At 59.9% G+C, this 93,403-nt stretch carries 92 protein-coding genes, 2 tRNA genes and 1 riboswitch; of the genes, 45 read left to right on the top strand and 49 right to left on the bottom strand.

Translation table 11 applies throughout. From position 1 onward, the window contains the following. Together DA915_RS09640 and DA915_RS09635 are read left to right on the top strand one after the other, a co-directional pair. Positions 1–654 (top strand): PDZ domain-containing protein (locus DA915_RS09640; RefSeq protein WP_153064530.1); only part of this gene is annotated, 654 nt, incomplete at its 5' end. After that, the gene (locus DA915_RS09635; protein WP_003507807.1) at positions 651–1,967 is read left to right on the top strand and encodes a replication-associated recombination protein A; all 1,317 of its coding nucleotides are present in this window, start codon (positions 651–653) and stop codon (positions 1,965–1,967) included. The genes DA915_RS09640 and DA915_RS09635, both read left to right, overlap by 4 nt. Positions 1,968–2,079: 112 nt before the next feature. On the opposite strand, the gene DA915_RS09630 is transcribed toward DA915_RS09635, so the two are convergent. Next, positions 2,080–2,394 carry a DUF1883 domain-containing protein gene (locus tag DA915_RS09630; RefSeq protein WP_060723301.1) on the bottom strand — a complete coding sequence of 105 codons (315 nt, stop codon included), beginning with the start codon at positions 2,392–2,394 and terminating at the stop codon, positions 2,080–2,082. Between the two features lie 242 nt (positions 2,395–2,636). Between DA915_RS09630 and DA915_RS09625 the strand changes: the two genes are divergently transcribed. From DA915_RS09625 to DA915_RS09600, 5 genes are all read left to right on the top strand, one after another. Next, a complete protein-coding gene (locus tag DA915_RS09625) occupies positions 2,637–4,451 on the top strand; it encodes a methyl-accepting chemotaxis protein (RefSeq protein WP_107675714.1) in 1,815 nt (604 codons plus the stop codon). Positions 4,452–4,776: 325 nt separating this feature from the next. After that, positions 4,777–6,060 carry an extensin family protein gene (locus tag DA915_RS09620; RefSeq protein ID WP_107675713.1) on the top strand — a complete coding sequence of 428 codons (1,284 nt, stop codon included), beginning with the start codon at positions 4,777–4,779 and terminating at the stop codon, positions 6,058–6,060. A 480-nt stretch (positions 6,061–6,540) separates the two neighbouring features. Further along, entirely contained in the window at positions 6,541–7,362 is an 822-nt protein-coding gene (locus DA915_RS09610) for a sulfite exporter TauE/SafE family protein (RefSeq protein WP_003507823.1), read from the top strand. Positions 7,363–7,467: 105 nt separating this feature from the next. Beyond that, positions 7,468–8,394: an ABC transporter ATP-binding protein gene (locus tag DA915_RS09605; protein WP_107675723.1), complete on the top strand. Its 927-nt coding sequence runs from the start codon at positions 7,468–7,470 to the stop codon at positions 8,392–8,394. Continuing rightward, a complete protein-coding gene (locus DA915_RS09600; RefSeq protein WP_003507827.1) occupies positions 8,391–9,152 on the top strand; it encodes an ABC transporter permease in 762 nt (253 codons plus the stop codon). The genes DA915_RS09605 and DA915_RS09600 overlap by 4 nt, the downstream gene beginning before the upstream one ends. Before the next feature lie 75 nt (positions 9,153–9,227). On the opposite strand, the gene ribB is transcribed toward DA915_RS09600, so the two are convergent. From ribB to DA915_RS09580, 4 genes are all read right to left on the bottom strand, one after another. Further along, positions 9,228–9,869: a 3,4-dihydroxy-2-butanone-4-phosphate synthase gene (gene ribB / locus DA915_RS09595; protein ID WP_080868758.1), complete on the bottom strand. Its 642-nt coding sequence runs from the start codon at positions 9,867–9,869 to the stop codon at positions 9,228–9,230. Between the two features lie 120 nt (positions 9,870–9,989). After that, positions 9,990–10,140: riboswitch (FMN riboswitch) on the bottom strand. 159 nt (positions 10,141–10,299) lie between these two features. Continuing rightward, positions 10,300–11,007 carry a TIGR02281 family clan AA aspartic protease gene (locus DA915_RS09590; protein ID WP_080866257.1) on the bottom strand — a complete coding sequence of 236 codons (708 nt, stop codon included), beginning with the start codon at positions 11,005–11,007 and terminating at the stop codon, positions 10,300–10,302. Next, on the bottom strand, positions 11,004–11,195 hold the full coding sequence (locus DA915_RS09585; RefSeq protein WP_003507833.1) for a DUF1289 domain-containing protein: 192 nt from the start codon (positions 11,193–11,195) through the stop codon (positions 11,004–11,006). Before DA915_RS09585 ends, DA915_RS09590 begins: the two co-directional genes overlap by 4 nt. A gap of 19 nt (positions 11,196–11,214) precedes the next feature. Next, positions 11,215–12,000 (bottom strand): adenosylcobinamide-GDP ribazoletransferase, encoded by a 786-nt coding sequence (locus DA915_RS09580; protein ID WP_107675722.1) that lies wholly within the window; start codon positions 11,998–12,000, stop codon positions 11,215–11,217. 152 nt (positions 12,001–12,152) lie between these two features. Between DA915_RS09580 and cobT the strand changes: the two genes are divergently transcribed. Continuing rightward, positions 12,153–13,187, top strand: a complete 1,035-nt coding sequence (cobT, locus tag DA915_RS09575; protein ID WP_107675712.1) for a nicotinate-nucleotide--dimethylbenzimidazole phosphoribosyltransferase — start codon at positions 12,153–12,155, stop codon at positions 13,185–13,187. 8 nt (positions 13,188–13,195) lie between these two features. Then, on the top strand, positions 13,196–13,600 hold the full coding sequence (locus DA915_RS09570; protein WP_107675711.1) for a diacylglycerol kinase: 405 nt from the start codon (positions 13,196–13,198) through the stop codon (positions 13,598–13,600). A 61-nt stretch (positions 13,601–13,661) separates the two neighbouring features. Here DA915_RS09570 and pdhS2 read toward each other — a convergent pair whose 3' ends face one another. Further along, positions 13,662–15,197 carry a two-component system sensor histidine kinase PdhS2 gene (gene pdhS2 / locus DA915_RS09565; protein WP_107675710.1) on the bottom strand — a complete coding sequence of 512 codons (1,536 nt, stop codon included), beginning with the start codon at positions 15,195–15,197 and terminating at the stop codon, positions 13,662–13,664. 107 nt (positions 15,198–15,304) lie between these two features. On the opposite strand from pdhS2, the gene DA915_RS09560 reads away from it, so the two are divergent. From DA915_RS09560 to DA915_RS09545, 4 genes are all read left to right on the top strand, one after another. Then, entirely contained in the window at positions 15,305–15,898 is a 594-nt protein-coding gene (locus DA915_RS09560; RefSeq protein ID WP_107675709.1) for a thermonuclease family protein, read from the top strand. Continuing rightward, positions 15,891–16,535, top strand: coding sequence for a uracil-DNA glycosylase family protein (locus DA915_RS09555; RefSeq protein WP_192886453.1), 645 nt, complete (start codon positions 15,891–15,893; stop codon positions 16,533–16,535). Before DA915_RS09560 ends, DA915_RS09555 begins: the two co-directional genes overlap by 8 nt. A 70-nt stretch (positions 16,536–16,605) precedes the next feature. After that, on the top strand, positions 16,606–17,094 hold the full coding sequence (locus DA915_RS09550) for an Lrp/AsnC family transcriptional regulator (protein ID WP_003507846.1): 489 nt from the start codon (positions 16,606–16,608) through the stop codon (positions 17,092–17,094). Between the two features lie 278 nt (positions 17,095–17,372). After that, positions 17,373–18,338, top strand: a complete 966-nt coding sequence (locus tag DA915_RS09545; protein ID WP_107675708.1) for an aliphatic sulfonate ABC transporter substrate-binding protein — start codon at positions 17,373–17,375, stop codon at positions 18,336–18,338. A 172-nt stretch (positions 18,339–18,510) separates the two neighbouring features. Here DA915_RS09545 and DA915_RS09540 read toward each other — a convergent pair whose 3' ends face one another. The 5 genes from DA915_RS09540 to DA915_RS09520 form a co-directional block, all read right to left on the bottom strand. Next, positions 18,511–19,335 (bottom strand): class I SAM-dependent methyltransferase, encoded by an 825-nt coding sequence (locus tag DA915_RS09540; protein WP_060723280.1) that lies wholly within the window; start codon positions 19,333–19,335, stop codon positions 18,511–18,513. A gap of 84 nt (positions 19,336–19,419) precedes the next feature. Beyond that, on the bottom strand, positions 19,420–19,686 hold the full coding sequence (locus DA915_RS09535) for an usg protein (RefSeq protein ID WP_107675720.1): 267 nt from the start codon (positions 19,684–19,686) through the stop codon (positions 19,420–19,422). Positions 19,687–19,855: 169 nt separating this feature from the next. Further along, the gene (locus DA915_RS09530) at positions 19,856–20,686 is read right to left on the bottom strand and encodes an ABC transporter permease (RefSeq protein ID WP_003507864.1); all 831 of its coding nucleotides are present in this window, start codon (positions 20,684–20,686) and stop codon (positions 19,856–19,858) included. Further along, complete coding sequence (locus DA915_RS09525; protein ID WP_003507866.1) at positions 20,683–21,486, bottom strand: ABC transporter permease; 804 nt, start codon at positions 21,484–21,486, stop codon at positions 20,683–20,685. The genes DA915_RS09530 and DA915_RS09525 overlap by 4 nt, the downstream gene beginning before the upstream one ends. 112 nt (positions 21,487–21,598) lie before the next feature. After that, positions 21,599–22,372 carry an ABC transporter substrate-binding protein gene (locus DA915_RS09520; protein ID WP_003507867.1) on the bottom strand — a complete coding sequence of 258 codons (774 nt, stop codon included), beginning with the start codon at positions 22,370–22,372 and terminating at the stop codon, positions 21,599–21,601. Between the two features lie 341 nt (positions 22,373–22,713). Here DA915_RS09520 and DA915_RS09510 point away from each other — a divergent pair, with 341 nt between their 5' ends. Further along, positions 22,714–24,993: an OmpA family protein gene (locus DA915_RS09510; RefSeq protein WP_107675707.1), complete on the top strand. Its 2,280-nt coding sequence runs from the start codon at positions 22,714–22,716 to the stop codon at positions 24,991–24,993. Between the two features lie 184 nt (positions 24,994–25,177). Here DA915_RS09510 and DA915_RS09505 read toward each other — a convergent pair whose 3' ends face one another. Beyond that, positions 25,178–26,101 carry a pseudouridine-5'-phosphate glycosidase gene (locus tag DA915_RS09505; RefSeq protein WP_003507874.1) on the bottom strand — a complete coding sequence of 308 codons (924 nt, stop codon included), beginning with the start codon at positions 26,099–26,101 and terminating at the stop codon, positions 25,178–25,180. 29 nt (positions 26,102–26,130) lie between these two features. Continuing rightward, on the bottom strand, positions 26,131–27,072 hold the full coding sequence (locus DA915_RS09500; RefSeq protein ID WP_003507876.1) for a carbohydrate kinase family protein: 942 nt from the start codon (positions 27,070–27,072) through the stop codon (positions 26,131–26,133). 246 nt (positions 27,073–27,318) lie between these two features. Between DA915_RS09500 and recA the strand changes: the two genes are divergently transcribed. Together recA and alaS are read left to right on the top strand one after the other, a co-directional pair. Continuing rightward, positions 27,319–28,410, top strand: a complete 1,092-nt coding sequence (recA, locus tag DA915_RS09495) for a recombinase RecA (protein WP_020012874.1) — start codon at positions 27,319–27,321, stop codon at positions 28,408–28,410. Between the two features lie 230 nt (positions 28,411–28,640). Further along, positions 28,641–31,304 carry an alanine--tRNA ligase gene (gene alaS, locus DA915_RS09490; protein ID WP_107675706.1) on the top strand — a complete coding sequence of 888 codons (2,664 nt, stop codon included), beginning with the start codon at positions 28,641–28,643 and terminating at the stop codon, positions 31,302–31,304. Between the two features lie 87 nt (positions 31,305–31,391). Here alaS and DA915_RS09485 read toward each other — a convergent pair whose 3' ends face one another. Together DA915_RS09485 and DA915_RS09480 are read right to left on the bottom strand one after the other, a co-directional pair. Continuing rightward, entirely contained in the window at positions 31,392–32,018 is a 627-nt protein-coding gene (locus tag DA915_RS09485; RefSeq protein WP_020012870.1) for a glutathione S-transferase family protein, read from the bottom strand. A gap of 350 nt (positions 32,019–32,368) precedes the next feature. Then, complete coding sequence (locus DA915_RS09480; protein ID WP_003507881.1) at positions 32,369–33,583, bottom strand: NADP-dependent isocitrate dehydrogenase; 1,215 nt, start codon at positions 33,581–33,583, stop codon at positions 32,369–32,371. Positions 33,584–33,797: 214 nt separating this feature from the next. On the opposite strand from DA915_RS09480, the gene DA915_RS09475 reads away from it, so the two are divergent. The 7 genes from DA915_RS09475 (at position 33,798) to DA915_RS09440 (ending at position 40,126) form a co-directional block, all read left to right on the top strand. Beyond that, positions 33,798–34,328: a hypothetical protein gene (locus DA915_RS09475; RefSeq protein ID WP_020012867.1), complete on the top strand. Its 531-nt coding sequence runs from the start codon at positions 33,798–33,800 to the stop codon at positions 34,326–34,328. Between the two features lie 124 nt (positions 34,329–34,452). After that, positions 34,453–35,295, top strand: coding sequence for an RNA methyltransferase (locus tag DA915_RS09470; RefSeq protein ID WP_020810916.1), 843 nt, complete (start codon positions 34,453–34,455; stop codon positions 35,293–35,295). Next, on the top strand, positions 35,279–36,100 hold the full coding sequence (gene murI, locus DA915_RS09465) for a glutamate racemase (protein ID WP_107675705.1): 822 nt from the start codon (positions 35,279–35,281) through the stop codon (positions 36,098–36,100). The genes DA915_RS09470 and murI overlap by 17 nt, the downstream gene beginning before the upstream one ends. A 392-nt stretch (positions 36,101–36,492) precedes the next feature. Continuing rightward, positions 36,493–36,732: a hypothetical protein gene (locus tag DA915_RS09455; protein WP_003507887.1), complete on the top strand. Its 240-nt coding sequence runs from the start codon at positions 36,493–36,495 to the stop codon at positions 36,730–36,732. Between the two features lie 186 nt (positions 36,733–36,918). Further along, the gene (locus DA915_RS09450; RefSeq protein ID WP_107675704.1) at positions 36,919–37,557 is read left to right on the top strand and encodes a LysE family translocator; all 639 of its coding nucleotides are present in this window, start codon (positions 36,919–36,921) and stop codon (positions 37,555–37,557) included. Positions 37,558–37,594: 37 nt separating this feature from the next. Further along, entirely contained in the window at positions 37,595–38,482 is an 888-nt protein-coding gene (locus DA915_RS09445; protein WP_107675703.1) for an EamA family transporter, read from the top strand. 126 nt (positions 38,483–38,608) lie between these two features. Beyond that, on the top strand, positions 38,609–40,126 hold the full coding sequence (locus tag DA915_RS09440) for an ATP-binding protein (RefSeq protein WP_192886455.1): 1,518 nt from the start codon (positions 38,609–38,611) through the stop codon (positions 40,124–40,126). Between the two features lie 39 nt (positions 40,127–40,165). On the opposite strand, the gene DA915_RS09435 is transcribed toward DA915_RS09440, so the two are convergent. After that, positions 40,166–41,149, bottom strand: coding sequence for a TerC family protein (locus DA915_RS09435; protein ID WP_107675701.1), 984 nt, complete (start codon positions 41,147–41,149; stop codon positions 40,166–40,168). Between the two features lie 451 nt (positions 41,150–41,600). Between DA915_RS09435 and rpsD the strand changes: the two genes are divergently transcribed. The 5 genes from rpsD to DA915_RS09410 all read left to right on the top strand — a co-directional run bounded on the left by rpsD (position 41,601) and on the right by DA915_RS09410 (position 45,904). Then, positions 41,601–42,218 carry a 30S ribosomal protein S4 gene (gene rpsD, locus DA915_RS09430; RefSeq protein ID WP_003507896.1) on the top strand — a complete coding sequence of 206 codons (618 nt, stop codon included), beginning with the start codon at positions 41,601–41,603 and terminating at the stop codon, positions 42,216–42,218. A gap of 69 nt (positions 42,219–42,287) precedes the next feature. After that, positions 42,288–43,217, top strand: a complete 930-nt coding sequence (locus tag DA915_RS09425) for a glutaminase (RefSeq protein WP_107675700.1) — start codon at positions 42,288–42,290, stop codon at positions 43,215–43,217. Positions 43,218–43,278: 61 nt separating this feature from the next. Beyond that, a complete protein-coding gene (gene ttcA / locus DA915_RS09420) occupies positions 43,279–44,205 on the top strand; it encodes a tRNA 2-thiocytidine(32) synthetase TtcA (RefSeq protein WP_003507898.1) in 927 nt (308 codons plus the stop codon). A 16-nt stretch (positions 44,206–44,221) separates the two neighbouring features. Then, a complete protein-coding gene (locus DA915_RS09415; RefSeq protein WP_099085251.1) occupies positions 44,222–45,049 on the top strand; it encodes an inositol monophosphatase family protein in 828 nt (275 codons plus the stop codon). 30 nt (positions 45,050–45,079) lie between these two features. Further along, positions 45,080–45,904 carry an inositol monophosphatase family protein gene (locus tag DA915_RS09410; RefSeq protein ID WP_107675699.1) on the top strand — a complete coding sequence of 275 codons (825 nt, stop codon included), beginning with the start codon at positions 45,080–45,082 and terminating at the stop codon, positions 45,902–45,904. A 234-nt stretch (positions 45,905–46,138) separates the two neighbouring features. Here DA915_RS09410 and DA915_RS09405 read toward each other — a convergent pair whose 3' ends face one another. From DA915_RS09405 to DA915_RS09395, 3 genes are all read right to left on the bottom strand, one after another. After that, the gene (locus DA915_RS09405; protein ID WP_107675698.1) at positions 46,139–47,347 is read right to left on the bottom strand and encodes a multidrug effflux MFS transporter; all 1,209 of its coding nucleotides are present in this window, start codon (positions 47,345–47,347) and stop codon (positions 46,139–46,141) included. Positions 47,348–47,484: 137 nt separating this feature from the next. After that, positions 47,485–47,820 carry a Grx4 family monothiol glutaredoxin gene (gene grxD, locus DA915_RS09400; RefSeq protein ID WP_003507904.1) on the bottom strand — a complete coding sequence of 112 codons (336 nt, stop codon included), beginning with the start codon at positions 47,818–47,820 and terminating at the stop codon, positions 47,485–47,487. A gap of 147 nt (positions 47,821–47,967) precedes the next feature. Beyond that, positions 47,968–48,216 carry a hypothetical protein gene (locus DA915_RS09395; RefSeq protein ID WP_003507906.1) on the bottom strand — a complete coding sequence of 83 codons (249 nt, stop codon included), beginning with the start codon at positions 48,214–48,216 and terminating at the stop codon, positions 47,968–47,970. 110 nt (positions 48,217–48,326) lie between these two features. On the opposite strand from DA915_RS09395, the gene DA915_RS09390 reads away from it, so the two are divergent. Further along, positions 48,327–49,475 (top strand): hypothetical protein, encoded by a 1,149-nt coding sequence (locus DA915_RS09390; RefSeq protein ID WP_107675697.1) that lies wholly within the window; start codon positions 48,327–48,329, stop codon positions 49,473–49,475. Positions 49,476–49,616: 141 nt separating this feature from the next. Here the strand turns inward: DA915_RS09390 and DA915_RS09385 are convergent, their stop codons facing one another. The 3 genes from DA915_RS09385 to DA915_RS09375 all read right to left on the bottom strand — a co-directional run bounded on the left by DA915_RS09385 (position 49,617) and on the right by DA915_RS09375 (position 53,674). After that, complete coding sequence (locus tag DA915_RS09385; RefSeq protein WP_003507909.1) at positions 49,617–49,850, bottom strand: BolA/IbaG family iron-sulfur metabolism protein; 234 nt, start codon at positions 49,848–49,850, stop codon at positions 49,617–49,619. Between the two features lie 16 nt (positions 49,851–49,866). Further along, the gene (purL, locus tag DA915_RS09380) at positions 49,867–52,101 is read right to left on the bottom strand and encodes a phosphoribosylformylglycinamidine synthase subunit PurL (RefSeq protein WP_107675696.1); all 2,235 of its coding nucleotides are present in this window, start codon (positions 52,099–52,101) and stop codon (positions 49,867–49,869) included. Positions 52,102–52,255: 154 nt separating this feature from the next. Then, positions 52,256–53,674, bottom strand: coding sequence for a PLP-dependent aminotransferase family protein (locus DA915_RS09375; RefSeq protein ID WP_107675695.1), 1,419 nt, complete (start codon positions 53,672–53,674; stop codon positions 52,256–52,258). A 93-nt stretch (positions 53,675–53,767) separates the two neighbouring features. Here DA915_RS09375 and DA915_RS09370 point away from each other — a divergent pair, with 93 nt between their 5' ends. Next, the gene (locus DA915_RS09370) at positions 53,768–54,073 is read left to right on the top strand and encodes a DUF1127 domain-containing protein (RefSeq protein ID WP_020012848.1); all 306 of its coding nucleotides are present in this window, start codon (positions 53,768–53,770) and stop codon (positions 54,071–54,073) included. Between the two features lie 359 nt (positions 54,074–54,432). Here the strand turns inward: DA915_RS09370 and DA915_RS09360 are convergent, their stop codons facing one another. The 14 genes from DA915_RS09360 to bcp form a co-directional block, all read right to left on the bottom strand. After that, the gene (locus tag DA915_RS09360; RefSeq protein WP_371412710.1) at positions 54,433–54,882 is read right to left on the bottom strand and encodes a hypothetical protein; all 450 of its coding nucleotides are present in this window, start codon (positions 54,880–54,882) and stop codon (positions 54,433–54,435) included. Positions 54,883–54,915: 33 nt separating this feature from the next. Then, complete coding sequence (gene purQ, locus DA915_RS09355) at positions 54,916–55,587, bottom strand: phosphoribosylformylglycinamidine synthase subunit PurQ (protein WP_003507917.1); 672 nt, start codon at positions 55,585–55,587, stop codon at positions 54,916–54,918. A 20-nt stretch (positions 55,588–55,607) separates the two neighbouring features. Continuing rightward, positions 55,608–55,850, bottom strand: coding sequence for a phosphoribosylformylglycinamidine synthase subunit PurS (gene purS, locus DA915_RS09350; protein WP_003507918.1), 243 nt, complete (start codon positions 55,848–55,850; stop codon positions 55,608–55,610). Positions 55,851–55,886: 36 nt separating this feature from the next. Further along, positions 55,887–56,651: a phosphoribosylaminoimidazolesuccinocarboxamide synthase gene (gene purC, locus DA915_RS09345; protein WP_003507919.1), complete on the bottom strand. Its 765-nt coding sequence runs from the start codon at positions 56,649–56,651 to the stop codon at positions 55,887–55,889. 203 nt (positions 56,652–56,854) lie between these two features. Continuing rightward, on the bottom strand, positions 56,855–57,418 hold the full coding sequence (locus DA915_RS09340; protein ID WP_107675693.1) for an alpha/beta hydrolase: 564 nt from the start codon (positions 57,416–57,418) through the stop codon (positions 56,855–56,857). 81 nt (positions 57,419–57,499) lie between these two features. Next, the gene (purB, locus tag DA915_RS09335; RefSeq protein WP_003507924.1) at positions 57,500–58,807 is read right to left on the bottom strand and encodes an adenylosuccinate lyase; all 1,308 of its coding nucleotides are present in this window, start codon (positions 58,805–58,807) and stop codon (positions 57,500–57,502) included. 81 nt (positions 58,808–58,888) lie between these two features. Then, a complete protein-coding gene (locus tag DA915_RS09330; RefSeq protein WP_107675692.1) occupies positions 58,889–59,395 on the bottom strand; it encodes a hypothetical protein in 507 nt (168 codons plus the stop codon). A 59-nt stretch (positions 59,396–59,454) separates the two neighbouring features. Further along, entirely contained in the window at positions 59,455–60,132 is a 678-nt protein-coding gene (rpe, locus tag DA915_RS09325) for a ribulose-phosphate 3-epimerase (RefSeq protein WP_003507931.1), read from the bottom strand. A gap of 131 nt (positions 60,133–60,263) precedes the next feature. Continuing rightward, a complete protein-coding gene (locus DA915_RS09320) occupies positions 60,264–61,445 on the bottom strand; it encodes an ABC transporter substrate-binding protein (RefSeq protein WP_192886452.1) in 1,182 nt (393 codons plus the stop codon). Positions 61,446–62,218: 773 nt separating this feature from the next. Then, entirely contained in the window at positions 62,219–62,644 is a 426-nt protein-coding gene (locus DA915_RS09315; RefSeq protein WP_107675691.1) for an NUDIX domain-containing protein, read from the bottom strand. 8 nt (positions 62,645–62,652) lie between these two features. After that, positions 62,653–64,158: a DEAD/DEAH box helicase gene (locus DA915_RS09310; protein ID WP_003507934.1), complete on the bottom strand. Its 1,506-nt coding sequence runs from the start codon at positions 64,156–64,158 to the stop codon at positions 62,653–62,655. A gap of 219 nt (positions 64,159–64,377) precedes the next feature. Then, positions 64,378–65,676 carry a M23 family metallopeptidase gene (locus DA915_RS09305; protein ID WP_107675690.1) on the bottom strand — a complete coding sequence of 433 codons (1,299 nt, stop codon included), beginning with the start codon at positions 65,674–65,676 and terminating at the stop codon, positions 64,378–64,380. Positions 65,677–65,762: 86 nt separating this feature from the next. Next, positions 65,763–66,590 (bottom strand): ferritin-like domain-containing protein, encoded by an 828-nt coding sequence (locus DA915_RS09300; RefSeq protein WP_107675689.1) that lies wholly within the window; start codon positions 66,588–66,590, stop codon positions 65,763–65,765. Positions 66,591–66,604: 14 nt separating this feature from the next. After that, complete coding sequence (gene bcp, locus DA915_RS09295) at positions 66,605–67,072, bottom strand: thioredoxin-dependent thiol peroxidase (RefSeq protein WP_099085257.1); 468 nt, start codon at positions 67,070–67,072, stop codon at positions 66,605–66,607. Positions 67,073–67,306: 234 nt separating this feature from the next. Between bcp and DA915_RS09290 the strand changes: the two genes are divergently transcribed. After that, the gene (locus DA915_RS09290) at positions 67,307–70,690 is read left to right on the top strand and encodes a DUF3971 domain-containing protein (protein ID WP_107675688.1); all 3,384 of its coding nucleotides are present in this window, start codon (positions 67,307–67,309) and stop codon (positions 70,688–70,690) included. Positions 70,691–70,735: 45 nt separating this feature from the next. Here DA915_RS09290 and tyrS read toward each other — a convergent pair whose 3' ends face one another. Further along, the gene (gene tyrS, locus DA915_RS09285; RefSeq protein ID WP_107675717.1) at positions 70,736–71,989 is read right to left on the bottom strand and encodes a tyrosine--tRNA ligase; all 1,254 of its coding nucleotides are present in this window, start codon (positions 71,987–71,989) and stop codon (positions 70,736–70,738) included. A gap of 150 nt (positions 71,990–72,139) precedes the next feature. Between tyrS and DA915_RS09280 the strand changes: the two genes are divergently transcribed. After that, a complete protein-coding gene (locus tag DA915_RS09280; protein ID WP_107675687.1) occupies positions 72,140–73,261 on the top strand; it encodes an anhydro-N-acetylmuramic acid kinase in 1,122 nt (373 codons plus the stop codon). A 238-nt stretch (positions 73,262–73,499) separates the two neighbouring features. On the opposite strand, the gene DA915_RS09270 is transcribed toward DA915_RS09280, so the two are convergent. Next, positions 73,500–74,177: an alpha/beta hydrolase gene (locus tag DA915_RS09270; RefSeq protein WP_003495402.1), complete on the bottom strand. Its 678-nt coding sequence runs from the start codon at positions 74,175–74,177 to the stop codon at positions 73,500–73,502. Positions 74,178–74,387: 210 nt separating this feature from the next. On the opposite strand from DA915_RS09270, the gene DA915_RS09265 reads away from it, so the two are divergent. The 7 genes from DA915_RS09265 to sufA all read left to right on the top strand — a co-directional run bounded on the left by DA915_RS09265 (position 74,388) and on the right by sufA (position 81,508). Next, the gene (locus tag DA915_RS09265) at positions 74,388–75,557 is read left to right on the top strand and encodes a cysteine desulfurase family protein (RefSeq protein ID WP_107675716.1); all 1,170 of its coding nucleotides are present in this window, start codon (positions 74,388–74,390) and stop codon (positions 75,555–75,557) included. Between the two features lie 198 nt (positions 75,558–75,755). Further along, positions 75,756–77,225 (top strand): Fe-S cluster assembly protein SufB, encoded by a 1,470-nt coding sequence (gene sufB / locus DA915_RS09260; protein ID WP_060726327.1) that lies wholly within the window; start codon positions 75,756–75,758, stop codon positions 77,223–77,225. Between the two features lie 73 nt (positions 77,226–77,298). Next, a complete protein-coding gene (gene sufC, locus DA915_RS09255) occupies positions 77,299–78,054 on the top strand; it encodes a Fe-S cluster assembly ATPase SufC (RefSeq protein ID WP_107675686.1) in 756 nt (251 codons plus the stop codon). A gap of 24 nt (positions 78,055–78,078) precedes the next feature. Further along, positions 78,079–79,350 (top strand): Fe-S cluster assembly protein SufD, encoded by a 1,272-nt coding sequence (gene sufD, locus DA915_RS09250; RefSeq protein WP_107675685.1) that lies wholly within the window; start codon positions 78,079–78,081, stop codon positions 79,348–79,350. After that, positions 79,343–80,593 carry a cysteine desulfurase gene (locus DA915_RS09245; RefSeq protein WP_003507962.1) on the top strand — a complete coding sequence of 417 codons (1,251 nt, stop codon included), beginning with the start codon at positions 79,343–79,345 and terminating at the stop codon, positions 80,591–80,593. Before sufD ends, DA915_RS09245 begins: the two co-directional genes overlap by 8 nt. A gap of 36 nt (positions 80,594–80,629) precedes the next feature. Then, positions 80,630–81,013: an SUF system Fe-S cluster assembly protein gene (locus DA915_RS09240; protein WP_107675684.1), complete on the top strand. Its 384-nt coding sequence runs from the start codon at positions 80,630–80,632 to the stop codon at positions 81,011–81,013. Positions 81,014–81,118: 105 nt separating this feature from the next. Then, complete coding sequence (sufA, locus tag DA915_RS09235; protein ID WP_003507965.1) at positions 81,119–81,508, top strand: Fe-S cluster assembly scaffold SufA; 390 nt, start codon at positions 81,119–81,121, stop codon at positions 81,506–81,508. Between the two features lie 219 nt (positions 81,509–81,727). On the opposite strand, the gene DA915_RS09230 is transcribed toward sufA, so the two are convergent. Continuing rightward, entirely contained in the window at positions 81,728–82,003 is a 276-nt protein-coding gene (locus tag DA915_RS09230; protein ID WP_107675683.1) for a hypothetical protein, read from the bottom strand. 167 nt (positions 82,004–82,170) lie between these two features. Between DA915_RS09230 and DA915_RS09225 the strand changes: the two genes are divergently transcribed. Next, complete coding sequence (locus DA915_RS09225; protein WP_003507969.1) at positions 82,171–82,410, top strand: hypothetical protein; 240 nt, start codon at positions 82,171–82,173, stop codon at positions 82,408–82,410. Further along, a complete protein-coding gene (locus tag DA915_RS09220) occupies positions 82,388–82,897 on the top strand; it encodes a DUF6714 family protein (RefSeq protein WP_107675682.1) in 510 nt (169 codons plus the stop codon). The genes DA915_RS09225 and DA915_RS09220 overlap by 23 nt, the downstream gene beginning before the upstream one ends. A gap of 92 nt (positions 82,898–82,989) precedes the next feature. Here DA915_RS09220 and DA915_RS09215 read toward each other — a convergent pair whose 3' ends face one another. From DA915_RS09215 to DA915_RS09205, 3 genes are read right to left on the bottom strand one after another with little or no spacing between them, the layout of a single operon-like run. Further along, entirely contained in the window at positions 82,990–84,198 is a 1,209-nt protein-coding gene (locus tag DA915_RS09215; RefSeq protein ID WP_003507972.1) for an ABC transporter permease, read from the bottom strand. Next, positions 84,188–84,907 carry an ABC transporter ATP-binding protein gene (locus tag DA915_RS09210; protein ID WP_020012822.1) on the bottom strand — a complete coding sequence of 240 codons (720 nt, stop codon included), beginning with the start codon at positions 84,905–84,907 and terminating at the stop codon, positions 84,188–84,190. Before DA915_RS09210 ends, DA915_RS09215 begins: the two co-directional genes overlap by 11 nt. 14 nt (positions 84,908–84,921) lie before the next feature. Next, entirely contained in the window at positions 84,922–86,220 is a 1,299-nt protein-coding gene (locus tag DA915_RS09205) for an efflux RND transporter periplasmic adaptor subunit (protein ID WP_003507975.1), read from the bottom strand. A gap of 237 nt (positions 86,221–86,457) precedes the next feature. Between DA915_RS09205 and DA915_RS09200 the strand changes: the two genes are divergently transcribed. Beyond that, a complete protein-coding gene (locus DA915_RS09200) occupies positions 86,458–86,613 on the top strand; it encodes a hypothetical protein (RefSeq protein ID WP_003507979.1) in 156 nt (51 codons plus the stop codon). A 530-nt stretch (positions 86,614–87,143) separates the two neighbouring features. Here the strand turns inward: DA915_RS09200 and DA915_RS09195 are convergent. From DA915_RS09195 to DA915_RS09185, 3 genes are all read right to left on the bottom strand, one after another. Beyond that, positions 87,144–87,920, bottom strand: a complete 777-nt coding sequence (locus tag DA915_RS09195; RefSeq protein WP_107675681.1) for a DUF4145 domain-containing protein — start codon at positions 87,918–87,920, stop codon at positions 87,144–87,146. Positions 87,921–88,408: 488 nt separating this feature from the next. Continuing rightward, positions 88,409–88,485: transfer RNA gene (locus tag DA915_RS09190), tRNA-Arg, on the bottom strand. A gap of 48 nt (positions 88,486–88,533) precedes the next feature. Then, positions 88,534–88,839: an ETC complex I subunit gene (locus DA915_RS09185; RefSeq protein WP_003507982.1), complete on the bottom strand. Its 306-nt coding sequence runs from the start codon at positions 88,837–88,839 to the stop codon at positions 88,534–88,536. A 266-nt stretch (positions 88,840–89,105) separates the two neighbouring features. Between DA915_RS09185 and DA915_RS09180 the strand changes: the two genes are divergently transcribed. Further along, positions 89,106–89,182, top strand: a tRNA-Pro gene (locus DA915_RS09180). 53 nt (positions 89,183–89,235) lie between these two features. Here the strand turns inward: DA915_RS09180 and DA915_RS09175 are convergent. Both DA915_RS09175 and DA915_RS09165 read right to left on the bottom strand, forming a co-directional pair. Further along, positions 89,236–90,378: a ceramide glucosyltransferase gene (locus tag DA915_RS09175; protein ID WP_107675680.1), complete on the bottom strand. Its 1,143-nt coding sequence runs from the start codon at positions 90,376–90,378 to the stop codon at positions 89,236–89,238. Positions 90,379–90,592: 214 nt separating this feature from the next. Beyond that, the gene (locus DA915_RS09165) at positions 90,593–90,862 is read right to left on the bottom strand and encodes a DUF982 domain-containing protein (RefSeq protein ID WP_035213169.1); all 270 of its coding nucleotides are present in this window, start codon (positions 90,860–90,862) and stop codon (positions 90,593–90,595) included. A gap of 213 nt (positions 90,863–91,075) precedes the next feature. Here DA915_RS09165 and DA915_RS09160 point away from each other — a divergent pair, with 213 nt between their 5' ends. Further along, positions 91,076–91,324 carry a BON domain-containing protein gene (locus tag DA915_RS09160; protein ID WP_003507987.1) on the top strand — a complete coding sequence of 83 codons (249 nt, stop codon included), beginning with the start codon at positions 91,076–91,078 and terminating at the stop codon, positions 91,322–91,324. 60 nt (positions 91,325–91,384) lie between these two features. Here DA915_RS09160 and DA915_RS09155 read toward each other — a convergent pair whose 3' ends face one another. Both DA915_RS09155 and DA915_RS09150 read right to left on the bottom strand, forming a co-directional pair. Further along, positions 91,385–91,867: a DUF192 domain-containing protein gene (locus tag DA915_RS09155; protein WP_192886451.1), complete on the bottom strand. Its 483-nt coding sequence runs from the start codon at positions 91,865–91,867 to the stop codon at positions 91,385–91,387. Beyond that, the gene (locus DA915_RS09150; protein WP_035213171.1) at positions 91,867–92,445 is read right to left on the bottom strand and encodes a cold-shock protein; all 579 of its coding nucleotides are present in this window, start codon (positions 92,443–92,445) and stop codon (positions 91,867–91,869) included. Before DA915_RS09150 ends, DA915_RS09155 begins: the two co-directional genes overlap by 1 nt. Positions 92,446–92,637: 192 nt before the next feature. On the opposite strand from DA915_RS09150, the gene DA915_RS09145 reads away from it, so the two are divergent. Beyond that, positions 92,638–93,078, top strand: coding sequence for a VOC family protein (locus tag DA915_RS09145; RefSeq protein ID WP_107675679.1), 441 nt, complete (start codon positions 92,638–92,640; stop codon positions 93,076–93,078). The last annotated feature ends 325 nt before the right edge of the window (positions 93,079–93,403 follow it).

Genomic DNA, 93,403 nt, shown 5'->3' with positions numbered 1-93,403 from the left:
GTCCGGGTTTTCGTCGCTGCTGCTGAACGCGGTGACGCGAGCTTCGAGCGTCCCTATATCGGCGCCACCTTCGATCCCGTGACATCAGATGTCGCTGAAGCGCTTGGCCTGCACCGGGCCCGCGGCGCGCTTGTCGTCAGCGTCGTCAAGGGTGGACCGGCCGAAAAGGCGGGCATCGAGCCCGGCGAGGTTGTAACGGCCGTCAACGGCTTCGAGGTGGAGCATCCGGATGCGCTGGGATATCGCGTGACCACCGCCGGTATCGGCAAATCCGCCGAACTGACGGTGGTGGAAAAGGGCAAAGAGAAAAAGGTTACGATTGCGCTCGACACCGCGCCGGAAACCGCGCCGCGTGATGAGCGCCTGATCGAGGGCCGCAATCCCTTTGCCGGCGCGACAGTCGCCAATCTCTCGCCGAAGCTTGCCGATGAATTGCGGATGCCGTCACAGGTGACGGGTGTTGTGATCACCGATGTGAAGCGCGGTTCGCCGGCCTATCGTGTCGGTTTCCAGCCGAAGGATGTGATCCTGTCGCTGAACGGCGCAGACATCGCCTCCACCGCTGCGGTCGAAAAGGCGCTGGATGACAATCCCGGCTTCTGGCGCGTGGAAATCCTGCGTGACGGGCAACGCATCCGGCAGTTCCTGCGATGAGCGACGATCTCTTCGCCCCGCAAGTGCCCGTGGAGGTCGCCAACCGGCGGCCTCTTGCCGATCGCCTGCGTCCGAAGACGCTGGCGGAGGTGAGCGGGCAGCCGCATCTGACGGGCGAGGAGGGCGTTCTGCGCCGCATGATCGATAGCGGGTCGTTGGGATCGATGATCTTCTGGGGCCCGCCCGGCACCGGCAAGACCACAGTTGCGCGGCTGCTTTCCGGCGAGGCGGGGCTGGCCTTTGAGCAGATTTCGGCGATCTTTTCCGGTGTCGCCGATCTCAAGAAGGTTTTCGAGGCAGCGCGCACACGTCGGATGAATGGCCGGCAGACGCTGCTTTTCGTTGACGAAATCCATCGTTTCAACCGCGCCCAGCAGGACAGTTTCCTGCCGGTGATGGAAGACGGCACCATCATTCTGGTGGGCGCCACCACCGAAAACCCGTCCTTTGAGCTGAATGCCGCTCTGTTGTCGCGGGCGCGCGTGCTGACGTTCGGCTCGCATGACGAGGAGAGCCTGAGCGAATTATTGAAACGCGCCGAGGAGGCGGAGGGTAAGCCCCTGCCGCTCACCGAGGAGGCGCGCGCAAGCCTCATCCGCATGGCCGACGGCGATGGCCGCGCCGTGCTGACGCTTGCCGAAGAGGTCTGGCGTGCGGCGCGCAAGGATGAGACCTTCGATACCGAGGGGCTGACGCGCATCGTGCAGCGCCGCGCCCCGGTTTACGACAAGAGCCAGGACGGCCACTATAATCTCATTTCCGCACTGCATAAGTCGGTGCGCGGTTCGGACCCGGATGCGGCGCTTTATTATCTCGCCCGCATGTTCGATGCCGGCGAAGACCCGCTCTATCTCGGGCGGCGGCTGGTGCGCATGGCGGTTGAGGATATCGGCCTTGCCGATCCGCAGGCGCTCGTCGTCTGCAATGCCGCCAAGGACGCCTATGATTATCTGGGCTCACCGGAAGGCGAGCTCGCATTGGCTCAGGCTTGCGTCTATCTCGCCACCGCGCCGAAGTCGAACGCCGTCTATAACGCCTTCAAGTCGGCGATGCGGGCGGCCAAGGAAAACGGCTCGCTGGTGCCGCCGAAACATATTCTGAACGCGCCGACCAAGCTCATGAAGGGCGAAGGTTACGGCGATGGCTATCGCTACGACCATGACGAGCCGGATGCCTTTTCCGGGCAGGATTATTTCCCGGAGAAAATGGGGCGCACGACCTTTTACGATCCGCCGGACCGGGGTTTCGAAAGGGAAATCCGCAAGCGTCTGGACTGGTGGGCGAAGCTGCGCCGCGAGCGGGGATCGCGTTAGGTTTTTGCGCGGTTTGAGCCGAAACCGTATTACGGTCGATCTTAAGAAAAAGATTCAGGCCGTTGGCAAAAAGAGTCGCAAAACCGCGGCAACTCACTGTTTTTAAAGAAGATCAGGATGCCTTGCGATGTGGTGCTGCCTGCGGCTGCGCGGGCAGCATCTTGACCGAGGATTCTGCGAGGCCGCTATGGCCTTCGGCGTCGATGACCAGATGCCAGTGTAACGTCTCTGGAATGGCGAGGCGGATCGGCGATTTTTTCGCGACGCCGCCGAGATATTTGAAATCGAGCAATTCGGTAAAACGCTGGAAATTCGCCCCCGTCATCAGCCGGACATTGTTGACGGCCGACAGGGATACTTCAATGACCGTTCCGGCCCGAAGTTCCTTCAGGTCATAATGCGTATAGCGAAAATTGGGCCGTGCCATCGCGCGCCTCCCTGCAGTGTAATTTCGGTCAAGGAGGATAGGGGCGGCAGGGTTAACGCTGTCTTTAAATGCCGCCGGCCGGTTTGAAAATTCACGCTTTTTGTACCGGTTTGGAATGGCGGTGCGAATTAATGTGAGCATATAAGAATAATACCAACGTATAATATGTGTATTTAATAATAATAAATTTTTTGCCTTTAACATCGGCTGGTCGAAGTGCATCAGCGACGTTGAGGGGGAACATGAAAAACGTAACAATATCTATGCGCCTGTATGCGCTCGTCGCATTGTTTCTGGCAATACTGGCCGCGGCTCTCACATTCAGCCTGTTTGAAAGCTACCACGAAATGGAGCGCGAACGGAAAGCCGGGCTTGCGGCAATGAACGAAACCGCTGTTGCCATTCTCGATCAATATTACCGGCTGGAGCAGAGCGGAAGCCTGACGCGGGAGGCGGCGCAACAGCAGGCCAAGACGACCATTGCGGCAATGCGCTACGGCAATGGCAGCGGCTATTTCTGGATCAACGACATGCATCCGAAAATGGTGATGCATCCGATCAAGCCCGAGATGAACGGCACGGACCTTACCGCCAACAATGATCCGAACGGCAAGGCGCTGTTCGTCGAGTTCGTGAACACGGTCAAGGCAGGCGGCAAGGGCTTTGTCGATTATTACTGGCCGAAGCCCGGTGCGCCGGAGCCGGTCGAGAAATTCTCCCATGTCGCCGGTTTCGCCCCCTGGGGATGGATTGTCGGCACCGGTGTTTATGTTGACGATCTTGAAGCGGTGTTCTGGCGCGACGTCTATTTTAATGGCGGTCTTTGTGTCGTGGCCGGCCTTCTGGTTGTCGGCGTGGCCGCAGCCGTCGTGCGCAGCGTGACCCGGCCGATCGATCTCATCCGCCAGAGCATGCGGCGCATCGCCGATGGTGACGGCGCGGTGGATATCCAGTTCGCCGACCGTCGCAATGAAATCGGCGCGATTGCCAAGACGCTGCTGGTACTGCGCGACAGCGTCAATGAGCGCAGCGCGCTGCAGGCCCGCGAGGCCGACCAGCAACGGGCGCTGGAAGAAGCGCGGCACGGCAACGAGATGGTGCTTCGTTCCGCATCCGAGCGGCAGGCCCATGCCATGGAGCAACTGGGCAATGCGCTCGAAGCGCTTGCCAATGGCGATCTGACCGTTTCGCTTACCGATATCGGCACGGACTATGAAAAGCTGCGCATGGACTTCAACCGTGCCGTCGGCGCATTGCACGGTGCGATCGAGGCCATTGCCAGAACCGGCCATGTCGTCAATGACAGCGCCTCCGACATCAGCGGCGCTACCGGCAATCTTTCCCGCCGGACCGAACAGCAGGCGGCGGCGCTGGAGGAGACGGCAGCCGCTCTCGATGAAATCACCGCCACGGTGCGCACTGCTTCCGAGCGGGCGAACGAGGCCCGGCAGATGGTGCAGGACACGAAAACCAGCGCCGGCCGCTCGGGCGAGATCGTGCGTAATGCCGTCGACGCCATGGGCCGCATCGAGGACTCTTCCAAGCGCATCGGGCAGATCATCTCTGTTATCGACGAGATCGCTTTCCAGACCAATCTTCTGGCGCTGAATGCCGGTGTGGAAGCGGCGCGTGCGGGCGAGGCCGGGCGTGGTTTTGCCGTGGTGGCGCAGGAAGTTCGCGAACTGGCGCAACGTTCCGCCAATGCGGCCAAGGAAATCAAGACCCTCATCAACCGTTCGGCCGAGGAGGTCGGCGGCGGCGTCGCACTCGTGCGCTCGACAGGCGATGCGCTGGAGGAGATCGTGGCGCTGGTCAACCGTGTCGATGGCCACGTCAACTCCATCGCCACGGCCGCGCGCGAACAGGCGACCGGCCTGCAGGAGATCAACACCTCCGTCAACCACATGGACCAGATGACCCAGCAGAACGCCGCCATGGTGGAAGAAACGACGGCGGCCAGCCAGACGCTCGCCGAGGAAAGCCGCCAGCTGCGCTCGCTGTTGTCGCGTTTCGAACTTGGACATGGGGTTGCGCGCGAGGTTTCGCGGGCCGCGTGATTTCAGGTGTTTTGGCTGAAAGTGGAGGGCGCGGCTTTGGCTGCGCCCTTAGATGAATGAGAAGCTTTTCCAGCACTCGACGTCATCCTCGGACTTGACCCGAGGATGACGGAGGAGAAGTTTGAGTGTCGGGTGTCGGAGGAGAGGTTTCAGCGTTTCTGTCATGAGCTTCGACGCGATTTCGATCGTGCCTTCTTCATTTGCAGCGTCACGAAACAACCAGGTTCGTTATTTCCCGTAACCAATAAGGTTTCGTTTACCTCATTTCTTTAAAATTTATCCTGTATTGCCGCGAATAGCGGCCGCTGAAGGTACAGGTTCTCGTATGGCGTATGTTTCCCTTCCGCGTCGTCTTGTGACGTTGCTGATGATTTCCACGGTCATGGTGTCGTGTTCGGCGGAGGGCCTCGTGCCACCGGCGGAAGTGGACGGCACCACGCGCGTCAGCGCTATCCGCTCCTCGCGGCAGCAGGGTTACAGCGCGCCGGCGGGTGCCGTGTATCAGGCGGAGCGGGTCGGGCAGGGCGGTGACTATCCCGCGGCCGTTTCTCAACCGACGCCGGAACCTTACGCCTCGCAGGATCCCCTGCTGCAATCGCCGCAGGGCGGGCAGGGTTATTCGACACTCGATTCCCAGCATCAGGCGCGCATGGCGGCCAGCGGCCATACCACTGTGCCGGCGCAGACCATGCAGAGCCAGACCATGCCCGCGCAGCAGATGACCGGCAACCAGATTGCTGAAGGCGAAGGCGGCGTGAACATGGATTCCATGCTGGGTGTGGAGCCGGTCCGCGGACTTGCCGAAGAACAGGATGCGGAGATTGCCGAGGGTGCTTCCGCGCAGCCGGTGGTGGATGGCATCGGCACGGATAATCCCATGGCCGTGCCTCCGGCCCGCCAGCCGCAACGGGCCAGCCAATCGCGGCTCATCCCGCCGCCGCCGCTCGGCTCCTCCTCGCGCCGCCAGCCGGTGGAGGAAGTCGCCATGCTCATGCCTGATAATCCGATGGCGGGCGGTGGGCCGCAAAGCAACCGCTCGATGCCACCAGGCGTCATGCCATCTTCCGAAGTTGCCTGCCGCTCCGAACTGCGCCGCCTCGGCGTTGCTTTCCGGGACGTTGCGCGCATTGCCGATGGTCCGACCTGCGGTATCGATTATCCGATCGAACTCAGCGGTCTCGCCAGCGGCGTCGCCATCCGGCCGGCCGTGAAGCTCAATTGCCAGGTCACGCTTGCCTTTGCCAAATGGGTGAAGTTCGAACTCGTGCCATCCTCGCGCTTCCGTTATCTCTCCGGCGTTGGTCGCATCACGCCGATGGGCGGCTATTCCTGCCGCAAGATGAATTCGCGTTCCAGCAATCCCTGGTCGGAACATGCGCGCGGCAACGCCATCGACATCGGCACCATCACGCTGAAGAACGGCAAGGAAATCGACGTGCGCAGCAAGAGCTTCTTCGCCTTCCGCGAAAAGGCGCTGCTGAAGGCGGTGAGGTCCGACAGCTGCAAATATTTCTCGACCGTTCTCGGACCGGGCAGCGATCCCAACCACTGGAACCATTTTCACTTCGACCTGCGCACGCGCAAGTCAGGTTACAGGCATTGTGACTAGGAGACGCGAAAGGCGTGATTGGGCGGGGCGATAGTCGGGCGGCGTTTTAGACGCTCGCTATAATGCGTCATGTTTGCAACTTCCGTCATTCCGGCCTTGGACCGGAATCCAGCCAGCTGAAGTCCTTGAGCTGAAAGGAGCCTTGCCGTCGCGCCGACGCGCGTTGGCCGGATTCCGGCTCAATGTCGGAATGACGGAAGTGTGGATTCACTTTCCGGAATTCCAACTCTTCTGTCACATTCCCACAAAAAAAGACCGGCCCGAAGGCCGGTTGAAGAAGACAGCCTTATCGGGGGGATATCGGCGTCTTTGCAAGGGCATGCAATGGGAAAACGATCCCATGGAGTGGTCCATCCGGCGCGGATATGCGGCAAAAGACATCGCGCCGTACTGACCTGCGGCCAACATGGCTTGCCGCGCTCTTCTGATACGCTATGAGGGTCACATGTTTGTGACAACGGCCTTCGGGAGCCTGCCTTTATGCCCCCTGTTTCAGAGCTGATGGTCTTTGCGGCGGCGCTTGCGGTAGCGGGTGTGGTCGCCGGTCTTCTGGCCGGCCTGTTCGGCATCGGCGGCGGCGCGGTGCTGGTGCCCGTCTTCTACCAGGTCTTCGGGCTTCTGGATGTGCCGGAGGCGGTGCGCATGCATCTCTCGCTCGGCACGTCGCTTGCCATCATCGTGCCCACCTCCATCCGTTCGTTTCTCACGCATCGTCAGAAAGGCGCTGTTGATATCGATCTGCTGAAGGGCTGGATCGTTGCCGTACCGCTCGGCACCATCCTTGCGTCCGTGGTGGCCGCCTATGCCTCCAGTGTTGCACTGCGGTTGATCTTCGCTTTCATCGCGCTCGCGCTTGCCTTCCGGATGATCTTCAACCGGGCGAGCTGGCATCTTGGTTCCGACCTGCCGCAAAATCCGGGCCGTTTTCTTGTTGGCACCGGCATCGGGCTCTTTTCCGGCCTGATGGGCGTGGGCGGCGGGGTGATGAACAACACCTTCATGACACTTTACGGACGCACGATCCATCAGGCGGTCGCCACCTCTTCCGGTGTCGGCGTGCTGATTTCGCTGCCGGGTCTTCTGGGCTACATCTGGGCCGGCTGGGGGCATTCGGGCTTGCCGCCGTTTTCCACCGGCTTCATCAACTGGATCGCCGTGGTGCTGCTGATCCCCATCACGCTTGTCGTTGCGCCCTATGGCGCTCGGCTCGCCCATGCGCTCAGCAAGAAGCAGCTGGAGCGGGCCTTCGGGGTGTTTCTGGTCTTCGTCGCAGCGCAGTTTTTCTATAGCGTCTACGGCTGATTTTCCGTCTCTGCCGAACGCAGTGTTCGGTCCGCTGGGGTGGCATTTGCAACCTCTGCGGTCTATATGGCGTTCATCTTACTCGGTTTTTCGAAAGAATTCGCCATGAATGCCATTGTTTCGATACGGAATCTGACAAAATCCTACGCAAACGGCTTTCAGGCGCTCAAAGGTGTCAGCCTCGATATCAGGGAGGGGGAAATCCTTGCCCTTCTCGGCCCGAACGGCGCCGGCAAGACGACGCTGATCTCGATTGTCTGCGGCCTCGTCAATCCGGGTGAAGGTTCGGTGCTTGTCGGCGGGCATGATGTGGTGAAGGATTTTCGCCAGACCCGCGCCCTGATCGGACTTGTGCCGCAGGAATTGACGACCGACCAGTTCGAGACGGTGTGGAACACCGTCAGCTTCTCGCGCGGCCTGCACGGGCAGAAGAAGAACCCGGAACTGATCGAGCACATCCTGAAATCCCTGTCGCTCTGGAACAAGAAGGACAACATGCTGCGCGAGCTTTCCGGCGGCATGAAGCGGCGTGTGCTGATCGCCAAGGCGCTGGCGCATGAGCCGAAGGTTCTGTTCCTCGACGAGCCGACCGCCGGCGTTGATGTGGCGCTCCGCCGTGACATGTGGAACGTCGTGTCCGAGCTGCGGGCCAAGGGTGTCACCATCATCCTCACCACGCATTACATCGAGGAGGCGGAAGAAATCGCCGACCGGGTGGGCGTCATCAATGGCGGCGAATTGCTGCTGGTGGAAGAAAAGACGGCGCTGATGAAGAAACTCGGCCGCAAGCAGCTTTTCCTAGAACTCGCCCAGCCGGTGGAGCAATTGCCCGAAACCCTCGCGTCCTTCGGTCTGACGCTTTCTGAAGACGGTTGCACCGTCACCTATGAAATCGAGGATAATGGCGAGCAGGGCCGTATTGCCGATGTTCTGAGCGCCCTTTCCGCCGCCAACATCCATTTCAAGGATATTTCAACGCGGCAGAGCTCGCTTGAGGATATCTTCGTTTCGCTGGTGGGAGGCCAGAAATGAATTTCGAAGCCATCAAGGCCATCTATCTGTTCGAAATGGCACGCACGCGGCGCACCCTGCTGCAGAGCGTGGTCTCGCCAGTCATCTCCACCTCGCTTTATTTCATCGTTTTCGGAACCGCGATCGGTTCGCGGATTCAGGAGGTTGGCGGGGTTTCCTACGGCGCGTTCATAACGCCCGGCCTCATCATGCTGACGCTGCTGACGCAATGTATCGGCAACGGCTCCTTCGGCATTTATTTTCCGAAATTCACCGGCACGGTCTATGAGATATTGTCCGCGCCCGTATCGATGACGGAAATTGTCGCCGGCTATGTCGGGGCGGCGGCGACCAAGGGCCTGATGATCGGGACGATCATCCTGATAACAGCCACCTTCTTCGTGGATATCACCATCGCTCATCCGTTCATGATGGTGCTGTTCTTCGTGCTGACGGCTGTCAGTTTCAGCCTGTTCGGCTTCATCATCGGCATATGGGCGACGAATTTCGAGCAGCTGAACCTCATCCCCATGCTGGTGGTGCCGCCTTTGACCTTCCTTGGCGGCAGCTTCTATTCCATCGACATGCTGCCGCCCTTCTGGCAGACGGTCAGCCACTTCAATCCGGTGCTTTATCTCATCAGCGGTTTCCGCTGGAGCTTCTATGAGATCGCCGACGTCAATCCGATCATCAGTCTGGCGATGATCACGCTGTTTCTGGCGCTCTGCCTCGGTGTTGTCAGCTGGATGTTCAAGACGGGGTATCGGTTGCGGAACTGACCGGAAAAGCTTTTTTTAAAATTTAACGCCCGGTTTGCACCGGGCGTTTTCGTATTCACAACAAAGAAGCGCAGATCAGGCGACCTGCTTCTGCACCACGTCCTCGACAACCTCGCCCTTGAGGTAAGAAACGAGATCCTTGATCGTCACGACGAGCAGGCCGTGGCGTTCGGCAAAGACTTCGAGCTGGGGCAGGCGGGCCATGGTGCCGTCGTCATTGGCGACTTCGCAGATGGTGCCGCAGGGGAATTTGCCCGCAAGACGGCAAAGATCGACGGCCGCTTCGGTATGACCGGTGCGGCCGAGAACGCCTTGCGGGTTGGCGCGCAGCGGGAAGATATGGCCGGGGCGGGCGAAGTCTTCGGGGCGTGAATCCTCCGATACCAGCGCGCTTACGGTCTTTGCCCGGTCGGCGGCGGAAATGCCTGTCGTGGTGCCCGGAATATAGTCCACCGAGACGGTGAACGCTGTCTTGAGGGATTCGGTATTGCGCGACACCATCAAGGGAATGTCGAGGGCATCCAGTCGCTCGCCCGGCATGGCGACGCAGATCAGCCCACGCGCATGGTTCATCATGAAGGCGATCTGCTGCGGGGTAATGCTGTCGGAGGCGGCGATGACATCGCCTTCGTTTTCGCGGTCTTCGTCGTCAACGACAATCACCATCTCGCCACGGGAAATGGCTTCGATGGCGTCTTCAATTCTAGCAATGGTCATTTTCTTTCAAGCCTTTCAAGGGTTATGCCGTTTTGCGGCATTTTCGCGCTTCAAGAAGCGCCAAATATCCCTTGGGCGAACAATGCAATGCGAAGCCAGCTCACGCGCCAGCGTCCTATGCCTTGTCCTCTTCCATCCGGACTATACCGTCGGCTCCGGCCTCTCACCGGATCTGCTGACCTTCCGGCTTTGGAGACCGGAAGCGCTCGCGGGCTCCGGGAAAAATCCCGATACCGCCGGTGGGGAATTGCACCCCGCCCTGAGAACAAGGCCAACATAAATTATCAAATGGGAAGGAATCAAGGGGCAATGGCCCGTCCGTGGCCCCAATGTGCGAAAAGAATATCCCCGTTGCGGTCGCATTGGGGTATTTCCTTTCCGGGGCCAGTGGCTCGGGAAAACCGCAGAATGAACCGCAAAGGGCAGGGGGTTACCGGTCGCGCAGCCGCAGTTCATCGGTCTGCATCTGCAGCGAACCGAGCGTCGACAGGAAGCTCATGCCGAGCAGGCTCTGGCCCAATTGGCCATCCTGGGCGACGAGGGCCGGGATGTTGCGCCGCACGATCGGGCCAATGCTGATTTCCGACAGGGTGACGGGAGCTGCCGCCGTGCGGCCATTCGCAGTCATGACGGGTACGGTATAGCGGAGGTTTGTGGTGTCGATGCCGATTGCGGCGGCATCCGCATTGGCGAGCACCACCGAGCTTGCGCCGGTATCGACCAGCATGTGGATCGTCTTGCCTTCGAGACCGACATTCGCCTCGAAATGGCCGCTCATCGATTTATGCAGCACGATTTCCTGCTCGCCGCCCGATGTGGTGACCACCACGGCGCGGCCGGGTATCAGGCCGCCCAGCAGCCGATCGCCGAAGGTTTGCAGATCGTAGCGATAGAGATAAAGCGAGACGAGGCCGAGAATGATGACCAGCCAGACGGCGAGCTGGCGGATGACGGTGCCGAAACTGCCGCGGCTTCCGGCCAATATGCCGGCGGACAGGAGAGCGGCAATGGGCAGAAGATAGAGAACATGGGCGAATTGATCATTATCGATGCCGAGCGTTCGGCCGCCGTCATGATTGATGAGCAGCAGGCCAAGGCCGACGGCCAGCAGAAGGAGAACGATGGTCAGCCTGTTCATGCGGTATGCGTCTCCTTGGCGGTCTTGGGCAGGTTTGCCAGTCTTTGCGGCAGCAACCGCATGATCTCGCGGCGCTTCTCGTCGCTATACCCTGCCCAGCCGCCAATTTCATCCAGCATTCGCCCACAGCCGATGCAGAGGCTGCTGGTTTCATCGAGGCGACAGATGTGGATGCAGGGTGTTTCCATGATGATTTATATCAGGCCGTCATGCTGCAAGGGCAAGGGCGACAAGAATCACGATCTCCGTGATCTGCTGGCAGGCGCCGATGGTGTCGCCGGTATGGCCGCCGATCTTCCTGTCGCAGAGCCTGCCGAAAAGCATGGCCGCCAGAAAGGCTGCCGCCAGCACAAGGGCAATCGACAGGAGCGGCAGGGCGTGCAGCGTAAATAGTATGAAAAGCAGCAACCCGATCACAAGCGCGATGTTGCGCTCACTTGTGCCGGGCTGACCGGCGCCGGCGGCGATGCCGGAGGTTTTGGCGGCGGGCAGGGACTGCCAGTGCCACACCATCAGGGCGCGGCTCATCACAAGCACAGCGATCAGGGCGGCGGCGGCGGTTTTTGCCGGCAGCGTCTCAATGAGCGCGGCGAGTGCGGTGGCGCGGAGCGCAAAGGACAGGATCATGGCGATAGCGCCATAGCTGCCGATGCGGCTGTCCTTCATGATCTCAAGCATTCGCGCCTTGTCCTTACCGCTGCCGAAACCGTCGGCCATGTCGGCCAGGCCGTCTTCGTGCAGCGCCCCTGTCACGAGCGCCGTCAAGCCGATGACAAGCCAGCCGGTGAGCTGCGGCGAGGCGTTGAAGGCCGCAAAAACCACAACGAGGAAAGCGGCGGGCAGGGCGATCAGCAGACCGGCGGCGGGAAAGGCGCGGGCAGTGCGGCGCATCGACACACTGTCGGCATCATCAAAAAAGCGCGAGGGAACGGGCAGGCGGCTCAGAAAGGCGAGGGAATGCATGACATCTGTTATAAAATCCCCGGCCTTCATGCTCTCTCCGTTGCAGTTGCTGCATTTCCGGTTGTTCCGCGGCGCATCCGCGATTATGAGAGGCGCAACAAAGACCGATTTGCCGGAAAACACAAGTTCCGGACGCATGAGCCGATGCGACAGCCAACCCGACGACGAGAAAGACAGATATCATGAGCATGAGCGGATTGCCCTTCGACGATTTCCGCGCGCTGCTGCGCGAGCTTCCCGGCCCGGACACGCACGCGCTTGTGGCGGCCAAGGAGCGCAATGCGCAGCTGGCCAAGCCTGCCGGTTCGCTCGGACGTCTCGAAGAAATCGCCATGTGGCTGGCTGCCTGGTCCGGCCGTTCTCCGGCCGTCACCCGTCCGCTGGTGGCGATCTTCGCCGGCAATCACGGTGTTACCCGGCACGGCGTTACGCCTTATCCGACATCCGTGACCCAGCAGATGGTGGAAAATTTCGCGGCAGGCGGTGCGGCGATCAACCAGATTTGTGTCGCCAATGATCTTGGCCTGAAGATCTTCGATCTGGCGCTCGATTACCCGACCGGCGACATCACCTGCGAACCTGCGCTCTCGGAGCGCGACTGCGCCGCGACCATGGCCTTCGGTATGGAGGCGATTGCCGGCGGCACCGATCTTCTCTGCGTCGGCGAAATGGGCATCGGCAACACCACCATTGCGGCGGCGATCAATCTCGCGCTTTATGGCGGCACAGCGGAAGAGTGGACCGGTCCGGGCACCGGCTCGGAAGGTGAGGTCATGGCCCGCAAGATAGCGGCGGTGAAGGCCGCCGTGGAATTCCACAAGGACCACCTGTCCGATCCGCTGGAAATCATGCGCCGTCTTGGCGGACGTGAGATCGCGGCGATTGCCGGCGCCATCCTCGCCGCCCGCGTGCAGCGCATTCCCGTGCTGATCGACGGTTATGTGGCGACGGCCGCTGCCGCTCTTCTCAAGGCCGCCAATCCTTCGGCGCTTGATCATTGCCTGATCGGCCATGTCTCGGGCGAGCCCGGCCATCTGGCCGCCATTGAAAAGCTCGGCAAGACGCCGCTGCTGGCGCTTGGCATGCGGCTTGGCGAAGGGACGGGGGCAGCACTTGCCGCCGGCATCGTCAAGGCCGCTGCCGCCTGCCATTCCGGCATGGCGACGTTCGAAGCGGCGGGTGTGGACACCCGCATCAGTTCCCGCACCGATCATTGAGGCTGAAGATGGACGCGACGCCGAAAAGACCGCAACCGGAACCCGTCTTTCGCAAGGAAAAAGGCTGGCGGCATCTTTTGGCCGCCGCCCGCTATTCCGTGCAGGGGCTTGGCCGGCTGTGGCAGGAAGCGGCGTTCCGGCATGAGGTTCTTGCCTTCGGCGTCGGGCTTGCCCTGCTTCTGGTCGTGGGCGCGCCGTTTGCGCATCTTCTCGTCTTCACGGTGCTGATGCTGCTTCTGTTTTCGGTGGAGGCGCTGAATACCGCCATCGAAGAGCTGGTGGATCGCATTTCGCCGGAAATCTCCTCGGTGGGGCGTCATGCCAAGGACCTCGGCTCTTTCGCCGTCTTCTGCCTGTTGATGGCAAACGGATTTTTCGTGCTGTATTCGCTGGTGACGACGCTGTTCTTCTGAGGTTGTTAGCCTTAAGGCATTTCCGGACGGAAAACCGGGGGGCACTTTTCCTGGAAATGCCCTAAGCGAAGGACCGTCGGCGCGGCTGGATGGCGTGGGTTTCTTCCACGGCTGGCAGGCTCTGCAGCACGCGTTTTGCCGGCAGGATGGCGATGCCCTCGGTGCCCTCGCGCAGTTTCGATTTCAGGATGAACTGGCCGTCATGCTTGGCGAGAATGGCCTGAACGATGGGCAGGCCAAGACCGGTTCCCTGTTCGGCGCTCTTGATCGCGATCGAGCCCTGACCGAAGGCCGAGAGGACCACGGGAATTTCATCTTCGGGTATGCCGGGGCCATTATCCCTGATCGACACATATTGGCCGCCGCCCGCGGTCCAGCCGGCTTTCACGAGGATTTCGCCGCCCTGCGGCGTGAATTTCACGGCGTTGGAGAGCAGGTTGAGGATGACCTGGCGAATGGATTTTTCATCGGCCCAGACCTGCGGCAGGCTGTTTTCGAACTGCTGGGAAATCCTGATATTCTTGGCGCGGGCGCGAAGCTGGATCATGCCGATGCAGTCCTCGGCGATTTCCAGCATCGAGATCGCTTCTTCGTTGAGGTCATAGCGGCCGGCTTCGATGCGCGAGAGGTCGAGGATTTCGTTGATGAGGTCGAGCAGATGCTGGCCGGAGCGATGGATGTCGCCGGAATATTCCTTGTAGAGCGGATTGTTGAGCGGGCCGAGCACTTCTGAGGACATGACCTCGGAGAAGCCAAGGATGGCGTTGAGCGGGGTGCGCAGCTCGTGCGACATGGAGGCGAGAAAGCGCGATTTCGCCAGATTGGCTTCTTCCGCGCGCCGCCGTGCTTCGTCCGAAACCGAGTTCGCGACTTCGAGTTCGGCGATCAGGTCGTCCTTTTCCGTCTGCGAGGAGAGAAGCTTGATGCTGGTCTGGTAAAGCCGGCTGGTGATGCGATGACAGAAGAGGATCGCCATGCCGAACATCAGCGCCAGGCCGACGTCGAAGGGATTGCGTGAGATGGCCGAGGTCATGCAAAGCGCCGCCAGAACCGGCAGGAAGGTCATGAAGGTCGCCCGCCGCAACATGAAATTGGCCATGGCGGTTAGAGAAAGCGCGATCAGCAGCGTCGATCCCTTGAAGAAAATAACCAGCGTCGGGTCGTTGCGCACCGGTTCGGCCAGTGCGAACATCGCCCAGGCGCAGCCGATAAGGATCTGCATGCCGAGGAAGAGATTTTTCCAGTGCTGAAGATTGTCGGCCGTGATCTCCTGCTTTGCCGCCCGCTTGGCCAAAAGCAGGGAAAAGGCATGGAAGCTTAGCGCAATCAGCGACCAGATGATCAGGCTGATATCGCGGGTTATATAAAGGCCGATGACGGAAGCGAGCACGATGAAAAGCGGCATGATCATCGCACCCTGCAGGGTTTCGGCGATGTGCATGGTCAGCATTTCGCGTTCATAGGCGTCGCTTGCGCCGGCCCCTTGCTGCAGGCGTTCACGTGTCGTCTTCACCGTGTCAAAGACCGCCTTGTTGCGGTGCTTTTTCGACCGGTCGACGATGATCTTGTCGGTGGACGTGCTGACGCTTTTACTCATTGTTACAACGCGGGTGACATGAACCCTTGCAGACTACGCGCAAAATCTTAAGAAGATGCTGCCGTTAAAGGATTTGTTTGCCATTTCTGACAAGGGTTTGTTGTTACATGAGACGAAATGGAGGCAAAAGCAGGCGTTTTTCGGCATTTCGCGATGGCGGGCTTTTTTTCGCCACGGTTTTTCTCGGTATTCTGATCGCGGCCAAGCTCGATCAGATCAACAGCGAAACCTATAGCGGCCGCTTCTTCGTGATCGATGGCGACACGCTGTCAAAGGGTGAGGAACGTTTCCGGCTGCTCGGCATCGATGCGCCGGAGCTTGCGCAGACATGTCTGCGCGGCAGCGAAAGCTGGCCATGCGGCGAGGAGGCGCGCCGTGTCCTGCAACGGCTGGCCGGGCCGGCGGATTTTTCCTGTTCCGGCAGTTCCAGAGACCGTTACGGGCGGCTGCTCGTCTATTGTTCCGCAGACGGCAGGGATGTCTCATCGGAAATGGTGTCGGCGGGTTTTGCGGTCGCATCAGGTTATTTCCAGTTCTCAAGCGAGCAGGCGGCGGCGCGCAGGGAGGCGCGCGGCATCTGGGCGGGAGAATTCGAGAAACCATCGCAATGGCGGCGGGAACACCGTGCCGCGGATCTGGAAACGCCGGCGGCGGGTTTCCTCACCATTATCCGCCATCTCATGGGATGGGACCATGGTTGAGCTAGCGCCGGTGCGTGATGATGGGTTGGACGGGTTGCGCGGCGAAATCGCCCGCTGTCGTCTCTGTCGCGATATGCCGCTCAACGGAATGGCTGATCGCCTGCCGCACGAACCCCGGCCGGTGGTCGTCATGTCGACCAAGGCGCGCATCCTTATTGCCGGGCAGGCGCCGGGGCTTCGTGTGCACGAAACGGGGTTGCCCTTCAACGATGCCTCGGGTGACAGGCTGCGCCAGTGGCTGAACGTCGATCGGGAGACATTCTATGACCCGGATCGTTTCGCCATCGTGCCCATGGGCTTCTGTTTTCCCGGTTATGACGACAAGGGCAGCGACCTGCCGCCCCGGCGCGAATGTGCGCCGCACTGGCGCGAGCGGGTGATGGTGGCAATGCCGCAGGTGGAGCTGATCCTCGCCATCGGCCAATATGCACAGGCTTTTTACCTGGGTGAAAGGCGGCGCAAAACCATGACCGAAACGGTGCAAAACTGGCGCAGCTATCTCCATGCCAATTCCGGTCCCGGCATTTTTCCCCTGCCGCATCCGAGTTGGCGCAACACCGGCTGGCTGAAAAAGAACCCATGGTTCGCGGCGGAGCTGCTGCCGGTTCTGCGACAACATGTGGAAATGCGGCTTTAGTGAAACAATTTTCTGTTTTTCTGCGAAAATTAGTGTATTGAAAGGAAATTAATTCAGGAGGGTAGACGCATTGGATCGCCTAGACCGTAAGATTTTGCGCATTCTGCAAGAGGATTCCACGCTGGCCGTTGCCGATCTGGCGAAAAAGGTCGGCCTTTCCACGACGCCCTGTTGGCGGCGTATTCAGAAGATGGAAGAAGACGGCGTCATCCGCCGGCGCGTGGCGCTGCTCGATCCGGTCAAGGTCAACACCAAGGTCACGGTTTTCGTTTCCATCCGCACCGCTTCCCATTCCATCGAATGGCTGAAACGTTTCTCCGAGGTGGTTTCCGAGTTTCCGGAAGTCGTCGAATTTTATCGCATGAGCGGTGACGTCGATTACCTGTTGCGCGTCGTCGTGCCTGACATTGCGGCCTATGACGCTTTCTACAAGCGCATGATCGCCAAGATCGAAATTCGCGACGTGTCCTCCGCGTTTGCGATGGAGCAGATCAAATATACGACCGAACTGCCGCTCGATTACATGCTGCTGGATAATCCGAAATCCGGCGAGGAGTGATCCGCCCCCGGTCATGGTTTTTGATCAATGCCCTTTCCGGCTGCCGGGGAGGGCATTTTTATTGGCGGGTTGCCTTTCCTGCCCTGCCAGGGGTTGATCCTTTCGGAAGGGCCATCCGATAGCGGCCGCCCGGCCACGACAATCTTATTCCGCCCATAACGGCAAATTCGCACATTCAATTCTCTCGGCGCTGTCTACGCGCAAACTGGGATTTTGATAAAATCTCTCGAATATCTACGCTTTTGCTGTCGAAGGATGGAATAGCGAGGGATATCCATATGCTCACACGACGCGGAACATTGGGACTGATTGCAGGTGCGACCGGGGCGGCGTTTCTGCCGCATATCCGGCGGGCAAGCGCTGCAACCACCACATTGCGGATTGGCTGGCAGAAGAATGGCGTGATAGCGCTCGCGAAAAGCCAGGGCGCGCTCGAAGCGCTGCTGAAAGATCGCGGCATCGAGGTCAAATGGTCGGAATTCTCCTCCGGGCCGCCGCTTCTCGAAGCGCTTGGCGCAGGCGCGCTTGATATTGGCCCGACTGGCGATGTGCCGCCGCTTTTCGCGCAGGCCGCTGGCGGCAATCTGCGTTACGTCGGCACCTACAAGGCTGCGGCCGGTGGGTCGGCCATCCTCGTGCAGAAGGATTCGCCGCTGAAGGCGCTGGAAGACCTGAAAGGCAAGAAGGTTGCCTTCAAGCGCGGCTCCAGCGCCCACAACGTCACGGTCAAGGCGCTGCGAAAGGCGGGATTGACCTTGAACGACATTACCCCAGTCGATCTTGCGCCGCCGGATGCGGCCGCCGCCTTCCGCAGCGGCAGCATCGATGCCTGGTCGATCTGGGATCCCTATTTCGCGGTGGCGGAAAAAGAGCCGACAACACGGGTTCTCTCGACCGCCGAAGGCATCGTCGATCCGTGGAGCTACTTCCTCGCCAACGGCGATTTCGTCGAGACCAATCCCGATCTCGTGCCGCTGATCCTCAAGGAACTGGCGAATGTGGGTGCGAAGGCGCAGGCCAATATCGATGCAACGGCAAAATCGCTGGCGGCCATCACCGGCGTTCCCGAGGATGTCACCAAGGTCTCGCTGACACGACCGGGAGCCGATCTCGGACGGGTCTCGCTGGTTCCGGATGAAGCCATTGCCTATCAGCAGGCACTTGCAGACGAATTCTATGATCTGAAGATCGTGCCGAAGAAACTCAAGGTGGCGGATATCGTCTGGCGTCCGAAGGCGAGTTGAGAGGGCGGGAAAGTTGAGTCTCTTCAACCCGCTGGCGGATGTTGCTGAGAGCTTGATTCAGGCAGGAGCCGTGTTCGCCATATATAGGGCGAGCGCGTGCCGCATGTTTCTTCTCCCCGCCGGGGAGAAGAAAGGTGCCGAGATGTCGGGGGCATAAGCCTCCGATGTCGCATCAGCCCTTGAGCTTCGCAATCACCAGATGACCGGGCGTCGGATTGCCGTCCTGCATGCGCACGTTGATGTCGGTCACTTCGAGAACCTCGAAACCGGTCGCGGCCAGTCTTTCGCGGACATAAGTTTCCGCATGGGCGAAACGCTGGTGTGGGCCGACCATATAGGGGCGTCCGGCGAGCGTCGCTTCGGGCAGAGTTTCCGACGAGAAGATCAGCAGGCCGCCGGCATTGAGGTTTTCGGCAGCGCCGAAAAACAGTGGCTCCAGCGCGCCGAGATAGGGCAGCACGTCGGTGGCGGTGATGATGTCGAAGGGCTCGTCGTCATTGTCCTCGAGAAAATCCTCGGCTTCGGCGACATAGAGCGTCTCGTAAAGGTCCTTCTCATGGGCGATCTCGACCATGTTTTCGGAAATATCAATGCCGGTGATATCGTCGGCCATATCGCGCAGCGCTTCGCCGGTGAGGCCGGTGCCGCAGCCGAGATCGAGCAGGCGCTTGAAGGGGCCGAGGTTGAGGGTCTGCAGCCGCTGGCGCACCATCATCGGCACGGCGTAACCGAGCTGCTCGACGAGAATATCCTCGAAAGCTTCGGCATGCTGGTCGAACAGGGTTTCGACATAGGCATCAGGTGCTTTCGACGGCTGTTCGCCCCGGCCCATGGCGGCGATGCGGACGGCCGCGCCGCCATGATCGTCCGGATCGATGGCGAGAACTTCCTCATAGGCCTTCACCGCCGCATCCACATCGCCTGATTTTTCAAGCGCGAGTGCGCGGTTATAGGCCTCGGCAAGCGCCTCTTCGTCGATTTTCTGGTTCTTCGTCATCGTGCCTTATCCGTCAGCGTCTTTAGTTGAAGTTTGCTGTAAGCCGCATCGGGGACGGGCGCAATGTTTATGTGGCGCGATGGCTCAGTGGAGGATGAACTCCCCTTTGAGCGCGCGCCACTCCTGCGCCGAGATCACCTGCCGGTGCACGTAGCGGACGGAGTGCAAAGGCCCGTCGAGCTTTTCCTGCCAGAATTTGAGGAACCCGTGCATTTCGGGGAAATCAGGGGCCAGATCATAGTCCTGCCAGACATAGGTCTGGAGAACCAGCGGATGGTCCGGCAGGCGATAAAAAATCTGGGCGGTGGTGAGGCCGTAGCCTCTCAGCATCATTTCCATTTCCTTGTTCATGACGGCGGTTCCCGTTTCCATGATTGCCGATCACAGCATTGCCGCTGTATCGAATATGGGAACACGACATGGTTAATCCAAGCTTGCCAGGGACATGGATTGTCATAAAATAGTTATATTTTTCAAAATGTTAGCAGCCTTCTTTGATGAGTGCTGCCAACGCCTCCGCTTAGCGCTTGAGATGGCGCGTCAGGCGGGCCTCCAGCCATGCCCAGACATGTCTCAGCGTTTCGACGATCGTCAGGTAGAAGATCGCCGCCCAGAGATAGGCCTGATAATCGAAGGTGCGGGAAAAGGCGTAACGCGTCTGCCCCATCAGGTCGAAGACCGTGACGATGGAGACCACCGCCGAACCCTTGATCATCAGGATGATCTCGTTGCCATAGGGACGCAGCGCCACGATGAGCGCCTGCGGCAGGATGACCTTGCGGAAGGTGATGAGTTTCGACAGGCCGAGCGAGGCGGCCCCCTCGTGCTGGCCGCGCGGCACGCTGCGGATCGCGCCGCGCAGGATTTCGGCCTGATAGGCGGCGGTGTTGAGAGTGAGCGACAGGAGGCCGCAATACCAGGCCTCGCGGAAGAACCACCACAGGCCGACGGTCTCCAGCCCCTGGCGGAAGCTGCCGAGGCCGTAATAGATCAGGAAAAGCTGCGCCAGAAGCGGTGTGCTGCGAAAGACATAGACATAGGCATAGGCGAGTGCGCCGATGACGCGGTTTTCCGACATGCGGCCGAAGGCGATCGGCACGGAAAGAATGGCGCCGAGAATGATCGAGCTGCCGACCAGCGTGATGGTGGTGATGAGACCATCGATGTAACGCGGCCCGTAACGCCCGAATTTATCCCAGTCCCAGCCTTCGATCATGGCGAAGATCAGCCCGGCGGCGAGCAGCAGCCAGAGCGTGATGACGGCGATGCCGACGATGCGGGAAATATTGAGCGGCTTGTCCGCTACCGCCGGGGCAGGGCGCGCGGGAATGAGTTCCTGAACATGGCTCATCGGCTTACCTCCGACTTGCGCGACCAGCGATCGATGAAACCGATGCCGATGGACGAAAGCAGCGCGAGAATGAGATAGAGCAGGCAGGCGATGCTGTAAAAGAAGAAGGCTTCCTTGCTGACGCGGGCGGCGATGCCGGTCTGGCGGATGATATCGGCAAGGCCGATGATCGAGACGTAGGACGTGTCTTTCAGGAGGATGACCCAGAGATTGGTCATGCCGGGCAGGGCGATGCGGACGAGTTGCGGAATGATGATGAGCACCATGGTGCGGCCGCGGGAAAGACCAAGTGCGGCACCTGCCTCATATTGCCCCCTGGGTATGGCCTTGAAGGCGGAGAGCAGCACTTCAGAGGCATAAGACGAAAACACCACCGACAGCGCCACCATGCCGGCCACGAAGGCGTTGATCTCGACCGGGCCGGTGATGCCGATATAACCGGCCACCGATTGCAGCAGCATCTGGATGCCGTAATAGACGATGAAGAGCGTCAGGAGTTCCGGCAGACCGCGGAAGATCGTGGTGTAGATACCGGTCGCCAGCCGCAGCGATTTTTCTTCCGATTGTGCAGCGAGCGCGATGAGAAAACCGATCAGCAGTCCGACCGGCAGGGTGGCAAGCGCCAGCGAGATCGTGACCTTGACGCCGAAAGCGATCTCATCGCCCCAGCCAGCATCGCCGCAGGCGACCAGGGTGCCGTTTCCGAAAAGCGAGAAGAGACCGACCGGCCCGCAGAAGGGATCGAGAAGTGTCGAGACATAGGTCCAGAACGCACCTATGGCGGAAAATGCTCCGCTCATGCCAGTTTTCCCCTGCGGTCTTAAGCCGCCGTGATTGTTATCGTGACGTTTTCAAACAAAAATGGCGGAAGGGCAAGCCTTCCGCCACGAGATTTCAACAGATCGAACAGGCTTACTCGCCGTAAACGTCGAAATCGAAGTATTTTTTGTTGATCTCCTGATACTTGCCGCTGGCGCGGATGCCGGCGATGGCGGCGGTGAACTTGTCGGCGAGCGCCGTGTCACCCTTGCGCACGGCAACGCCCGCGCCATTGCCGTTGATCTCGACGTCGACCTTGAGCGGCGTCAGGATCTTGCAGCAGGCGCCGGCATCCGTCTTCAGCCATTCCGAAAGCACGACGATGTCGTCGATGACGGCGTCGATGCGGCCATTGGCGATGTCGAGCTTATATTCGTCGGCGGTCGGATACATCTTCACGTCGGCATCCGGGAAATGCTTTTCGGCATAGTTGGAGTGGGTGGTGGAACCCTGCGCGCCGAGCGACTTGCCCTTGAGATCGTCGAGGGACTTGATCGGCGAATCCTTCGGTACGGCGATAGCCGGCGGGGTGTTGTAATATTTCTTGGAGAAGTCGACCTTCTGGAGACGTTCCGGCGTGATCGACATGGACGCGATGATGGCGTCGAACTTCTTGGCCTGCAGGGCGGGGATGATGCCGTCCCAGTCATTGGTGACGAAGGTGCACTCGGCCTTCATTTGTTCGCACAGCGCCTTGGCGATGTCGATGTCGAAGCCGGTCAGCGTGCCGTCGGCTTCGAGATTGTTGAAGGGCGGATAGGCGCCTTCGGTGCCGATGACGATCTTGTCCTGCGCGAGGGCTGCGCCCGACAACAGCGAGATGGCGGCAATCGATACGGCTGCGAGCAGACGGGTGGAAATAGGCATTTCGATCCTCTCTTTTGGTCGTTCATCCGCAGTCTGTTGTTGTTTTCAGTGCGGACGCCATGGGCGCTGGGCGCGGCAGGACGGAGGATACCGCCTGTGGCCTTCAGCGCGGATGCAATTATTCATCCGGTTGGTCAAAAAATGCAACTGCAATATTAGCCATCGCGTTTGTGCCGCAGAGCCTCCACGAAAAGGCCTTGATCTGTTCATTTCCGGTACAGAACGCTTTGTTCATCATGGGAACCGAAGTGTGTGCCGGGCGTTGACCAGCGCCTGCACGCGCAGCCGGAATCACGATGTCGCCAGACTGGCGACCAATAATGGCAGATGAGGAAACACCGATGCTGAAGAAGAACACATTGCTGACGGGGGTGGTTTTCCCCCTCATGTCGCTGGCGATTGCGGTGGAGCCGGCCGCGGCCGGTTTTGCCGGTGCCGCGCGGGCGCAGGCGCTTCCCGGACAGGCGACGACCGGTCAGGTGATTCTGGCGCAGGCACAGCCGGAAGAGCCGAACCCGGAAGAAGAACTGCGCAAGCGGCGCAAGCAGGCCGAAGAGGCGCAGCCGCAGGCCGAGCCGCAACGCCAGGAGCGTGCACAGGAGCCGCCGCGTGAGCCGGAGCCCAAACGCGAAGCCGCGCCCGCCGAACCACGCCCCGAACCGCAGAGGGAGCCCCGGAGGGAACCCCAGCGTGAACCGCAGCCCGAACCCCAGCGGGAACCGCAGCAGCAGCGCGAGGCCCGCCCGGAGCCCGCGCCGGCCGAACAGCCGCAGGAGCGTCCCCGCAAACCAGAACGCGCACAGGAGCCGCAGGGCGAGGGCGAACAGCGCCCGGCACGCCAGCGCGAGGCGGCACCCGAAGCCGCACCTGCTGAGGAGCAGCCGAAGGAACGTCCGCGCAAGCCCGAACGGGCCGAGCAGCCCGCCGGTGAGGGTGAGCAGCAGCGTCCCCGCAAGGAGCGCGCGAAAGAACCTGCAGCCGAACAGGAGCCCGCAGCACGCCCTGAAAATGCCGAGCAGCCGGCCAAGCCTCGCGAGCCGGCGCCTTCCAAAAAGCCGCAGGTAGAGGAAAAGGCCCCGGAACAGAAAGCCGAACCGGCTGAAAAAGCCGTTCCGGAGAAAAAGCCGGCCGCCCCGGATCCGGCAGTGAAGGAAGCACCGGTTCCGACCGAAGCCCCGACGCCCGCACGTCCGCCGGCGCCCGAGGCCCAGCCCAATCCCGCACCGGGTCGTCAGCCTTCCGAACAGCCGCCGGTAGAGGGCCAGGGTAGAACTGAACCCGCAGCCCCGCTGCCAGGCGCGCCGACGCCTCCGCCGCCGAGCGGTGCGACGACCGGACAGGCGCCGGCCGGCGAACCCGTGCCCAATCAGGTCGCTGTTCCGCAGACGGAAGCGCCGCCGATGACGAAGGAAGAGCTGGACAAGGCCAAGGCCATTGCCAAGGACCCGTCCAAGACCGCCGATACCGTCATTCTGCCGGTCGACAAGGGTGCCGCCGTTCTCGACAGCGACAAGGAAGTGGAACGCTCCGGCAACCGCCAGACCCGCGAGGAGCGCCGTCGTGAACGCGAGCAGGCCGGCGACGTGAAGGTTCCGACATCGGACGCCGAAGCGCAGCGCGCCGGCGCCGCCGAAGGCAAGGCTCCGCCACCGCCCGTCAAGATGGAGGCGATCACCTCCCAGCAGGGCGAACGTGTCGATCGTCGTCCGCAATATGAGCGGCCGGAAGGTGTCCGCGAATGGCAGCCGCGCGAAGGCCGCCCGCGCGATCGTGATCGTGACGGCGATGCGCCGATCATCCTGCAATTCGGCGACCGTGTCGTGGTGCGCGGCGATGATAACCAGCGCTTCATCCGCGATGGTGGTGAGCCCTATTACGAGCGCTTGGGCGGCGGTCGTGTCCGCGAAACCGTGGAGCGCCGCGATGGAACGCAGGTGGTTACGATCCGCAACCGTTATGGCGACGTGATCCAGCGCTCGCGCATCGACGATCGCGGCCGCGAATATGTGCTGTTCTATGCACCGGAGCTGATGGAAGATCCGGACCGTGATTATGTCTATCGCGATCCCGGCCTCGACCTGCCGCCGATGCGCCTGCGCATTCCCGTGACCGATTATATCATCGACACGTCGAGCGATCCGGACCGCGATTATTACCGCTTCCTGGAACAGCCGCCCGTCGAACCGGTGGAGCGGGTCTATTCGCTGGATGAAGTGCGTTATTCGGCCCGTATCCGCGACAAGGTGCGCCGTATCGACCTCGATACGATCACTTTTGCCACCGGCAGTGCCGAAATCCCGATGGCGCAGGCACGTTCGCTGCGCAAGGTGGCGGATGCCATCAACAAGGCGCTCAACAAGAACCCGGGGGAAACCTTCCTGATCGAAGGCCATACCGATGCCGTCGGTTCGGATGAAAGCAACCTCGTTCTCTCGGACGAGCGCGCCGCTTCCGTCGCCAATGTGCTGACCGATGTTTACGGCATTCCGCCGGAAAACCTCGCGACTCAAGGCTATGGCGAGCGTTACCTGAAGGTTCAGACACTTGGCCCGGAACAGCAGAACCGCCGCGTCACCATCCGCCGCGTGACGCCGCTTGTGAAGCCGGTCGCCCAGAACTGATTGGGTTCAGAAACTGAAAAGAAAAAGGCCCGGAAAGCGCAAGCTTTCCGGGCCTTTTTTGTTGGTTGCGAGGCCTTCTGCTTTCACACCGTCATCCTCGCCCTTGAGGCGAGGATCCATTCCTGCGAGCGCATCGTGGATCCTCGGGTCAAGCCTGAGGATGACTGAGAAGACGATCTTTTCTTCAGTTCAGCGCCACCGCGATCTCAGCAGCAAGCTGCGCATTGTTGCGCACCAGCGCAATATTGGTCTCCAGGCTGCGGCCATCTGTGAGGCGGAAAATATCGCCGAGCAGGTAGGGGGTGACTTCCTTGCCGGTGACTTCGTCGCGCTCGGCGTGCGAGATGGCGCGGTTGATGTAGATTTCCATCTCCTCGCGCGGAATTTCGTCTGCTTCCGGCACGGGATTGGCCACCAGCATGCCGCCTTCGATGCCCAGCTGTTCGCGGGTTGCCTGGAAATTGGCAATCGCCGCCGGGCTATTGAGCGAAAGCGGGCTCGAAAGGCCGGAGGAGCGGGACCAGAAGGCCGGGAATTCTTCCGACCCGAAGGTGACGACAGGCACGCCGTTGGTTTCGAGAACCTCCAGCGTCTTCGGAATATCCAGAATGGCTTTCGCGCCGGCGCAGACGACGATCACGCCGGTCTTGGCAAGCTCGGTCAGGTCGGCGGAGATGTCGAAGGTCTCTTCCGCCCCCTTGTGCACGCCGCCGATGCCGCCTGTCGCAAAAACGCGGATGTCGGCGCGGGCGGCGGCGATCATGGTGGCGGCAACCGTGGTCGCGCCCGTGCGGCGCTCGGCGATGGCAAAGGCGATATCGGCGCGCGAGACCTTCATGGCGTCGGTTGTCTGGGCAAGCGCCTCAAGCTGGTCCTTCTCAAGACCGATATGCAGCGTGCCGTGAATGACGGCGATGGTGGCCGGAACCGCACCCTGATCGCGGATGATCTGTTCGACGCTTTCGGCCATCTCGATGTTGCCGGGATAGGGCATGCCATGGGTGATGATGGTCGATTCAAGCGCCACGATCGGCGCGCCGCGCTGTTTGGCTGCGGCGACTTCCTGAGAATAGACGATGGGCAGGAGCGGGGAGATGGGGCGGGTCATGGCATCTGTTCCAGTTTTCAAAAGCGGGTTCATGCCAGCATTTCAGCCTGGGGAACAAGCCCCAACATGGCTTCGACACTGTCTTTTGATAGTTCATGCGAGGTGGCGAAGGGGGACTGCACGGTGATGGCCGCCGCGGCCGCCCCCTGTCGCAAGGCCTCCGCAATCGTCTTTCCCTCGGCGATGGCGGCGAGATAACCAGAGGCCATGGCGTCGCCCGCACCGGTGACATCCTTCACCTCGCGGATGAGAGGCGGGTGGAGGATTGCTTTTTCCGTTCCATTGAAGGCAACGACTTCGCTTGCGCCGCGGGTAACGACGCCGCCGCAAAGCCCGGCCTTGCGCAGAATATCCGGCCAGTCGCGGACATTGGCCGCCGTCTCGCCGGTCAGCGCGCGGGCTTCCGCCTCGTTCATGAAGAGGATGTCGATATCGCCGAGCGCCGCTTTCAGCTTCACCGCCTTGGCGGGCGATATGGCAATGGCCGCCAGCGGTTTTTCGCAGGCGCGAGCAACGAGGCCGAGCGCCGTCAGCGTATCATCAGGCAGATTGGCGTCGCAAAGCAGGATATCGCTCGCCGTGATCGCCTCCCGCACGGCGCGTATCTTCAGGCGGCGCGGGGTGAAGAGCTTGTAGAGATCCATATCGGCAAGCGCGATAACGAGGTTGCCGTCACGCTCCAGAATGGCGGTGTAGCTCGGCGTGCGGCGGTCGAGGAAGGTAAAGGGGGTGTCTTCAACGCCCGCCTGCTTCGCAGCCTCCGCCACCGCTTCGCCTGTCACGTCACCGCCGCGCGGAGCAATGATGCGGACCTGAAAACCGAGGCGGGAGAGATTGCGCGCGGCGTTGAAACCGCCGCCGCCCGCCTCTTCCATCCAGGAGCCGGGGTTGCTCGCGCCGGGCGCCGTCTCAGTCTCGATCATGCCGCGCCGGTCGATATGCGCGCCGCCCAGAACGAGTATTTTCTTCACGCTTGCGTTTCCCTCTTTGGCGGATGGAAAGACCGGACGATTCGGCCTAAACTGACGTCCTCCTGACCTCGCATCCGGTTTGCGGCGATGGGCCGGGCACGGAAAAACGAAAGCAGAACAAACTACTTATCGCTATTTGTTTTCAATATGCTGGCTCAGCCTTGCGAAATGAGAACAAATAGAGTACATACCGTTTCCATACTGCTTCATTGCCTGTGCGGCTTCAATAACCTAAAGGTGGTTCGGATGGCACAAAATTCTTTGCGTCTCGTAGAGGATAAATCGGTGGATAAAAGCAAGGCACTGGAAGCGGCGCTCTCCCAGATCGAACGGTCGTTCGGCAAGGGATCGATTATGAAGCTCGGTTCCAATGAAAATGTGGTTGAGGTGGAGACCGTTTCGACGGGTTCTCTCAGCCTGGATATCGCGCTCGGCATCGGCGGTTTGCCGAAGGGGCGCATCGTTGAAATTTATGGCCCGGAAAGCTCGGGTAAGACGACGCTGGCGCTGCAGACGATTGCGGAAGCCCAGAAGAAGGGCGGCATCTGCGCCTTCGTGGATGCCGAGCACGCGCTCGATCCGGTCTATGCCCGCAAGCTTGGCGTGGATTTGCAGGGCCTTCTGATCTCGCAGCCGGATACGGGCGAGCAGGCGCTTGAGATCACCGATACGCTGGTACGTTCCGGTGCGGTTGATGTCCTGGTGGTCGACTCCGTTGCGGCGCTGACGCCGCGGGCGGAAATTGAAGGCGAGATGGGCGACAGCCTGCCGGGTCTTCAGGCCCGCCTGATGAGCCAGGCGCTGCGCAAGCTGACCGCTTCGATCTCCAAGTCGAAATGCATGGTCATCTTCATCAACCAGATCCGCATGAAGATCGGCGTCATGTTCGGTTCGCCGGAAACGACGACAGGCGGTAACGCTCTCAAGTTCTATGCGTCCGTTCGCCTCGACATCCGCCGTATCGGCGCCGTCAAGGAGCGCGAAGAGGTTGTCGGCAACCAGACCCGCGTCAAGGTCGTCAAGAACAAGATGGCTCCGCCCTTCAAGCAGGTGGAGTTCGACATCATGTATGGCGAGGGTGTTTCCAAGACCGGTGAACTCGTCGACCTCGGCGTGAAGGCCGGTATCGTCGAAAAATCCGGTGCATGGTTCTCCTATAACAGCCAGCGTCTGGGGCAGGGGCGTGAAAACGCCAAGACCTTCCTGCGTGACAATCCGGAAACGGCAAATGAGATCGAACTGGCATTGCGCCAGAATGCCGGTCTGATCGCCGACCGCTTCCTGCAGAATGGCGGCCCGGATGCCGGTGAAGGCGACGACGGCAGCGACGAGGGCTGATGCATTCCGCGAAGGTCCGGGCGTCGCCGCCCGGAGCTTTTGCTGAAATGGTATAGATCAAGAGGGCCGCGCGATTTTTATTCGCGCGGTCCTTTTTCTTTGCCTATATGTCTTGCTTCGCCTCCATGGCTGGACAGGGCTGGATGCGGACGATAAAAGCCAGTGATTTTGCAATATAGCCATCATTTCCGGTGGCGGTGATGGACTCCAGCTGTGAGCGGTGTGTGGGCATGAGCGGTGTGAATGAAATTCGGTCGACCTTTCTCGACTACTTCAAGAAGAACGGACATGAGATCGTGCCCTCCAGCCCGCTGGTGCCGCGCAACGATCCGACACTGATGTTCACCAATGCCGGCATGGTGCAGTTCAAGAACGTCTTCACCGGTCTTGAAAGCCGTCCTTATTCCACGGCCGCTTCGGCGCAGAAATGCGTGCGCGCCGGCGGCAAGCATAACGACCTCGACAATGTCGGTTATACTGCCCGCCACCACACCTTCTTCGAAATGCTCGGCAATTTCTCCTTCGGCGATTATTTCAAGGAAGAAGCGATCACCCATGCCTGGAACCTGATCACCAGGGAATTCGGCATCGACCGCAACCGTCTGCTGGTGACTGTCTATCACACCGACGACGAGGCCTTTAACCTCTGGAAGAAGATTGCCGGTTTCTCCGACGACCGTATCATCCGCATTGCGACCAGCGACAATTTCTGGGCAATGGGCGATACCGGTCCCTGCGGTCCCTGTTCGGAAATTTTCTATGACCACGGCGATCATATCTGGGGCGGCCCGCCCGGCTCGCCGGAAGAGGATGGCGACCGTTTCATCGAAATCTGGAACCTCGTCTTCATGCAATATGAGCAGCTGACGAAGGAAGAGCGCATCGACCTGCCGCGTCCGTCGATCGACACGGGCATGGGTCTTGAGCGTATTTCCGCGCTGCTGCAGGGCAAGCACGACAATTACGATACGGATCTGTTCCGCGCGCTGATTGCTGCTTCCGTGGAAGCGACCGGTGTTCCGGCCGAAGGTGAAAAGCGCGCCAGCCACCGAGTCATCGCCGACCATCTGCGCTCTTCCGCCTTCCTGATCGCCGATGGCGTCCTGCCGTCCAATGAAGGCCGCGGTTATGTCCTGCGCCGCATCATGCGTCGCGCCATGCGCCATGCCGAGCTTCTCGGCGCGCGCGAGCCGCTGATCTATAAGCTGCTGCCAGCGCTGGTACAGCAGATGGGCCGCGCCTATCCGGAACTGGTTCGCGCCGAGGCGCTGATTTCTGAAACGCTGAAGCTGGAGGAAACCCGTTTCCGCAAGACCCTGGAACGCGGCCTGTCGCTTCTCTCCGACGCCACCTCGACCCTGCACAAGGGCGACATGCTGGACGGCGAAACGGCTTTCAAGCTTTACGACACCTATGGTTTCCCGCTCGATCTGACGCAGGATGCGCTGCGCGCCCGTGAGATCGGCGTCGATATTTCCGGCTTCACCGACGCCATGCAGCGCCAGAAGGCGGAAGCCCGCTCGCACTGGGCCGGCTCCGGCGACAAGGCGACCGAAACCGTCTGGTTCGAACTGAAGGAAAAGTTCGGCGCGACCGAATTCCTCGGCTACGATACTGAAACCGCCGAAGGCGTCATTCAGGCAATCGTCAAGGACGGCAAGTCGGTGGACAGTGCCGCCGAGGGCGAGACGGTACAGATCGTCGTCAACCAGACGCCGTTTTATGGCGAGTCCGGTGGCCAGATGGGCGATACCGGCGTGATCTCCGGTGACAACGGCGCTTTTGCCGTTTCCGACACCCAGAAAAAGGGCGAAGGCCTGTTCGTGCATTTGGGCACCGTTTCCAAGGGTGGATTGAAGCTCGACGAAGCCGTGCAGCTGACCGTTGATCATGACCGCCGCTCGCGTCTGCGTGCCAACCACTCCGCCACCCACTTGCTGCACGAGGCGCTGCGAGAGGTGCTTGGCACGCACGTCGCTCAGAAGGGTTCGCTGGTTGCGCCCGAGCGCCTGCGCTTCGACGTTTCGCATCCGAAGCCGATGTCGGCCGAAGAGCTGAAGGTGGTCGAGGAGATGGCGAACGAAATCGTCTTGCAGAACTCGCCTGTTGTCACCCGCCTGATGAGCGTCGACGACGCCATTGACGAGGGTGCGATGGCGCTGTTCGGTGAAAAATATGGCGACGAGGTTCGTGTCGTGTCCATGGGCACCGGTCTTCACGGCGCGAAAGCCAACCGCCCCTATTCCGTCGAGCTTTGCGGCGGCACGCATGTGGCGACAACAGGCCAGATCGGCCTCATCCGCATTCTCGGCGAAAGCGCTGTTGGTGCCGGCGTGCGCCGTCTCGAAGCCGTAACGGGGCAGGGCGCGCTTGCCTACCTCGCCGAGCAGGATGAGCGGGTGAAGGCGCTGGCCTCTTCCCTGAAGGTGCAGCCAGGCGACGTGCTGTCCCGTGTCGAGGGACTTCTCGACGAGCGCAAGAAGCTGGAGCGCGAGCTTGCGGATGCCCGCAAGAAACTCGCAATGGGCGGCGGTTCGTCGGATGCCGGTGCAAACGACGTCCAGCAGGTCGCGGGCGTCAATTTCCTGGCGAAATCCCTCTCCGGCATTGATGCCAAGGACCTCAAGGGTCTCGCGGATGAAGCCAAGGCCAATCTCGGCTCGGGCGTCGTGCTGTTGATTGCGGTTTCCGAAGATGGCAAGGCAAGCGCTGTTGCGGCCGTGACCGAAGATCTGACGGCCCGTTTCAGCGCCGTCGATATCGTCCGCACCGCGTCTGCCGCCCTTGGCGGCAAGGGCGGCGGCGGTCGCCCTGATATGGCGCAGGCCGGCGGCCCGGATGGCGCGAAGGCGCAGGATGCCATCGAAGCGGTGGCGGCGGCCCTGGCGGCCTAGTCAGAGCAAATTCAAAAAGGGCGGGGTTTTACCCCGCCCTTTTGATTCCGGTTCAAGTCTCCGGCGCAGAACAGCGGTTCCCGTCTTTCAGCCCGTCGCCTGCAAGTCCTTTGCCGCTTCCTCATCGAGCTGGGCGGCCCGCTTGAAGGCCGGGCGGTCGGTGAGATGGGCCATGTAATCGAGAAAGGCCGGGCGTTTTTCGATCGTGCCGAAATGCAGCCCCCAGCCGATATGGGCGCCGACATAGACATCCGCTGCGGTAAAGAGATCACCGGCGATAAAGCGGTTTTCGCTGACGGCCCGTTCAAGCGTATTCATCACATCCGCATAGCTGCCGCAGCCGGCCATGCGCAGCTTCTCCTTCGGCACTTCGAAACCCATCGCCTTCATGCTTGCCGCCATTTCCAGCGGGCCTGCGGCAAAGAACATCCAGCGATAATAAAGCCCACGTGCCTTGGGCGTGGGCGCTAGGTTCGCGCCGGGAAAGGCATCGGCGAGATAGGCGCAGATCGCTGCCGCCTCGGTGACGATCGTATCGCCGTGTTTGATGGCGGGCACCTTCGCCATCGGATTTATCAGCCGGTAGGCGGGCGATTTCATCGAGGTCTCGAAACCCAGTATTTCCGTTCGGTATGGAACGCCCACTTCCTCGAGCATCCACCGCGCGATGCGTCCGCGCGACATAGGGTTGGTGTAGAAGATCAATTCACTCATGCTTTTGCCTCCCCAAGCAAAATCCTCGAAGCATCCCGGGAAAACCAATGCGGATTTCGCGCCTGCGCTTCGCTTTTTTTAAGTCCGCAGCATCCTTCGCGTGTTCCCTAAGACCGCGCCGATGCTCCGATGAACGTTTGACTGTGCCGGGCAAGTTATGTGCAAGTAGATGCTATTTAAGCTTTGTCTTATTGTTGTACTGGCCGCAGCACGCGGAATCGAAGTCTGCGCCTAGTACAACGGCTAATCAAGATACTGTGAACAAAAAAGAAACCAGACGTTTCAGCTCTACGGTACACATAAAAAACCCGGCGCTGAGGCCGGGTTTTGAAGTCGCTGGGAAAGCAGGCTTAAGCCGCCATCGCCTTCTTGAGGTTTTCGTCGATCTTGTCGAGGAAGGCGGTGGTGGAGAGCCAGGGCTGGTCCGGACCGATGAGGAGGGCCAGATCCTTGGTCATGAAGCCGCTTTCAACGGTGTCGACGCAGACGGTTTCGAGCGTCGTTGCAAACTTTGCGAGCTCGGCATTGTCGTCCAGCTTGGCGCGGTGGGCGAGGCCACGCGTCCAGGCGAAGATCGAGGCGATCGAGTTGGTCGAGGTTTCCTGACCCTTCTGGTGCTGGCGGTAGTGGCGCGTAACCGTGCCGTGCGCAGCTTCGGCTTCGACTGTGCGGCCGTCCGGCGACAGAAGAACTGAGGTCATCAGGCCGAGCGAGCCGAAGCCCTGCGCAACCGTGTCGGACTGCACGTCGCCGTCGTAGTTCTTGCAGGCCCAGATGTAGCCGCCGGACCACTTCAGCGCGGAAGCGACCATGTCGTCGATCAGGCGGTGCTCATAGGTGATACCGGCTTCGTCGAACTGCGCCTTGAACTCGGTCTGGTAGACTTCTTCGAAGATATCCTTGAAGCGGCCGTCATAGGCCTTGAGGATGGTGTTCTTCGTGGAGAGGTAAACCGGCCACTTGCGCATCAGGCCATAATTCATGGAGGCGCGGGCGAATTCGCGGATGGATTCGTCGAGGTTATACATGGCAAGAGCCACGCCAGCGCTCGGGGCATCGAAGACGTCCTTTTCGATGACCTGGCCGTCTTCACCGACGAACTTGATCGTCAGCTTGCCCTTGCCGGGGAACTTGAAATCGGTTGCCTTGTACTGGTCGCCGAAAGCGTGACGGCCGACAACGATCGGCTTGGTCCAGCCGGGAACGAGGCGCGGAACGTTCTTGCAGATGATCGGCTCGCGGAAGATGACGCCGCCCAGAATGTTGCGGATCGTGCCGTTCGGGCTCTTCCACATCTGCTTCAGGCCGAATTCCTCGACGCGGGCTTCATCCGGGGTGATCGTGGCGCACTTGATGCCGACGCCGTGCTTCTTGATGGCGTGCGCCGCATCGACCGTGACCTGGTCGTTGGTGGCGTCGCGGTTTTCAACCGAGAGGTCGTAATATTCGATGTCGAGATCGAGGTATGGCAGGATCAGCTTGTCCTTGATGAGCTGCCAGATGATACGGGTCATTTCGTCGCCGTCGAGATCGACGACCGGATTGGCTACCTTGATCTTTGCCATGAATTCCTCACCTTCGAAGCTGTGGCGTCTGATAACGCCGGTATTCGGAAAAATATCCGGTGCGGCTATAGCATTGCGAGCGTCTGAGGCAAAGCCATGGGGGGCGCTTTTTTGGCGCAGCGCAATAACGCTTTGCGCATTGCCAAACCATAATGCCGGAATACAGTCAGGCGAATCGCTTCGCCCGCCTTCGGGCCTATCCCGGGATCACATCATGCGGAATATTCTGCTTCTGACTGCCGCCGTCCTCTTTTCCCACAGCGCCCTTGCTGCCGGGCCCACCGATCCCGTCCAGAAGGTGATGGATATCACCGTCAAGAACTGGTCCGGCGACGCCGAAAACTGGAAATACATCTTCGATGAGGACATGCTGACCAGCCTGTTCAGCAAGGATTTCGTCGCACAATATCACGAAGCGTCCAAGAAGCCGGCCTACGAGGCAGAAAGCGGGGAGAAGGGTGATCCCTTCGGCTACGATGTCGTGACCAACTCCCAGGATGGCTGCCCGCTGCAGGAAGTTTCAGTGACGGCCGGTGCGGTGAAGGACGGCGTGACTGACGTGACGGCGAAATTCAAGCTCTGGGCCTGCATGGACGAGGCGGAGATGAAGGCGACGGTTGACGAAGTGCATTTCGACGTCGTCGAGGAGGATGGCCGGCCGGTCATCAGCGATATTCATCGCGTTGGCGATGAGGGCAGGGATTCGCTGCGCGAAGAGATGGCGACGATCATCAAGGGGGAGTGAGGGAGTGAAGAGGACGCTCACACCCCTCCGCCTTTGATTTTAGCGCCGATCTGTGCCAGTGAGGCGCGCTTTAGCGTATCGGTTCGAAAATCGACGCGCCGCTTCAGAAAACGGACAAAAGACGATGGCAGGCACAAACAGCGAGCTTGAACTTGTGGCGGAAGGCCCGGCGATCATTCTGGTCGAACCGCAGCTCGGCGAAAATATCGGTATGGTGGCGCGGGCGATGGCCAATTTCGGCCTCGCCGAATTGCGCCTGGTCAATCCGCGTGACGGCTGGCCGAGCGAGAAAGCGCGCGCTGCCGCTTCCAAGGCCGATCATGTCATCGATGCAACGAAGGTGTTCGAGACGCTGGAAGAGGCGATCAAGGACCTGAACTTCGTTTATGCCACGACCGCGCGCGAGCGTTACGGTTTCAAGCCGGTGCGTGCGCCCGTTACCGCTGCCGAGACGTTGCGTGCAAAGTTCAAGACGGGCGACAGAACCGGCATCCTGTTCGGGCGCGAGCGCTGGGGGTTGACCAACGAGGAAGTGGCGCTGGCCGACGAGATTGTGACCTTCCCGGTCAATCCCGCCTTTGCCTCGCTCAATATCGCTCAGGCCGTGCTTTTGATGTCCTATGAGTGGATGAAGTCAGGCATGGACGATCTGGGCGAGACGCTTTTCCAATCCGTCGAGCAGCGGCCTTCGACCAAGGAACAGGTTTTCGGCCTTTTCGAACATATCGAGGAAGCGCTGGACGCGCGCGGTTATTTCCACCCGCCCGAAAAAAAGCCGAAAATGGTCGACAATCTGCGCGCGGTGCTGTCGAGACGCGGCTTTTCCGAGCAGGAAATCAGTGTCTTCCGTGGCGTGATCAATTCGCTCGACCGTTTTCCCCGGCAATGGCCCAAGCAGGCAGGCCGGGCGGGAACGGCAGAGGGAATATTGGCGAAGGGAACCGGGGAGCATGCTGAAGACGAGTGAGGCGGCGGTCGATGTTCTGAAACCGGTGCTGGTGTTCGATTCCGGCATTGGCGGGCTGACGGTTCTGCGCGAGGCGCGCGTGCTGATGCCTGAGCGCGGTTTCATCTATGTGGCCGACGATGCGGGTTTTCCCTATGGCGGCTGGGAGGAGGAGGCGCTGAAGGCGCGCATTCTCTCGCTCTTCGAAACGCTGCTGCAGGATTACTGCCCGGAAGTCTGCATCATCGCCTGCAACACGGCCTTCACGCTCGCGGGTGCCGATCTTCGCGCCCGCTTTCCGCAGATGACTTTTGTCGGCACCGTGCCCGCCATCAAACCGGCGGCGGAGCGCACCCGTTCGGGCCTCGTTTCCGTGCTGGCGACACCGGGCACCGTCAAGCGCGCCTATACGCGCGATCTCATCCAGTCCTTCGCCACCCAATGTCATGTCCGTCTCGTTGGCTCGGAAAATCTGGCACGCATGGCGGAAAGCTGGATCAGGGGCGAGCCGGTCTCGGACGAGGCGGTTCTGGCCGAAATAGAGCCCTGCTTCATCGACAGCGACGGCAAGCGCACAGACATCATCGTGCTTGCCTGTACCCATTATCCCTTCATGGCCAATGTGTTTCGCCGGTTGGCGCCCTGGCCGGTGGACTGGCTCGATCCCGCCGAGGCGATTGCCCGGCGTGCCCGCCATCTGGTGCCGCTGCCACAGGATGCGGAGCACCCTGACGGTTTCGATTTTGCCGTCTTCACATCAGGCAAGCCGGATTTTGCCACCCGACGGCTGATGCAGGGATTTGGTCTCACCGTTTCGTTGACCTGAGTTTCGCTGCCCAGCCGCCTGTTGTATTTTTGCATCTGTTTTGCCCGTCTTTTGCAATTCGAGATTGCGACCTCTTGTCGCGCCGGATTTCTTATGTAAGATGTTTCTCGTCTGTAACCGCTATGAATGGAGGCGTGGAATGACCAATGACATGAATATGCGCCTTAACGGCATGTCTGGCTTTTCCGGCATGGTCTTCGGTGGTTATGTGATGCGAGGCATCTCCCTCCGATAAGGCTTAAAGCCTGATTTCCCTGCCGTTAGGCATTTTCACTTCGTCCGACATGTGACTTGCGCGTCCGCGTGGCATGACTGCTGCGCCCGCCGTTTCGGCATGTCGTTTTCCATCGATAAAGGACCTGGCCGCTTTGCCGCGCCGGGATGGATTTCCCATGCAGAAAAATCAACCATTGGTGGCATATGCGCTGCCGGATGCGGTCGATCGCTTGTTCGTCACATTCGGCGTCTGGAAAACTCTCAAAGCGGTTCTCACAGCCGCGCTGGTGCCGCGTGCGCCGCCGACTGATCCTGCCGATCTGCCTGAGCGCCTTCTGGTCGATATCGGCCTTGACCCCTCGCGCGTAAAGCGACGGCGGGATTGGGAGGTTCCTCACTGGGCACCCCGGTTTTGATGTGATGGCCTCTCCCGCGCAGACATGCGGGAGGGGCCGTATCGAACTTTGACCGCCGACGGCGGAGAAAATCCTCCACGGACGTTTTTCGGGTTGTTACGAGAGAGCTGCACGGTTTGTAAAATCCGGCTTGAAGCGAAACATTTTCCGTGGCTTGCTCAAGACTCGGGATAAAGGAGACTCATTATGCCACTGGAGAACTGGCTGGCCTTCGTGGCCGCATCCGCCATCATGCTTGCCATTCCGGGACCGACGATCCTGCTGGTAATTTCTTACGCACTCGGCCACGGTCGCAAGGCGAGCACCGCGACGGTAACGGGCGTGGCGCTTGGGGATTTCACCGCCATGACGGCCTCGATGCTGGGGCTCGGGGCGCTGCTTGCAACATCGGCGGCGCTTTTCACTGGTCTGAAATGGATCGGTGCGGCTTACCTCATCTATCTCGGCATCAAGCTGTGGCGTTCGCCGGTTGGCGGAGAAGGTGCCGAGGGGGCAGGCGTGACGGGCCGTGAAAGGCCGCTCAAGATCTTCCTGCATGCCTATATCGTCACCGCGCTGAACCCGAAGAGCATCGTGTTCTTCGTGGCCTTCCTGCCGCAGTTTCTGGTGCCGACATTGCCCTTCTGGCCGCAGGTGCTGATTTTCGAAGCGACATTCCTGGTGCTTGCCACCTGCAATGCGGCGCTTTATGGACTTCTGGCAAGTGCCGCCCGCAATACGATCCGCAAGCCGAAGGTCCAGCGCATCGTCAACCGAACGGGCGGCGGTCTCCTGATCGGCGCCGGTCTTATCACCTTTGGCTGGAAGCGGGCGGTTTCGGCGTAAAGCGCGTCTCGATCACCTGAAATTCGGACATAACAAAATGGCACTGCCGCATATACTTCTCGCCCTGGTCACCGTGTTTTTGTGGGGCTTCAACTTTGTCGTCATCAAGGTGGGCGTCGCTGATATGCCGCCTTTGTTTCTGACGGGGGTGCGTTATCTCTTTGCGGCGGTGCCTTTGGTGTTTTTCCTGCCAAAACCCAATGTGCCGTGGCGGCATATGATCGTTTACGGCATGGCGATGGGTTTCGTGCAGTTCGGCCTGCTTTATCCGGCCATCAAGCTCGGCCTGCCGGCGGGGCTCGCTTCGCTGGTTATGCAGTCGCAGGCCTTCTTCACGCTGGCGCTTGCCGTGGTGTTCCTCGGCGAACGGCCGCTGCCTTCACAGATCCTCGGCGCGATCATCGCTTTTGGCGGGCTGGCGGTCATCGGCGTGGAGCGCATGACGGCCGCAGCGCTGATACCGCTCCTGATGGGGGTCGGCTCGGCAATTGCCTGGGCCTGCGGCAACATCGTTAATCGCCGTATCGGCCAGGTGAACGCGGTTTCCTTCGTTGCATGGACGAGCCTTGTACCCGTTCTGCCGTTGATCCTGCTTTCGCTGGTGGTGGAAGGACCCGATGCGATCGCGGAAGGCCTGCTCAATGCCACGTCGACGATGGCTTTCGTGGTGATCTACATGGCCTATGGAGCGACCATTGTCGGCGCGGGCATCTGGAGTTACCTGCTTCTGCGTTATCCGGCCGGAACGGTAGCGCCGTTTTCGCTGCTGGTGCCGATTGTCGGTTTCATCAGCGCCTATCTCGCTTTTGCGGAGCATATCACCGTCTTCGAAGTGGTCGGCGCCGCATTGGTCATCATCGGCCTGATGCTGAATGTGTTCGGCAGGCGGCTTTCATTTTTGCGGGTCTCGTCCGGGGCCACGTAGATGCGGCGTAATTGTCTGTGCATTATCGGCATGGGGCAGACGCAACAGGCGATTTTTTGGTAAAGAGCATGTTCGGCCGCCGCCAAGGGAATCGGCCGGATGACATGCAGCACGAGGAATGGAACATTGCAGGTCGGCATCGACATGGGAACCCTATCGGGCGGGCAACAGGCCAAGCTCGATATTGAAGAATTGCTTGCGACACGTTTGCTGGTGCAGGGCAATTCCGGTTCCGGCAAGTCGCATCTCCTGCGCCGGCTGCTGGAGCAATCGGCGCAATGGGTGCAGCAGGTCATCATCGATCCCGAGGGCGATTTCGTCACTCTTTCCGATAAGTTCGGACACGTGGTGGTGGATGGCGAGCGCACCGAAGCGGAGCTGGCCGGCATCGCCAACCGCATTCGCCAGCACCGCGTCTCCTGCGTGCTGACGCTCGAAGGCCTTGATATCGAGCAGCAGATGCGTGCCGCAGCCGCTTTCCTCAACGGCATGTTCGATGCCGATCGCGAATATTGGTATCCGGTGCTGGTCGTGGTGGATGAGGCGCAGATGTTTGCACCCTCCGTCGGCGGTGAGGTGACGGAGGATGCCCGCAAGGCGTCTCTCGGCGCGATGACCAATCTGATGTGCCGTGGCCGTAAACGCGGGCTTGCCGGCGTCATCGCCACGCAGCGTCTTGCCAAGCTCGCCAAGAATGTGGCGGCGGAAGCCTCGAACTTCCTGATGGGCCGCACCTTTCTCGATATCGACATGGCGCGCGCCGCCGACCTGCTCGGCATGGACCGGCGACAGGCGGAGATGTTCCGCGATCTGCAGCGGGGTAATTTCGTGGCGCTTGGACCTGCGCTGTCGCGCCGCCCGCTGCCCATCGTCATCGGGGCGGTGGAAACCTCGGCGCGCTCGTCCTCGCCGAAGCTGATGCCGCTGCCGGATGCGCCGCAGGATGTGGAAGACCTGATCTTCACGCCGGATCCGGAAGAATTCACGCGCGCCGTGGTGCGCCGCACGCCGCCGGCACCGCGCCCGACCACGGATATTCTCGCCGAACTCTCCCGTTCCACGCCCGCCGCCGTCGGTCCTTCACCGGAGCAGTCTCCGCGTGCAGGTCAGCCGGAACTGACGCCGGAGGAGCGCGAGGAGAAGATCGGTGCGGTTCTCGTTGAAATTCTCGATGATCCGCAATCGGCCTATCGCACAGACGCCGTGCTCTATCAGGATTTTCTGGTGCGCGCCCGCATGCGCCGTATTCCCGGCACGCCGATGACGCTGGCGGAATTCCGCCGGCAGGTGGCGATTGCTCGCTCCGGCGTGGATGCGGTGATGGCGGCAAGCGAAGGCTGGGAAAAGGCGCTGGAACTGTCGATGTCTGTTTCCGATGACCTGCAGGGCGTTTTCCTGCTTCTGGTCAAGGCTGCACTTGGCGAGGAACCTTGCCCGTCGGATGCCCGTATTGCCCGCGCCTATGGCACCCATTCCGCCCGCCGCGCCCGGAGGCTGCTCGGTTATTTCGAGGAGAAGGAGCTTGTGGTGGTGCATGCCGATTTCTCCGGCAAGCGCATCGTGGCGTTTCCCGACCTCGATGCAAAAACCGCACCCGGCGACGCGGATGCGGCTGAGGATAATGCGAGGCTTGCGGCGGAGTGAGGTTGCGGCAGGTTTCCCTGCCGCTTGCCGTTGAAGGCCTTATTCTATGGCCTTGGCTTCCTTGCGTGTTGCGATCAGCGAGCCGATGATGCCGGTTGCGAGGATGGCGACGGTGACGCCGAGCGAGACTGCCGGCGGGATCTTGGCGATGCCGAGCATGTCGGCCACGAAAATCTTCGAACCGACGAAGACCAGAACCGCAGCCAGCGCGTATTTCAGATAGGCGAAGCGGTGGATCAGGGCGGCAAGCGCAAAATAGAGGGCGCGCAGGCCGAGGATCGCGAAGATGTTCGAGGTGTAGACGATAAACGGATCGGTGGTGATCGCGAAGATCGCCGGGATCGAATCGACTGCGAAGATCAGGTCGGCAATTTCAACCATGATAAGGGCCAGGAAGAGCGGCGTCACGAAGGTCTTCAGCTTGCCGGTGGCTGCATCCGTCTCCTTGACGAAGAATTTTTCGCCATGCAGCGCGTTCGTCACCGGCAGGTGACTGCGCAGGAATTTCAGGATGCGATTATTGCCGATGTCCGATTCGTCATGGTCTGACGAGAACAGCATCTTGAGGCCCGTGAAGACGAGGAAGGCCGCAAATAGATAAAGCACCCAGTGGAAGTTTTCGACGATGGCCGCGCCGCCGGCAATCATGATGCCGCGCAGGACGATGACGCCGAGGATACCCCAGAGCAGTACGCGGTGCTGATATTGGCGGGGAATGGCGAAATAGGAGAAGATCATGGCGATGATGAAGATATTGTCCATCGCCAGGCTTTTTTCGACCACGAAGCCGGTGACATATTCCATCGCCGATTGCTGGCCGGACTGGTACCAGATCCAGCCGCCGAAGGCCAAGCCGATGGCGATATAGAAGCCTGACATGAGCAGGCTTTCACGGATGCCGATTTCCTTGGAGTTCTTGTGCAATACGCCGAGATCGAGCGCCAGGAGGCCAAGGACGAGAGAAATGAAGACCGCCCACATCCATGTGGGGGTGCCGAGAAAATCGTTGAGGAGGAACTCCATCAGTCAACCTTTAGCCGGACGAGGTTGGCTTTGCGGATGGGGAACGTGCGTGAAGAATATGCGTGGGCCCCAACCTAAAGAAACTCGACATCACGTGTTGTCCGGTAACACGCCAGAGGGGCCCGAGTTCTGATCACGACGGAGAGATGGGTGGGCGCTCGGGCTTTTCAAGGGCAGGATCGAGAAAAAAGCGGCGGGCGTTGTTTGACAAATTTGTAAAACATGTTTAGAAGCCGCCCCAACGCCGGGCAGTGATGTCCGGTGTGTTTTGTTGACTGCCCTGCAGTTTAATAACTGACGTTCGGCGGTCAATATCACCGACATGTCCCGTGGTTTCTCCATTTGCATGTGAGAAGCCTGTCAGAGGCCCTGAAACGGGCTTCAGAGGAGGGCGTGTTTCCTTAAACCGGTTTGGTAACAGGCCGGCATAACCTTTTGAGAAGGAAATACGATGAGCAAGCGCGAATCGGCTAAGTACAAAATTGACCGCCGCATGGGCGAAAACATCTGGGGCCGTCCGAAGTCCCCGGTAAACCGCCGCGAATACGGCCCGGGCCAGCACGGCCAGCGCCGCAAGGGCAAGATGAGCGACTTCGGCACGCAGCTGCGCGCCAAGCAGAAGCTCAAGGGCTACTACGGCGAACTGCGCGAAAAGCAGTTCCGCGCCACCTACGACGAAGCAAACCGTCGTAAGGGCGATACCTCCGAGAACCTGATCGGCCTGCTCGAGTCGCGTCTGGACGCCATCGTCTACCGCGCCAAGTTCGTTCCGACCGTTTTCGCATCGCGTCAGTTCATCAACCATGGCCACGTCACGGTTAACGGCGTTCGCGTCAACATCGGTTCTTACCGTTGCAAGCCGGGCGACGTTGTTGAAGTTCGTCAGAAGTCCAAGCAGCTGGTTACGGTTCTCGAAGCCGTTCAGCTCGCAGAACGCGACGTTCCTGATTACATCGAAGTCGATCACAACAAGATGGTTGCGACCTACGCTCGCATCCCGGCTCTCTCTGACGTTCCGTACCCGGTCGTCATGGAACCGCATCTGGTCGTCGAATTCTACTCGCGTTAATCGACGCGTTTCAGTATTGAGAAAGCCGCCCCTCGGGGCGGCTTTTTTGTTTGCTGGGGAAGGCTTTGCATGCAGGACATTCAGGCGATCGTCGATTCCATTTACGACAGCATGGTGCCGCGGCTGGGCGAGGGGAAGGTCGCGGACTATATTCCCGAGCTTGCCAAGGTCGATCCGAACCAGTTCGGCATCGCCATCACCACCGTCGATGGAACCACCTATACGGCCGGCAATGCGCTCACGCCGTTTTCGATCCAGAGCATCTCCAAGGTCTTCATGCTGACGCTGGCGCTCGGCAAGGCGGGGGAAACGGTATGGAACCGCGTCGGGCGTGAACCGTCGGGCTCTTCCTTCAACTCCATCGTCCAGCTGGAGCATGAGCACGGCATTCCGCGCAATCCCTTCGTTAATGCCGGCGCCATTGTGGTGACGGATATCGTTCTTTCCGGCCACCAGCCGCGTGAGGCGATCGGCGAGCTTCTGCGCTTCGTGCGCTATCTCGCTGACGATGACACGATCAGCATCGACGACACGGTGGCGAAATCCGAGCAGGCGACTGGTTTTCGCAATTTCGCGCTCGCCAATTTCATGCGCTCCTTCGGCAATCTGCACCACCCGGTGGAATATACGCTCGGCGTTTATTTCCATCAGTGCGCACTTTCGATGACCTGCGCGCAGCTTTCGCGGGCCGGGCTGTTCCTTGCCAATCGCGGCCGCAATCCGCTGAGCGGCCATACGGTCGTTTCGGATCGGCGGGCGCGGCGCATCAATGCGCTGATGCTGACCTGTGGCCATTATGACGGATCGGGCGATTTCGCCTATCATGTCGGCCTGCCGGGCAAGAGCGGCGTCGGCGGCGGCATCATGGCGGTGGCACCTGGCAAGGCGTCGATTGCGGTCTGGTCGCCGGGTCTCAACAAGGTGGGCAATTCAGCACTCGGGTCACAGGCGCTGGAAATGCTGGCGACGAAAACCGGCTGGTCCGTATTCGGGGCTTGATATTGCCGGCGGATGGGGGCATTGCCTGCACTAAGAACGGCAGTCGTGCCGGAGCGAGCTGATGATGAACATTCTCACCAAGATCGATGACATCGCCGACAGGGTCGGGGCAGATCAGGACCCGTCCGAAGAAAACGGCAGCTCGCATCCCCTGTTCGACAATGCACCGCGCTCAGTCTCGTTCAACAAGCTGCGCAAGCGGCTTCTGCGCAATGTCCGTCAGGCCTTTGAAGATTTCGGCATGCTGAAGGGCCAGAAGCGTTGGCTTGTCGGCCTTTCCGGCGGCAAGGACAGCTATGGTCTTCTGGCGCTGCTGCTTGATCTCAAATGGCGCGGTCTGCTGCCGGTAGAGCTGATCGCCTGCAATCTCGATCAGGGCCAGCCGAATTTCCCGAAGCATGTGCTGCCGGAATATCTGGCGAAGATCGGCGTTGCCCATCGCATCGAATATCGCGACACCTATTCGGTGGTGAAGGAGAAGGTGCCCTCGGGCGGGACTTATTGTTCCCTCTGTTCGCGGCTCCGGCGCGGCAATCTTTACCGCATCGCGCGGGAAGAGGGTTGCGACGCATTGCTGCTCGGCCATCACCGCGAGGATATTCTCGAGACCTTCTTCATGAACTTCTTCCATGGTGGTCGCCTTGCAGGCATGCCGGCAAAGCTGATGAATGACGAGGGTGACCTGATGGTGCTGCGCCCGCTCGCCTATTGCGCCGAAGATGATATGGCGAAATTCGCGGCGGCGATGGAATTCCCGATCATTCCCTGCGACCTCTGCGGTTCTCAGGACGGGCTTCAGCGCAATGCCATGAAGGAGATGCTGGCAGACATCGAAAGGCGTATGCCCGGCCGCAAGGACGTGATGCTGCGGGCGCTTGCCCACGTCAATCCGTCGCACCTGCTCGATCCGAAGCTTTTTGATTTCTCGGCGCTTTCTGTCACCGGGGCGTCACCTGAAGAGCGTAGGGAGGCCAACTCCCCCTTATGAAGAAGTGCCCCGCCCGATGACCCTTTCCGATAAAGATATCGACTTTCTCATTTCCACCGTTGCCGCTGCCGGCGTGAACGAAATTCTTCCCCGCTTCCGAAACCTGAGCGCCGGCGCTATCTCGGAAAAAACCTCCGCCGTCGATCTCGTTACCGAGGCGGATGTTCTCGCTGAAAAAGCAATAACAGCCGCTCTGCTGCAGCGGTTCCCGAAGGCCCATATAGTCGGCGAAGAGACCTATGAGGCGGACCAATCCGTCATTCCGGCGCTTGCCGATGCGCCGCTTGCTTTCGTGATCGATCCCATCGACGGCACTTTCAATTATGCTTCCGGTTTCCCCGCTTTCGGCACGCTGCTTGCGGTCACCGTCAAGGGCGAGACGGTGGCGGGTTTCATTCATGATCCTGTCATGGGTGACACCATCGTCGCCTTGAAAGGCGAGGGCGCGTTTCTCAACCGCAGGAACGGTTCGCAGGCGAAGCTCAAGGTCGCCGATCCCGTGCCATTGTCCGAAATGGTCGGCATTTTCTCCTGGGGCCACAGCCATCAGGATCGCCGTCCGGTGATCGCCGCCAATATGGCGAAGATAAAGATGGCGCTTTCAATCAATTGCTCGGCACATGAATACTGGCTCGCCTCGGCCGGCAAACTGCATTTCATCGGCCATGAGAAGCTGATGCCGTGGGATCATCTCGCCGGCGTGCTTGTTCATCAGGAGGCGGGTGGTTATACGGCCCGTTTCGACAATACGCCCTATCGGCCGGGACAAACGGAGGGTGGCATCCTGTCCGCTCCCGACAAGGAAAGCTGGAAGATGCTGCGACGGGAAATCGTCGCTTTATAGTCGTTACGCTCAGAAAGAAGGATATCGCCCATGGCTCTCGAACTCGACATCGCCTCTCTTGCCAACGCGCTTCAGGAGGCGGCGGCAGTGGAAATCCTGCCGCGGTTCCGCAATCTGGGCGAGGGCGATGTGCGGATAAAGAGCGAGGCGATCGACCTTGTGACCGAGGCCGACGAGGCTGCGGAGCGGCTTATCCGCGCCCGTGTACAGGAAATCATGCCTGATGCGCTGTTCATCGGCGAAGAAGCGGTGGCGACGGACGCCTCGCTGCTCGGCAAGCTTGCCGATGCCGATCTTGCCGTGGTGGTCGATCCGATCGACGGCACCTATAATTTCGCCTCCGGCCTGCCGCTTTTCGGCGTGATGATGAGCGTCATCTCGAAGGGCGAGACCGTTGCCGGCCTGATCTTCGATCCGATGGGCAATGACTGGGCGATTGCCGAAAAGGGTTCCGGCGCCTGGCTTTGCAGTGCTGATGGTTCGCAGACCGAGATGTCGGTCGTGCCGGCGCCTGAACTGTCGCAGATGGTGGGCATCGCCAATACCGGCTATTTCGACGTTGAGACACGGCGCAAGATTCTGACGAACCTCGCCGATGTGCGGCTGTTCACCAGCTATCGCTGCGCGGCGCATGAATACCGCCTGTTCTGCGGCGGCCACATGCATTTCCTGATGTATAACAAGCTGATGCCCTGGGACCATCTGGCCGGCACGCTGCTTTCGCAGGAAGCGGGCGCCTATGCGGCGCGCCTCGACGGCTCGCCTTATCTGCCGCGGCATGTGGATGGCGGGCTGCTGCTGGCGCCGAATCAAGAGACGTGGGAATTGCTGCGCGAGAAGATTTTTACGGTTTGAGGCGGCGAATTAATGTGGGGCTGTGCAGGAAGGCTTTCTCCCGTCATGCCGGACTTGATCCGGCATCCAGTAGCCGTGCGTCTGCGCGGTGGAAAGAGTCTTCTCAGCCCAAAGACTTGGGCTGGCTAGACCCCGGATCTAGTCCGGGGTGACGGGCTGCGGATGACGTGAACTCGTAATCAACAAAAAGGGCGCGGAACAGAATTCCGCGCCCTTTCATTTTTCTAACGGCCCTTACCGTGTCGGCTTGTTGTGGGCCTGAAACAACACGCCCTTTTCCCCGATCAGCACGAAGATCAGACCGATGATGGAGACGACGAAGAAGCCGGCCACCATGGGCAGTGCGGTGCCGTCGAAAGCCTGGCCGATGGCGGCACCAATCAGCGAGCCGCCGACCGTTCCCATGAAACCGATAACGGACGAGGCCGTGCCGGCGACGTGGCCGAGCGGTTCCATGGCGAGCGAGTTGAAGTTTGAGCCGATCCAGCCGAACTGGAACATGGCGAGCGCGAAGAACACAATGAAGATCGCAAAGGGCATCGGTTCCGGGCCAAGCACCTGCACCACCAGCCAGATGAAGGTGATGGCGATGAAGCCCAGCAGGGATCCGTGCGACAGCTTGCGCATGCCGAACCGGCCGACAAGCCTTGCATTGATGAAGGACGAGAAGGCCATGAACAGTGCCACGCCCGCAAAAGCGGCCGCAAACCATGCACCCAGCTGGTAAATGCCCTTGTAGACCTGTTCGGCCGAGTTGATGAACCCGAACAGCGCACCGAAGATGAAGGTGCTGGAGAGCGTGTAACAGAGCGCGATACGGTTGGTGAGCACGATCTTGAAGCCGCCAAGTACCGAGCGGACGGTAAAGGGACGGACGTCGTCCGGATGCAGGGTCTCCGGCAGGCGGAAATACATCCAGGCCGTCACCACGGCGGCAATTCCGGCCATGAAGGCGAAAATCAGGTGCCAGTCACCGAAAAACAGCACGATCTGGCCGGTGCCGGGCGCGATGACCGGAACGACCATGAACACCATCATGATCAGCGACATGACTTCCGCCATCTGGCGGCCGCCATAGATGTCACGCACGATCGAGATGGTAATGACGCGTGTCGCCGCCGAGCCGATGCCCTGAATGAAGCGCAGGATCAGCAGGCCGGAGAATGACGGTACGAAGACTACGGCGAGGGCTGAAACGATATAGATCGCAAGTCCGACGAGCATCGGCTTGCGGCGTCCGAAACGGTCCGAGATCGGACCGTACAGAAGCTGCGCGACGCCGAAGCCCAGAAGATAGGTGGAAATGACATATTGGCGGTGGTTTTCATTCACGACGCCAAGCGATGCGCCGATTTCCTGAAGACCCGGCAGCATGATGTCGATGGCAAGCGCGTTCAGCGCCATCAGCATCGCGGCGAGCGCGATAAATTCCGTGCGCCCCATCGAGCCTGCGCGCGAAGCGGTGGATTGTGAAAGTTCTGTCACAGGATTGCCCCAAAAAGAACGGCAAAGGCGTTGCATGAAGCAACGCCTGGCATAGTTTTCTGACAATCAGGGTGGGCCGGATGAACCGGCCGAAATCAGGCCGCGCCGCGGACGCTGATACCCTGTTCTTGGAAGTGGCTTTGCAGTTCGCCGGACTGGAACATCTCTCTTACGATGTCACAGCCGCCGACGAATTCGCCCTTGACGTAGAGCTGCGGGATTGTCGGCCAGTTGGAATAGTCCTTGATGCCCTGACGGATGTCGGCATCGGCAAGCACGTTGATGCCCTTGTAGTCGACGCCGAGATAATCGAGGATCTGTACCACCTGGCCGGAAAAACCGCACTGCGGAAATTGCGGGGTGCCCTTCATGAAAAGAACGATGTCGTTGCTCTTCACTTCGCTGTCGATCATGTCGTTAATGCCGCTCATAGGCCTATTCCTTTCACATGCGGTTCAAGGCCGCTGCTTTCCGTTTGTTCCTAGATAACATGTCGCGGCGCGATTTCCACCCGGGGTGTGTAAAAAATGCGCCCGTGTTGCAATGCACGACATGCCAAAAAAGTGGCTTGGGACGCCTCAGCGATACCTCTGCCTGCTGCGGGCGGCGGCGGTGCGTCTTTTGCTCACCTGCTTCTTGGCTGGCTTGGGTTTGACGGCTGCGTTGATCGCGGCTTCCAGGACCGAGCCGACGATGCCGCCGGCAAGGGAACCGGCGCTTTTCGTCCGGCGGGCCCGTCGGGTCTTGCGGATACCGGTCTTGGTCAGCACCTCGGCCAGAGCGCCCTTGACGACGCCGTTGAGCAATTGATCGACGATGCCAGACAATTTTCCCTCGCCAATAAATAAATCATATTTCCGTCGCGATTTTTACTATACGTGCATCGCCCACTGTATCAAGCGATCCTTTCGGGTGTCTCCAGCCCGAAGGTTTGTGCATGCCGAGCGTCAAGTCACGACTTGTTCTTTATTTCCCCGGTTTCGATCCGCTCGATGCGGCGGCCCATCATCTGCGTTACCAGCGGGCGGCGGCGCTTGCCGGCAAGACGTGGGATGTCGACTATGCGGTGGGACCGCTCACGAGCAGGCCGGGCGGCGAGACATTCACGGTTGAAGCTTCGGCCGGCGACTGGCGGACGCGCTCCGACATTTTCGTTTACGATCATAATGCGGTGATATCGCAATTGCGGGATGCGCCGGTCTGGCAGCAGATCTGGCTTGGTTTCAAAGCCGGCGCAGGCATCATCGCCGAGGGCGGCGCGGCGCGCTACTTCCGTCACGCCTGGCGTTTTGGCCTGTTCTTCATCTTCCCGTTCCTGCTGATGCTTGTCGGCGGTGCGCTTGCGGCGACTATTGCACTTTCGCCCTGGCTTTTCGCTTTGCCGCTCTGGCTCTTCGCGATCAGCCTTCCCGCTGCCGCCCTGTTTTTCGTGAAGGCGTTCCTGCCTTTCGCGGAGCGGTTTCATACCCTGCATCTTTATGCGGACTGGCGGTTTGCGCTCGCGGTCGGCCGCGATGAACCGATTGCCCGCGACTGGATCGAGGAGAGGGCAGCACTTGTTCTGACGGCGCTCGAACAGCCCTCGGACGAGGTTCTGGTCGTTTCGCACAGCATGGGCGCCAGTCTTGCGCTCGCCACTATCGGCCGCGTGCTGGAGCTGAAACCAAATGCGCTGGATGGCCGGAAGCTGTCCTTCGCAACGCTGGGCGGAGCGGCGCTGCAATGTGCGTTCCTGTCGAGTGCGGACAGGCTTCGTGAGAGCGTCGGTGCGATTGCGCGTCACCCGGAGGTGACATGGTTCGACATCCAGTGCCTGACCGATCCGATCCACCTCTACCGCTGCAACACGGTTGCGCTGACCGGCCATAAGGATGCGCCGCAGCCGAAAATCGTACCGATCCGTTTCAAGCATTCGCTGTCATCGGAACGCTATAAAAAGAACAAGCGCAACTTCCTGCGCATGCACCGGCAATATGTTCTGGGGCCGGATCGCAAATCCGGTTACGATTTTACCCTGCTGACGGCGGGGCCTTTGCCGGCCGCATCCTTCGCCGATCTGGATTCGCAGAGCCCGCCCGTTTTGTAAGCGGCGTTCGTTCATTCTGCCCGATATGAAAAGGCCCGCGTGAGAGCATCACGCGGGCCTTTGATTTAATCCGCAGTCTTCACGTTCTGCCGCAGATCGGACAGAGACGTGCTGTTGCCGACACCGCTTTCACGGGCGCAATCATTCGGGAGCCGAAGTCTGCAGGGCAAGGGCATGCAGAACGCCGCCCATATTGCCCTTCAGAGCATCATAGACCATCTGGTGCTGTTGCACGCGGGTCTTGCCCTTGAATGCTTCCGCAACGACTTCCGCCGCGTAGTGGTCGCCGTCACCGGCCAGATCGCGGATCGTGACCTTTGCCCCGGGAATTCCCGCCTTAATCATGTCTTCAATGTCGCCGGGTTTCATGGGCATGGTGTTTCTCCTTAATTCATTCTGCGGCGAGCAAAGTTTCGCCGTCCATGAATTGAGGGAACCACGATTCATAGGCCAAGTGCAATTCTTTAATCTCGACAGCCCGCGCCGTGCCCAGCTTTACGCTCGCACCGCCGGTAACGCCGATTGCGGGGCAGGAAATGCCCGCCGCCTTCGCCGCTGCCTGGACCTTGTCGAGATCGGTCTTCTTCACCGTCAGAACGTAACGGCCCTGATCTTCGCCATAGAAGGTGAGGACCGGATTATGGCCTTCGACCGCGTCGATCGTCGCGCCGATGCCGGAGGAAATTGCCATTTCGGCAACCGCAAGTGCCAGACCGCCCGAAGAGCAATCGTGAACGGCTGTCGCAAGGCCATCGGTGATGAGCGTGCGGACGAAATCGCCGTTTTTCTTCTCGGCTGCCAGATCGACATGCGGTGCCGGGCCATCGATGCGGCCATGGATGTCGCGCATGTAAACCGACTGGGCGATGTGGGTGCCAAGACCGGCAGGCGCGCCGACCAAGAGCACCACTTCGTCAGCGGCGGCAAAACGGATGCGCGCCATGCGGCCCCAATCCTTCAGGAGGCCAACGCCGCCGATGGTGGGGGTGGGCAGGATCGCCTGACCGTTGGTCTCGTTATAGAGCGAGACGTTGCCGGAAACGATCGGGAATTCCAGCACGCGGCACGCTTCGCCGATGCCCTTGATGGCATGCACGAGCTGGCTCATGATCTCAGGTTTTTCCGGATTGCCGAAATTGAGGTTGTCGGTGGCCGCCAGCGGCAGGGCGCCGGTTGCGGTGATGTTGCGCCAGCATTCGGCAACGGCCTGCTTGCCGCCTTCGAAGGGGTCAGCCTCGACATAACGCGGCGTCACGTCGGAGGAGAAAGCGAGCGCCTTCTTGTCATGGCCTTCGACGCGGACCACGCCGGCATCGCCGCCCGGCAGCTGTAGGGAATTGCCCTGGATCAGCGTGTCATACTGTTCATAGACCCAACGGCGCGAGGAGTTGTTGGCCGAACCGATCAGCGAAACCAGCGCGTCGGCGACATCGGCAGCGGGGACATCATTTTCCGAAAGCGGAGCCTGAACCTTGGCCGGCGTCCACGGGCGGTCATATTCTGGAGCCTGATCGCCGAGATCCTTGATCGGCAGGTTGGCGACTTCCTCGCCATTGTGCAGCACGCGGAAGCGCAGGTCGTCGGTGGTCTTGCCGACGATGGCGAAGTCCAGACCCCACTTGACGAAGATCGCCTTGGCGACTTCTTCCTTGGAGGGCTCGAGAACCATGAGCATGCGCTCCTGGCTTTCCGACAGCATCATTTCGTAGGCCGTCATGCGCTCTTCGCGCACCGGTACGGCGTTGAGATCAAGCTCAATGCCGAGGTCGCCCTTGGCGCCCATTTCGACAGCCGAGCAGGTGAGGCCGGCAGCACCCATGTCCTGAATGGCGATGACCGCGCCGGTCTTCATCAGTTCGAGGCAGGCTTCCAGCAGGCACTTTTCGGTGAAGGGGTCGCCGACCTGAACGGTCGGACGCTTTTCTTCGATCGACTCGTCGAATTCGGCAGACGCCATGGTCGCGCCGCCGACACCGTCACGGCCGGTCTTTGCACCGAGATATACCACCGGCAGGCCGACGCCCTTGGCTTCCGAAAGGAAGATCGCATTGGACTTGGCAAGGCCAGCAGCAAAGGCGTTGACGAGGATGTTGCCGTTATAACGCGGATCGAATTCCACTTCGCCGCCGACGGTCGGCACGCCGAAGGAATTGCCGTAACCGCCGACACCGGCGACGACACCGGCCACGAGGTGGCGGGTCTTCGGATGGTCAGGAGCACCAAAACGCAGCGCATTCATGGCGGCGATCGGGCGTGCGCCCATGGTGAAGACGTCACGCAGGATGCCGCCGACGCCGGTTGCCGCACCCTGATAGGGCTCGATATAGGATGGGTGGTTGTGGCTCTCCATCTTGAAGACGACGCAGTCGCCATCGTCGATATCGACAACGCCGGCGTTTTCACCGGGGCCCTGAATGACGCGCGGGCCTGTTGTCGGCAGGGTCTTCAGCCACTTCTTGGAAGACTTGTAGGAGCAGTGCTCGTTCCACATGGCCGAGAAGATGCCAAGCTCGGTAAAGCTGGGCTCCCGTCCGATCAGGTCGAGGATACGCTGGTATTCGTCGGGCTTCAGCCCGTGGGATGCAACGAGTTCCGGGGTGATCTTGATGGAGTTTGGAATCGACATAGGTCTCACGCGGTTCGAGCCGAGGAAAGTTTCCGGTTCTTTAGCGCAAGAGGCTCAATGGCGCGACAGGAAAATGCGCTGTTTTGCCGGTTAATTGGCGGTTTATGCCGTTATTCGCTGGCGGCGCACGGTCTGCGCGCCAACGCACATCGGGTCATGCCACGCTCTCATATCCGGCGGAGCCATTATCGAGCAGGTGGCGGAGGACGCCGAAGGCATGCGTCAGTTCCTCGCGGGTGGAGGGGCCTGAAAAGCTGATGCGGACGCGGTGGAAAACCTTGTCCGTCCGTCCGGCCTTGAACTCGTCCTCGTCGTCGATCAGCACGCCTTCCTTCATCGCCGCATTGCGGAAGGTGCCGGAAAGCCAGGGTTCGGGCAGTCTCAGCCACAGGAAGGCGATATCCGGCAGCGAATTGAAATCCAGTCCGGCAAAGGCCCGCCGGGCAATCGCTTCGCGTTGATTGATTTCTGCGATGCAGTCCTTGCGAATGTCATCGGCGTCACCGCTATTGACGAGGCGCGCGTTCAACTCGGCCAGCATGAAGGGCAGGCCGCCCGTCAGCATCGAGTGGGAAATGCGGATACGAGAGGAATATTGCGCTGGACAGGCGACCCAGCCGCCGCGCACGCCGGCGGCGACGGATTTCGACAGGCCGCCGACCACGAAGGTGATATCGGGCGCAAATTCGGCGATCAGCGGGATCGCCTCGCGGGTCATCGCGCCGTAGAGATTGTCTTCGATGATCCACACGCCGTAACGGCGGGCGATATCGGCAATCGCGCGGCGGCGCTCTTCCGGCAGGGTGGCGCAGGTCGGGTTCTGGCCGGCCGACATCAGGAAGATCATCTTCGGATGCTGCTGGGCGCAGACGCGCTCGAAATCATCAGGGACAATGCCGTTCTCATCCGCTTCCACGAGCGTCACCCGCCGACCGGCAAGGGCGGCGCTGCGGCTGATGTGGGAATAGGTGACGGGTTCGAAGACGATACGGTCGCCCGGCGCGGTCATCGCCGTCACCACACTCATCACCGCCGCATGCGCGCCAAGCGTCGAGACGATGTTCTCCGGTTTCGGCGACCAGCCGTTCTGGGAAAGCCAGCGAACGCCCGCCATGCACCAGCTGTCGGGGAAGGAGCGGGCGTAATTGGTGATGTCGTAGGCATGCTCACGGGTGACGGCCTCGATGTGCCAGGCGATCAGCCCGCTCTGGCCGACATCCGGTGCCGCCGTCGTGTTCAGCCTGAATTCGGCGCTGCTGTCGATGGCGTGGCGTGTGCTGCCGAAGGCCGCCGCTGCCGGTTCCAGGGGCAATGAGGGGGCAGGGGTCTTGCGCTCATTGACATAGGTGCCGCGTCCGACCTCACCGCTGACGAGGCCACGTTCGTGGATGAGCGCATAGGCCCGGCTGATTGTACCGATTGTCACACCGAGATCGTAAGCAAGATTGCGCTGGGGCGGCAGTTTCGAGCCGGCCTGCAGGGTGCCGTCGGAAATCGCGCCTTCAATACTGTCGGCGAGGCGAAGATAAATCGGGCCGTCGCCCTCGGTGATGTCGGGAAGCCAATTTGTCATGGTGACAATTTATGCATTGTATCTATCGGGAAGTCAATTGTATTTATTGTCTGCATTAATTGAGGATCAACGAACGGAGACAATAGGTGCAATATGCGCAAGATGGATCAATACCTTTCGACAGCGGATACACTCTATCCTGATGGCTACGAACGGGAACGCGTGTTCCGCGATGCCGGCGACATGGTCGCACCGGCGCCCTTTCCGGCCAAGATCGCCCACACGCTTATTGGTCGCCTGATTGCGGGCATGTTCAATTGGCACCGGAAACGGCAGGGACGGCTCGCTTTGCGGGAATTGTCCGACGATCTTCTGGAGGATATCGGCGTTACGCGGGATGAGGCCCTCAACGAGGCCGCAAAATCGCGGCTTCTCTCCTGGCCCTCCCGGTCGCTTTGATTTTTTGTCGGAGAGCGGTGCCTTCTTTCCCCGGCGCCATCAAGCCATTCGGCAGCCCGCCACGCCACTCCCAACCGGCGCTGGCGGGTTTTTTTATTGGCTTGCCGAGAGCCTCTTTGCCAAATCGACAAGTACGTTACAGGGATTTCTTGCGCCGGGCACATCCGTGTCCCTCATTCCTGTGCTTGTCACTGGAATCCAGCCGATGCGCGTCTGCGCGGCGGAAGGACTCCCCTCAGCCCAGGGACTTGGGCTGGCTGGATCCCTGTGACAAGCACAGGGATGAGGATAGGAACGATGCATACCAAGCTAAGAACTAACCGATGCGCCCGCCGCGGACCGTTTCCGCGCTTGTCGGATCAGCAGCCCTTGCCGCCGTTCGCCCAGCGCTTGACGTCGGTTGCGATGCGGCCGGAAATGGCTTCGTTCATCACGGGTCCGAAAGCGTCGAGCTTTGCCGGATTGCCTTCGGCCTGCACCACCAGCATGGGGCGCGATTCCGGGCTGTTGCGCGGCACGAGCAGGATGCGCGGGCGGCCGGAGAAGGAGTTGAGTTCAGGGGCCAGACGATAGGCCTTGAAGGCCGCATCGCCCGACTTGAACCAGCAGGCATTCGCGCCAAGCGCGATCCGTTCCATGGTCGGCAGGGCCGCGCGGGAGATGGAGGCAGCCGGCTGCGGTTTCGGCTGGCAGGCGGCAAGTGCGGCGGCAGCGAGGATCAATCCGGCGGCTTTATGGGCATTGTGTCGAAGAAGACGAGGCATCAGGTCATCCAGAAGAAAGGCCGAAACGGCGCCGAAAGCCGGCATCAAAAAAGGCGGGCCTGAAGCCCGCCCGGTCTATCAGGCTGCGATGACGCCGAGCGCCGAAGCGAAGAGGCCGCGGCCGTCATTGCCGCCATGGGCGGCTTCGATGAGGTTTTCCGGATGCGGCATCATGCCGAGAACATTGCCCTTGGCGTTGATGACGCCGGCAATGTCGTTCAGCGAGCCGTTGGGGTTGGTGTCCTCGGCATAACGGAACACCACCTGACCGTTGCCTTCCAGCGCCTTCAGCTCTTCGGCTTCGACGAAATAGTTGCCGTCGTGATGGGCGACGGGGCAGCGCAGGATCTGGCCCTTGTCGTAAGCGCGGGTGAAATCGGTGTCGTTGTTGGCGACTTCGAGCTTCACTTCACGGCAGACGAATTTCAGCGAGGCGTTGCGCATCAGCGCACCGGGCAGCATGCCGGCTTCGACCAGAATCTGGAAGCCGTTGCAGACGCCGAGAACCTTGACGCCTTTTTCGGCCTTTTCGCGGATGGCCTGCATGACCGGCATGCGCGCGGCGATGGCGCCACAACGCAGGTAGTCACCATAGGAGAAGCCGCCCGGAATGACGATCAGGTCGACATCGGGAATATCCGTTTCCGTCTGCCAGATGGTGACGGGCGCGCTTCCGGAGATTTTCGTCAGCGCCGCGATCATGTCGCGGTCGCGGTTGAGGCCGGGAAGTTGGACGACAGCGGATTTCATGGACGGCGGCTCCTGCGGCTTCAGAGGATGGCGATAGCGTAGTTTTCGATGACCGTGTTGGCCAGGAGCTTTTCGCACATCGCCTTCAGGTCGGTCTCGGCCTTGGCCTTGTCGGCGCCTTCCAGCTCCAGGTCGAAGACCTTGCCCTGACGGACATGGCCGACGCCACCGAAACCGAGGCTGCCGAGCGCGCCTTCGATTGCCTTGCCCTGCGGATCGAGAACGCCGTTCTTCAGCGTAACAGTCACCCGTGCCTTGATCACCTGATCTTCTCCTGATTTTACCCTACGAGGCCAATATTACTTTACGAGGACCGGACCAGTGCCGCGGATCGGTTCGTTTTCATTGATGATGCCGAGACGGCGTGCCACTTCGGAATAGGCTTCTACAAGTCCGCCCATATCGCGGCGGAACAGGTCCTTGTCCATCTTTTTCTGGGTCTCGATGTCCCACAGGCGGCAGCTGTCTGGCGAAATCTCATCGGCGAGGATGATGCGCATCATGTCGCCTTCGAACAGGCGGCCGCATTCGATCTTGAAGTCGACGAGCTGGATGCCGACGCCGAGGAACAGGCCGGAGAGGAAGTCGTTGACGCGGATGGCGAGCGCCATGATGTCATCAAGCTCGGCGGGGTTGGCCCAGCCGAAGGCCGTGATGTGCTCTTCCGAGACCATCGGGTCTTCCAGCTCATCCGACTTGTAATAGAACTCGATGATCGAGCGCGGCAGCACCACGCCTTCCTCGATGCCGAGGCGCTTGGAGAGCGAGCCGGCGGCGACATTGCGCACGACGATCTCAAGCGGGATCATCTCCACTTCCTTGATCAGCTGCTCGCGCATGTTGAGGCGGCGGATGAAGTGGGTGGGAATGCCGATCTTGTTCAGATGCGTGAAGACATATTCGCAGATACGGTTGTTCAGCACACCCTTGCCGTCGATGACTTCATGCTTCTTCTTGTTGAAGGCGGTCGCATCGTCCTTGAAGAACTGGATAAGCGTGCCTGGCTCCGGACCTTCGTAGAGGATCTTGGCCTTGCCTTCGTAAATACGGCGGCGACGGTTCATAATTGCAGGTCTCTTGGTTGACGCCGATTCTGGTGGCGTTGCGTTTGGTCTTTGAAGCGGTCCCATAAAGGAAAAGAGTGCATTCTACAATGCGGCTCGCATATTTCCCTTCAATTCTTGTGACAGGCCGGAGAAACCGCGGCACCCGGAAAATAGGCTTCCGGGGCAGGTCGAAGGGGAGGCGGCCCGCACGGCCGCCACCGTCAGGGCTCGACAGCCTTCAGCCGGCTCAAGAACTGGGCGAAGACCATGCCGCCTTCCGGCCATGGACCATGGCCGGACTCGCTGTTGATATGGCCGGACATGCCGGCGTCGATCAGCAGCGAACCCCAGGCGGCGGCAATGTCATCGGCGTGGTCATAGGAGCCGAAAGGATCGTTCCGGCTGGCGATGGTGATCGTCGGGAAGGGCAGCGGGTCGCGCGGGTAGGGCCCGAAGGTCATCAGGTGCTTGGGCCGGATATCGGGATTGGCGACATCGGGCGGCGCAACGAACAGCGCACCGGACACCTTCTTGCCGATTTTCGGCAGGGCGTGGATGACGGTCGGCACGCCAAGGGAATGGGCGACGAGGACGATGGGCTTGGTGGAGGCGTTGACCTCTTCCACCAGCCGGGCGACCCAATCTTCCTTCACGGGTTTGGCCCATTCGGCCTGCTCGACGCGACGGGCGGTGGAAAGCTTGCGCTCCCAGCGGCTCTGCCAGTGGTCGGGGCCGGAGTTGGTATAACCGGGGACGATCAGGATATCTGCTTCTGAAACTTTCATGCGCCCATATCTGTGTTGTGATGCCGCCGCGATCAAGGTCGCGGCGACATTAACTTCAAGGTCTCTTACTCAGCTCAAGTCTCAGGCGTTACCGAAGACGCGGGTGAAGATCGTGTCGACGTGCTTGGTGTGGTAACCGAGGTCGAACTTTTCGCGGATCACCTCTTCGGGAAGTGCGGCGCGCACTTCTTCGTCGCCCAGCAGTTCCTCAAGGAAGTCGGCGCCCTGTTCCCACACCTTCATGGCGTTGCGCTGGACGAGACGATAGGCGTCCTCGCGGGAAACGCCTGCCTGCGTCAGCGCCAGCAGAACGCGCTGCGAATGCACGAGGCCGCGGAACTTGTTCATGTTCTTCAGCATGTTGTCCGGGTAGATCACCAGCTTTTCGATGACGCCGGCCAGACGGTTCAGCGCGAAGTCGAGCGTGACGGTCGTGTCGGGGCCGATGGCGCGCTCGACCGAGGAGTGGCTGATATCGCGCTCGTGCCAAAGGGCAACGTTTTCCATTGCCGGAACGACGGACATGCGCACCAGCCGGGCAAGGCCGGTCAGGTTTTCGGTCAGAACCGGGTTGCGCTTGTGCGGCATGGCGGACGAACCCTTCTGGCCCGGCGAGAAGAACTCTTCCGCTTCCAGAACCTCGGTGCGCTGCATGTGGCGGATTTCGATGGCGACGTTTTCGATCGACGAGGCGATGACGCCGAGGGTCGCGAAGAACATGGCGTGGCGGTCACGCGGGATGACCTGCGTGGAGACCGGCTCGGGGATGAGGCCGAGCTTTTCGCAGACATGTTCTTCGACGCGCGGATCGATATTGGCGAAGGTGCCGACGGCGCCGGAGATCGCGCCCGTGGCGATTTCGGCGCGGGCATTGACGAGGCGCTCGCGATTGCGGTGCATCTCGGCATAGAAGCGGGCAAAGGTCAGGCCCATGGTGGTCGGCTCGGCATGGATGCCGTGGCTGCGGCCGATGCGCACCGTGTTCTTGTGTTCGAAGGCGCGGGTCTTGAGCGCCGTCAGCACCCGGTCCATATCGGCGAGCAGCAGATCGGCGGCGCGCACGAGCTGGATGTTGAGCGTGGTGTCGAGCACGTCGGAAGAGGTCATGCCCTGATGCACGAAACGGCTGTCAGGGCCGACAAATTCGGCAAGATGGGTGAGGAAGGCGATGACGTCGTGCTTGGTGACGGCTTCGATTTCATCGATGCGGGCGACGTCGAAGGTGGCGCTGCCGCCTTTTTCCCAGATCGTCTGGGCAGCCGACTTGGGGATGACGCCGAGTTCGGCCAGCGCGTCACAGGCATGTGCCTCGATCTCGAACCAGATGCGGAACTTTGTTTCCGGCGACCAGATGGCGACCATTTCCGGCCGGGAGTAACGAGGGATCATGGCAATGACTTTCTTTGTGGAGGAATTTTGCTGCCCGTTTAGCAAAGTGTTCCGGTAATCTCAATCTATCAAGCCACATGCCTATGTTGCTCGTTGCGCACGTCGGCAAAGGAATACACCCGCAGGCAGGAGTGGAATGGCGGCAAAGGGTAGATACAATCCAAGGCCCAGAACGCAGAACTGGTAAATCGCGCCGAGCGATGTGAAGAGCTGCTGGAAAAACCAGATGCGGGAGAATGCCGGCGCGTGCCATTGCGCATAGAAAATCCGGTACTCGAAAGCGAAAAACGCCGCCGCGACAGCCAGCGTGAAAAAAGCGATGGCAAGACAGGCCGCCGCAAAACGCAGCGGCAGGGCGGTGGACGGGGGGAGGAAGTGCAACGCGGCCATGGCCAGCAGCCAGCCGAAAAGGCCGCCCGCGAAGAAAAGCGTGATTATGTCGGTGGCGTGGTCGGTTTCCAGCCGGTTCCTGACATAGAGGCCGATTGTGGCGGCCGCGGCTGAGCAGAGGGCCCAGACAAACGCGCCGAGCAGCGTAAACAGCGCTGCCGAAGCCGTGTCACGGAAACCCCGCCTGTCGCTTTCCATGAAGTCCCCCAACGCCTTGCTGTGCAGCCCCCGGCCTGTCCGCATTCAGCGGTGGCGGGTTACGTCCGTCCGGCTTCCGCCGCTGCACGCAACTGAGCGACGGTCTTGCGGTAGTCGGCGACGCCATCGCCCTTGAAGACGGCCGAGCCGGCCACCAGCGCATTCGCACCGGCGGCAACGATTGCGCCCGCGGTTTCCGCCGTCACGCCGCCATCCACTTCCAGTTCGATCGGCCGGTCGCCGATCATTGCCTTTGCCGCGCGGATCTTGTCGAGCATGGCCGGAATGAACTTCTGCCCGCCGAAACCGGGATTGACGCTCATGATCAGGACGAGATCGACATCATCAAGCACGTTCTCGATAACCGAAAGCGGCGTGGCGGGGTTCAGCGTCACGCCGGCCTTCCTGCCGAGCCCGCGGATCGTCTGCAGCGAGCGGTGCAGGTGAGGCCCTGCTTCCGCATGCACGGTGATGCTGTCACAGCCGGCCTTGGCGAAGGCTTCGAGATAGGGATCAACGGGTGCGATCATCAGATGGCAGTCGAAGAACGCCATGCTGTGCGGGCGCAGCGCCTTGATGACATCAGGGCCGAAGGAAATATTGGGGACGAAATGGCCATCCATCACATCGAGATGGATCCAGTCCGCGCCTGCTTCCGTGACATCGGCGACTTCCTGTCCGAGCTTGGCGAAATTGGCAGCCAGAATGGAAGGGGCTATGCGGATGGGCAGGGACATGGGGCAAACTCCTCTCGACGCGTTGCGTAAGCTGCCTTTAACATCAAGTATCCGGGTTTGAAACGGCTGGCCGCGCGGTTGCCGGCGGTTTTCAGCCGCGTTTCATCGAATTTCCGTTGCTGCCGCGTTGCCTATTGTCTTTCCGCCTTGTCCGCCGGTTCGAAACGCTGGCCGTTCCAGCGCTGCAGGCGATAGGGATTGTCGGAAAGGTCGTGTGACGGGTTGAAGCCGAGATCGCCGATGACCGTTTTGAAGACGGTTCCGCCAGCCAATATTTCCGGCCCGGGTTTCGACTGCGCCTGCACTGCCTCTGCAAGGGCGGCGGTGAGTTCGGCCGCGGCATAAGCGGGCAGGATATAACCCTCAGGTTCGATGCCTGCGCCCCGCAATTCGCCGGCGATGGCTTGGGCGGAGGGTAGGGCGTCATAGGCCTGGCGAGTGACGGCCAGCACATTCGCGACCAGGGGAACCGGGTTGTTGGCGGCGTTCATGGCGTCGCCGCCCATGATGGTCAAGGGAAGGTTTTCGGATGCGGCATCCCGGGCGATGATCGCGACGTCGTTGCGCTCTGCGCCCACGAAGACATGGGAGATGCCGGTGCGCGCCAGCCGGCGCACAAGCGCCACCTGCTGTTCCTGGTTGGGCCGCATCGTATCGGTGAAGGTGGGCTTGAGGCCGTTTTCCTCGAGCGCCGAGCGGATGCGGTCCACCAGCTCGCGGCTATAGATCGTGCCGTCATCCACAAGTCCGATGGAGTGTCCCTTCCAGTCGCGCAGGATGATTTCGGCGATCCTGTCCGATTCGGCCCGGTCTGATGGGGCGAGGCGGAAGAGCGGCCAGCCGTATTTCAGCGCATCTTCCATCAGGATCGGCGCGCGGCTGGAAAGCGTGATCGCGGGAATGGCGGCCGCTTTCAATGGCGGCAGAACGCCCTGAAGCGTCTCCGTGCATAAAAACCCGATCGCGGCGCTGACCTTGGCGGCCACGAGTCCATCGGCAATCGCGCCGCCGCTGCCGTCTTCGCAGCTCTCGTGGATTTCGACGACATCGAGCCCAAGCTTGGCCGCCGCCGCCTTCGCCCCCTGCCGCACCTGCTGGCCCAGAAGCTCGTAAGGACCGTTCTGAGGGGCAACAATGCCAATCGATGTCGCGCTTGCTGAGCCCGCGAAGGCAAAACCGGCGATGATCGTTAGCAGGCGAAGTGAAAGCATGACGTGATAGAAATCCTGTTGTCCCGGCTTGATGTTTATCGGCAACAACCGGTTTTCCAAAGGAAAAATCGCTGCGGTTTCATCATAATCGCATATCGCCATCCGCAGGGCGGCGGTTTTGATCGGAAGTTACCCGATTCGAGGGCGCGGAGCAGTCCAACAACTTTTAATTGTTTTCATTCGGTGCAATTGCGCGCGACCGGTCTCGCGGTGCGGCTGTTCTTGCGGTGGAGTTGTTCCTCCTTTGCACCGAATGGGCGAGGAAGTATTTCGTGCTCCTGCCGTGAGTTGCGTTACTTCATAAATCTATTACATGTGCCGCGTATAAGCACAGTTTAGAAAAGACTCATCCATGATTATGCTTTTTATAGTGCAGCACAAAAACATGCACATTTTATTATCAATTGCATAATTTATTGATATATATGACGAATATATAACCCTTCCAATTATTCACCGCTTTTCCGCCATGTTTTTTTCGCATTTGCGAGAAGATTTGCTTGACGGAAAGTAAATGATTAGCTTAGATGTAACTGTTTCAGGGGACGACTGAAATTGGCTGTAACAGGCCTCGGAAAGTGTTCCGGTTATAAGCACTGCCAGACTATATTACATTCTATATTCTATTTTTTTCATTACGTATAAACCGCTTCAGGAAACTGGGGCGGTTTTTTACATGTAGCTAATTTAAGCAATTTAAAATTGAATTCCGAAAGCCTGGCGCAAAGACGTTCTTTCATTTTTGTATTTATGGAAAAGATATCGCGCGGAGAGGGAAAATCCGACTCCGGCGTATAGATCGCATGATTGTGTGAAATTGCCCGTCGAACGCCCTTGCTGCCTGCAAGCGAGTTCGGTTGGTCGCTTGTGCGGCCTTATTTCAGGGCGGCCAGGGCGTCCTTGGCAAAGGCGGAGATGGGTTCGGGAAGTCTATCCGGATCGAACCAGCCGATGGCGGAAAGTTTGTCTGGTTCGGTCAATGCCGGCTCACCCTGCGCGTCGCGGGTGACGAAGATCAGCGAAACCCAGTGGTGACGGTCTTGCGTATCGATAAATTCGCTATGGCAGAGAAATTCGACGTCGCCGATCTCAAGCCCGGTTTCTTCTTCGGCCTCGCGGCGTGCCGCGGCGAGGGATGTTTCAAGGTGATCGACCTTGCCGCCCGGAATACTCCAGTATCCGGCTTCCGGCGCCTTCAAGCGCCGGCACAAAAGTACGCGCTCGTCACGCAATATGACAAGGCCGACACCAACGCCCGGAAAATCGAGGCCGGGCTTGATGGTTGGTGTCATGCTGTCCATTGCGCTGGTCAAGCCTTGGCGTTGGCCACGATCAGCATGAAGGCGGGAATGTCGTCGCCGAAACCAACGGGTGTCGGGCCATCGTCGTGGTCGCGATAATGGCGGCGGCGGTCGCGGTTGTCGTCATTGGCGTGCGGCTGGTTGCGGCTGTTGCGCTCGGAATTGCGCGGGGTCTTTTCCGGTCTGCGTTCTGCCTTCACCTTGTCTTCTCCGTGAGCCGCAATGTCCGTATCCACAGCGGACTGTGCATCCTGATTGATGTTTTCGACCGGCGATGCGGGTGCATCGCGACGGTTCCTGTCGCGACCTCTACCGCCACGTTCCTTGGGCCCCCGGCGGCTGGAATTGCTCTCGAAGCTTTCCATGGGCGCGGGGAGTGAGGACAGGTCACCGCTCAGCCACTCGATCTTCTCGGCGATCAGCTTTTCGATCGCGTCGAGATATTTCGCATCGCTCTTGGTGACGAGGGTGAAGGCCTTGCCCGAACGGCCCGCACGACCGGTACGGCCGATGCGGTGGACATAGTCTTCGGCATGAATGGGAACATCGAAGTTGAAGACGTGGCTGACATCGGGAATATCCAGCCCGCGTGCCGCGACGTCGGAGGCGACCAGCAGCGACAGGTTTCCGTCGCGGAAGTTCTGCAGCATCGTGGTGCGCGAACGCTGGTCCATGTCGCCATGCAGCGCGCCGACGGAAAAGCCGTGGCGGTCGAGCGAGCGGAACAGATCGGCCACATCCTTCTTGCGGTTGCAGAAGATGATCGCGTTCTTGAGTTCGGCTTCCTCGGCACGGACGAGATCGCGCAGCACGGCGCGCTTCTCATAGTCCTTGTTGTGCGCGGCGACGATGCGCTGCGTCACGGTCTTTGCCGTGGAAGAAGGCTTGGCGACTTCGATACGGGTCGGGTTCTGAAGGAACCGGTCGGCGAGCTTCTGGATTTCCGGCGGCATGGTGGCCGAGAAGAACAGCGTCTGCCGGGTGAAGGGGATCATCTTGGCGATACGCTCGATATCGGGAATAAAGCCCATGTCGAGCATGCGGTCGGCTTCGTCGATGACGAGGATTTCAACGCCGGTCATCAGGAGCTTGCCGCGCTCGCAATGGTCGAGAAGGCGGCCGGGCGTGCAGATCAGCACATCGGCGCCGCGCTCAAGCTTGCGGTCCTGGTCTTCGAAGGAAACACCGCCGATGAGGAGGGCGACGTTCAGCTTGTGATTCTTGCCGTATTTCTCGAAGTTCTCCGCCACCTGCGCTGCAAGCTCACGGGTCGGCTCGAGGATCAGGGTGCGCGGCATTCTGGCACGCGCACGGCCCTTTTCGAGCAACGTCAGCATCGGCAGAACGAAGGACGCGGTTTTGCCCGTGCCGGTCTGTGCGATACCGCAGATATCACGCTTTTCCAGCGCCGGCGGAATGGCGCCAGCCTGAATGGGTGTCGGCGTCGTGTAGCCGGCATCTGCAATAGCGGAAAGAACTTTTTGGCTCAGGCCAAGATCAGAGAATGTTGTCAAAGGAAGAACTTTTTCCGTTCTGGTTCGGTAAGAACACCTGCGTGCCGCTGCGGCACTTGCAAAGACTTGGCGCGGGGATATGCCCAAATTGCCGGAAAGTCAAGGAAACAACGGGGAAAGCGCGCGAAACAGCGGGGTTCGGGCGGGGCTTCTGAGCCTTTGGCGCAGATTTCAGCGATTTATCGTAAAAAGCGCAAAAAAAGCATTAAAATCGTGCTGCTATTTTAAATAGGTTTTGAGTTCCGTTCCAGCGATCAGGAACCGCATGGGATCAACAGGCGTATCGTTGCGGCGCACCTCATAATGCACATGCGGACCGGTGGAGCGACCGGTGCTGCCGGCACGGCCAATGACGTCGCCTGCTTCGACCTTGTCGCCGGCTTTCACCAGAATGGCGGAGAGATGGCCGAATCGCGTCGAAACCCCCTGACCGTGATCGATCTCAACCATATTGCCGTAGCCGCCTGAGTTTTCCGCCACCGTCACCTTGCCCGCGCCGGTGGATTTGACGTCAGCACCGGTCTCGGCGCGAAAATCGATGCCGGTATGCAGGGCCGGGCGGCCGAGAAACGGATCCATCCGGTTGCCGAATCGGCTGGTGATCGCCCGGCCGGGGGCCGGGTTGCCGAAGGGCAGGGCGGTTGCTGTTTCCTTGACGATGTCGAGCCTGTTCAGGGCATTGTCGAGATTGGTAAGCGACAGGTTGAAGGGATCGGTTTCACCGCGCTCGGGATCGGCATAGGGACCGCCTATGTCGTTCGTGCCGCTTTCCTCGATTTTCAGGCCCGCCTGCCGGATGATGTCCTGCATCGCGTTCGCCTTGTCTTCGGCGTCGCTGGTCAGTCTGGCTATGCGCGATATCTGCTGGCGTTCGATATCCTTGAGCGACAGTGTCACCTTAGAGAACACCCGATCGGCCCGATCGGATGGCGTTTCGCCGGCTTCGGGTACATAGGCGGCGCGTCTGTCTGATGTAGCGGGCTTTTCCGCCTGTGGCCTGCGTGGCGCCATCAGCTTTTCAATGGCCGAAAGGCCGCCGGAGAGGTCAGCGCGTTTTTCCGGCGCCATGGCGTTCGAAAGAGACGAGGGCGCGGCCGGGGAGGCGGCGATGCCGGAATTTTCGGCGCGCTCCAGCAATTCACTCATGCGGCCGTGCCGCGAGGTTAGCGCCGCCTGCTGTTCCAGCAGCTTTTCCACTTTCTTTTCAACAACCTGCTGATCGAGCAGCTGCCGGGAAGTGACACGGTCCACCTGTGCCCTCAGCGCCGCGATGCGGTCTTCATAGTCGTTCTGCATGCGGGTCTGGCGCGCCATGGTCGCGCCGATCAGGTCGTCACGCAAAATGAGATAGCTTGTGGCGCCGAGATAGCCGAGTGAAAACAGGCCGATCGTGCAGCCGGCAAGCGCCGCCATCCACGGCCGGATGGTCATGTGCCGCACCCTGTCGCCGCGCGCGAGAATGAGCACGTGCGGCTCACGCTTTTTGCCGAATACCCGGTTTTCCGCCGTATCAGTCACAATCTCTCTCCGGACTGGCCGATTTCTTAAGGGAAATCATAATTCGTTAAGGTTAACGAAGTTTTGCCGGAGGTGAGTTGCGGGTGTCAGCTATTGCTGACGGCGGTCAGCGAGCGGTAAAACGAAGGCGTAAGACCCGCCTCGGCTCGGGCAAGGTCGTTGAAGGGCGGTTTCAGCGGGCCGCGGAAATTGGCGCGCACCAGCTGCCTGAAAGTTGCGGCCGGATCCTTCTTCTCACGCGCGCACAGGAACCGGAACCATTTCGCGCCGATGGCGACATGGCCTTTTTCATCATTATAGATGACGTCGAGAACGGCGGCGCTTTCGAGGTCGCCGGTCTCGCGCATCCTGGCCTGCAGGGAAGGGGTGACGTCCAGTCCGCGCGCTTCCAGGATGAGCGGGACGACCGCCAGCCGTGCGGTGAGATCGTTGCGGGTGGAATGAGCTGCCTGCCAGAGCCCGTCATGGGCGGGCAGATCGCCGTAGTCGGCGCCGAGGCTTCTCAGGCGGTCGCGCACCAGCCGGAAATGTTTTGCCTCTTCGAAGGCGACCTGCATCCAGCCATCGAAAAAGGAATGCGGCACGGGCTCGCTGGCATATCGGGCGACGATGTCGAGTGCGAGATCGACGGCGTTGAGTTCGATATGGGCGATGGCATGCAGCAGCGCGATCCGTCCCTTGACGCTGTGAAGCGAGCGGCGTTCCACGGCGGTTGGCGGCACGAGTTCCGGCTTCTCGGGCCTGCCCGGACGTTCGGGCAGCGGCGGGTCGAGCGGGGAGCGCAGCGACAGGCGGCGCGCAAACCAGCGCGTCGCCGTTTCCTGCGCAAGCGCGGTTTTTCTGTCGAGATCGGCGCTCACGATGGCATCCGTCGCGCCGCCTCGGAGCGAAATGATCTTGAACGGGGGCGTCACGACGGATTGGTCCCTCAGAGCTTCTTCACGGCCTCAAGAACGGCCTGCGCGTGACCCGCGACCTTCACCTTGTTCCAGACTTCCGCGATTTTTCCATCCGGCGCGATGAGGAAGGTGGTGCGTTCGACACCCATGTACTTTTTGCCATACATGCTTTTTTCCTTCCAGACGCCGTAGGCTTCCACCACCTTCTTCTCCTCATCGGCGGCCAGCATGACGGAGAGCGCGTGTTTTGCCGCGAATTTGTCGTGGCTTTTGACGCTGTCGGGCGAAATGCCGATGACGACGGCGCTGGCGGCCTCGAATTCGCCGCCCAGCGCGCTGAAGTCGATGGCTTCGGCGGTGCAGCCTGATGTGTCGTCCTTCGGGTAGAAATAGAGGATGACGGCCTTGCCTTGCAGTTTGGACAATGTCACCGTCCCTTCACCGTTACGGGGCAAAGTAAAATCGGGAGCGGTGCCGCCAATCGTCAAGTCTGTCATAATCTACCTTTCTTTCGCCGGGATGTTGAGTGAAAGTCGCCACATTCGATATATAGCGAAACCGCGCGTCGTCCAGATCACGATTGAGATTTGAGGTCGAAACGATCTTAAATCTCAATCGTGATCTGGGCTAAAGAATTAGAGCGGGATTCCAGACGGAAACCGCTTATACTTTTCGCCATCCGCTCCGGTGTTGCGGCGAAACAAAAGCTATTCAAGGGCAAACAAGGGCGTATGGCTGAAGTCAGGGGTGAAAAGGTCAAGTTCGGCAGGCGTGATATCATTGCGCTGCATGATCTTCCTTCGGCGCAGGCCGAAGATCCCATCATCGTTCATTGCCCCGCGCCGCGCTCCATGGTGCGAGCCTTCGTCAAGATTTTCGCGGCGCTTTTCGTGCTGGCCTTCCTCTCCATCGGCGGCATCATTCTTTCCGTCGAGACCGGATCGATCGATGCGACGCTTTCCAGCCAGGCGCAGCAGGCGCTGGAAAAGGCGCTCGGTCCACACTACAGCGCGCGGATCGGTTCTTCGGCGATCAGGTTTTCCACCGGGTTGCGCCTTGCGCTGGTGGCTGAGGACGTGGATATCGTTGAGAAGGAATCCGGCCAGCATCTGAGCCGGGCGCGGGCGATCGGCATGGCGCTCGATCCGCTTGCGCTTCTGACCGGCCGTGTCTCGGTGCAAAGCCTCGAAGCTGACGGGATGGAGCTCGATACCGCGCTTTTGCCCAAGGGTAACGGGTTCGATCTCACCAGCGTCAAGCTCGACGCCGTGCCGCAGCAATTGCAGGATGCCTTCGGACAGCTCGACAAGCTCGCCCAGGCTTTCCTGAGCAGCGGAACCGAGGAGATCGATATCTCTAGCGTTTCGGTTCACCTGCCGCCCGGCGAGCTGGGCAAGCCGCGTACAATCGAAGTGCGCGAATTGTCGCTGACGCCGGATCAGCAGGGCGGCTATTCGCTTGATGGCGAAACGCTGTTTAACGGTGAAATTGCCAGCGTGTCGCTCAAAACCTCCGGCGCGGGCGGTGTGATCAACGGCTTCGAGGCCCGCATCGACGGTTTCGATATCGGCCCGTTCCTGGAAAAATACGATCCCGACGGCAATCTTCATGAAGGCCTGAACGTCAAGACCGGCGTCAACATTGTCGCCCGGCGGGCCACGCAGGGGCAGGAGCCGCGCCTGGACGTTTCCCTCGGCATGGGCAACGGCACGCTTCGGATTGGCGGCGAAGCCCAGACCTTCACGGCAGGCACCGTCAATGCGCATTATGACTTTGCAAAAAGCACCCTCGTCATCGACAATTCGCGGCTGGAGCTCGGCCGAACCATTATTCCGGTCGCCGGTGAAATCAGCGATACGGAAGACGGCTTCGGTCTTTCGTTGCGGATCGACAATGGCGTTGCTTCGTCCGAAGCTTCGGGGGAGGCCCCTGTTCCTTTCAGCCTGAAGGCGGACGGGCATTTTACGGCGGCGACGAAACAGCTCGATGTTCCCGCGCTTTATGTCACGGGCCCGCTCGGAGACATGGCGGGATCGCTGAAAATCCGGTTCGGCCAGGGGTCGCCAGAAATCAGTTTCGGCGGACAGATTCCGAAGATGGAGGCCACCGCGGTCAAGCAGCTCTGGCCGTTCTGGATGGCGCACAAACCGCGCGACTGGGTCGTGTCCAATCTTTACGGCGGCACCGTCACCAATGGTTCAATCGCGATCTTCATCCCGCAGGGACGGATGTGCGGCCCCGGTTGCCCTCTGGTGCTGGGCGAAAGCGAAATGCAGATCCGCTTCGATATCGATGATACGCGTCTCAATACCACCGGCGACATTCCACCGTTGCGCGATGTCGATGCGCATTTTGACCTTGTCGGCGGCAAGATGGCGGTCGATATCAAGCAGGGCACAACCTATTTCCCGTCGAACCGCTCGCTCGCGCTGGAGAACAGCCGCTTTCTCATTTCCGCTGTTTACGACAAGCCGCTACTCGGAAATCTCGAGCTGAACGTTTCGGGTTCGGCCGATGCCGTGGCCGAGCTTGCGACACTCAAACCCATCAATGCGCTCAAGGACACGCAGTTCAAACCGGAAGATTTCACCGGCGATGTCAAAGCCCATGCTAACCTGACCGTTGGCCTGCTTTCCAGCCACAACCCGCCGCCGCCGGTCTGGACGGCGGATCTCGACCTGAAGAACCTGTCGCTGACAAAGCCCTTCGCCGGCCACAAGGTGACCGCTCTCGATGGCTTCATGACGTTGGACGACCGCCAGCTCAAACTCGAGGGCAAGGGCCGCGTGGACGATGTGCCGATGGATATCGTGATGACGGAGCCGGTGCGAAAGAAGAGCGATGTCGCGCCGACACTGTCGCTGAAGGCAACCCTCAATGAGACGCAGGTTGCCAAGCTCGCCCCGGAACTGTCCACGGTCCTCGGCGGCACGACGGCGATTGAAATCGACGGCGCAGACCCGAAACGCCAGGACATCCGGCTTGATCTGACCAAGGCGTCGATCATTCTGCCCGGGCTCGGCTGGAGCAAGGGTATCGGCATTCCCGCCAGCGCCACCTTTACCGTGGAAGTCGCTGATGGGCGCACGACGATCAGCGACTTCTCACTCGATGGCGACGGCTTCGGCGCAGCCGGCGATATCGCCTTCAGCAAGAACGGGCTGATTTCAGCCGATCTCAGCCGCGTGCAACTGTCGCCCTCCGATAATTACGCCGTTTCGATCGCAGCGTCGAAGAACGGCTATATCATCAATGCATCGGGCAAATCCGCCGATCTCAGGCCCTTCATTTCGAAGCTGCGCAGCCCCTCCAGCGGCAGCGACGGCGCATCCCGTTCGCAGCCCACGCTTTCCGTCAAGGCGCAGTTCGATAAGGTTTACGGTTTCAACGATGAAATCCTCGGCAATGTCAGCGCCGATGTCAGCGTGCGGGACGGCAAGGTGCGCTCGGTCGATTTCCGCGGTGTCACCGGCAACGGCCAGGCGGTCGTCGCCCAGACCACCAATCGCGGGGCGACGGGAACCGTAACGCTGACCAGCAGCGATGCGGGTTCGCTCGCCCGTTTTGCCAATATCTACAGCCGCATTCGCGGCGGCCTTCTCAACCTTGCGCTGACGACGTCCAATGGCAGCGACTGGAGCGGCTCGCTCGACCTGCGCAATTTTGCCGTCGTCAACGAGGCCAAGCTGCAGGACATCGTCGCCACGCCGACGGGTGAGGACGGCAGGAGCCTCAACAATGCGGTGCGCCGCAATATCGATGTCAGTTCGGAAAAATTCCAGCGCGGTTTTGCCCGCCTCGTTTATGTCAATGGTTCGGTGGCGGTGGAAAACGGCGTCGTGCGCGGTGAACAGATCGGCGCGACATTCCAGGGGCTCTTGAAGGACCAGAGCGGCCGCATGGACATGACCGGCACCTTCATGCCTGCCTATGGCCTGAACCGGCTGTTCGGGGAACTGCCGTTTATCGGCATCTTCCTTGGCAATGGCCGTGACCGGGGTCTGCTCGGCATTACCTTCAAACTGTCAGGCCAGACGGACCAGCCGAAGCTGACGATCAATCCGCTGTCGCTGATCGCGCCCGGCGTCTTCCGGCAGATCTTCGAATTTCAATAAAAAGGGCCGCTTTCGCGGCCCTCAATAACAGCTTTGACGCGGGCGTTACGCCGGGCGAACCAGCACGTGCTTCTTCTTGCCAACCGAGAGCTTGATGACGCCGTCGCCGGTCACTTCACCGGAACCAACGTTCTGACGCTCATCGGAAACGCCGATGTCGTTGATCTTCACCGCGCCGCCCTGAACATGGCGGCGGGCCTCGCCGTTCGAACCGGCGAGACCGGCGCGCACGATGAGCGAGAGAACGCCGACGCCGGCTTCGAGTTCGGATGCCGGAACCTCGATGGAGGGCAGGTTTTCGGCGAGCGCGCCTTCCTCGAAGGTCTTGCGCGCCGTTTCCGCAGCCTCTTCCGCAGCGGCGCGGCCATGCAGGATGGCGGTCACTTCCGTTGCGAGGATTTTCTTCGCCTCGTTGATCTCCGATCCGCCAAGCGCCGCAATGCGGGCGATCTCATCCATCGGAAGCGTGGTGAAGAGCTTCGCGAAGCGAACGACATCCGCATCTTCCGTGTTGCGCCAGTACTGCCAGAAATCATAGACCGGCAGCAGATCCTTGTTCAGCCAAACGGCGCCCGATGCCGACTTGCCCATCTTCGCACCCGAGGAGGTGGTGAGGAGCGGCGAGGTCAGCGCGTAAAGCTGCGGTGTCCCCATGCGGTGACCGAGATCGATACCGTTGATGATGTTGCCCCACTGGTCGGAACCGCCCATCTGCAGGCGGCAACCGGTGCGCTGGTTCAGTTCCACGTAGTCGTAGGCCTGAAGGATCATGTAGTTGAATTCGAGGAAGGACAGCGACTGCTCGCGGTCGAGGCGCGTCTTCACGCTGTCGAAGGACAGCATGCGGTTGACCGAGAAGTGGCGGCCGACATCGCGCAGGAACTCGAGGTAATTGAGGCCGCGCAGCCAGTCGGCATTGTTGATCATCAGCGCCGGGTTTTCCGCGCGGTCATAATCGAGGTAGTTGGCGAAGACGTGCTTGAGCGAGGTGATGTTGTCCTCGATCATGTCGATCGTCATCAGCTTGCGGGCCTCTTCCTTGAAAGACGGATCGCCGACCATGCCGGTGCCGCCGCCCATCAGGGAAATCGGCTGATGGCCGGTCTTCTGCATCCAGTGCAGCATCATGATCTGGGTGAGGTGGCCGACATGCAAACTCGAGGCCGTCGGATCATAGCCGATATAGGCGGTCACGGTTTCCTTGGCGAACAGTTCGTCGAGACCCGACTCGTCGGAGATCTGGTGAATGAAGCCGCGCTCATCGAGCGTGCGGAGGAAATCGGACTTGAACCTGGACATGACCTTTTTCTTTCTGGTTGGATATTTATCGTCATTGGCAGCCAATGAACGCCGGGGGCTTTACCATTGTTTTTTGAAAAGTGCACCCGTTTCGGCCATGAATAACGGCGATTCGTGTAAGCATGATTCGATATTGCAAAGGAGCGGCGCGTGGGCGAGGTCAAAACGGCGATCGGGCTGATGAGCGGGACATCGATGGATGGCATCGATATCGCCCTGCTGCGCACGGATGGCGAAAGCGTGGTGCGGCACGGGCCGAGCGGTTATTTCCCCTATGATGCCGGCCTGCGGGCCATCTGGCAGAAGGCGCTTGTGACAGCCAAATCCATTCGCGAACGGCGCGAGCGTCCCGGCGATCTTGGTGAGGCAGAGCGCAAGCTGACGCTTGCCCATGCCGCGGCGGTCAAATCCTTCCTCCACCGTCACCGGCTTGAAGCCGGCGATATCGATGTGATCGGTTTTCATGGCCAGACGGTGCTGCACCGCCCGGATGAGGCGCTGACCGTGCAGATCGGCGACGGCGCGCTTCTGGCTGAAGAAACCGGCATCGATGTGGTTTACGACATGCGCGCCAACGACATGGTGCATGGCGGGCAGGGCGCGCCGCTCATTCCCGCCTATCACATGGCGCTCTCCGCCAATCTGCCGGCAGAGTTCGAAACGCCTGCCGTTTTCGTCAATATCGGCGGCATATCCAACCTTACCTATATCGGTGAGGGCGGGCGGCTTGCCGCTTTCGACAGCGGCCCCGGCAATATGCTGATCGACCAGTGGATCGAGGCCCATACGGGGAAAGCCTTCGACAAGGGCGGCAGGACGGCAGCGGGCGGCAGTGTCGTTGCCTCGCTCGTCACCCGTTATATGGAAAGCCCGTTCTTCTCGGCCAATATCCGTCGCTCCCTTGACCGCAGCGATTTCGTGCCGCCGCAAAAGGGCGAGGCCTCGTTTGCCGACGGCGCGCGCACCCTTTCGCATCTGACGGGGGCCGCAATCCTCAAATCGGCAGGCTACCTGCCGGAAGAAGCGAAAACCTATGTGGTCTGCGGTGGTGGGCGTCTCAACCCGGTGATCATGGAAGAGTTTGCAAGCCTTGCCGCAAAGGTGGGGGCGCGGGTGATTGCGGCGGAAGAGGCGGGTTTCGATGGCGGGGCGATGGAGGCGGAGGCCTGGGCCTATCTCGCCGTGCGATCGCTTAAAGGCCTGCCGCTGACCTATCCCGGCACGACGGGCGTGAATGAGCCGGTGACGGGTGGGGTTTTGGTGAGGGCGTAATAGGGCGGCGGGCTTGGCTCACCCCCCTCTGCCCTGCCGGGCATCTCCCCCACAAGGAGGGAGATCAGCCAGACGCTTGCTCTTCGCCTAAGCTGCCACGTTGAGTGCGGCCGGGAGGTCGCCACGATTCGATCTCCCCACCTGTGGGGGAGATGCCCGGCAGGGCAGAGGGGGCTGAGCCAAGCCCGCCGTCGATCATTATAGGTAGATCAGACCTGCCTCAAAAAATGGCGGCTTATCACCGAATACGCTTCGCTGCCGGTTCCGGAACCAGTTCGCCGTTGAGACGACGGTCGAGGTAGTCTTCGCATTCGCCCATCAGCTCATCCACCTTGCCGTTGAAGAAGTGGTTGGCGCCGGGAAGGGTGCGGTGGGTGATGAGGATGCCCTTCTGGGTCTTCAGCTTTTCGACCAGACCGTTCACATCCTTCTCAGGCGCGACCTTGTCGGCATCGCCGTTGATGATGAGGCCGGAAGACGGGCAGGGGGCGAGGAAGGAGAAGTCGTAGGTGTTGGGCTGCGGCGCAATCGACATGAAGCCCTCGATTTCCGGACGGCGCATCAGAAGCTGCATGCCGATCCAGGCGCCGAAGGAATAACCGGCAACCCAGCAGCTCTTCGAATCCGGATGCAGGCTCTGCACCCAGTCGAGAGCGGAAGCGGCGTCGGAAAGCTCGCCAGCACCATGGTCGAATTCGCCCTGGCTGCGGCCGATCGAGCGGAAATTGAACCGGAGCGTGGTGAAGCCGCGCTTCTGGAAAAGATAGAACAGCTGATAGACGATCTGGTTGTTCATCGTACCGCCGAACTGCGGGTGCGGATGAAGGATGATCGCTATCGGCGCGCTCTTTTCCTTGGAGGGTTGATAACGGCCTTCGAGGCGACCCGCAGGGCCGTTAAAAATGACTTCGGGCATTGGTACTCCGGTCGTGTTTTTTCATTCTCCAACCGCATTCTTCCGATGAGAAGACTTGACGAACTGTGTCATCTTTTCTAGAACGCAGTTTAGAATAATTCGAAACTTTGCGTGTGCTTAAGCACTCGGTCGTGTCATAAGGCAAGCGCAACTGTAATTTCAAGAAAAATGCGTTTTGGCGCAATTAAGATTGAGCGAAACTATTCCGCGATGACGGGTTTGACGCGCACATATATGGACTGGAACGCCACGGCGCCGCTTTTGCCCGCCGTGCGGGAGGTTCTCGTCTCCGCGCTGGAGATTGCCGGCAACCCGTCCTCCGTGCACCGGGAAGGGCGCGCAGCCCGTGCGGCCGTTGAGGCTGCCCGTCGTGATGTGGCGGTGCTTTGCGGCGCACAGGCGTCGCACGTCACCTTTACCAGCGGTGCGACGGAAGCGGCCAATCTGGTGCTGACGCCGGATTTCAGGATGGGACGCGCTCCCGTGCGCTATGGCCGTCTTTATGTCTCGGCCATCGAGCATCCCGCTTTTCGTGAAGGCGGTCGGTTCGGCAAGGCTGATGTTACGGAAATTCCCGTTACGTCAGCGGGTGTCGTCGATCTAGCCGCACTCGAAGCGCTCTTGTCTTCGCACGACAAATCCGCCGGCTTGCCGATGGTCGCCTGCATGCTGGTCAATAACGAGACGGGCATTCTTCAGCCGGTGGCGGAAGCGGCGCGACTTGCGCATACGGCGGGTGGATTGATGGTCGTCGACGCCGTGCAGGCCGCTGGCCGCATTTCGCTCGATATCAACGCTCTCGACGCGGATTTTCTCGTCCTCTCGTCCCATAAGCTCGGTGGCCCGAAGGGTGCGGGTGCCCTGGTGTCGCGTGGCGAGGTGATGATGCCGAAGCCGCTGATCCATGGCGGCGGGCAGGAAAAGGGACACCGTTCGGGTACTGAAAATACCCTGTCGATCCTCGGTTTTGGTGCCGCGGCCGCTGTTGCCGCGCAAAATCTCGAGGCGGAAGCGACGCGTCTTGTCGCGTTGCGCGCAAGGCTGGAAGACGGCATGCGGGCAAATGCGCCTGACGTGATCATCCACGGTGAAGATGTCGGACGTGTCGGCAATACCACGTTTTTCACCTTGCCCGGTTTGAAGGCGGAGACGGGCCAGATCGCTTTCGATATAGAAGGCATCGCGCTCTCGGCCGGTTCGGCCTGCTCTTCCGGCAAGGTAGGGGAAAGCCATGTGCTGACGGCGATGGGACGCGATCCCAAGCTCGGCGCACTGAGGATTTCCCTTGGCCATGCGACGGATGAGGCAGACATTGAGCGCACGCTTGCGGCGTTCACGAAAATTGCCGGGCGGCGCAAGCTGGCCGGTCAGGCCGCTTAAAATGCGCCAAAGAATTGCGGAATAGCAATTTTCCGCTTGCCGGGATGTGTGAAAAGCGCCATCCCGCACTTACATGGGTATAAGGTCCGCCCCGTTTATACGGGCCCGGATTATTTGCCCGAAGATGGATAAGGCGGCTTGCCGCCTGATACGTTGACAAGCCACCGGACCTTGGCTCCGGCGAGATTGGAGAACGACATGGCAGCGGTTCAGGAAACGATCGATCAGGTCCGCCAGATCGATGTGGACCAGTATAAATACGGCTTCGAGACACAGATCGAAGTCGACAAGGCCCCGAAGGGCCTTTCGGAAGAGGTTATCCGCTTCATCTCGGCCAAGAAGCAGGAGCCGGAATGGATGCTGGAATGGCGTCTTGAGGCTTACAAGCGCTGGCTGACGATGGAAGAGCCGACATGGGCGCGCGTCAGCTATCCCAAGATCGACTTCAACGATCTCTATTATTATGCCGCACCGAAAAGCACCCCCGGCCCGAAGTCGCTGGACGAGGTCGATCCGGAACTGCTGAAGGTTTACGAGAAGCTCGGCATTCCGCTGAAGGAACAGGAACTCCTGGCCGGCGTGGAAAACCGCCGCGTGGCCGTGGATGCGGTGTTCGACAGCGTGTCCGTCGTCACCACCTTCAAGGCGGAACTGGCCAAGGCCGGCGTGATCTTCATGTCGATTTCCGAAGCCGTTCGCGAGCACCCGGATCTGGTGAAGAAATATCTCGGCTCGGTCGTTCCGACGACTGACAATTTCTACGCGACGCTGAACTCGGCTGTCTTCACCGACGGTTCCTTCGTGTTCGTGCCGAAGGGCGTGCGGTGCCCGATGGAGCTTTCCACCTATTTCCGCATCAACGAAAAGAACACCGGCCAGTTCGAACGCACACTGATCATCGCCGAAGAAGGCGCCTACGTCTCGTATCTGGAAGGCTGCACGGCACCTCAGCGCGATGAGAACCAGCTTCACGCCGCCGTGGTTGAACTGGTGGCGCTGGATGATGCCGAAATCAAATATTCCACCGTCCAGAACTGGTATCCGGGCGACAAGGACGGCAAGGGCGGCATCTACAACTTCGTGACCAAGCGCGGCGATTGCCGTGGCGACCGTTCGAAGATTTCGTGGACGCAGGTTGAAACCGGCTCGGCCATCACCTGGAAATATCCGTCCTGCATTCTGCGTGGCGATGACAGCCGTGGTGAGTTCTATTCGATCGCCGTTTCCAACGGCCATCAGCAGATCGACTCTGGCACCAAAATGATCCATCTCGGCAAGAACACGTCGAGCCGCATCATCGCCAAGGGTATTGCCGCCGGCTTTTCGGAAAACGTCTATCGCGGCCAGGTTTCTGCCCACCGCAAGGCGACCAACACGCGTAACTTCACGCAGTGCGACTCGCTTCTGATCGGCGACAAGTGCGGCGCGCATACCGTGCCCTATATCGAGGCGAAGAATTCCTCAGCCCACTTCGAGCACGAGGCGACGACGTCGAAGATTTCCGAAGACCAGCTGTTTTACTGCCTGCAGCGCGGCATTCCCGAGGAGTCGGCGATCGCACTGATCGTCAACGGCTTCGTTAAGGACGTCATCCAGCAGCTGCCGATGGAATTTGCGGTTGAAGCGCAGAAGCTGATCGGCATTTCGCTGGAAGGCTCGGTTGGCTAACCGCCATACGAATACGCACTTTGAGTGCGCGGTTTTCGCGCACCTTCGCTCACACTATTCTTAGGATAAAACCATGCTTGAAATCATCGACCTGCACGCAAAGATCGCCGATACCGAAACCGAGATCATCAAGGGCCTCAACCTGAAGGTTGCCGCTGGTGAAGTTGCGGCCATCATGGGCCCGAACGGTTCCGGCAAGTCGACGCTGTCCTACATCCTGTCGGGCCGCGAAGACTATGAAGTCACCTCCGGTGACATTCTCTATAACGGCGAAAGCATTCTGGAACTGGACGCGGCTGAACGCGCTGCCAAGGGCATTTTCCTTGCCTTCCAGTATCCGGTCGAAATTCCGGGCGTCGCCACCATGCAGTTCCTGAAGGTTGCGATGAACGAGCAGCGCAAGGCGCGTGGCGAAGCCGAGCTGACGACGCCGGACTTTATCCGTCGCGTCAAGGAAGCTGCCGGCGACCTGAAGATCGACATGGAGATGCTGAAGCGTCCGCTGAACGTCGGTTTCTCCGGCGGTGAAAAGAAGCGCGCCGAAATCCTGCAGATGGCGCTTCTGGAGCCGAAGCTCTGCGTTCTCGACGAAACCGATAGCGGCCTCGATATCGACGCGCTGAAGATCGTGGCTGACGGCGTCAACGCGCTGAAGTCGCCGGATCGCGCCACCGTCGTCATCACCCACTACCAGCGCCTGCTCGACTACATCGTGCCTGACAGCGTTCACGTTCTCTACAAGGGCAAGATCATCCGTTCGGGCGACAAAGCTCTGGCGCTGGAGCTGGAAAACAATGGTTACGCCGACATCATCGGTGAAGCGGCCTAAGCCAGAGGCCAGGAGGTGATGTCCATGAACATTCAAACTACCAATCGGCTGACACCAGCGGAAACCGCGCTCATCGACGCCTATACCGCCAAGTTCAGCGAATTGCCGGGCAATGGCGCGGTCGTCGCTGCCCGCGACGTGCTGTTCGACGATCTGAAGACCGGTGGTCTTCCGACCCGCCGCATCGAGGCATGGCACTATACCGATCTCAAGAGCCTGCTGCGCGCCGTTCCGGAAGACCAGCCCGCTCCAGTCATCGAGAAGGCCGCGTCCGTCATCGCCGGTTCGCCGGTCGCCTATGTGCTGCATGGCACGGCCAATATCGGCAAGATCGAAGACGTTGGTGTCTCGAGCTTCGCCGAAAGCTTGGCTGACGGCTCCGCCGCCGCAGGTCTTGCGGAAGCCAGCAAGGACGACGTGATCGGCCGTATCAACGGCAGCTTCGTGCGCGACGGTCTGGTGCTCGACATTCCTGATGATGCCGATATTGAAAAGCCGATCGAATTGCAGGCGATCCACGGTGCCGGTCAGGTTCACAGCCGCTTTCCGGTGCGCTTCGGCAAGGGTTCCAAGGCAACCGTTATCGAACGTCACCTTTCGGTGACTTCCGACGCGGCCTTTGTTTCCTCCGTCACCGATATCGTCGTTGAAGACGGCGCGGAAGTGACCTGGATCATCCTGCAGCAGCAGGGTGCCGCCGATATCCATCTCGGCCAGCTGCGCATGAAAATCGGCGCGGATGCCAAGATCCGCCTGTTCGTGATCAATGCCGGCGGCAAGCTGGTGCGGCAGGAACTGCGCATCGACGTGGATGGCGAGGGTACTGACCTAATCGTTCGCGGCGTCAACCTGCTGGGCGGCGAAACGCATACCGACGTGACGATGGTTCTTGGCCACAACGTCCCGAACACGACCTCGACGGAAGTGTTCCGCAATGTTGTGTTCGACCGTGCAAAGGGCATTTTCCAGGGCATGATCCGGGTTGCACCCGATGCCCAGAAGACCGATGCGAAGATGGCGTGCAATACGCTGCTGATGTCCGACGATGGCGAATTCTCGGCAAAGCCGGAGCTTGAAATCTTCGCCGACGACGTTCAGTGCGGTCACGGTGCGACGGTTGCCGATATCGACGACAACCATCTTTATTACATGATGGCGCGCGGCGTGCCGCGGGCAAAGGCGCGGGCGATGCTGGTGAATGCCTTCGTCGCTCAGATCGTCGAGGAACTGGAAGAAGAAAATCTGGTAGAGGCGCTGGAGACGATCATCTCCAGCTGGCTGGAACATCATGCCTGAGAGCGAACGCGCCGCACTGGCGGCCCCCTATGACGTTGAAGCAGTGCGGAAGGATTTTCCGATCCTTTCGCGCGAGGTCTATGGCAAGCCGCTGGTCTATCTCGACAACGGCGCGTCCGCTCAAAAACCGCAGGTGGTGATCGACGCCATTTCGCATGCTTATTCCAATGAATATGCGAATGTGCATCGTGGCCTGCATTTCCTCTCCAATGCTGCAACCGATGCCTATGAGGCGTCGCGTGAAAAGGTGCGCCGTTTCCTGAACGCCGGTTCGGTGGACGAGATCGTCTTCACCAAATCCTCGACGGAAGCGATCAATACGGTCGCTTACGGTTACGGCATGCCTGTTATTGGCGAGGGCGACGAGATCGTCATCTCGATCATGGAGCATCACTCCAACATCGTGCCCTGGCATTTCATCCGCGAACGGCAGGGCGCCAAGCTCGTCTGGGTGCCGGTGGATGATGACGGCGCGTTCCATATCGAGGCTTTCGAAAAGAGCCTGACGGAGCGCACCAAGCTCGTCGCCATCACCCATATGTCGAATGCGCTCGGCACCATCGTGCCGGTCAAGGAAATCTGCCGCATTGCCCATGAGCGCGGCATTCCGGTGCTGATCGATGGTTCGCAGGGCGCGGTTCACATGCCGGTCGATGTGCGCGATATCGATTGCGACTGGTATGTCATGACCGGCCACAAGCTTTACGGCCCTTCCGGCATCGGTGTGCTCTATGGCAAGGCCGACCGCTTGCGCGAGATGCGGCCGTTCCAGGGCGGCGGGGAGATGATCCTCGACGTTTCCGAAGACAACGTGACCTATAACGAGCCACCGCATCGCTTTGAAGCGGGTACGCCGCCGATCGTGCAGGCCATCGGTCTCGGTTACGCGCTTGATTATATGGACAATCTCGGCCGTGCCGCGATTGCCGCGCATGAGGCAGATCTTGCGGCTTACGCCGCTGAGCGGCTGCGCGAGATCAATTCGCTGCGCATCATCGGCAATGCGCCTGACAAGGGCGGCATCTTCTCCTTCGAGCTCGAGGGCATCCATGCCCATGACGTTTCGATGGTGATCGACCGGCGCGGCGTTGCCGTGCGCGCCGGCACCCATTGCGCCATGCCGCTCTTGAAACGGTTCGGCGTCACCTCCACATGCCGGGCATCGTTCGGCCTTTACAATACCCGCGCCGAAGTAGACTCTCTTGTTGAGGCGCTGGAATATGCGCGCAAATTTTTCGCCTGATATCGGAATAAGAGATCAGGATTGAGGTTTAAGACCATGACTGCCGAAGCCACTGCAAAGACCCAGGATGCGACCGAAGCTCAGGAAAAGGTATCCACCATTCCGCCGGATGAGCTGGCGCGCCTCAGCGACGACGTGATTGCGGCGCTGAAAACCGTCTACGACCCGGAAATTCCAGCCGATATTTTCGAACTCGGTCTCGTCTACAAGATCGACATCGAAGACGACCGGATGGTCAAGATCGTCATGACGCTGACGGCCCCGGGTTGCCCGGTTGCAGGTGAAATGCCGGGCTGGGTGGAAAATGCCGTGGGTGCCGTTGAGGGTGTTTCCGGTGTTACCGTTGAAATGACCTTCGATCCGCCGTGGACGCCGGAGCGCATGTCGGAAGAAGCGCAGGTCGCCGTCGGCTGGTACTGACGTGATTTTGACAGGTGTCATCCCTTGATGACACTCTCAGGCGCTATTAGATTGAAATCCATAAGCATCGAGCCTTGAACTCGATTGTCGAAGGAGAATGAGCCGATGGGCTTTGCGATCATGACCATGACCGGGGCTGCCGCCTCGCGCGTTAAAGCAATCGTCGAAAATTCCGGCCCGGATGCCAAGGGCGTGCGCGTCGGCATCAAGAAGGGCGGCTGCGCGGGCATGGAATATACCATCGACCTTGTGACCGAAGCGGATGCGAAGGACGATCTGGTCGAATTCGAAGGCGCCAGGGTCTGGGTTCAGCCTTCTGCCGTGCTCTATCTGCTCGGTACGCAGATGGATTTCGAAGTGACCAAGATGCGCTCTGGCTTCACCTTCAACAATCCGAACCAGACATCCGCCTGCGGCTGCGGTGAATCGGTCGAGCTGAAGCCTGCCGATCTGGCGGCGCTGGCAAAGCAGCGCGAGGCAGAGGCCAGCGTCTGATTGGTTACGGCTATCTCTGCGATGGAGAGGCAGACCTTCCTTATGCACGCAGCGCTCCCACAAACGCGACGTCATCCTCGGGCTTGACCCGAGGATCCATCCCCGTCAAATCGCTTGAGACGTTTGTAGATCCTCGGGTCAAGCCCGAGGATGACGGATGAGAGGTTTGAGGTTCTTTTTCCGCAAACTGCGCCCCGCGCAAAATCAGCTTTCGAAGGATCATGACTGCTGTTTGAGGGTTTCGATAAAATCCGCCAGCGGATGAATTGATGGCGTCGTCGTCAATAGAGGTTCGAGAGCCGCCGCGACCATCCCGCAATCCCCCGCGGAAAGTGGCTGAAGGCTTGAAGTGACCTTGTTATAGTCGGGCTTGCCGCGTGACGCGAGAGAACGATTGATCACAAACACTTCCGTCTGCCCGTCAATCCGTTCCACGAAGAGAGCGAGCGAACCGCCGTCTGCGGCAGCGGCGCTGTCCGATACCGATTTGAACATCCAGACTCCATCCGGTAAACTTGAGGGTGAGCCTATCCGATTGACGCCCTGAAGCAAGGTTATCGGATATTCCGCGAGGTTTGGCAGGAGGTGCGTGACCACCTGCCACCCATACTGAAAAGGTATTTCGGACAGCTGACAGGACTGATCGTGGGGAGGAAACCGGGATGGAAATCAATAGCGCCTCGATTGATATCTGGACCATAGGTCTGATCGTCGCCGGCGTCGTGGCTGGTCTGACGCTGATCGTCGGCATTATTTATCTTACATTTTACTGGGAGGAGAAGGCGCGCCTGCGAGCGCGGTCTGCGACATCCAAGGGTGACACGCAGAATGGCCTTCAGTTCGAGCGGACCGAGGGTGGAGAATGGCCGACGGTGCACGGTGACGGGGGAACGCATCATTGAACAGGCGGATTATTTGATGCGACCGGAGCCTGATATTATCGCAAACGCGAAAGCGGCGGTGAGAGAAGCATTCGCGGGTGTCACCCTGGGTGGTGGCGTCGGCCTCTCCGAGGCGCAGGCGCTTGACGATTATGCGAATAATGAGGTTCGCGCCGCGTGTCGTGCTGGCGACGAGAAGAATGACTGGGCCGCTATCCCCGTGGAGGACCTCAACAGACATTCCGGCAGCCCCGCCTTCCTTGATGCTGAAGGAATGCGATTTCATCTGCCCGCCTATATGACTGCTGATCTCGATGGCGACTACAGGCACGAATTCGCACCCTATTTGTGCAGGTGCCAGGAGAAATTTTCCTTACTGACCCTGCTGCAACGGAATGCCGTGGAAGCGTATCTCCGCGCCATCAGTGAGAAGGAAAACCTGCCGCCCTATCAGGACGATATAGAGCGCGCGCTCGAAGAATGGGTGGATATGCGTGCTCCACGGTGAGCGATTAGAGCGGATCGGGTCAATCCCCAAGGAGGAGTTGCAGCTTGCCGTTTCTTCTCACACAAAGCCGGTTGCGGTTTGAACGCCGACTTTCACTCATGTCGCAACGCTTCTATCGGGCTCAGGCTTGCCGCCCGCCGTGCCGGAAAATACCCGAAAATCACCCCGATGGCCGCCGAAAAGGCGAAAGCGAGGAAGATGATCGAGGGGCTGGTGACAAAGGGCACGGTGAGATAGCTGACGACGGCATAAGCGAGGCCGAGGCCGGTAAGGATGCCGACGAGGCCACCGAAGGCCGACAGCATGACGGCTTCCACCAGAAACTGCGTCAGCACCTGTTTTTCCAGCGCGCCGATGGCAAGTCGAATGCCGATCTCGCGGGTGCGTTCCGTCACTGAGACCAGCATGATGTTCATGATGCCGATGCCGCCCACCAGAAGACTGACGGCGGCGACCGCGCCCAAAAGCCCGGTCAGCAGCGTCGTCGTGCCGGTCATGGCCGAGGCGATCTGCGTCATGTCGTTGACGGTGAAGTCATCCTCACGGCCGATGCCGATGCGGCGGCGCTCGCGCAGCAGGTTCTGCAGGTCGCTCTGCACCTTGGCGGTAGAAACGCCATCCTGCGCTGAAACCATGATCGAGGAAATGGTGGTAGTGCCGCCGATGCGCCGCTGGTGGATTTTAAGCGGCATGATGATCGTGTCGTCCTGGTCGTCACCGAGGCCGGACTGGCCTTTTCTGGCCAGCACACCGATGACGGGGCAGGAGATGTTGCTGACGCGGATCGTCTGCCCCACAGGGTTTTCTGCCCCAAAGAGTTCCTGACGCACCGTTTCGCCGATGATGCAGCCGATCTGGCCGCCGCGATCTTCGGCGGGCTGGAAGTCGCGGCCGAGCGCAATGGTCCAGTCCTGCGCGATCAGATAATCGTTGGTGGTGCCGATGACACTTGTCTGGTGGTTCTTGCCGCCGAAAATGACGGTTGCGGCGGAACTGCGGTTCTGCGGCGCAACGGCACGGATGCCTGATATCTGGTTGCGGATGGCCTCGATATCGCGGTCGTCAAAGCGTTTGGCTTCGGTGCTCGCCCTTCCGGGGCCGAACTGGCCGGGGCGGACGAACAGCATGTTGGTGCCGAGCCGTGACAGTTCCGATTTCACCTGTTCCGTCGTGCCATTGCCGATGGTGACCATGGCGATGACGGCGGCCACGCCGATGACGACACCAAGCACGGTGAGGAAGGAGCGCAGCAGGTTGCGGCTGATGGCGCGCAGCGCAAGACGCGACGTTTCAAAGAACATCTGATGTCTCCTTTTTGTCCGCGGCGCTATCGGAGGCGAGATGGCCGTCGACAAAGCGCAGGAGGCGTCCGGCGTGGGCGGCGATATCCTCTTCATGCGTGACCATAACGACCGTGATGCCCCTGTCACGATTGAGTGCGGTGATCAGTTCCATGATCTCGACACTGGTTTTCGTATCGAGATTGCCGGTCGGCTCGTCGGCCAGAAGCAGGGCGGGGCGGGTGACGATGGCGCGGGCAATGGCCACACGCTGCTGCTGGCCGCCGGAAAGCTCCTGCGTGGTGTGGTCCTCGCGGCCCTTCAAACCCACCTGCGCCAGCGCCTCCATGGCGCGCTCGCGCCGTTCCGAGGCTTTCATGCCGCGATAGATCAGCGGCAGCTCGACATTTTCCACGGCCGAGGTGCGCGAGAGAAGATTGAAACCCTGAAACACGAAACCCAGCATGTGCCGGCGCAGCAGCGTCAAATGTTCATTGTCGAAACTGCTGGTCGGCACGCCCTGGAACAGATATTCGCCTGATGTCGGCACATCCAGACAGCCTATGATGTTCATCGAGGTGGATTTGCCCGATCCTGACGGCCCCATGATGGCGACGAACTCCTTCTCGCGAATGGAGAGGCTGACGCCATCGAGCGCGCGGATCGTCGCTTCGCCGCGGCCATATTGCTTGACGACATCGCGGAATTCGATGAGCGGCGGCTGTTGCATGCACTTGTCCTCCGTCAGCCGGCGTTGCGGGCCGTTGCGTCGGTGATCACCTGGTCATCGGCCTTCAACTCGCCCGATTTTACCACGGTATGCTGGCCGTCGGTGGAACCGGTTTCAATGGAAACGGAGACCGGATTGTTGTTGCGCAACACCCAGACCGTTCTTTTGCCTGTCGCAGCCTGGCCGGCGTCGCGGTTCTGCGAGCGGCCCATGCGGGGCGGGCGGAACAGGCTCATCAACCCGCCGCCACGGGAGGCGGATTCGCGCGGCGGCGTATAACGAAGCGCGGAATTCGGCACCAGCAGCGTGTCCTTGATTTCCTCGACAATGATATTGGCGGTCGCCGTCATGCCGGGGCGCAGCAGCAGTTCCTCATTGTCGACAGTCAATATGCCCTTGTAGGTCACCACGTTGGACACGGTCTCGGACGCGAAGCGCACGGTCTCGATCTCGGCCGGGAAACTGCGGTCGGGATAGGCATCGACATTAAAATTGGCCTTCTGGCCGGTTTCGACCTTGCCGACATCGGCCTCATCCACTGAGACCTGCAATTCCATGTGGCGCAAATCACCGGCGATGGTGAAGAGAACAGGGGCGTTGAGCGAGGAGGCGACGGTGGCACCGGGATCGACGCTGCGGGTGAGGATGACGCCATCGATGGGCGAGACGATCTTTGCCTTGCCGAGATTGACCTCGGCGAGCCTCAGATCCGCCTCCGCTGACAGCACCGTTGCCTCGTTGACCTGCAGCGTGGCGGCGGCGGCATCATGGGTGAACTGCGCCGCATCCAGATCCTGCTGGCTGGACACCCGGTTCTGCACCAGCGATCTCAGGCGCTCCATCGAGGTTTTTGCCGAGCCGAGATCGGCGCGCGCCTTTAGCACGTTGGCCTTGGCGGAGGCAAGCTTGGCGCGGGCGCTCTGCACGTCGGCCTCCAGCTTGTTGGTATCCAGTTCCGCCAACACGTCTCCGGCCTTGACCGGCGTATTATAGGTGACGTTGACCTTGCGCACCGTGCCGGACAGTTCGCTCGATATATCGACCTGATCCGTCGGCTGAACCGAGCCCGTGGAGGTGACGATGACCGAGAGATCGCCCTGACGCGCGGCCTCCGTGGTGTAGCTATAGGCGACGCCGGCTGCGCGTGACTGGTAATAATAACCAAGGCCCCCGCCAATCAGCACAATGGCTGCTGCGGCATAGAGAAACCGACGCGACTTTTTCTTGCGGCCGTTTCTGTTCGTTCCCAGAATCTCGCGCAGATCGGGCTGGCTGTTTTTTGTGTCGCTGCCACTCGTATTGGCGTCATTCATTCTCATCACCCGCAAAATTCAAAATACCACAGAGGGTTGTTTCCGCTCTCCGGTTTGTCCGTCCATCTGTCGCCGTTGTATTCCTCTGATTGTGGGAAGTGACATAGCTTGCCCTGAGGGTGAAGTGAAAACTTGGTAATATTTATGATAGTTCTGGTCTGCTAGAGATAAATCCGGAAATATCGATGCCATAAACGCGGCTGAGCTTTCAGCGGCGACATTCAGGACGATGATGAAATGAACGACAATGTGGTGAAGTTCCGCAAACCGGTGCCGCCGAAGAAGCCACGCGAACCCCTCGGGCCGAAAGCCAGGAAGGCTTTGACGATTGCGGCTGTCATCGCGTTTTTCGTGGCGGTGTGGGGGTATTTCACACTGTTTGGGCAGGGGTAGGGCTCGGCCGCTTGCAGCGGGCAAACGGGGGAGCTGCTCTGAGCGCCATATTGGGGATTGATGCCGCCTGGACGGTGACCGAGCCGAGCGGCGTGGGGCCCTGGTCGTCAAGGACGGCCTTCACTGGCGGCTGCGGGCTGCCGCCTCGTCCTACTATCATTTTCTCGTACTCTTACAGGAAACACTCGCCCGCACCGATCGTCACCGTGGTTCCGTTGCATAGGTGACAGCGCTTCTGAATGCTAGAGAATCGCTTGCCGAATGCAACGTCAATCTCATCGCGATCGATATGCCGCTCTCCAATGCCCGATTACAGCCCGAAGAGTGTTGGATAACCGCGTGTCCTCGGCTTACGGCGCGCGCCATTGCGGCACCCATACCCCAAATGCGCTGAGACCGGGTAAAATCAGCGACGATCTCAAGCTCGCATTCCAACACGTAGGATAGCGATGCTGTTGAGCGGCTGAAGGTGGCTGCGTGAAATGAGATGGCTTAATTTTAAGCTGAGCCATATCTTTCCGAATGAACGGCTAGTTATCTCTCGAGCCTTCGTCTGCTACCACGGCGGACTTCTGCTTCGCTTCTTTTTGCTGAGCGCGTTTCGACACCAAAAGGTCCTTCAACGCGGCAGATGAGCGTTCACGCTTCTCTCGGGCTTCGTACCACTCTTTGAAGAGGCTCTCGATTAGCGCCAGCAGAATTCGAGCTTCCTCAGGCGAAATGTCAATAATCTGGTCGACGTTATTATCCATATGGGCGCCGATGTCGCCCACGCTGCGGACCGCAAGCAGGTTGTCCCACATTTCGGGATCTATACGATCTTTTACAAACGACAGTTCTGCCCCCAAGTTGCCGCGCTTGTTGTTTGGGATATCGAAGAAGTGGCGGACCATTCCTTGCAGGCAACGACGGGACATTGCCGCTGATGCCCTGCCACTTATATCCGCTATCCGTGCGGCCTCTTTGTACGTGATCGAAATTTCCTCTGGAACGCTAGCCGGTACCGACACAGATACCCCGTCGGGCAAAAAACTCTTTGTAAGTTCGACATCCCATTCGTTCATTATGTGATTGATAAAGCCACTATTGCTCCTAGACGTTTTGTAATCGCCGAAGTCGATGGTTAGCGATAGCTCACTGCAATCTTCATTTGCGCACGAGATTGAAGTCACAGCTATGGCTTTGTTCCCATGTTTAGATTTGCCATTCAATGGCAACACGATCCGGCTTAAGTTGTCTCTACTAATCAAAGAATTTGTGCTGCAAAATGGACAACGCCACCGAGAACCAATGAGCACTTCCACCATTCTGTTTTCCTCCGGCCTGAATTGTGCAGCTCATATAACTGCCGCGAAACCTCTTTAATCTCGCTACATCAAAAAGCCTCCCCCGCGTGAGCAAGAGAGGCTTCTGTATTACAGACCGAACCATGCTACGATTGAAGCCAAGCTGACCTTGAGGTCAAACCTCAATCGAAACGACTGCTTCGACTGACTGGCTTCGAGAACCAAAGAAGCGTGCATACGCATCCCTTTCATCTCTGGGCGAAGTCTTGGGTAACCGCGTATCGCCCGCCAGACTTTTTGAGGGTGTTTCCAGTTTGAACAGCCAGGTGGCCCCCTCATGCGCGGCTGTCTCTAGTCGTAATTAGAGATGGTTGTCGGCACCGATTCGTGCAAGTGGAAAATCAACAAAAAGTTGCACCACCAGAACGCCCACAGGACGAATTCTGCAAACTGCGCCAGAAAACTGCAAACTGATGATTCAGAAAAAGTCGCTAAGGGATTGAAAAGATTGGCGACCCCTGCAGGACTCGAACCTGCGACCTACTGCTTAGAAGGCAGTTGCTCTATCCAGTTGAGCTAAGGGGCCATCATGCCGGGCAATCGATACTCCGGCAAAAACTTTGATCTTGGTGTTTCAGTGCGTCCAGGGCTGGGTGCGGTTGAAACGGAAATTGTCGGTGTAGGAAACCACCTTGCGGGTCGCTTCCTTCGGCTGGATGACGCGGTATTCGATGCCCTTGCGCTGGGCATAGGCTTCGGCCTGTTCCTGCGTCTCGAATGTCAGCTTGAGTTGCTGCTTCATGTCGGAACTGGAGGTGTAGCCCATGATCGGATCGATCTTGCGCGGAACTTCGGCGTCGAATTCCAGAACCCAGACATTGGTCTTCGCCTTGCCGGATTGCATGGCGGTTTTTGCAGGGCGGTAAATCTTCGCAGACATGTCGAAACTGCTCCGGTTGGACAGTGGGGCACAACACCCCGAATTATTCATCACGTACCTGAATAGAATAACCAAATCGTGTCAGGAACGTTGAATTTGAAATGGACTGACTTCAGGTGAGAGTCAAGACGATTATCCCCTAGCAGCCCGATCGCACTCCGCCGTTTCGGCGTCATGTTTTGCCCATCGGGGCCGCGGTTGAACAAAGATGAATTTCCCTGTTGCGGACTGCGGGTGAACCGTGTATTCCCCAGCCATCGCCTCGGCGGAGTGTAGCGCAGTCTGGTAGCGCATCTGGTTTGGGACCAGAGGGTCGGGAGTTCGAATCTCTCCACTCCGACCATTTTAAAGCAAAACATCAGCTTTCCGGCGTAACCCTATCCCAAAGATGACAATTTATTCCGCTGACGGACCGGCCAGTGTGCTCTCGGCCGTGCCGATCGTCATGACATTGCCACGCCAAGCCACCGCGCTGCCGATCCAGCTGCGGGCCCAGACGAGGGGCATGATCATATCCCTGCTGATCATGGCCGGCAGCGTGTAGAGCGAAACCGGCCAGCGGTTGAGGGCGGCAAGCGCGAGTTCCGGAACGTACATGAGGGTGAGGACGGCAAAGGCGGTTGCGGTAAGGTTCACGTCCATCATGGCAGCGGCGGCGAGCGCGAAGAGAAGCGGGGGAAGCGTGCCGGTCAGGATTTCCGGTGCGAAATATTGCGGGAAGGTCACACGTCGCAGCCGCGCCCAGCGGGTCTGGCGCGACCAGATTTCACCGGCATGGCGCTGGCCGAGCGGTTGCTCGAACGGGGCGGAGACCAGATGCACCCTGCGGCCGGCGCTTCTGACTAGCTTCGTCGAGGCGGCGTCTTCGGCGATTTCGGCGGCGAGTGCACGAATGCCGCCATTGTCCTCCAGGAACGGCTTGTTCCACAACATCGACTTGCCTTGCGCGAAACCCATACCGATGGCTTCCGCCGCATATTGCCAGCGGCCCTGCGATCCGTTGAGGAAGGCGCATTCCACATGCGCCCAGAAACCCGCAGGCCGTGAACCGAGCGGCGGCGAGCAGACGAGCCCGCTGTCCTTCCGCCAGGCCGACATCATGGTGGCAATATAGGATTTCGGCATCAACACGTTCGAATCGGCGAGAATCACCCATTCATGCCGGGCGGCGCGCCAGCCCTTCACGCAATTGTTCAGCTTTGGATTGGCGCTGATGCGGTCGTCACCGATGAGCAATTGTGTGGAGACCGAGGGAAAGGCGGCTTCAGCTTTGCGGACTTCCTCGATCACGGGATCGAATTCATCAGCGACGCAGAACAGCAGCTCGTAGTCGGGCCAGTTGAGCTGAAAGGCGCGCGATAGTGTCAGCGGCGTGAAGTTTTCCACGCCGCGCAGCGGCACGACAAGCGAGACAGGCGGTTTTTTCCGGACAAGATCGTTTTCCGCATCCCGTCTTGTCAGTCGCCAGCCGGCCAGAACGATGCCGAGAAGATTGAAGGCGAGGAGCAGGATTGCGCAAAGGGCAAAAACGGTTTCCATGCTGGCCAGTTCCACTCCCAAGCTTTCGGCGGTCCACCCGCCAATCGATTCCATGGAATTCGTCTCTGCCGATTATAACGTTTGCGTGACAGTTACATGTCATGATCGGACAGGCAGGGAGATCGAGCGGCGCATGAGAGGCGTCACGACGGCTGCGCTCAAAAGAAAAGCCCTCCGCATAGAAGGGCCCAATCGTCATGATGGTCGATGAATTTTAATGGACGTTCAGGATATGGGCATGACTGCTTGCGACGAGAAACGATTCCCGTGCTTTCTCGATGTCGCATCTGCCGGCGATGGCATCGAGGCAGTTCCTCCGCGCTTCCTCATATTCCGGCCCATGTTCCTCGGGCCAGCGGTACATCAGCATATCAAGTGCCACCAGCGGGCTGTAGATTTCCACGGCCGCCGAAAGCGGCAGATGGATCGCCACCGGTTTCATCCACGCGGCGTGGTGACACGGCTCTGTTCTGTGAATCAGCATGTCATTTTCCTCCCTGTTTTACCTGGCTTGAAAGCCTCTCACACTCCCATGCGCGAAATGCCCGCCTCACGAAATGGTTCCCGATCACCTAAAATGTGATCGATCAGGGGGTTCCAATTTTCCAAGATGAATGGAAGATGAACAAATAGATGAACCGGAGATGAACAAAACCACCGCTACGGCGTTGGTATGTTCATAAGAAGGAGAACACATATGTTTAATTTGTCAGGCATTCAGGAAAGCTTCTTCGGAGACCGCATGGCCGGCGTATGCGAGGCTATCACCTCGGCTCTGGCCTTCGAATCAGGGCTCGAAAAGTCGCGCATTTCCGCAAGTGTCGAAAATGATGTGATTTATCTGGAAGGCACGGCCGATTCGGTCGAGGCGATCGATATCGCCATCAATCTTGCCGCTTCCATTTCCAATTGCCGGATTCTGAGCCATATCGAGCCGGTTTACTGAATATTGTGCCAGCCGGGCGAAACCTCGTCCGGCTCATTCAGACGCAATAACGCGGCAATGTCATTTCCGGTTGCCGATTTGCGCGCTGCGGACCATATCGCCGGGCTTGATGCCAGAACGTTTCGCGGCGCCGCCATTCAGCTCAAGCACAAATTTTACGGGTCCGCGGGAGCTGATGATCGCTTCCGAATGCGGAACGGCGTTTTCGTGAATATGGGTGATTCGGCCATCGCTGCCGATGAACAGCATATCGAGCGGGATGAGGGTGTTGCGCATCCACATGGCGACGGCGCGCGCCTCACCGAAATCGAACAACATGCCGTTTTCAGACGGCATGGATTTACGGAACATCAGACCCTGCGCGCGCTGGGCATCGTCCAGCGCCAGTTCGGCAACGAAGTCGTGCGTTTTCCCGGAAGCGGTTTCAATGGTGAGCGGCTCTGACGTGAAGGCCTGGCGTTCCTGAGCCTGCGCGGTGCCGGCCAGCGTGAAAAAAAGAAGCGCCATAACGGCGCTTTTCACCATATGGCGCAGGGCGGACATCAATGCGACATCCCGATGGCAACCGGGTTGTCGGGATGGATTTCCGCCGCCATCAGGCCCTTGTCGCCATCGCCGAAGCGCACCAGAACCACCTGACCGGGACGAAGCTCCGTCAGGCCGAAACGGCGCAGCGTTTCCATATGCACGAAAATATCTTCCGTTCCTTCGCCACGCGTCAGGAAGCCGAAACCCTTGGTGCGGTTGAACCACTTGACGATGGCGCGCTCAAGCCCGCTCGACGGCGTCACCTGCACATGGGTGCGCACCGGGGGCAGCTGCGAGGGGTGAACGGCGGTCGACTGATCCATGGAGAGAATGCGGAAAGCCTGGAAACCGCGATCGCGCCGCTGGATGAGGGCGACGATGCGCGTGCCTTCGAGGATAGTCTGGTAACCGTCGCGGCGCAGGCAGGAGACGTGCAGCAGCACATCCTGCGTGCCGTTGTCAGGCACGATGAAGCCGAAACCCTTGGCGACATCGAACCACTTCACGACGCCGGTAATCTCGGTCAGGTCCACGGCATCGCCCGAAAGGTCCTCGACATCGACTATCGTTTTCGATGACATCCTATCAGCCATATCCTGCCAACCCCTCGATTACGCGCCATACACCGGTCAACTGATTCCTGTGCGCCAGATTAACATCTTGGTAACGGTTTCACGCAAGCCCTAGTTTTTGATTTACGCAGCTGCTTTTATGTCGCCGTCCTTGTCCGGGGCTTGCCATCATGCGTTTAACGGCTTCGGACCCGTGTAATGGAGAGGAATAAAATGCGGTATCTGCACACGATGGTTCGCGTCAAAGACCTTGGCGAATCACTTAAATTCTATGTCGACCTGCTCGGTCTTACGGAAATACGCCGAATCGAGAACGAAAAAGGCCGCTTCACTCTGGTGTTTCTTGCGGCGCGCGACGACATTGCTGCGGCGAAGGAAAACAAGGCGCCTTGCCTGGAGCTCACCTATAACTGGGACACCGAGGATTATACCGGCGGCCGCAATTTCGGCCATCTGGCATACGAGGTCGACAATATCTACGATTTCTGCGCCCGGCTGCAGCAGAACGGCATCGTCATCAACCGGCCGCCGCGCGACGGACATATGGCCTTCGTGCGTTCGCCTGACGGTATTTCCTTCGAAATTCTGCAGAAGGGCGAAAGCTTCGCACCAGCCGAACCGTGGATATCTATGCAGAATACCGGTTCCTGGTAGGGATTTTCCGGTGAGTAGCGGCGTTTTCGGGTGCTCTTGCCTTGTCCTGAGGGGATGAGGCATAGTCCGCGAATCGAAACGGCCAGTCCCGTTTTGGGGAAGCACACGATTCCGTTCCCGTGCTGCTGTTGGAAATGCAAGATACGGAGGCCAGCCATGAAAACTGTCGAAAGCGCGAAAAGACGCCTTGTCCGTCCGCGTCTTGTCGTCGCGGTTTCGCTGCTTGGGCTTTCCGGCTGTGTTTCAGCGGTGACCGACGACGAGATGGCCGCCGCTACCAAGAAGCCGGAAATTGCCGCACAACAGAAGCCGCAAACCGCCGCTT

Origin of the sequence: Agrobacterium sp. LAD9, assembly GCF_003031125.1 — a bacterium.
In the GTDB taxonomy this organism is placed as follows: Bacteria; Pseudomonadota; Alphaproteobacteria; order Rhizobiales; family Rhizobiaceae; genus Agrobacterium; species Agrobacterium radiobacter.
Note: the sequence above shows the minus strand (reverse complement) of the source record. Positions and strands in the feature narration are given on the sequence as shown.

Excerpts from the sequence above, each read along its gene's own strand:
- DA915_RS09585 (WP_003507833.1), bottom strand. The coding sequence starts at position 11,195 with ATGGAAACACCCTGCATCCACATCTGTCGCCTCGATGAAACCAGCAGC.
- sufA (WP_003507965.1), top strand. The coding sequence starts at position 81,119 with ATGGGCTTTGCGATCATGACCATGACCGGGGCTGCCGCCTCGCGCGTT.
- DA915_RS09435 (WP_107675701.1), bottom strand. The coding sequence starts at position 41,149 with ATGGAGTTCCTCCTCAACGATTTTCTCGGCACCCCCACATGGATGTGG.
- DA915_RS09445 (WP_107675703.1), top strand. The coding sequence starts at position 37,595 with ATGGCACTGCCGCATATACTTCTCGCCCTGGTCACCGTGTTTTTGTGG.
- purB (WP_003507924.1), bottom strand. The coding sequence starts at position 58,807 with ATGATCCCTCGTTACTCCCGGCCGGAAATGGTCGCCATCTGGTCGCCG.
- DA915_RS09545 (WP_107675708.1), top strand. The coding sequence starts at position 17,373 with ATGCTCACACGACGCGGAACATTGGGACTGATTGCAGGTGCGACCGGG.
- DA915_RS09455 (WP_003507887.1), top strand. The coding sequence starts at position 36,493 with ATGCAGAAAAATCAACCATTGGTGGCATATGCGCTGCCGGATGCGGTC.
- ribB (WP_080868758.1), bottom strand. The coding sequence starts at position 9,869 with ATGACCATTGCTAGAATTGAAGACGCCATCGAAGCCATTTCCCGTGGC.
- DA915_RS09520 (WP_003507867.1), bottom strand. The coding sequence starts at position 22,372 with ATGCCTATTTCCACCCGTCTGCTCGCAGCCGTATCGATTGCCGCCATC.
- DA915_RS09580 (WP_107675722.1), bottom strand. The coding sequence starts at position 12,000 with ATGAAGGCCGGGGATTTTATAACAGATGTCATGCATTCCCTCGCCTTT.
- bcp (WP_099085257.1), bottom strand. The coding sequence starts at position 67,072 with ATGACAGACTTGACGATTGGCGGCACCGCTCCCGATTTTACTTTGCCC.
- cobT (WP_107675712.1), top strand. The coding sequence starts at position 12,153 with ATGAGCATGAGCGGATTGCCCTTCGACGATTTCCGCGCGCTGCTGCGC.
- DA915_RS09375 (WP_107675695.1), bottom strand. The coding sequence starts at position 53,674 with ATGACAAATTGGCTTCCCGACATCACCGAGGGCGACGGCCCGATTTAT.
- DA915_RS09555 (WP_192886453.1), top strand. The coding sequence starts at position 15,891 with ATGGTTGAGCTAGCGCCGGTGCGTGATGATGGGTTGGACGGGTTGCGC.
- DA915_RS09425 (WP_107675700.1), top strand. The coding sequence starts at position 42,288 with ATGCAGGACATTCAGGCGATCGTCGATTCCATTTACGACAGCATGGTG.
- DA915_RS09560 (WP_107675709.1), top strand. The coding sequence starts at position 15,305 with ATGAGACGAAATGGAGGCAAAAGCAGGCGTTTTTCGGCATTTCGCGAT.
- purL (WP_107675696.1), bottom strand. The coding sequence starts at position 52,101 with ATGTCGATTCCAAACTCCATCAAGATCACCCCGGAACTCGTTGCATCC.
- alaS (WP_107675706.1), top strand. The coding sequence starts at position 28,641 with ATGAGCGGTGTGAATGAAATTCGGTCGACCTTTCTCGACTACTTCAAG.
- DA915_RS09625 (WP_107675714.1), top strand. The coding sequence starts at position 2,637 with ATGAAAAACGTAACAATATCTATGCGCCTGTATGCGCTCGTCGCATTG.
- DA915_RS09230 (WP_107675683.1), bottom strand. The coding sequence starts at position 82,003 with ATGTTCAAATCGGTATCGGACAGCGCCGCTGCCGCAGACGGCGGTTCG.
- DA915_RS09620 (WP_107675713.1), top strand. The coding sequence starts at position 4,777 with ATGGCGTATGTTTCCCTTCCGCGTCGTCTTGTGACGTTGCTGATGATT.
- ttcA (WP_003507898.1), top strand. The coding sequence starts at position 43,279 with ATGATGAACATTCTCACCAAGATCGATGACATCGCCGACAGGGTCGGG.
- tyrS (WP_107675717.1), bottom strand. The coding sequence starts at position 71,989 with ATGTCCAGGTTCAAGTCCGATTTCCTCCGCACGCTCGATGAGCGCGGC.
- DA915_RS09390 (WP_107675697.1), top strand. The coding sequence starts at position 48,327 with ATGCCGAGCGTCAAGTCACGACTTGTTCTTTATTTCCCCGGTTTCGAT.
- DA915_RS09155 (WP_192886451.1), bottom strand. The coding sequence starts at position 91,867 with ATGTCCGCCCTGCGCCATATGGTGAAAAGCGCCGTTATGGCGCTTCTT.
- DA915_RS09600 (WP_003507827.1), top strand. The coding sequence starts at position 8,391 with ATGAATTTCGAAGCCATCAAGGCCATCTATCTGTTCGAAATGGCACGC.
- DA915_RS09370 (WP_020012848.1), top strand. The coding sequence starts at position 53,768 with ATGCGCAAGATGGATCAATACCTTTCGACAGCGGATACACTCTATCCT.
- DA915_RS09485 (WP_020012870.1), bottom strand. The coding sequence starts at position 32,018 with ATGAGTGAATTGATCTTCTACACCAACCCTATGTCGCGCGGACGCATC.
- DA915_RS09415 (WP_099085251.1), top strand. The coding sequence starts at position 44,222 with ATGACCCTTTCCGATAAAGATATCGACTTTCTCATTTCCACCGTTGCC.
- DA915_RS09630 (WP_060723301.1), bottom strand. The coding sequence starts at position 2,394 with ATGGCACGGCCCAATTTTCGCTATACGCATTATGACCTGAAGGAACTT.
- DA915_RS09590 (WP_080866257.1), bottom strand. The coding sequence starts at position 11,007 with ATGAACAGGCTGACCATCGTTCTCCTTCTGCTGGCCGTCGGCCTTGGC.
- DA915_RS09265 (WP_107675716.1), top strand. The coding sequence starts at position 74,388 with ATGACGGGTTTGACGCGCACATATATGGACTGGAACGCCACGGCGCCG.
- DA915_RS09200 (WP_003507979.1), top strand. The coding sequence starts at position 86,458 with ATGAACGACAATGTGGTGAAGTTCCGCAAACCGGTGCCGCCGAAGAAG.
- sufB (WP_060726327.1), top strand. The coding sequence starts at position 75,756 with ATGGCAGCGGTTCAGGAAACGATCGATCAGGTCCGCCAGATCGATGTG.
- DA915_RS09360 (WP_371412710.1), bottom strand. The coding sequence starts at position 54,882 with ATGCCGGCTTTCGGCGCCGTTTCGGCCTTTCTTCTGGATGACCTGATG.
- DA915_RS09540 (WP_060723280.1), bottom strand. The coding sequence starts at position 19,335 with ATGACGAAGAACCAGAAAATCGACGAAGAGGCGCTTGCCGAGGCCTAT.
- DA915_RS09145 (WP_107675679.1), top strand. The coding sequence starts at position 92,638 with ATGCGGTATCTGCACACGATGGTTCGCGTCAAAGACCTTGGCGAATCA.
- DA915_RS09470 (WP_020810916.1), top strand. The coding sequence starts at position 34,453 with ATGGCAGGCACAAACAGCGAGCTTGAACTTGTGGCGGAAGGCCCGGCG.
- DA915_RS09385 (WP_003507909.1), bottom strand. The coding sequence starts at position 49,850 with ATGCCCATGAAACCCGGCGACATTGAAGACATGATTAAGGCGGGAATT.
- DA915_RS09410 (WP_107675699.1), top strand. The coding sequence starts at position 45,080 with ATGGCTCTCGAACTCGACATCGCCTCTCTTGCCAACGCGCTTCAGGAG.
- DA915_RS09405 (WP_107675698.1), bottom strand. The coding sequence starts at position 47,347 with ATGGGGCGCACGGAATTTATCGCGCTCGCCGCGATGCTGATGGCGCTG.
- DA915_RS09530 (WP_003507864.1), bottom strand. The coding sequence starts at position 20,686 with ATGAGCCATGTTCAGGAACTCATTCCCGCGCGCCCTGCCCCGGCGGTA.
- DA915_RS09320 (WP_192886452.1), bottom strand. The coding sequence starts at position 61,445 with ATGGCGATATGCGATTATGATGAAACCGCAGCGATTTTTCCTTTGGAA.
- DA915_RS09165 (WP_035213169.1), bottom strand. The coding sequence starts at position 90,862 with ATGCTGATTCACAGAACAGAGCCGTGTCACCACGCCGCGTGGATGAAA.
- DA915_RS09635 (WP_003507807.1), top strand. The coding sequence starts at position 651 with ATGAGCGACGATCTCTTCGCCCCGCAAGTGCCCGTGGAGGTCGCCAAC.
- DA915_RS09510 (WP_107675707.1), top strand. The coding sequence starts at position 22,714 with ATGCTGAAGAAGAACACATTGCTGACGGGGGTGGTTTTCCCCCTCATG.
- DA915_RS09330 (WP_107675692.1), bottom strand. The coding sequence starts at position 59,395 with ATGGAAAGCGACAGGCGGGGTTTCCGTGACACGGCTTCGGCAGCGCTG.
- murI (WP_107675705.1), top strand. The coding sequence starts at position 35,279 with ATGCTGAAGACGAGTGAGGCGGCGGTCGATGTTCTGAAACCGGTGCTG.
- DA915_RS09340 (WP_107675693.1), bottom strand. The coding sequence starts at position 57,418 with ATGAAAGTTTCAGAAGCAGATATCCTGATCGTCCCCGGTTATACCAAC.
- DA915_RS09185 (WP_003507982.1), bottom strand. The coding sequence starts at position 88,839 with ATGTCTGCGAAGATTTACCGCCCTGCAAAAACCGCCATGCAATCCGGC.
- DA915_RS09175 (WP_107675680.1), bottom strand. The coding sequence starts at position 90,378 with ATGGAAACCGTTTTTGCCCTTTGCGCAATCCTGCTCCTCGCCTTCAAT.
- grxD (WP_003507904.1), bottom strand. The coding sequence starts at position 47,820 with ATGAGCGGCATTAACGACATGATCGACAGCGAAGTGAAGAGCAACGAC.
- DA915_RS09535 (WP_107675720.1), bottom strand. The coding sequence starts at position 19,686 with ATGAACAAGGAAATGGAAATGATGCTGAGAGGCTACGGCCTCACCACC.
- DA915_RS09225 (WP_003507969.1), top strand. The coding sequence starts at position 82,171 with ATGGAAATCAATAGCGCCTCGATTGATATCTGGACCATAGGTCTGATC.
- purQ (WP_003507917.1), bottom strand. The coding sequence starts at position 55,587 with ATGAAATCCGCTGTCGTCCAACTTCCCGGCCTCAACCGCGACCGCGAC.
- DA915_RS09150 (WP_035213171.1), bottom strand. The coding sequence starts at position 92,445 with ATGGCTGATAGGATGTCATCGAAAACGATAGTCGATGTCGAGGACCTT.
- recA (WP_020012874.1), top strand. The coding sequence starts at position 27,319 with ATGGCACAAAATTCTTTGCGTCTCGTAGAGGATAAATCGGTGGATAAA.
- DA915_RS09245 (WP_003507962.1), top strand. The coding sequence starts at position 79,343 with ATGCCTGAGAGCGAACGCGCCGCACTGGCGGCCCCCTATGACGTTGAA.
- DA915_RS09475 (WP_020012867.1), top strand. The coding sequence starts at position 33,798 with ATGCGGAATATTCTGCTTCTGACTGCCGCCGTCCTCTTTTCCCACAGC.
- DA915_RS09215 (WP_003507972.1), bottom strand. The coding sequence starts at position 84,198 with ATGTTCTTTGAAACGTCGCGTCTTGCGCTGCGCGCCATCAGCCGCAAC.
- DA915_RS09160 (WP_003507987.1), top strand. The coding sequence starts at position 91,076 with ATGTTTAATTTGTCAGGCATTCAGGAAAGCTTCTTCGGAGACCGCATG.
- DA915_RS09240 (WP_107675684.1), top strand. The coding sequence starts at position 80,630 with ATGACTGCCGAAGCCACTGCAAAGACCCAGGATGCGACCGAAGCTCAG.
- pdhS2 (WP_107675710.1), bottom strand. The coding sequence starts at position 15,197 with ATGAGTAAAAGCGTCAGCACGTCCACCGACAAGATCATCGTCGACCGG.
- sufD (WP_107675685.1), top strand. The coding sequence starts at position 78,079 with ATGAACATTCAAACTACCAATCGGCTGACACCAGCGGAAACCGCGCTC.
- DA915_RS09270 (WP_003495402.1), bottom strand. The coding sequence starts at position 74,177 with ATGCCCGAAGTCATTTTTAACGGCCCTGCGGGTCGCCTCGAAGGCCGT.
- DA915_RS09450 (WP_107675704.1), top strand. The coding sequence starts at position 36,919 with ATGCCACTGGAGAACTGGCTGGCCTTCGTGGCCGCATCCGCCATCATG.
- DA915_RS09505 (WP_003507874.1), bottom strand. The coding sequence starts at position 26,101 with ATGACCCGCCCCATCTCCCCGCTCCTGCCCATCGTCTATTCTCAGGAA.
- rpsD (WP_003507896.1), top strand. The coding sequence starts at position 41,601 with ATGAGCAAGCGCGAATCGGCTAAGTACAAAATTGACCGCCGCATGGGC.
- DA915_RS09610 (WP_003507823.1), top strand. The coding sequence starts at position 6,541 with ATGCCCCCTGTTTCAGAGCTGATGGTCTTTGCGGCGGCGCTTGCGGTA.
- DA915_RS09525 (WP_003507866.1), bottom strand. The coding sequence starts at position 21,486 with ATGAGCGGAGCATTTTCCGCCATAGGTGCGTTCTGGACCTATGTCTCG.
- DA915_RS09480 (WP_003507881.1), bottom strand. The coding sequence starts at position 33,583 with ATGGCAAAGATCAAGGTAGCCAATCCGGTCGTCGATCTCGACGGCGAC.
- DA915_RS09290 (WP_107675688.1), top strand. The coding sequence starts at position 67,307 with ATGGCTGAAGTCAGGGGTGAAAAGGTCAAGTTCGGCAGGCGTGATATC.
- sufC (WP_107675686.1), top strand. The coding sequence starts at position 77,299 with ATGCTTGAAATCATCGACCTGCACGCAAAGATCGCCGATACCGAAACC.
- DA915_RS09195 (WP_107675681.1), bottom strand. The coding sequence starts at position 87,920 with ATGGTGGAAGTGCTCATTGGTTCTCGGTGGCGTTGTCCATTTTGCAGC.
- DA915_RS09605 (WP_107675723.1), top strand. The coding sequence starts at position 7,468 with ATGAATGCCATTGTTTCGATACGGAATCTGACAAAATCCTACGCAAAC.
- purC (WP_003507919.1), bottom strand. The coding sequence starts at position 56,651 with ATGAACCGTCGCCGCCGTATTTACGAAGGCAAGGCCAAGATCCTCTAC.
- rpe (WP_003507931.1), bottom strand. The coding sequence starts at position 60,132 with ATGTCCCTGCCCATCCGCATAGCCCCTTCCATTCTGGCTGCCAATTTC.
- DA915_RS09315 (WP_107675691.1), bottom strand. The coding sequence starts at position 62,644 with ATGGACAGCATGACACCAACCATCAAGCCCGGCCTCGATTTTCCGGGC.
- DA915_RS09570 (WP_107675711.1), top strand. The coding sequence starts at position 13,196 with ATGGACGCGACGCCGAAAAGACCGCAACCGGAACCCGTCTTTCGCAAG.
- DA915_RS09210 (WP_020012822.1), bottom strand. The coding sequence starts at position 84,907 with ATGCAACAGCCGCCGCTCATCGAATTCCGCGATGTCGTCAAGCAATAT.
- DA915_RS09205 (WP_003507975.1), bottom strand. The coding sequence starts at position 86,220 with ATGAATGACGCCAATACGAGTGGCAGCGACACAAAAAACAGCCAGCCC.